The sequence below is a fragment of the Kitasatospora sp. NPDC101801 genome, assembly GCF_044766665.1.
Classification (GTDB): domain Bacteria; phylum Actinomycetota; class Actinomycetes; order Streptomycetales; family Streptomycetaceae; genus Kitasatospora.
The window spans coordinates 54,524-165,837 of sequence record NZ_JBIWML010000012.1; the positions used below are offsets into that span (position 1 = coordinate 54,524).

The 111,314-nt window shown below is 72.3% G+C and carries 106 protein-coding genes and 2 pseudogenes (1 of these 108 cut by a window edge); 58 read left to right on the plus strand and 50 right to left on the minus strand.

Annotation, left to right across the window (positions count from 1 at the left end):
- Positions 1-48 precede the first annotated feature (48 nt).
- The gene (locus ACIRPK_RS16565; RefSeq protein WP_403038867.1) at positions 49-297 is read left to right on the plus strand and encodes an SCO4226 family nickel-binding protein; all 249 of its coding nucleotides are present in this window, start codon (positions 49-51) and stop codon (positions 295-297) included.
- Between the two features lie 5 nt (positions 298-302).
- Here ACIRPK_RS16565 and ACIRPK_RS16570 read toward each other — a convergent pair whose 3' ends face one another.
- The 3 genes from ACIRPK_RS16570 to ACIRPK_RS16580 all read right to left on the minus strand — a co-directional run bounded on the left by ACIRPK_RS16570 (position 303) and on the right by ACIRPK_RS16580 (position 3,191).
- Positions 303-611, minus strand: a complete 309-nt coding sequence (locus tag ACIRPK_RS16570; protein WP_403038869.1) for a putative quinol monooxygenase — start codon at positions 609-611, stop codon at positions 303-305.
- A 111-nt stretch (positions 612-722) separates the two neighbouring features.
- Positions 723-2,144, minus strand: coding sequence for a NarK family nitrate/nitrite MFS transporter (locus ACIRPK_RS16575; RefSeq protein WP_403038871.1), 1,422 nt, complete (start codon positions 2,142-2,144; stop codon positions 723-725).
- A gap of 156 nt (positions 2,145-2,300) precedes the next feature.
- Complete coding sequence (locus tag ACIRPK_RS16580) at positions 2,301-3,191, minus strand: ion transporter (RefSeq protein ID WP_403038874.1); 891 nt, start codon at positions 3,189-3,191, stop codon at positions 2,301-2,303.
- Between the two features lie 202 nt (positions 3,192-3,393).
- On the opposite strand from ACIRPK_RS16580, the gene ACIRPK_RS16585 reads away from it, so the two are divergent.
- A complete protein-coding gene (locus ACIRPK_RS16585) occupies positions 3,394-4,302 on the plus strand; it encodes a DUF4232 domain-containing protein (RefSeq protein WP_403038877.1) in 909 nt (302 codons plus the stop codon).
- A 4-nt stretch (positions 4,303-4,306) separates the two neighbouring features.
- Here ACIRPK_RS16585 and ACIRPK_RS16590 read toward each other — a convergent pair whose 3' ends face one another.
- Complete coding sequence (locus tag ACIRPK_RS16590) at positions 4,307-5,830, minus strand: LCP family protein (RefSeq protein WP_403038880.1); 1,524 nt, start codon at positions 5,828-5,830, stop codon at positions 4,307-4,309.
- Between the two features lie 136 nt (positions 5,831-5,966).
- Positions 5,967-6,419: a hypothetical protein gene (locus ACIRPK_RS16595; RefSeq protein WP_403038883.1), complete on the minus strand. Its 453-nt coding sequence runs from the start codon at positions 6,417-6,419 to the stop codon at positions 5,967-5,969.
- A gap of 143 nt (positions 6,420-6,562) precedes the next feature.
- Between ACIRPK_RS16595 and ACIRPK_RS16600 the strand changes: the two genes are divergently transcribed.
- From ACIRPK_RS16600 to ACIRPK_RS16630, 7 genes are all read left to right on the plus strand, one after another.
- A complete protein-coding gene (locus ACIRPK_RS16600) occupies positions 6,563-7,348 on the plus strand; it encodes a DeoR/GlpR family DNA-binding transcription regulator (RefSeq protein WP_403038886.1) in 786 nt (261 codons plus the stop codon).
- Between the two features lie 72 nt (positions 7,349-7,420).
- Positions 7,421-7,798, plus strand: coding sequence for a DUF4406 domain-containing protein (locus tag ACIRPK_RS16605; RefSeq protein ID WP_403038889.1), 378 nt, complete (start codon positions 7,421-7,423; stop codon positions 7,796-7,798).
- Positions 7,795-8,463: an NUDIX domain-containing protein gene (locus ACIRPK_RS16610; protein WP_403038892.1), complete on the plus strand. Its 669-nt coding sequence runs from the start codon at positions 7,795-7,797 to the stop codon at positions 8,461-8,463. The genes ACIRPK_RS16605 and ACIRPK_RS16610 overlap by 4 nt, the downstream gene beginning before the upstream one ends.
- A 278-nt stretch (positions 8,464-8,741) precedes the next feature.
- Positions 8,742-8,945, plus strand: a complete 204-nt coding sequence (locus ACIRPK_RS16615; RefSeq protein ID WP_030918248.1) for a cold-shock protein — start codon at positions 8,742-8,744, stop codon at positions 8,943-8,945.
- A gap of 277 nt (positions 8,946-9,222) precedes the next feature.
- Positions 9,223-10,788, plus strand: coding sequence for a DEAD/DEAH box helicase (locus ACIRPK_RS16620; RefSeq protein WP_403038895.1), 1,566 nt, complete (start codon positions 9,223-9,225; stop codon positions 10,786-10,788).
- 133 nt (positions 10,789-10,921) lie between these two features.
- Entirely contained in the window at positions 10,922-11,266 is a 345-nt protein-coding gene (locus tag ACIRPK_RS16625; RefSeq protein ID WP_403038898.1) for a hypothetical protein, read from the plus strand.
- Positions 11,221-12,057 (plus strand): alanine dehydrogenase, encoded by an 837-nt coding sequence (locus ACIRPK_RS16630; RefSeq protein WP_403038901.1) that lies wholly within the window; start codon positions 11,221-11,223, stop codon positions 12,055-12,057. The genes ACIRPK_RS16625 and ACIRPK_RS16630 overlap by 46 nt, the downstream gene beginning before the upstream one ends.
- A 5-nt stretch (positions 12,058-12,062) precedes the next feature.
- Here the strand turns inward: ACIRPK_RS16630 and ACIRPK_RS16635 are convergent, their stop codons facing one another.
- The gene (locus ACIRPK_RS16635) at positions 12,063-13,478 is read right to left on the minus strand and encodes an MFS transporter (protein ID WP_403038904.1); all 1,416 of its coding nucleotides are present in this window, start codon (positions 13,476-13,478) and stop codon (positions 12,063-12,065) included.
- A gap of 91 nt (positions 13,479-13,569) precedes the next feature.
- On the opposite strand from ACIRPK_RS16635, the gene ACIRPK_RS16640 reads away from it, so the two are divergent.
- Positions 13,570-14,484 carry a LysR family transcriptional regulator gene (locus ACIRPK_RS16640; RefSeq protein ID WP_403038906.1) on the plus strand — a complete coding sequence of 305 codons (915 nt, stop codon included), beginning with the start codon at positions 13,570-13,572 and terminating at the stop codon, positions 14,482-14,484.
- 7 nt (positions 14,485-14,491) lie between these two features.
- Here ACIRPK_RS16640 and ACIRPK_RS16645 read toward each other — a convergent pair whose 3' ends face one another.
- The 3 genes from ACIRPK_RS16645 to ACIRPK_RS16655 all read right to left on the minus strand — a co-directional run bounded on the left by ACIRPK_RS16645 (position 14,492) and on the right by ACIRPK_RS16655 (position 17,092).
- The gene (locus ACIRPK_RS16645) at positions 14,492-15,748 is read right to left on the minus strand and encodes an RNA polymerase sigma factor (protein WP_403039182.1); all 1,257 of its coding nucleotides are present in this window, start codon (positions 15,746-15,748) and stop codon (positions 14,492-14,494) included.
- 4 nt (positions 15,749-15,752) lie between these two features.
- Positions 15,753-16,154 carry a YciI family protein gene (locus tag ACIRPK_RS16650; RefSeq protein WP_403038908.1) on the minus strand — a complete coding sequence of 134 codons (402 nt, stop codon included), beginning with the start codon at positions 16,152-16,154 and terminating at the stop codon, positions 15,753-15,755.
- A 140-nt stretch (positions 16,155-16,294) separates the two neighbouring features.
- A complete protein-coding gene (locus tag ACIRPK_RS16655; RefSeq protein WP_403038911.1) occupies positions 16,295-17,092 on the minus strand; it encodes a hypothetical protein in 798 nt (265 codons plus the stop codon).
- Positions 17,093-17,241: 149 nt separating this feature from the next.
- Between ACIRPK_RS16655 and ACIRPK_RS16660 the strand changes: the two genes are divergently transcribed.
- Positions 17,242-17,508: an aldo/keto reductase gene (locus ACIRPK_RS16660; RefSeq protein WP_403038914.1), complete on the plus strand. Its 267-nt coding sequence runs from the start codon at positions 17,242-17,244 to the stop codon at positions 17,506-17,508.
- 11 nt (positions 17,509-17,519) lie between these two features.
- Here the strand turns inward: ACIRPK_RS16660 and ACIRPK_RS16665 are convergent, their stop codons facing one another.
- Both ACIRPK_RS16665 and ACIRPK_RS16670 read right to left on the minus strand, forming a co-directional pair.
- Positions 17,520-17,951, minus strand: a complete 432-nt coding sequence (locus ACIRPK_RS16665; protein WP_403038916.1) for a VOC family protein — start codon at positions 17,949-17,951, stop codon at positions 17,520-17,522.
- Between the two features lie 103 nt (positions 17,952-18,054).
- The gene (locus ACIRPK_RS16670; RefSeq protein WP_403038919.1) at positions 18,055-18,666 is read right to left on the minus strand and encodes a hypothetical protein; all 612 of its coding nucleotides are present in this window, start codon (positions 18,664-18,666) and stop codon (positions 18,055-18,057) included.
- Between the two features lie 360 nt (positions 18,667-19,026).
- Here ACIRPK_RS16670 and ACIRPK_RS16675 point away from each other — a divergent pair, with 360 nt between their 5' ends.
- Entirely contained in the window at positions 19,027-21,219 is a 2,193-nt protein-coding gene (locus ACIRPK_RS16675; protein ID WP_403038922.1) for a hypothetical protein, read from the plus strand.
- Positions 21,220-21,224: 5 nt separating this feature from the next.
- Here ACIRPK_RS16675 and ACIRPK_RS16680 read toward each other — a convergent pair whose 3' ends face one another.
- Together ACIRPK_RS16680 and ACIRPK_RS16685 are read right to left on the minus strand one after the other, a co-directional pair.
- Positions 21,225-22,151, minus strand: a complete 927-nt coding sequence (locus ACIRPK_RS16680) for a TIGR03619 family F420-dependent LLM class oxidoreductase (RefSeq protein ID WP_403038925.1) — start codon at positions 22,149-22,151, stop codon at positions 21,225-21,227.
- Between the two features lie 116 nt (positions 22,152-22,267).
- Positions 22,268-23,158, minus strand: coding sequence for an NAD(P)-dependent oxidoreductase (locus tag ACIRPK_RS16685; RefSeq protein WP_403038928.1), 891 nt, complete (start codon positions 23,156-23,158; stop codon positions 22,268-22,270).
- 182 nt (positions 23,159-23,340) lie between these two features.
- Here ACIRPK_RS16685 and ACIRPK_RS16690 point away from each other — a divergent pair, with 182 nt between their 5' ends.
- Positions 23,341-23,925: a TerD family protein gene (locus ACIRPK_RS16690; protein WP_184923645.1), complete on the plus strand. Its 585-nt coding sequence runs from the start codon at positions 23,341-23,343 to the stop codon at positions 23,923-23,925.
- 57 nt (positions 23,926-23,982) lie between these two features.
- On the opposite strand, the gene ACIRPK_RS16695 is transcribed toward ACIRPK_RS16690, so the two are convergent.
- On the minus strand, positions 23,983-24,339 hold the full coding sequence (locus ACIRPK_RS16695; protein ID WP_403038931.1) for a S24/S26 family peptidase: 357 nt from the start codon (positions 24,337-24,339) through the stop codon (positions 23,983-23,985).
- Positions 24,340-24,492: 153 nt separating this feature from the next.
- Between ACIRPK_RS16695 and ACIRPK_RS16700 the strand changes: the two genes are divergently transcribed.
- Complete coding sequence (locus ACIRPK_RS16700; RefSeq protein WP_403038934.1) at positions 24,493-25,521, plus strand: S66 peptidase family protein; 1,029 nt, start codon at positions 24,493-24,495, stop codon at positions 25,519-25,521.
- Positions 25,522-25,570: 49 nt separating this feature from the next.
- On the opposite strand, the gene ACIRPK_RS16705 is transcribed toward ACIRPK_RS16700, so the two are convergent.
- Together ACIRPK_RS16705 and ACIRPK_RS16710 are read right to left on the minus strand one after the other, a co-directional pair.
- Positions 25,571-25,930 (minus strand): winged helix-turn-helix domain-containing protein, encoded by a 360-nt coding sequence (locus ACIRPK_RS16705; protein WP_403038937.1) that lies wholly within the window; start codon positions 25,928-25,930, stop codon positions 25,571-25,573.
- A complete protein-coding gene (locus ACIRPK_RS16710; protein ID WP_403038940.1) occupies positions 25,927-26,736 on the minus strand; it encodes a hypothetical protein in 810 nt (269 codons plus the stop codon). The genes ACIRPK_RS16705 and ACIRPK_RS16710 overlap by 4 nt, the downstream gene beginning before the upstream one ends.
- Before the next feature lie 346 nt (positions 26,737-27,082).
- Between ACIRPK_RS16710 and ACIRPK_RS16715 the strand changes: the two are divergent.
- The 4 genes and pseudogenes from ACIRPK_RS16715 to ACIRPK_RS16730 form a co-directional block, all read left to right on the plus strand.
- Positions 27,083-27,373: pseudogene (locus tag ACIRPK_RS16715) on the plus strand (transposase); the annotation flags it as partial.
- A 620-nt stretch (positions 27,374-27,993) separates the two neighbouring features.
- Positions 27,994-29,190, plus strand: coding sequence for a tetratricopeptide repeat protein (locus ACIRPK_RS16720; protein WP_403038942.1), 1,197 nt, complete (start codon positions 27,994-27,996; stop codon positions 29,188-29,190).
- 379 nt (positions 29,191-29,569) lie between these two features.
- A complete protein-coding gene (locus ACIRPK_RS16725) occupies positions 29,570-30,580 on the plus strand; it encodes a phosphotransferase family protein (protein WP_403038945.1) in 1,011 nt (336 codons plus the stop codon).
- A 665-nt stretch (positions 30,581-31,245) separates the two neighbouring features.
- Positions 31,246-32,829, plus strand: coding sequence for an IS4 family transposase (locus ACIRPK_RS16730; protein ID WP_403038948.1), 1,584 nt, complete (start codon positions 31,246-31,248; stop codon positions 32,827-32,829).
- Between the two features lie 62 nt (positions 32,830-32,891).
- Here the strand turns inward: ACIRPK_RS16730 and ACIRPK_RS16735 are convergent, their stop codons facing one another.
- Positions 32,892-33,503 (minus strand): TetR/AcrR family transcriptional regulator, encoded by a 612-nt coding sequence (locus ACIRPK_RS16735; RefSeq protein WP_403038951.1) that lies wholly within the window; start codon positions 33,501-33,503, stop codon positions 32,892-32,894.
- 429 nt (positions 33,504-33,932) lie between these two features.
- Between ACIRPK_RS16735 and ACIRPK_RS16740 the strand changes: the two genes are divergently transcribed.
- The 13 genes from ACIRPK_RS16740 (at position 33,933) to ACIRPK_RS16800 (ending at position 50,399) form a co-directional block, all read left to right on the plus strand.
- On the plus strand, positions 33,933-34,736 hold the full coding sequence (locus ACIRPK_RS16740; RefSeq protein ID WP_403038953.1) for a class II aldolase/adducin family protein: 804 nt from the start codon (positions 33,933-33,935) through the stop codon (positions 34,734-34,736).
- 34 nt (positions 34,737-34,770) lie between these two features.
- Positions 34,771-35,817: a 2-dehydropantoate 2-reductase gene (locus ACIRPK_RS16745; protein WP_403038956.1), complete on the plus strand. Its 1,047-nt coding sequence runs from the start codon at positions 34,771-34,773 to the stop codon at positions 35,815-35,817.
- Between the two features lie 543 nt (positions 35,818-36,360).
- Complete coding sequence (locus tag ACIRPK_RS16750) at positions 36,361-37,392, plus strand: LacI family DNA-binding transcriptional regulator (RefSeq protein ID WP_403038958.1); 1,032 nt, start codon at positions 36,361-36,363, stop codon at positions 37,390-37,392.
- Positions 37,393-37,628: 236 nt separating this feature from the next.
- Positions 37,629-38,615 (plus strand): substrate-binding domain-containing protein, encoded by a 987-nt coding sequence (locus tag ACIRPK_RS16755; RefSeq protein WP_403038961.1) that lies wholly within the window; start codon positions 37,629-37,631, stop codon positions 38,613-38,615.
- A 111-nt stretch (positions 38,616-38,726) separates the two neighbouring features.
- Positions 38,727-40,229 carry a sugar ABC transporter ATP-binding protein gene (locus ACIRPK_RS16760; RefSeq protein ID WP_403038963.1) on the plus strand — a complete coding sequence of 501 codons (1,503 nt, stop codon included), beginning with the start codon at positions 38,727-38,729 and terminating at the stop codon, positions 40,227-40,229.
- Positions 40,226-41,275, plus strand: a complete 1,050-nt coding sequence (locus tag ACIRPK_RS16765) for an ABC transporter permease (protein WP_403038966.1) — start codon at positions 40,226-40,228, stop codon at positions 41,273-41,275. Before ACIRPK_RS16760 ends, ACIRPK_RS16765 begins: the two co-directional genes overlap by 4 nt.
- Before the next feature lie 73 nt (positions 41,276-41,348).
- Positions 41,349-42,338, plus strand: a complete 990-nt coding sequence (gene yjfF / locus ACIRPK_RS16770) for a galactofuranose ABC transporter, permease protein YjfF (protein ID WP_403038968.1) — start codon at positions 41,349-41,351, stop codon at positions 42,336-42,338.
- Positions 42,339-42,494: 156 nt separating this feature from the next.
- On the plus strand, positions 42,495-44,204 hold the full coding sequence (locus ACIRPK_RS16775) for a ribulokinase (RefSeq protein ID WP_403038970.1): 1,710 nt from the start codon (positions 42,495-42,497) through the stop codon (positions 44,202-44,204).
- Entirely contained in the window at positions 44,201-44,869 is a 669-nt protein-coding gene (locus tag ACIRPK_RS16780) for an L-ribulose-5-phosphate 4-epimerase (RefSeq protein WP_403038973.1), read from the plus strand. The genes ACIRPK_RS16775 and ACIRPK_RS16780 overlap by 4 nt, the downstream gene beginning before the upstream one ends.
- Positions 44,870-44,880: 11 nt before the next feature.
- Entirely contained in the window at positions 44,881-46,386 is a 1,506-nt protein-coding gene (araA, locus tag ACIRPK_RS16785; RefSeq protein WP_403038976.1) for an L-arabinose isomerase, read from the plus strand.
- 76 nt (positions 46,387-46,462) lie between these two features.
- Positions 46,463-47,533 carry an aldose epimerase family protein gene (locus tag ACIRPK_RS16790; protein WP_403038979.1) on the plus strand — a complete coding sequence of 357 codons (1,071 nt, stop codon included), beginning with the start codon at positions 46,463-46,465 and terminating at the stop codon, positions 47,531-47,533.
- A 25-nt stretch (positions 47,534-47,558) separates the two neighbouring features.
- Positions 47,559-49,001, plus strand: coding sequence for a family 43 glycosylhydrolase (locus ACIRPK_RS16795; protein ID WP_403038982.1), 1,443 nt, complete (start codon positions 47,559-47,561; stop codon positions 48,999-49,001).
- A gap of 69 nt (positions 49,002-49,070) precedes the next feature.
- Positions 49,071-50,399, plus strand: a complete 1,329-nt coding sequence (locus ACIRPK_RS16800; protein ID WP_403038984.1) for a glycoside hydrolase family 43 protein — start codon at positions 49,071-49,073, stop codon at positions 50,397-50,399.
- Positions 50,400-50,464: 65 nt separating this feature from the next.
- Here the strand turns inward: ACIRPK_RS16800 and mmsB are convergent, their stop codons facing one another.
- The 4 genes from mmsB to xylB form a co-directional block, all read right to left on the minus strand.
- Positions 50,465-51,673: a multiple monosaccharide ABC transporter permease gene (gene mmsB / locus ACIRPK_RS16805; protein ID WP_403039185.1), complete on the minus strand. Its 1,209-nt coding sequence runs from the start codon at positions 51,671-51,673 to the stop codon at positions 50,465-50,467.
- Between the two features lie 12 nt (positions 51,674-51,685).
- Positions 51,686-53,227, minus strand: coding sequence for a multiple monosaccharide ABC transporter ATP-binding protein (mmsA, locus tag ACIRPK_RS16810; RefSeq protein WP_403038987.1), 1,542 nt, complete (start codon positions 53,225-53,227; stop codon positions 51,686-51,688).
- Positions 53,228-53,303: 76 nt separating this feature from the next.
- Complete coding sequence (gene chvE / locus ACIRPK_RS16815) at positions 53,304-54,404, minus strand: multiple monosaccharide ABC transporter substrate-binding protein (protein WP_403038990.1); 1,101 nt, start codon at positions 54,402-54,404, stop codon at positions 53,304-53,306.
- A gap of 345 nt (positions 54,405-54,749) precedes the next feature.
- The gene (xylB, locus tag ACIRPK_RS16820; RefSeq protein WP_403038992.1) at positions 54,750-56,177 is read right to left on the minus strand and encodes a xylulokinase; all 1,428 of its coding nucleotides are present in this window, start codon (positions 56,175-56,177) and stop codon (positions 54,750-54,752) included.
- A gap of 95 nt (positions 56,178-56,272) precedes the next feature.
- Here xylB and xylA point away from each other — a divergent pair, with 95 nt between their 5' ends.
- From xylA to ACIRPK_RS16835, 3 genes and pseudogenes are all read left to right on the plus strand, one after another.
- Positions 56,273-57,445, plus strand: coding sequence for a xylose isomerase (gene xylA / locus ACIRPK_RS16825; protein ID WP_403038995.1), 1,173 nt, complete (start codon positions 56,273-56,275; stop codon positions 57,443-57,445).
- Between the two features lie 469 nt (positions 57,446-57,914).
- Positions 57,915-59,411 carry a glycoside hydrolase family 43 protein gene (locus tag ACIRPK_RS16830; protein ID WP_403038998.1) on the plus strand — a complete coding sequence of 499 codons (1,497 nt, stop codon included), beginning with the start codon at positions 57,915-57,917 and terminating at the stop codon, positions 59,409-59,411.
- 60 nt (positions 59,412-59,471) lie between these two features.
- A pseudogene (locus ACIRPK_RS16835) lies at positions 59,472-59,935 on the plus strand (glycoside hydrolase family 11 protein); the annotation flags it as partial.
- 322 nt (positions 59,936-60,257) lie between these two features.
- Here the strand turns inward: ACIRPK_RS16835 and ACIRPK_RS16840 are convergent.
- The 4 genes from ACIRPK_RS16840 to ACIRPK_RS16855 are packed head-to-tail and all read right to left on the minus strand — an operon-like array spanning position 60,258 to position 65,631.
- The gene (locus tag ACIRPK_RS16840; RefSeq protein WP_403039001.1) at positions 60,258-62,627 is read right to left on the minus strand and encodes a beta-glucosidase; all 2,370 of its coding nucleotides are present in this window, start codon (positions 62,625-62,627) and stop codon (positions 60,258-60,260) included.
- Positions 62,624-63,442 carry a carbohydrate ABC transporter permease gene (locus tag ACIRPK_RS16845; protein ID WP_403039004.1) on the minus strand — a complete coding sequence of 273 codons (819 nt, stop codon included), beginning with the start codon at positions 63,440-63,442 and terminating at the stop codon, positions 62,624-62,626. Before ACIRPK_RS16845 ends, ACIRPK_RS16840 begins: the two co-directional genes overlap by 4 nt.
- A 3-nt stretch (positions 63,443-63,445) precedes the next feature.
- The gene (locus tag ACIRPK_RS16850; RefSeq protein ID WP_403039006.1) at positions 63,446-64,342 is read right to left on the minus strand and encodes a carbohydrate ABC transporter permease; all 897 of its coding nucleotides are present in this window, start codon (positions 64,340-64,342) and stop codon (positions 63,446-63,448) included.
- Complete coding sequence (locus ACIRPK_RS16855) at positions 64,339-65,631, minus strand: ABC transporter substrate-binding protein (RefSeq protein WP_403039009.1); 1,293 nt, start codon at positions 65,629-65,631, stop codon at positions 64,339-64,341. The genes ACIRPK_RS16850 and ACIRPK_RS16855 overlap by 4 nt, the downstream gene beginning before the upstream one ends.
- A gap of 193 nt (positions 65,632-65,824) precedes the next feature.
- On the opposite strand from ACIRPK_RS16855, the gene ACIRPK_RS16860 reads away from it, so the two are divergent.
- On the plus strand, positions 65,825-66,874 hold the full coding sequence (locus ACIRPK_RS16860; protein ID WP_403039011.1) for a LacI family DNA-binding transcriptional regulator: 1,050 nt from the start codon (positions 65,825-65,827) through the stop codon (positions 66,872-66,874).
- Positions 66,875-67,191: 317 nt separating this feature from the next.
- Here the strand turns inward: ACIRPK_RS16860 and ACIRPK_RS16865 are convergent, their stop codons facing one another.
- The 3 genes from ACIRPK_RS16865 to ACIRPK_RS16875 form a co-directional block, all read right to left on the minus strand.
- Positions 67,192-68,475, minus strand: coding sequence for a glycoside hydrolase family 6 protein (locus ACIRPK_RS16865; RefSeq protein WP_403039013.1), 1,284 nt, complete (start codon positions 68,473-68,475; stop codon positions 67,192-67,194).
- A gap of 74 nt (positions 68,476-68,549) precedes the next feature.
- Positions 68,550-69,521, minus strand: coding sequence for a glycoside hydrolase family 6 protein (locus ACIRPK_RS16870; RefSeq protein ID WP_403039016.1), 972 nt, complete (start codon positions 69,519-69,521; stop codon positions 68,550-68,552).
- Between the two features lie 66 nt (positions 69,522-69,587).
- Positions 69,588-70,886 carry a PHB depolymerase family esterase gene (locus tag ACIRPK_RS16875; RefSeq protein ID WP_403039019.1) on the minus strand — a complete coding sequence of 433 codons (1,299 nt, stop codon included), beginning with the start codon at positions 70,884-70,886 and terminating at the stop codon, positions 69,588-69,590.
- 628 nt (positions 70,887-71,514) lie between these two features.
- Here ACIRPK_RS16875 and ACIRPK_RS16880 point away from each other — a divergent pair.
- A complete protein-coding gene (locus ACIRPK_RS16880) occupies positions 71,515-72,981 on the plus strand; it encodes an endo-1,4-beta-xylanase (RefSeq protein WP_403039022.1) in 1,467 nt (488 codons plus the stop codon).
- Between the two features lie 137 nt (positions 72,982-73,118).
- Positions 73,119-74,558 carry a non-reducing end alpha-L-arabinofuranosidase family hydrolase gene (locus ACIRPK_RS16885; RefSeq protein ID WP_403039025.1) on the plus strand — a complete coding sequence of 480 codons (1,440 nt, stop codon included), beginning with the start codon at positions 73,119-73,121 and terminating at the stop codon, positions 74,556-74,558.
- Positions 74,559-75,000: 442 nt separating this feature from the next.
- Here ACIRPK_RS16885 and ACIRPK_RS16890 read toward each other — a convergent pair whose 3' ends face one another.
- From ACIRPK_RS16890 to ACIRPK_RS16900, 3 genes are all read right to left on the minus strand, one after another.
- Complete coding sequence (locus tag ACIRPK_RS16890) at positions 75,001-75,561, minus strand: hypothetical protein (protein ID WP_403039028.1); 561 nt, start codon at positions 75,559-75,561, stop codon at positions 75,001-75,003.
- A 730-nt stretch (positions 75,562-76,291) separates the two neighbouring features.
- Positions 76,292-76,696, minus strand: a complete 405-nt coding sequence (locus ACIRPK_RS16895; RefSeq protein WP_403039031.1) for a nuclear transport factor 2 family protein — start codon at positions 76,694-76,696, stop codon at positions 76,292-76,294.
- Between the two features lie 34 nt (positions 76,697-76,730).
- A complete protein-coding gene (locus tag ACIRPK_RS16900; RefSeq protein WP_403039034.1) occupies positions 76,731-77,651 on the minus strand; it encodes a zinc-binding dehydrogenase in 921 nt (306 codons plus the stop codon).
- A gap of 123 nt (positions 77,652-77,774) precedes the next feature.
- Between ACIRPK_RS16900 and ACIRPK_RS16905 the strand changes: the two genes are divergently transcribed.
- Positions 77,775-78,770, plus strand: coding sequence for a LysR family transcriptional regulator (locus ACIRPK_RS16905; protein ID WP_403039037.1), 996 nt, complete (start codon positions 77,775-77,777; stop codon positions 78,768-78,770).
- 362 nt (positions 78,771-79,132) lie between these two features.
- Here ACIRPK_RS16905 and ACIRPK_RS16910 read toward each other — a convergent pair whose 3' ends face one another.
- From ACIRPK_RS16910 to ACIRPK_RS16920, 3 genes are all read right to left on the minus strand, one after another.
- Positions 79,133-79,777 (minus strand): DUF6193 family natural product biosynthesis protein, encoded by a 645-nt coding sequence (locus ACIRPK_RS16910; RefSeq protein WP_403039040.1) that lies wholly within the window; start codon positions 79,775-79,777, stop codon positions 79,133-79,135.
- 150 nt (positions 79,778-79,927) lie between these two features.
- Positions 79,928-81,109, minus strand: coding sequence for a cytochrome P450 (locus tag ACIRPK_RS16915; protein WP_403039043.1), 1,182 nt, complete (start codon positions 81,107-81,109; stop codon positions 79,928-79,930).
- 385 nt (positions 81,110-81,494) lie between these two features.
- Entirely contained in the window at positions 81,495-82,331 is an 837-nt protein-coding gene (locus ACIRPK_RS16920) for a UbiA family prenyltransferase (RefSeq protein ID WP_403039046.1), read from the minus strand.
- Positions 82,332-82,408: 77 nt separating this feature from the next.
- On the opposite strand from ACIRPK_RS16920, the gene ACIRPK_RS16925 reads away from it, so the two are divergent.
- The 4 genes from ACIRPK_RS16925 to ACIRPK_RS16940 all read left to right on the plus strand — a co-directional run bounded on the left by ACIRPK_RS16925 (position 82,409) and on the right by ACIRPK_RS16940 (position 85,606).
- On the plus strand, positions 82,409-83,473 hold the full coding sequence (locus ACIRPK_RS16925) for a type III polyketide synthase (protein WP_403039049.1): 1,065 nt from the start codon (positions 82,409-82,411) through the stop codon (positions 83,471-83,473).
- 6 nt (positions 83,474-83,479) lie between these two features.
- Positions 83,480-84,001: an isoprenylcysteine carboxyl methyltransferase family protein gene (locus tag ACIRPK_RS16930; RefSeq protein ID WP_403039052.1), complete on the plus strand. Its 522-nt coding sequence runs from the start codon at positions 83,480-83,482 to the stop codon at positions 83,999-84,001.
- Complete coding sequence (locus ACIRPK_RS16935) at positions 83,998-85,026, plus strand: NAD(P)/FAD-dependent oxidoreductase (RefSeq protein ID WP_403039055.1); 1,029 nt, start codon at positions 83,998-84,000, stop codon at positions 85,024-85,026. Before ACIRPK_RS16930 ends, ACIRPK_RS16935 begins: the two co-directional genes overlap by 4 nt.
- A gap of 340 nt (positions 85,027-85,366) precedes the next feature.
- Entirely contained in the window at positions 85,367-85,606 is a 240-nt protein-coding gene (locus ACIRPK_RS16940) for a hypothetical protein (RefSeq protein WP_403039058.1), read from the plus strand.
- Between the two features lie 71 nt (positions 85,607-85,677).
- Here ACIRPK_RS16940 and ACIRPK_RS16945 read toward each other — a convergent pair whose 3' ends face one another.
- The 4 genes from ACIRPK_RS16945 to ACIRPK_RS16960 form a co-directional block, all read right to left on the minus strand.
- A complete protein-coding gene (locus ACIRPK_RS16945; RefSeq protein WP_403039061.1) occupies positions 85,678-86,553 on the minus strand; it encodes an SGNH/GDSL hydrolase family protein in 876 nt (291 codons plus the stop codon).
- 215 nt (positions 86,554-86,768) lie between these two features.
- Positions 86,769-87,623 carry an SDR family oxidoreductase gene (locus ACIRPK_RS16950; RefSeq protein WP_403039064.1) on the minus strand — a complete coding sequence of 285 codons (855 nt, stop codon included), beginning with the start codon at positions 87,621-87,623 and terminating at the stop codon, positions 86,769-86,771.
- A 38-nt stretch (positions 87,624-87,661) separates the two neighbouring features.
- Positions 87,662-88,138 carry a hypothetical protein gene (locus ACIRPK_RS16955; protein WP_403039067.1) on the minus strand — a complete coding sequence of 159 codons (477 nt, stop codon included), beginning with the start codon at positions 88,136-88,138 and terminating at the stop codon, positions 87,662-87,664.
- A 101-nt stretch (positions 88,139-88,239) separates the two neighbouring features.
- A complete protein-coding gene (locus tag ACIRPK_RS16960) occupies positions 88,240-88,758 on the minus strand; it encodes a MarR family winged helix-turn-helix transcriptional regulator (protein ID WP_403039070.1) in 519 nt (172 codons plus the stop codon).
- Between the two features lie 169 nt (positions 88,759-88,927).
- Between ACIRPK_RS16960 and ACIRPK_RS16965 the strand changes: the two genes are divergently transcribed.
- Positions 88,928-89,554 carry a GNAT family N-acetyltransferase gene (locus ACIRPK_RS16965; protein ID WP_403039073.1) on the plus strand — a complete coding sequence of 209 codons (627 nt, stop codon included), beginning with the start codon at positions 88,928-88,930 and terminating at the stop codon, positions 89,552-89,554.
- 21 nt (positions 89,555-89,575) lie between these two features.
- Here the strand turns inward: ACIRPK_RS16965 and ACIRPK_RS16970 are convergent, their stop codons facing one another.
- On the minus strand, positions 89,576-89,815 hold the full coding sequence (locus ACIRPK_RS16970) for an acyl carrier protein (RefSeq protein WP_403039076.1): 240 nt from the start codon (positions 89,813-89,815) through the stop codon (positions 89,576-89,578).
- Positions 89,816-89,853: 38 nt separating this feature from the next.
- Positions 89,854-90,768 carry an ACP S-malonyltransferase gene (locus ACIRPK_RS16975; protein ID WP_403039079.1) on the minus strand — a complete coding sequence of 305 codons (915 nt, stop codon included), beginning with the start codon at positions 90,766-90,768 and terminating at the stop codon, positions 89,854-89,856.
- A gap of 211 nt (positions 90,769-90,979) precedes the next feature.
- Here ACIRPK_RS16975 and ACIRPK_RS16980 point away from each other — a divergent pair, with 211 nt between their 5' ends.
- Positions 90,980-91,474, plus strand: coding sequence for a peptidylprolyl isomerase (locus ACIRPK_RS16980; RefSeq protein WP_403039082.1), 495 nt, complete (start codon positions 90,980-90,982; stop codon positions 91,472-91,474).
- Positions 91,475-91,550: 76 nt separating this feature from the next.
- Here ACIRPK_RS16980 and ACIRPK_RS16985 read toward each other — a convergent pair whose 3' ends face one another.
- Complete coding sequence (locus ACIRPK_RS16985; RefSeq protein WP_403039084.1) at positions 91,551-92,390, minus strand: helix-turn-helix domain-containing protein; 840 nt, start codon at positions 92,388-92,390, stop codon at positions 91,551-91,553.
- 150 nt (positions 92,391-92,540) lie between these two features.
- Between ACIRPK_RS16985 and ACIRPK_RS16990 the strand changes: the two genes are divergently transcribed.
- The gene (locus tag ACIRPK_RS16990) at positions 92,541-92,942 is read left to right on the plus strand and encodes a heme-binding protein (protein WP_403039086.1); all 402 of its coding nucleotides are present in this window, start codon (positions 92,541-92,543) and stop codon (positions 92,940-92,942) included.
- Between the two features lie 32 nt (positions 92,943-92,974).
- Here ACIRPK_RS16990 and ACIRPK_RS16995 read toward each other — a convergent pair whose 3' ends face one another.
- Both ACIRPK_RS16995 and ACIRPK_RS17000 read right to left on the minus strand, forming a co-directional pair.
- Positions 92,975-93,922 (minus strand): N-acetylglucosamine kinase, encoded by a 948-nt coding sequence (locus tag ACIRPK_RS16995; RefSeq protein WP_403039089.1) that lies wholly within the window; start codon positions 93,920-93,922, stop codon positions 92,975-92,977.
- On the minus strand, positions 93,919-94,674 hold the full coding sequence (locus ACIRPK_RS17000; protein WP_403039091.1) for a sugar isomerase domain-containing protein: 756 nt from the start codon (positions 94,672-94,674) through the stop codon (positions 93,919-93,921). Before ACIRPK_RS17000 ends, ACIRPK_RS16995 begins: the two co-directional genes overlap by 4 nt.
- 188 nt (positions 94,675-94,862) lie before the next feature.
- Here ACIRPK_RS17000 and ACIRPK_RS17005 point away from each other — a divergent pair, with 188 nt between their 5' ends.
- From ACIRPK_RS17005 to ACIRPK_RS17015, 3 genes are all read left to right on the plus strand, one after another.
- Positions 94,863-95,087 (plus strand): hypothetical protein, encoded by a 225-nt coding sequence (locus ACIRPK_RS17005; RefSeq protein ID WP_403039094.1) that lies wholly within the window; start codon positions 94,863-94,865, stop codon positions 95,085-95,087.
- 123 nt (positions 95,088-95,210) lie between these two features.
- Entirely contained in the window at positions 95,211-95,741 is a 531-nt protein-coding gene (locus tag ACIRPK_RS17010) for a SigE family RNA polymerase sigma factor (RefSeq protein WP_403039097.1), read from the plus strand.
- Positions 95,742-95,782: 41 nt separating this feature from the next.
- The gene (locus tag ACIRPK_RS17015) at positions 95,783-96,964 is read left to right on the plus strand and encodes a hypothetical protein (RefSeq protein ID WP_403039100.1); all 1,182 of its coding nucleotides are present in this window, start codon (positions 95,783-95,785) and stop codon (positions 96,962-96,964) included.
- Between the two features lie 64 nt (positions 96,965-97,028).
- On the opposite strand, the gene ACIRPK_RS17020 is transcribed toward ACIRPK_RS17015, so the two are convergent.
- Positions 97,029-97,940, minus strand: coding sequence for a phytoene/squalene synthase family protein (locus ACIRPK_RS17020; RefSeq protein WP_403039102.1), 912 nt, complete (start codon positions 97,938-97,940; stop codon positions 97,029-97,031).
- Between the two features lie 320 nt (positions 97,941-98,260).
- Here ACIRPK_RS17020 and ACIRPK_RS17025 point away from each other — a divergent pair, with 320 nt between their 5' ends.
- Together ACIRPK_RS17025 and ACIRPK_RS17030 are read left to right on the plus strand one after the other, a co-directional pair.
- Positions 98,261-98,668 (plus strand): S8 family serine peptidase, encoded by a 408-nt coding sequence (locus ACIRPK_RS17025; protein ID WP_403039105.1) that lies wholly within the window; start codon positions 98,261-98,263, stop codon positions 98,666-98,668.
- Between the two features lie 69 nt (positions 98,669-98,737).
- Positions 98,738-99,334 carry a S8 family serine peptidase gene (locus ACIRPK_RS17030; RefSeq protein WP_403039188.1) on the plus strand — a complete coding sequence of 199 codons (597 nt, stop codon included), beginning with the start codon at positions 98,738-98,740 and terminating at the stop codon, positions 99,332-99,334.
- Positions 99,335-99,436: 102 nt separating this feature from the next.
- Here the strand turns inward: ACIRPK_RS17030 and ACIRPK_RS17035 are convergent, their stop codons facing one another.
- Positions 99,437-100,252 (minus strand): S1 family peptidase, encoded by an 816-nt coding sequence (locus tag ACIRPK_RS17035; RefSeq protein WP_403039191.1) that lies wholly within the window; start codon positions 100,250-100,252, stop codon positions 99,437-99,439.
- 278 nt (positions 100,253-100,530) lie between these two features.
- Between ACIRPK_RS17035 and ACIRPK_RS17040 the strand changes: the two genes are divergently transcribed.
- Entirely contained in the window at positions 100,531-101,118 is a 588-nt protein-coding gene (locus tag ACIRPK_RS17040; RefSeq protein WP_403039108.1) for a hypothetical protein, read from the plus strand.
- A 460-nt stretch (positions 101,119-101,578) separates the two neighbouring features.
- Complete coding sequence (locus tag ACIRPK_RS17045; RefSeq protein WP_403039110.1) at positions 101,579-101,950, plus strand: hypothetical protein; 372 nt, start codon at positions 101,579-101,581, stop codon at positions 101,948-101,950.
- An 85-nt stretch (positions 101,951-102,035) separates the two neighbouring features.
- Here ACIRPK_RS17045 and ACIRPK_RS17050 read toward each other — a convergent pair whose 3' ends face one another.
- Complete coding sequence (locus ACIRPK_RS17050) at positions 102,036-102,743, minus strand: beta-glucanase (RefSeq protein WP_403039113.1); 708 nt, start codon at positions 102,741-102,743, stop codon at positions 102,036-102,038.
- 172 nt (positions 102,744-102,915) lie between these two features.
- A complete protein-coding gene (locus ACIRPK_RS17055) occupies positions 102,916-103,206 on the minus strand; it encodes a hypothetical protein (protein ID WP_403039115.1) in 291 nt (96 codons plus the stop codon).
- Positions 103,207-103,415: 209 nt separating this feature from the next.
- Here ACIRPK_RS17055 and ACIRPK_RS17060 point away from each other — a divergent pair, with 209 nt between their 5' ends.
- The 5 genes from ACIRPK_RS17060 (at position 103,416) to ACIRPK_RS17080 (ending at position 107,838) form a co-directional block, all read left to right on the plus strand.
- The gene (locus ACIRPK_RS17060; RefSeq protein ID WP_403039118.1) at positions 103,416-105,182 is read left to right on the plus strand and encodes a diacylglycerol kinase family protein; all 1,767 of its coding nucleotides are present in this window, start codon (positions 103,416-103,418) and stop codon (positions 105,180-105,182) included.
- Positions 105,182-106,141: a YihY/virulence factor BrkB family protein gene (locus tag ACIRPK_RS17065; protein WP_403039121.1), complete on the plus strand. Its 960-nt coding sequence runs from the start codon at positions 105,182-105,184 to the stop codon at positions 106,139-106,141. Before ACIRPK_RS17060 ends, ACIRPK_RS17065 begins: the two co-directional genes overlap by 1 nt.
- A gap of 10 nt (positions 106,142-106,151) precedes the next feature.
- Positions 106,152-106,955: a phosphatase PAP2 family protein gene (locus ACIRPK_RS17070; protein WP_403039124.1), complete on the plus strand. Its 804-nt coding sequence runs from the start codon at positions 106,152-106,154 to the stop codon at positions 106,953-106,955.
- Between the two features lie 167 nt (positions 106,956-107,122).
- Positions 107,123-107,578, plus strand: coding sequence for a hypothetical protein (locus ACIRPK_RS17075; RefSeq protein ID WP_403039126.1), 456 nt, complete (start codon positions 107,123-107,125; stop codon positions 107,576-107,578).
- A 2-nt stretch (positions 107,579-107,580) separates the two neighbouring features.
- Positions 107,581-107,838, plus strand: coding sequence for a DUF4235 domain-containing protein (locus tag ACIRPK_RS17080; RefSeq protein WP_403039128.1), 258 nt, complete (start codon positions 107,581-107,583; stop codon positions 107,836-107,838).
- 269 nt (positions 107,839-108,107) lie between these two features.
- Here the strand turns inward: ACIRPK_RS17080 and ACIRPK_RS17085 are convergent, their stop codons facing one another.
- The 3 genes from ACIRPK_RS17085 to ACIRPK_RS17095 form a co-directional block, all read right to left on the minus strand.
- Complete coding sequence (locus ACIRPK_RS17085; RefSeq protein ID WP_403039131.1) at positions 108,108-108,572, minus strand: VOC family protein; 465 nt, start codon at positions 108,570-108,572, stop codon at positions 108,108-108,110.
- A gap of 62 nt (positions 108,573-108,634) precedes the next feature.
- Entirely contained in the window at positions 108,635-109,975 is a 1,341-nt protein-coding gene (locus ACIRPK_RS17090) for a DUF2252 domain-containing protein (RefSeq protein ID WP_403039134.1), read from the minus strand.
- Between the two features lie 60 nt (positions 109,976-110,035).
- On the minus strand, positions 110,036-110,386 hold the full coding sequence (locus tag ACIRPK_RS17095) for an amphi-Trp domain-containing protein (RefSeq protein ID WP_403039137.1): 351 nt from the start codon (positions 110,384-110,386) through the stop codon (positions 110,036-110,038).
- A gap of 167 nt (positions 110,387-110,553) precedes the next feature.
- On the opposite strand from ACIRPK_RS17095, the gene ACIRPK_RS17100 reads away from it, so the two are divergent.
- Positions 110,554-111,314, plus strand: partial view of an NADP-dependent oxidoreductase gene (locus ACIRPK_RS17100; protein ID WP_403039140.1) — the 5' portion only. Its footprint extends 142 nt past the window's final position; 761 of the gene's 903 nt are visible here — the first part of the coding sequence; it begins with the start codon at positions 110,554-110,556; its stop codon lies beyond the right edge, outside the window.

Below are 111,314 nucleotides of genomic sequence, written 5' to 3' on the forward strand. Positions count from 1 at the left end.
GCCCGGCCGAGGCCGGGCACGGCACACGGACGCGGGAGGTGTTCGGCCATGGCGAGGTTCATGGATGTGCACCGGAACATGACGGGCATCACGGCGGAGGAGCTCCGGGCGGCCCACCTGGCCGACCTGGCCATCGAGGCCGACGAGGGGGTGCACTTCGAGCAGGCCTGGGCGGATCCGGAGGCGGGCGTCGTGTACTGCCTGTCCGAGGCACCGTCCAAGGAAGCGGTCCAGCGGATCCACGAGCGGGCCGGCCACCAGGCGGACGAGATCCACCCGGTGCCGCTGATGGTCTGAGGTGGTCAGGCCACCGGCTCGGGGCTGATCAGGACGACCTCGGCCGGGCCGGCGCGGAACGCCTGGTTGGCGGCGTCGGCCGCGACCATGTGGGCCGACTCGTCGTGCAGCCGGAGCGCCTCCGCCGACGCCCACTCCTCGATCAGGACGAAGCGGTCGGGGTCGTCGGCGACGGTGTGCAGGTCGTACCGCAGGCAGCCGGGCTCGGCGCGGACCGTGGGGGCCAGCGCGGTGAAGGCGGCGATCTGCTCGGCCCCGAGGCCGGGCCGGGTGGCGAGGTGGACGAGGACCTTCAGCGGGGTGGCGTTCGACATCCGGCGAACCTAGCGGTCGGCCGGTGACGCGGGGCGGACCCGACCGGATGGTGGAACGCGAACGGCGCGGAGCCCGGGCCGACCGGCCCGGGCTCCGACGGTGGGTCGGTCCTAACTGGGGGACTCGGCGCCCCGGCGGGCGTAGTACCACCAGGTGACCACGATGCAGCTGAGGTAGAAGGCGACGAAGCCCCACATCGCGCTGGTGACCGCGAAGTTGGCGAACATGGCCGGGATGAAGAAGAACCCGTAGGCGGCGATCGCGGCGGTGAAGCCGGTGACCGCGCCGGACTCCATCTCGGCCTGCTTGAGCGCCTGGTCGTGGGCGGGCGTCCCCTCGGTGAGGCCCTTCAGGGCCTTGGCCCGGAAGATCACCGGGATCTGCCGGAAGGTCGAGCCGTTGCCGATGCCGGAGAAGAAGAACGCGGCCAGGAAGCAGACGAAGAAGCCGTAGAAGGAGCCCTCGTTGCCGCCGGTGGGCAGGAAGGTGATGACTCCGACGATCGACCCGGCCATGCCCACGAAGGAGAGCACGGTGACCCTGGCCCCGCCGAACCGGTCGGCGACCCAGCCGCCGGCCCAGCGGGCGAGCGCGCCGAGCGCGGGGCCCATCCAGGCGTAGGTGGCGACGGAGTAGGCGGGGAAGGTGGTCTTGATCAGCAGCGGCAGGGCGGCGGCGAAGCCGATGAAGGAGCCGAAGGTCCCGACGTAGAGCCAGGTCATCAGCCAGGTGTGCTTGCGCCGGAAGATGACCCGCTGCCGGCTGAAGGGGGTGGAGGCGACCTTGAGGTCGTTCTGGCCGAACCAGCTGACCAGCGCCAGGACGATCAGCACCGGGATCCAGACGAACGCGGCGTTCTGCAGGTAGACCGGGGTGCCGTCGGCCTTGTGCTGGGCCGAGCCGATGGCGAGCATCGAGGAGGTGATCAGCACCGGGGTGAGCAGCTGGACCACCGAGACGCCGAGGTTGCCGAGACCGCCGTTGATGCCGGTCGCGTTGCCCTTCTTCTCCTTCGGGAAGAAGAAGCCGATGTTGGCCAGCGAGGAGGAGAAGTTGGCCCCGCCGAAGCCGCAGAGCGCGGCGATCAGGGCCAGCACGCCGAACGGGGTCGAGGTGTCCTGGATGGCGATGCCGAGCCAGAGCAGCGGGGCGATCAGCACCACGGTGGAGAGCGCGGTGAAGCGGCGCTGGCCGATCCGGGGGCCGAGGAAGGTGTAGAAGATCCGGGCCGTGCCGCCGGTCAGCCCCGGGATGGCGGTCAGCCAGAACAGCTGGGAGGTGGAGATGTCGAAGCCGACGTCCTTGAGGTTGGTCGCGGTGACCGACCAGACCTGCCAGACCACGAAGGCGACCAGCAGCGCGGGGACCGCGATCCACAGGTTCCGGGTGGCGACGCGCTTGCCGACGGACTTCCAGAAGACCTCGTCCTCCGGCTCCCACACGGTGACCGTGCGGCCCGGCCGGTAGTCCGCAGGGTCGGGGCCGGAGCGGCCGGCCGGTGGCTGCGAGGCGCGTTGGAGCGTGGAACTCATGCTGCTTCCCCTGCTGTTGAGACGATGCAGGTCCTACCGGGCGGAGGCCGCCGGGCAGGTCCGGATGCTTCCACAGTGCTCCTTTATCCAGGCCCTACCGAGAGTCCAACGCCACCTTCCGGCCGGTCCAAGGTCCCGCCCGCGGACCGCCAGGGCTCAGCCGGAGTGCGCGTGGGACTGCTCCTGCCGAGGTGCCCAGAGGGGGGTGCGGAGCTGGGTCTCCATCTCGTCCAGTGCCTGCCGGACGGCGGTGATGCGCAGCCGCAGCTCGTCGGCCGGATCGGGCACCTCCAGCACCGGACGGGCGGCGGCGGCCTCGATCTCGCGGGCCTCGTCGAGGGCGTTCAGCACCACCCCGATCAGCACGTTCACCAGGACGAAGGAGCCGAACAGCACGTAGGAGGCGTAGAACACGATGCTGAACGGCGAGATCTCCAGCCCGGCCCGGACGGACTCGCCCAGTCCGTCCAGCGTCATCAGCAGAAAGAGCGTCAGCGCGGCGCGCCCCAGCGAGCCGTAGTGCTCCGGGTCGTAGGGGGCGAAGCAGATCCAGCCGACCATCGAGTACACGTAGAGCACCAGCGCGCCGACCACCAGGAAGCTCGCCGTCCCCGGCAGGCTGCGGCCGACCGCGATCAGCAGCACCCGCAGCTGCGGCATGAAGCGCGCGGTGCGCAGCACCCGGGCCAGCCGGAGCAGCCGGAGCAGGGTGGTGTTCTCGCGCAGGAACGGGATGAACGCGGAGGAGACCACCAGCAGGTCGAAGACGTTCCACGGGTCCCGGAAGAAGGCGGCGGGCCGGTCCAGATGCGCGCCGAGGCGGACCAGCATCTCCAGGGTGAAGACCACCAGACAGCCGAACTCGGCCCGGTCGAGGGCCTGGCTGTACGCGGTGGTGAGCCCCGGGTAGGTCTCCACGCCGAGCAGCAGGGCGTTCAGCAGGATCACCGCGAGCGCGGTGAACGCGAACGCGGGCGCCTCGTTCACCGTACGGCAGCGGGCGGCCAGCCGGCCGAGGCCGGCCTGTACCGCGGTCAGCTCTGTCATCGGTCTCTCCCCTTGTACCGACCGCCGGGCGGGACGGTGATCGTCATTCCGCTCGCCCAACGCCTGACGGTCCGTCAGGGCACGCCGGCGTCCCGAAGCTCACCCGAACGGGGCGGCCGACCGGCGGCGCTGTGACGGGCCTGTGACCGGAGGTGTGGCGTACGTCATTGCCGGGGTGGGCACCCCCTGATCGACTCGGTGGATGCCCAGCTCCCGCACCGCCTTCCCCGCCGTCCTGGCCGGCGCCCTGCTGCTCACCGGATGCGGTTCGCGGGCCGCCGACCTCGGGAGCGGCGCCGTGCCACCGTCGGAACGGCCACCGGGTGCGCCCTCCTGCGGGCCGAAAACCGGCGGTGCGCCGAAGCAGTCGGGGCAGCCCGCCCTGGCGGCCGAGGACGGTGTCAGGATCACGGCCGTGCGCGGTGGTTGCGCCGAGTTCGAGGTGACCAACCACGAGGCCGAGCCGCTCTCCTACCTGATCTCCTTCAGTTTCCTGTCGGCCTCCGGGCAGGCGGTGGCGAGCGCGCAGCAGGCCGTCGGGTCGGTCGGTCCCGGCCGGACCGTGCCGGGCAAGGTGGAGACGACGGCCGGCCGGCCGTCGGACGGCGCCGGGCGGGTGAAGATCACCAAGGTGCGGAGCGTGCCGAGCGCCGAGGCGTCGGTCGCGGGCGAGCCCTGCCCGCCGTCCGGGACGCGGATCTCCGTCGACGAGGGCGACGCCGCGATGGGGCTGCGGGTGGTGGGCCTGCACCTGGAGAACTGCGGCACCGGGACGCTCCGGCTCAACGGCTACCCGGAGCTCCAGGTCCTGGACGAGGACCACAGGGCGGTGGCCGCCGTGCAGGTGCTGCACGGCGGCAGCGCCATCGCGAGCGGCACCGGGGCCGACGGCGAACCCGAGCCGCTGGCCCTGCAGCCCGGGCAGCGGGCCCGGGCCGAGGTGGTGTGGCGCAACACCGTCGAGGCCGGGGTGGGCGACCCGGTCAACGCGCCGTACCTGCGGGTGCGGGCGGCGCCGGGCTCGGCCCCCATGACGGTGATCCCGGAACTCGACCTGGGCACCACCGGCCGACTGGGCGTCAGTGCCTGGCAGCCGGACGGGGTCGGCTGACGGGCTACTTGACCTTGGTGCAGCCGGTTTCGCTCGCCTGGTGGACCGTGACGTCGCTGGGCAGGGCGGTGGGCACCGGTGCGGGTGCGGTGGCGACCCGGTAGTCGGTCCCGAGGGTGACCACCACGGCGCTGCCGGTGCCGCCTGCCGCGACCGCGGTCTCCGGCAGGCCGAGGGCCTGGGCGATCGCGCGGGCGGCGTCCTTCTGGTCGGCCCGGGGGTAGCGGACGGTGCTGGTGACCACGTTCTTCGGTGCGCCCGTCCCGGCCTCGGCCCGGTACCCGACCTTGGCCAGGGTCTCGGCGGTGCTGGTGGCCAGGCCCTTCTGGGCGGTGCTGTTGAGGACGGTGACGCCGACCGTGGCCGGGTCCACCACCGGCGGTGGCGGCGGGGTGGCGGTCGGGGTGGCCGGCTGGGTGCCGCCGCTGTGGTCCTCGCCGCCGGTCAGCGGCTTGTCCGAGCGGATCAGGGCGAACAGCTCGCCGCTCCCGGGCGAGACCAGCTTGTTCTTCTCCTGCAGTTCCGGGTTCGGGTCGTCGTGGGTGAACGCGGTGGGCGGTTGGACGAACTGGACCTCGGAGGGCTTGATGTCCTTCAGGTCGGTGGCCAGCGAGACCAGCTTGGTGGTGCCGGCGATGTTCTCCGAGACGGTGAGCGACCTGGTGGCGGCCTCGATCACCGGGAAGGCCTTGGTCGGGTCGAGCAGGGTGCCCTTGGCGGTGAGCTTGCGCAGCAGCGAGGAGAGGTAGGCGCGCTGCATCGAGAACCGCCCGATCGCGGTGCCGTCCTGGACCTCGTGCCGGGTGCGGACGAACTGGAGGCCCTGTTCCCCGGTCAGCGTGACCGGGCCCGCCGGGATGTCGAGGTGCGAGCCGGAGTCGTTGACCGGGGTGCACAGGTTGACGTCGACACCGTCGACGGCGTCGGTGAGGTCCTTGACGCCCTGGAAGTTGACCACCATCCAGGAGTCGATCTTCAAGCCGGTGAGTGCCTGGACGGTGTCCTGCACACAGCCGGGGCCGCCCCGGCCCATCGCCTCGTTCAGCGGCCGGTGCTTGATCGCCTGGGAGATCTTGCCGTCCTTGGTGGTGCACTTCGGGATGTCGATCAGCGAGTCCCTGGGAAGGTCGAGGGCGACCGCCGCGCGTTTGTCGGGGTAGACGTGCAGCACGATGTTGACGTCGTTGTTGCCGAGGCCTACGTTCTGCCGGTCGCCGTAGCCGCCGCCCAGGCCCTTCCGGCTGTCGGTGCCGATCACCAGGATGTTCATCGCGACCCGGCCCTTGCCGTCGGCCTGGCCGGGCGGCGGCGGCGCGTTGCCCGCGCCGAGCCGGTCGGACTGGATGTTGGAGTCCAGATGCCGCAGGTAGAGGAAGGCGCCGCCGCAGCTCGCCAGCACCAGACCGCCGGTGGTGAACAGGACCGGTACGACCCAGCGCGGGCGGGACTTCGGCGACCGGCGGCCGTCCGGCCGGGCCGCCTGCCGGGTGGCCGCCCGTCCGGCAGGGTTCGGCTGGTGGTCGGGCATGGCGCGTCCCCCGCTTCTCGTGGTCGGGCGCCCGTCGGGCACCTGTACGAAGCTAGCGGAGATCGTGGGCCGGTCTGTGATCTGTTACAGAATCAGAACGCTTGAGTGCACAGGGGTTTGACGAACGAACTGGATGTCAGGCGGTCCCCGGAGCGGTCGGGCCGAGGTCGCCGGCCGGGGAAGGGGCCCTGGTGCCGAGGCAGAGGACGAAGGTGCTGCTCCGCCGCTGCTCGGTGTAGGTGGCGATCACCCCCGGCTCGGTGTCGCACTGCGTCTCGTCGACGCCGTGGACCACCTTGAGGACCTTCAGGTCGTCGGGGCCGGCCGCCGGGCAGTCGACGATCGTCACGTCCGGGGCGTCCTCGGTACCGGAGTTGTGGACGCAGTCGCCGGCCTGCGCGGACCGCGGGTCGTCCCGGTAGAGGTACGCGGCGGCGGCCAGGGCGAGCACCACTCCCAGTACGACGACCAGCCCGGCCAGGAGGCCCGAGCCGAACCGCCTGCTGCGAGGTGCCGTGGTCGCGGTGCCCTCCTCGGGAGACGGCGGGGCGTCGGTGGTGTCAGGGAGCTCGGCGGCGGGGCTGGTCACGGTCGTCCTCGGGTCGGTTCCGGCGGTGTGCGGCCAGACACTAGGGCATCCGAGGCCCGTGGATCGAATGGACATACGACCGCCCTCCGAGCGCATCGCACATGGATCTACCAGAACGAACATCCTTGTGTTAGAAATACGGCATGGCTACCGCGAACCGTCTCGACGTCACCTTGCGCCTGGTCCAGGGCGCCGAGCAGATGGGCGTCGGTGAGCTGGCCCGGCGGCTCGGCGTGTCCGAGATGACCGTCCGCCGGGATCTGGACGAGCTGGAGCGCCGGGGGATGGTCGAGCGGGTGCACGGCGGCGCCCGGGCCACCCGGACGCGGGAGCGGCGGACCGGGTTCGCCGCCCGCGAGCCGTGGCAGGCGGCCACCAAGAGCCGACTGGGCGCCGCGGTGGCCGAGTTGGTGGAGCCGGGTCAGACGGTGCTGCTGGACGCCGGCACCACCACCGTGCAGGTCGCGGCGCAGCTGGTGGCCCGGGCCCCGCTGACCGTGGCGGTGCTCAGCCTGCAGGCGGCCGTCCGGCTGGCCGACCAGCCGGGCATCCGACTGCTGGTGCTGGGCGGCGAGGCCCGGCCCGACGAGCAGTCGCTGGTCGGCCCGCTCGCCCTGCGGGCGGTGGACGCGCTGGCCTTCGACTGCTTCGTGATGTCGATCGGCGGCGTGCACGCCGAGCACGGCTGGTCGGAGTTCTCGCTGGACGACGGTGCCGTCAAGCAGACCGCGCTGGCCCGGGCCGCCCGGACGGTCGCGGTGGCGGACGCCACCAAGCTCGGGGTGCAGGCGTTCAGCCGGGTCGCCCCGCTGTCCGCCGTGGACGTCTTCGTCACCGACGCCACCGGCGCCGACCCCGCCACCCACCCCAGCGGTCCGCAGACCCTGGCCGCCCTGCGCGAGGCCGGGGTCGACACCCGGTTGGTCTGAGCTGCCCGAAGCCACCCCGCGCCGCCGTGGCCATCCCACGCGGCCCGAAGCCACCCCGACGAAAGGTCCCCGATGACCGAGACCCCCCGCCCGCTGATGATCCTGGTCGCCGGTCCCTACCGGTCGGGCACCGGAGACGACCCGGCCCGGCTGGCCGCGAACGTCGAGGCGATGAACCGGGCCGCCCTCACCCTGTTCCGGGCCGGTCACCTGCCGGTCACCGGCGAGGCGCTGGCCCTGCCGCTGATCGGCGCGGCCGGCTCCGCGCAGGTCGGCGACCCGGCCTTCGACGAGATCTTCCACCCGGTGGCCGAGCGCCTGCTGACCCGCTGCGACGCGGTCTGGCGGATCGGCGGCCCGTCCCAGGGCGCCGATCTGATGACCGCGCAGGCCACGGACCAGGGCAAGCCGGTCTTCCACCGGCTCGACGAGATCCCGGCCGCCCGGTGACGGCCGGCCTGGACACCCCCGACCGGCGCGGCCGCACCGGCCTCGACCGGGCCGGCCGCGACCTCACCGGCAACCCCGGGGTCGCGGTCCGCGACGTCACCCTGCTCTCCTGCCAGTGGTACGTGCTGCGCACCACCACCTTCGACTACCGGCACCGGGACGGGCACTGGAGCACCGAGCAGCGCGAGACGTACGACCGGGGCAACGGCGCCACCGTGCTGCTGTACGACACCGAGCGCGGCACGGTGCTGCTGACCCGTCAGTTCCGCTACCCGGCCTACGTCAACGGGCACCCGGACGGGATGCTGCTGGAGACGGCCGCCGGGCTGCTGGACCAGGACGACCCGGAGACCGCGATCCGCCGGGAGGCCGCCGAGGAGACCGGGCACACCATCGGCGCGGTGCAACACGTCTTCGACGTCTACATGAGCCCCGGATCGGTGACCGAGCGCCTGCACTTCTACGCGGCGCCGTACGGCCCCGGCACCCGCACGGGTGCCGGTGGCGGGGTGGCGGCGGAGGGGGAGGACATCGAGGTGCTCGAACTGCCCTTCGCCGAGGCCCTCGCCCTGGTCCGCTCCGGGGTGATCGCCGACGCCAAGACGATCATGCTCTTGCAGTGGGCGGCGCTGGACGGCCCGTTCGGCCCCGGCGGGGCCGGGTAGCAGGTGCGAGCGGGGAAACATCAGCGGATGTTCCGATGAAGTACGACTGTGTCGGCCGACACGTCGGACGATCCGTAGGGGGAGATTCCGCCGGGGTCGGCGCGAGTCTGCTACGGTTACACCAGTTGCAGTTTTGGTTCCCATGACTTTCGTGTGCGCCTGCTGGTTTGAACGCAGGCGCATTTTTGTTTCCCGGCTCGCACCGGATGGGTAATCCTCGCGGCGACTCGGCCTCCGCACAGGGCGGGAGCTGGTCAGCCCCTTGAAGGAGAATTTTTATGGCTAATGGCACTGTGAAGTGGTTCAACGCGGAAAAGGGCTTCGGCTTCATTGAGCAGGAGGGTGGCGGCCCGGACGTCTTCGCCCACTACTCGAACATCAACGCCAACGGCTTCCGCGAGCTGCTCGAGGGCCAGAAGGTCGAGTTCGACGTCACGCAGGGTCAGAAGGGCCCGCAGGCCGAGAACATTCGTCCGCTGTAGTTTTTACTGCGCAGGCACCTGCCACGCAGGAGGGGCCCGCACCGCGCGTCATGCACGGTGCGGGTCTCTCGGCATTTCTGCCGGAATCGGATGTTCACGGTTCGAGGTTTCGGCCGGGGGGCTCGTCGAAGCCCCTCGCAGGTGACGTGCAGCACGGTTTTCTCCGTCCACGCCCCGCGTTCTTCACCGCCGTGTCCGGCCCGTTCGTGCGCTCTCCGTGCTGCCCAGTGCCGCGGAGGCAGCCTCGCGACGCGCCGCGCCGAGGAAGGTTTTCCCCATGAACACCAACCGTTCCAGCCGTTCGTCGTACCAGAACTCCACCTCCCGCTCCGCCCAGGGCTCCCGCTCCGGCGGTGCGAGCCGGGGCAGCAGCTTCGGTGGTTCCGGCGGCGGCTTCCGCTCCGAGGGCCGGCCGCGTTCCTCCGGGCCGTCGAGCCGTCAGCGCTCCGCCCCACAGGGCGAGTTCGCGCTGCCCGTCACCGTCACCCCGCCGCTTCCGGCGGTCGAGGCCTTCGCCGAGCTGGACATGCCGCAGGCGCTGCTGGCCACGCTGACCCGGCAGGGCGTCACCGCCCCGTTCCCGATCCAGGCGGCCACCCTGCCGAACACCCTGGCCGGCCGCGACGTGCTCGGCCGGGGCCGGACCGGTTCGGGCAAGACCCTCGCCTTCGGCCTCGCGGTGCTGGCCCGGACGGCCGGCCGTCGGGCCGAGCCGCGCCACCCGCTGGCCCTGGTGCTGGTGCCGACCCGCGAGCTCGCGCAGCAGGTCACCGAGGCGCTCACGCCGTACGCCCAGGCCCTGCGCCTGCGGATGGTGACGGTGGTCGGCGGTATGTCGATCGGTCGTCAGGCGATGGCCGTGCACCGTGGGGCGGAGGTCGTAGTCGCCACCCCCGGCCGGCTCAAGGACCTGATCCAGCGCGGTGACTGCGTGCTCGACCAGGTCGGGGTGACGGTCCTGGACGAGGCCGACCAGATGGCCGACATGGGCTTCATGCCGCAGGTCACCGAGCTGCTGACGCAGGTCGCCGAGGGCGGCCAGACCATGCTGTTCTCCGCCACGCTGGACCGCAACGTCGACAAGCTGGTCCGCCGCTTCCTCAGCGACCCGGTGGTCCACTCGGTCGACCCGACGGCCGCCACGGTCAGCACGATGGAGCACCACCTGCTGCACGTGCAGGGCCACGACAAGAACGCGGTGGTCGCCCGGATCGCCTCCCGTGACGGCGGGGTCATCATGTTCACCGACACCAAGCACGGTGCGGACCGGCTGGTGCTCGACCTGCTCTCGGTCGGCGTCAAGGCGGCCGCCCTGCACGGCGGCAAGTCCCAGCCGCAGCGCACCCGCACCCTGGAGCAGTTCCGCAACGGCCAGGTGACCGCGCTGATCGCCACCAACGTGGCGGCCCGCGGCATCCACGTGGACGGTCTCGACCTGGTGGTCAACATCGACCCGCCGAGCGACCACAAGGACTACCTGCACCGTGGCGGCCGCACCGCCCGGGCCGGCGAGTCGGGCACCGTGGTCACCCTGGTGCTGCCCAACCAGCGCCGGGAGATGACCCGGATGATGACCGCCGCCGCGCTGGTGCCCGGCTCGGTCAAGGTGCACTCCACCGACGAGGAGCTGGCCCGGATCACCGGCGCCCGGGTCCCCACCGGCGTGCCCGTCGTGGTGGCCGACCCGGTCCGCGAGCGGCCGCGCCGCAGCCCCTCCTCCTCGTCCGCGGGCGGCCGGGGCCGGGCCCGCGACCGCCGTGGCGGCGGCGCCTCCTCGGGCAGCCGCAGCGGTTCCGCCGCGCGTTCGCCGCGCTCCGGCCCCCGGGTCGGTCTCGCCGCGTAGTACCCGGTCCGCCACCGGACGAGCACCACGCCCTCTCCAGAGTCGTCACGACCTCCCCGCCGCATCGGGCGGGGAGGTCGTGCCGTCCCCAGCAGCGACGAGCTGCCGGATGATCACCACCAGAGGGAACCGAATGAAGCAGCTCAGCCTCGGCGTACTGGCGCAGTCCCGCAAGGAGAACGAGTTCCGGCGGCCCATCCACCCCGCGCACTTCGAGCGGATCGACCCGGAGCTGCGCGGCGGCATCTTCCTCGAACACGGCTACGGCGAGCGCTTCGGCGTCACCGACGAGTCGTTGAAGGCCCTGGTCGGCGGCTTCCGTACCCGGGCGGAGCTGATCGCCGAGTGCGACGTCATGCTGCTCGCCAAACCGCTGGCCGCCGACCTCGCCGAGCTGCGCGAGGGCCAGGTGCTCTGGGCTGGCCGCACTGCGTGCAGGACCGTGAGCTCACCCAGCTGGCGATCGACCGGAAGCTGACGGTGATCGCCTTCGAGGCGATGAACCACTGGACCAACGACGGCTCGTTCAACCTGCACGTGTTCCACAAGAACAACGAACTGGCCGGCTACTCCTCGGTCCTGCACGCGATGCAGATCCACGGCTCGACCGGTGACTACGGCCGCCGGCTGCGCGCGGCCGTGATCGGCTTCGGCGCGACGGCGCGGGGCGCGGTCACCGCGCTGGCCGCCCTCGGCGTGCACGACGTGGACGTGCTGACCCAGCGCGGGGTCACCGCCGTCAGCTCACCGATCCACTCGGCCCGGATCGTCCAGTTCGACCGGGACGAGGCCGCGCCGCGTCCGATCCACGCCATGACCGACGACGGCCGGGTCCCGTTCGCGGGCTTCCTGGCCGAGCACGACATCATCGTCAACTGCGTGCTGCAGGACACCGCGGCGCCGCTGGTCTTACTCGCCGACGAGGACCTCGCCCTGCTCGCCCCGGGCACCCTGGTCGTCGACGTCTCCTGCGACGAGGGCATGGGCTTCAGCTGGGCCCGCCCCACCACCTTCACCGACCCGACCTTCGTGGTCGGCGACAACGTCCGCTACTACGGTGTCGACCACAGCCCGTCCTACCTGTGGAACTCGGCCACCTGGGAGAACAGCGAGGCACTGCTGCCGTTCCTGGGCGCCGTGCTCACCGGTGCCACCGCCTGGGACTCCAACGAGACCATCCGCCGGGCCACCGAGATCCGCGACGGCGTGATCCAGAACCCGGCGATCCTCGCCTTCCAGGACCGCGCCGCGGAGTACCCGCACCGCTGAGCGGATCAGGGGCGGGGCCGGTCGGTCCGGTAGCCGAGCGCGGCCGCGGCGGTGGCGGCGAGCACCAGGACCGCGACCACCCGGAGCCCGAGCGCCATCGCCGGGACGAACCCGGCGGCCCGGGCGGCCGGTCCGCCGGCGTGGGCGGCCAGCACCGTGCCGACCACCGCGACACCGAGGGCGGCCCCCACCTCGCGGGCGGCGGTGTTCAGCCCGGCGCCCAACCCGGCCTGGCCGGGCGGGAGTTCGGAGACCACCCCGAAGGCCAGGGCGGGTGCCGAGAGCCCCATGCCGCAGGACAGCACCAGCAGGTACCCGGCGTACAGCGGGTAGGGCGTGCCCGCGTCGGCGGTCGAGACGCAGAGCAGGCCGAGCCCGATCAGCAGCAGGCCGCCGCCGATCAGCGGACGCGGACCGTACCGGGCCTGGAGCCGGACGGCGACCCTGGGGGCCAGCGCCATGCCGACCGTGAGCGGGACGATGGCCAGGCCGGTGAGCGCGGCCGAGTACCCCTTGACGTACTGCAGGTACTGGGAGTTGACGTAGAACAGGGCGAACAGGCCGAAGAAGCTCGCGGCCGAGCCCAGCGCCGCCGCGCGCAGCCGTCGGTTGCGGAACAGCCGGGGGTCGACCAGCGGGTGGGCGGCCCGCAGGCCGTGCCAGCTGAAGAGCGCGAGCAGCAGGACTCCGGCGGCGAAGCCGGTCAGCACCCGGGCGGAGGTCCAGCCCTGCTCGGGGCCCTCGACAATGCCGTGCAGCACGGCGGCCAGTCCGCCGATCAGCAGCAGTGAGCCGAGCCCGTCGGTGGCGGCGGGGTGCCGGGGCGAGTCGGGGACGGTGCGGGCGACGGCGGCCGCCAGGACGGCGGCCAGCGGGAGCATCGCCCAGAACAGCGCCTGCCAGGGCAGGAACTGGGCGATCAGTCCGCCGACCACGTTGCCGGCCAGGCCGCCGAGGCCGAGCGCGAGGGTCCAGGTGGCCAGGGCCCCGGCCCGACCCGTGGGGCCGGCCAGTTGGATCATGATCGACATGGTGGCGGGCATGATCAGCGCCGCCCCGGCGCCGGAGACGGCCCGTCCGGCGATCAGCAGGGCCGGACCGCCGGCCAGCGCGCTGACCGCCGCGCCGAGCGCGAACAGCCCGAGCCCGGCCAGCAGTACCTGCCGTCGGCCGTACCGGTCGCCGAGCACGCCGGCGGGGATCAGCAGGCCGGCGAAGACCAGGACGTAGGCGTCGACCGCCCAGACCAGCTGACCGCTGCTCAGGCCCAGCTCGGAGGAGGCGAGTTGCGGGATCATCAGGTTGATCGCGGCGACCATGCTCTGGGCGACCATGGCGCAGGCGCAGACGGCGAGCACCACCAGCCGCCCTGGTCGGGCGGTGCTGGACGCCGGGGCGGGTGTGCGGGCAGACGTGGACAAGGCTCCCCCTGGAGCTGGCGTGGGCGGTGGGATGTCTGCCACCGTAGGGGGCCCTGCTCCTATCTTCCAGTGCAAGTTTCGCAAGGAATGAATGCGTGTGACGCAATCTGGTCTGGACCTCAACCTGCTGATCGCCCTCGACCTGCTGCTGGAGGAGGGCAGCGTCTCCGGCGCGGCCCGGCGGATGCACCTCTCGGAGCCCGCGATGAGCCGCACCCTGGGCCGGATCCGCAAGGCGCTCGGCGACCCGGTGCTGGTCCGGGCCGGGCGCGTGATGGTGCCGACCCCGCACGCGCTGACGCTGCGCGCGGAGGTCCGGGCGGTGGTGGAGCGGGCCCAGGCGCTGTTCACCCCGACCGGGCAGCTGGACCTGAGCACGCTGTCGCGCACCTTCACCGTGCTGGCCCACGACGCGTTCGGCGCCCTGTACGGCTCCGCGCTGCTGGCCCGGGCCGCCGCCGAGGCGCCGGGGGTCCGGCTGCGGATCCTGGCCGACAGTCACCTGGACGCGCCGACGCTGCGCGAGGGCGGCGCCGACCTGGAGGTCGGGGTGATCGACAGCACCGCACCCGAGGTACGGGTCGAGCAGCTCTTCGAGGACCGGATGCTCGGCGTGGCGCGCCCCGGGCACCCGCTGCTGACCGAAGGGCCCGTCACCCCCGAACGGTTCGCCGCCGCACCGCAGCTGAGCGTCTCCCGGCGGGGCCGGATGCACGGTCCGATCGACACCGCGCTGGCCCGGCTCGGGCTGACCCGAACGGTGTCGGCCAGTACGCCGACCTTCCTCGCCGCGCTGTTCATGTCGCTGGACAGCGACCTGGTCGGCCTGGCCAACCTCCGGGCCCGGCCGTTGACCGACGCGCTGGGCCTGGCCCTGTTCGAGATCCCGCTGGAGCTGCCGCCGCTGCCGTTCGGCCTGGCCTGGCACCCCCGGCACGACGCCGACCCGGCCCACGCCTGGCTGCGGGAGCGGGTCCGGGAGCTGATGACCGCACCGACCGGGTGACCGGGCGTCAGGTGGCCGGCCGGCCGAGCCGGGCCGCCCGGACGGTCAGGTGGTGCCGCTCCGGCAGGCTGGCGGTCAGGCGGGCGGCGGCCCGGAACTGCTCGGCCGCGCCGGCCGCGTCCCCGGCGAGCTCCAGCAGGTGGCCGCGCACCACGGCGGGCCGGTGCCGGCCGGTCAGCTGCCCGGCGGACTCCAGCGCGTCCAGCTCGGTGAGACCGACGGCCGGGCCGTGCACCATCGCGGTGGCGACCACCCGGTTGAGGGCGACCACCGGGCTGGGTGCGAGCCGCTCCAACACCCCGTACAGCGCCAGGATCTGCGGCCAGTCGGTCGCCTCGGCCGTCTCGGCCTCGTCGTGCACGGCGGCGATCGCCGCCTGCACCTGGTACGGCCCGACCGGGCCGCGCGGGAGGGCCGCGGTGATCAGCGCGACGCCCTCGGCGATCGCCCCGGCGTCCCACCGGCCGCGGTCCTGCTCGGCGAGCGGGACCAGCTCGCCCGCCGGGCTGGTCCGGGCCCGGCTGCGGGCGTGGTTGAGCAGCATCAGCGCGAGCAGACCGGTGACCTCGCCGTGCTCGGGCAGCGCGGCGTGCAGGGCACGGGTCAACCGGATCGCCTCCCGGGAGAGCTCGACCCGCTGGAGCTCGGGCCCGGCGCTGCCGACGTAGCCCTCGTTGAAGATCAGGTAGAGCACGTGCAGCACCGAGCCGAGCCGGGCGGGCCGGTCCTCGGGCGCCGGCATCCGGAACGGTACCGCCGAGCTCCTGATCCGCTGCTTGGCCCGGCTGATCCGCTGGCCCATGGTCGCCTCCGGCACCAGGAAGGCGTCGGCGATCTGACCGGTGGTCAGGCCGCCGACCGACCGCAGGGTGAGGGCGATCGCGGAGGCCGGGGACAGCGCGGGGTGGCAGCACAGGAACAGCAGCAGCAGGGCGTCGTCCCGCCCGCCGAGGTCCTCGGCGTCGGCGGGCGGCGCCGACCACCGGTCGGCGGGCTGCTGCCCGGCGACCCGGTCCTCCCGGCGGCGCCGGGCCTGCTCGCTGCGCACCTCCTCGGTCATCCGCCGCTGGGCGACCTGGATCAGCCAGCCCCGGGGGTTGCCGGGCAGACCCTCGGCCGGCCACTGGAGGGCGGCGGCGAGCAGCGCCTCCTGGACGGCGTCCTCGGCCGCGGTGAAGTCACCGAACCGGCGGGTGAGCACGCCGAGGACCTGCGGCGCCAGCTCGCGCAGCAGGTCCTCGGCGACGGGGTCGAGCGTGCTCAGCGGGTCACATCTCCTCGGTCGGCGCCGACATCACTTGGCGCACCTCGATCGGCATGTTCAGCGGCCGCCCGCCGGGGCCGGGCGCGGTCGAGACGTGCGCGGCGATCTCGACCGCCCGCTCGGGGCCCTCGCAGTCGACGATCCACCAGCCGGCCACCCACTCCTTGGTCTCCGCGAACGGACCCTCGGTGACCACCGGGACGCCGTTCGCCCCGGCGCGGACGATCTTCGCCGTGTCCGGCATCGCCAACCCCTGGCCGTCGACGAACTCGCCGTCGGCGATCAGCTTCCGGTTGGTGTCGCCCATGAAGCCGATGTGGGCCCGCAGCTCCTCCGGCGTCCAGGTGTCGACCGACGGGAAGTCGCTGGCGGCCGCGCTGAACTGCATCAACAGCATGTACTTCATGATCTGCTCCTCGGTCTCCGCGGCGCCCTCGTCCGGGTGCCTGCACGGACAGGTAGAGGCACGCGCCACGATTTCGACATCGCCCACGATGATTTCGCAGAAAACTTTTCCCCGGGCCGACGACACGACCCCGGTGGTGGTCAGAGCGGCAGCACCGGCCGGGTGGAGAGGGTCTCGTAGGCGTCGTCGCCGTCCGGCCCGTAGACGAACTCGGCCGTGAACGGGTTCCGGCCGGCGGTGGCCAGCGGCAACCAGCCGAGCAGGGCGCCGTAGCCGCCGCAGGCCGACTCGCCGCCGTCGCCGCCGTGCACGGCCGTGCGGTCGTCGGTCAGCTCGGTGCGGTAGGTGTCGTAGGCGATCCGCAGGCCGAAGGCGTTCGGCCGGTGCTGCGGCCCGTCGGGGGAGTCGTAGGGGATGCGGTCGAGCGGGCAGTCGTCGCCCCAGCGGAACAGGGTGCCGGCCCCGGCGCCGCAGGCGTGCTCCCACTCGTCGGCGGTCGGCAGCCGCAGGCCACGGGCCGCCAGCACGGCGGGCAGCTCGTCGGGCGGGCAGGTCAGGTCCTCGTCCTGAACGGCCATCAGCACGGTGGCCAGGGTGACGCTCCGGCGCGGGCTGAGCAGTTCGGCCAGGTGCGCCCGCAGGTCGTCACCGTAGCCGAAGCCCTCCGCCATGCTCTCGGTGAAGTCGGCCGCCTGCTCCGGGGACGGCTGCCAGGCGTCGAGGTCGAAGCCGAGGGTCAGCGTGCCGCCGGGTATCAGGGCGAACTCCTGACCGTCCCGCTCGATCCCGACCCGGTGCAGCGGGGCGCCGAGGTGCTCGACGGTCTCGACGGCGGTGAGCCGGCCGCCCACCTGCTCGGCGGCTCTGGCGGCGAGTGCACGGGCGGCCGGCAGGTCGAGGGACCGCCACCGGGCAAGACTGAGATCGGCGAGAGACATGGCCCGCAGTGTGCCACCCGGGCCGGACATCGCCCGGGTCAGGGGCGGGCGGCGGCGAGCAGGGCCTCGGCGACCGAGGTCCGGGCGTAGAGCACCCTGCAGGACCACCACGACGTGGCCTCCCAGGTGGACGACGCGCTGGTCGACCGGTGCGCCGAACAGGGCATCGCCTGCGTGCCGTTCTGTCCGCTGGGCGGCTGCGCCCGCTCCAGGCCGAGGCGTTGGACGCGGTCGCCCGCGAACTGGGCGGCACGGCCTGCCAGGTGGCGCCGGCCTGGCTGCCGCACCGCTCACCGGGCGTCCTGCTGATCCCCGGCCCCTCCTCGGTCGCCCACCTGCACGGGAACATCGCGGCCGCCGCCGTCGCCCTGTCGGAATCGGCCCTGTGCATGCTCGACGCGATCGGCGGCGGGTGACCGACGACCGGTCAGCGTTCGGCGAGCTCGGACGGGGCCTCCTGGACCACCCAGCCGTTGCCGTCCGGGTCCTCGAAGGTCATGAAGGAGTTCCAGGTCTCGCCCTTGCCGTCCGCCCAGCCGGTGGCGCCGATGTGGCGGATCGGGGAGACGTCCACGCCCCGGTCCACCAGGGCCGCGCGGGCGGCCTCGATGTCGGTGACGCAGAGCTGGAGGCCCTGGAGGGTGCCGGGGGCCATGGCCTTCGCACCCGGGGCGGCGGGCATCCCCTGGAGCATCGCGATCGAACAGCGGGAGCCGGGCGGGGTCAGCTGGATGATGCGCACGCCCGGTGCGACCTCGTCGTCCAGGTCGACCTTGAAGCCGGCCCGGTCGGCGTAGAACCCCTTCGCCCGGTCCAGGTCGGTGACCGGGACCGGGATGACCTCGAGTGTCCAGTTCACGGAAATTTCTCCTCGGAGCGCGCGCGGATCGGATCGGGTCCACGGTCGCTCAGCTTGAGGGGCCGTGCACGGCGAAACGCCGGGCGGGGCCGGGGCGATCGCGTCAGGTCCCGGTCGGCTCCGGCGGGTCGGCCCGGTCCCGGCGCCGGACGGCGATCAGGACCGCGCCGACCGCTGCCAGCACGGCGGTGGCGACGGCGGGCAGCCACGGCAGCGACGGAGGCGAGTCGGCGGCGGCGAGGGCGCGCTCGCCGGCGGGCAGCAGGTCGAGGTCGTCGGCGCAGACCAGTGGTGCGGCGTCGTCGCCCCGGTAGGCGCAGACGACGCTGGAGGAGTGCAGCGCGGTGTCCCCGGTGGCGCCGAGGTCCGCCGCGACCTGCAGCGACCTGGCGGTGCGGGGTCCGAGGGTGACGTCCCGCCAGATCGCCGCGCCGGTCGGGGTGACGGTATCGGAGGAGCCCCCGGCCGGGCGGGCCCCGGCGGGCAGCACCTGTTCGATCCGGAGGCCGGTGACCGGCCGGTCGCCGTGGTTGTGCAGGGTGACGGTCCAGGTGATCCGCTCGCCGGCCTGGGCCCGGTCCTGGCCGTCGTCGAGCGAGATCGACAGCTCGGGCCGGGCGGTCGGGCCGTCCTCGGCCCGCACCGGTGCGGCGGCGGTGGCCAGGGCCACGGCCAGCGCGGCAGCTGGGAACAGGAGTACGGAGGGTCGGACCATGCGGGCGGCTCCACGGGTCGGGCTGGCAAGGTGGCGACCATCGGATCACCCGGCGGGCCGCAGCGGGCCGGAGCGGTGCGGCCCGGCGGGCGGAGTCCACCCGCACAGCGCAGCAGACCCGACCGGACCCACGGTCCGGCGGTCTCGACCCGCACCGGCAGGTACTGACGGATCGTCACCGCTGCTCCGGGGCGGCGGACGGCACTGGTCTGTTCGTGTGATCAGCGTTCGAGGGTCACGGTGCGCCCCGCCGGTGCGGCCGCGCCGCGCCGTTAGCGTCGGCCTGCCCGTGGCGCGGAGGAGCGCCGTCGGCGCAGCGCCTCACCAGGTCCGCGCAGGTCAGCACCCGAAAGGCAGTCCATGCAGATCAGACGGGCGTCGGCCGTCGCCGGTTCGCTGCTGACGGTGGCCGCACTGCTGGCCGCCGCCCCCGCTCCTGCGGCCGAGCGGGTGCCGTCGGTCCGGGGAACGGGCACCCAGCGGCCGATCGGTCCGGATCCGGCCTTCACGGTGCTGACCCACGGCAACCTCACCATGGCGTCCAACTCGGTGCTGGCCTGCGACGACAGCCAGGGTGACGTCTGCAACGACAACAGCTACAACAACGGCCGCACCAAGTGGGTGAAGAGCGACCCGGCCGCGCCCGGCAACACCGCGTCCGCCGCCACCCTCACCCTCCCGGCCGGCTCCACCGTCCGGTCCGCCCGGCTGTACTGGCAGCTCAACCCGGACGGCACCAGTGTCACCTCCACCTCGGGCGACGCGGGCAAGGCCGACCAGGTCGAGCTGAAGGTGCCCGGTGCGAGCGGCTACCAGCGGCTCACCGCCGACACCTACGACTGGTTCGACCAGCAGACCGGCGGCACCCCGCCCAAGCCGATCACGGCCCACGCCGGGGTGAAGGACGTCACCGCGCTGGTGCAGGCGGCCGGCAGCGGCTCGTACACGGTCGCCGACCTCCAGGCCTGCCAGGGGCGTTCCTCCACCGCCGACTTCGGCGGTCAGAACGTCGGCTGCTGGGGCGGCTGGTCGCTGGTGGTCGCGTACGAGAACCCGGCCGAGCCGCTGCGCTACCTCCAGGTCTGGGACGGCTACCAGCTGGTGCGCCCGCCCAACTCGACCACCACGCTCACCCTGACCGGCATCCGTACCCCCGCCGGGCGGGCCCCTGCCGCCACCCTGGGCGTCGGCGTCGGTGACGGCGACACCCCGATCGCGGGCGACTCGCTGGACGTCGGTGCGGACGTCGGCTCGCTGCAGAAGCTGCCGATGCCGACCCCGGGCGGCACGGTGGTCGGCGACAACGCGTTCACCGGCCGGATCGACCGGGTCGCCGCCGACGGCACCGGTACGAACCTGACGGACCGTGACCCCAGCCCGGTGAACAACCTCGGCTACGACGCCCGCATGATCGACGTCACCGGCAAGATCCCGGCGGGCAGCAGCCGGGCGGTGCTGCGGATCACCGGCGAGGGCGACGCCCTGCACCCGCAGTTCGTCTGGCTGGCGCTGGAGGCGGTCGAGCCCGACCTGCAGATCGTCAAGGCCAACACCCCGCCGGGCCGGACGGACGACAACCCGCCCGGCAACGTCGAGGCGGGCGGCGAGATCACCTACACCTTCACCCTCACCAACGCCCGCAAGGACGGCACCAGCAACGACCTGGACACCGCGACCGCCGTCACCCTGACCGACACCCTGCCGACCGGCACCGCCTTCGTGGCCGGCTCCGGCCCGGCCTGCTCGGCGGCCGGTCAGCTGGTCACCTGCACGGCCGCCGACCTCGCCGCCGGGGCCTCGGCCACCCTCGCCTTCCGGGCGGTGGTGGACCCCTCGACCGCCGTCGGGACCAAGCTGGACGACACCGCCCGGCTGTCCTTCGCGGGGCAGCAGACCGGCCGGACCCAGCAGCGCACCAGCAACACCGTGCGCAACACGGTGCTCGCCGCCCCGGCCTACCGGATCGTCAAGACCGCCGACCGGACCGAGGCCGGGCCCGGCGACCGGGTCGGCTACCGGCTGGAGATCACCAACACCGGTACGGTGCCGATCGGTTCACTGGAGGTCAGGGACGACCTGGTCGGGCTGCTGGACGACGCCTCGTTCAACAGCGACGAGACCGCCGGTACCGGCCACGCCGGCTACCGCCCCACCGTCCTCAGCTGGACCGGGGACCTGGCTCCCGGGCAGCAGGCGGTGGTGACCTACAGCGTCACCGTGTCCACCGGCGGCACCGGGAACCACAACCTGCGCAACACCGTCACGGCGGACCGGACCGGCGGCAACTGCCTTCCGGGCAGCACCGATCCGGCCTGCGTGGTGGTGGTCCCGGTGATCGAGCCCAGCCCGACGCCGAGCCCGACGCCCAGCCCCGACCCGAGCCCGACCACCGACCCGGCGGCTTCGCCCAGCGCCACCGTCAGGCCCGACGGCGGCCGGGACGGGCACCTGCCCGACACCGGTGCGACCACCCTGCTCGGCGCCCTGTTCGCGGTGGCCGGTCTCGGGCTCGGCGTCCTGTCCGTGGTCGCCTCGCGCCGTCGGCGGCACTGAGGCCGTCACCCGATGCGCTGGTGCAGCAGGTGGTACAGGGCGTCGGCCAGATCGGCGTAGTGGTCGGCGTCCTGGGCCGCGAAGTGCAGGTCGACCAGCGGTTCCGCGCCGGTGGTCACGATCGCCACGGTGAGGTGGTCGACCAGCTGGTCCAGGGTGCCGCGCCGGGGCACCTGGTCGTCCGGCACGGGTTCTGCGGTGATCTCGGGGTTCACCCGCAGGACCAGGCGCAGGGCGTCCGGGTCACGCCCGGCCTCCTCGGCGTGCTGCCTGACGGTGCGCCACATCCGCGCCACCGGCGGGACCGGCAGCGGGCCGGCCAGCCAGCCGTCGGCGCGCCGTCCGACCCGGGCCAGGGCGGCGTCGCCGAAGCCGCCCAGCAGCAGCGGCGGCCGGGGACGCTGGGCCGGCTTGGGCAGCATCACGGACTCCGGCACGGTCCACAGCGGTCCGCTGTGGCGGACGGTGCCGGTGCCGGCCCAGACCCGTTCCAGGATGTCCAGGGTCTCCTCCAGCCGGGCACCCCGCCCCTGCCAGGGCACCCCGGCGGCCAGGTACTCGTCGGCGGACCAGCCCAGGCCGAGCCCGACGTCCAGCCGGCCCGCGCTGACCAGGTCGATCGCGGTCAGCGCGCGGGCCAGCACCACCGGCGGCTGCCAGAAGGCGTTCAGCGTGCTGCTGCCCAGCCGGACCCGCTCGGTCGCGCCGGCGGCCACGGTCAGCGTGGTCAGCGGGTCCAGGAAGACCTGGTGCTCGGCCGGGAACGTCCCGTCACCACCCGGGTAGGGGGTGATCGGTGCGACCGGGGTGAGCAGCCGGTCGCCGACCCAGAGGCTGTGGTAGCCGATCTCCTCGGCCACGGCGGAGACCTGCGCGGAGAGCCTCGGGTCGGCGAAACGGCCGTACTGCGGAACGGCGAGTCCCAGGTGCATCGTGGTACCGGTCTTCTCTCGGTGCGGGTACGTCCGGTCCACCGTCCCAGCGGTCGATCGTCGTTCGATGAACAACCGCTCAACACGGAGGACGCGGCCGCCGGTCACCGGCCGGGTCAGGGCGCCGGGGGGCCGTCGAAGCTGGCGAAGTACGCGGCGGCCATGTCCTCCTCGCCGTGGCCCTGGGCGGCGGCGCGGCCGAACCGGTCGGCGCCGGCGGCGGCCAGGTCGAGCCGGACGCCGTGCTGCCGCCCGGCCTCGACGATCAGGCGGGCGTCCTTGGCCGCGGTGGTGACCGTGAAGGAGGCGGGGGAGAGCCGGTCCTCCAGGACCAGGGCGGCCTTGGCCCGCAGGTAGCCCAGGTCGAGCGGGCCGCCCGCGACCAGGTCGAAGAAGTCCTGCGGGTCCACGCCGAGGCCCTTGGCGAGCGCCAGTACCTCACCGGTCGCCAGGGTGGCCGCGAGCACCCAGCTGTTGGCGACCAGCTTGAGGCGGGTGGCGCTGCCGTCCGAACCGTCCTCGCCGGTCCACAGGGTGCGGGCGCCGACCGCGTCGAGCACCGGCGCGACGGCCGCCCGGGCCTCGGGCGGTCCGGCGGCGAGGACGGTCAACTGCCCGGCCTCGGCCGGTTCGCGGGTGCCGAGCACGGGTGCGTCGAAGAAGCGCAGCCGGTGCTGCCGGGCGAGGTCGGCCAGTTCACCGACGTCCGTGATCCCGACGGTCGTCGACTGCACCCAGGCGGTCCCGGGGCGCAGCCCGGGTGCCGCGGCCCGGAGGGCATCGAGCACGGCGGGGCCGTCGAGCAGCATGGTGAGCACGACGTCCGCGTCCCGGACGGCGTCGGCGGGGGTGTCGGCGATCAGGGCGCCGTCGGCGGCCAGCGGTTCGGCCCTGGCCCGGGTGCGGTTCCAGGCGCGCACGGTGTGTCCGGACCGGAGCAGGTTGCGGGCCATCGCGGCCCCCATGATCCCGGTGCCGAGGACACCGACGGTGAGGCTGTCTTTCATGATCGGCTCCTGCCCGCTGCCGACCCGTCCATGCCTGCGGGTGTCGGTCGTCACACGGAAGGGTTTCGAACGCGCGGACGGGCTCCGACCTGCGCCGCAGGTGGCGGGGGCGGGTCGGCGCGGGGACCGAGGAGTGATCAGGCAGACTCGGGGGAAGCAGATCACCACCGAGAGGATCACGCATGATCACTTTGAAGAAGGAAGACGGCCCGGCGGACCTCGACGGGGTGACCCACCTGTCCATCGGCGTCTCCTGGGACCCGACCGTCGGCAGCAGCGGCGGCCTGATCGGCAAGCTCCGGCAGAAGGCCGGCACCGACCTCGACCTGATCGCCATCGCGATGCAGGGCGCGGAGCCGGTCCGGCTGGCCGGGCTGGACTCCCTGGACCCGCTGGGCAACGGTGGGTTGATACACAGTGGGGACAACCAGACCGGTCACGGTGACGGCGACGACGAGACGGTCACCGTCGACTTCTCCCGGGTCCCGGAGAACATCACCTCCATCGTGTTCATCGCCGCCGCGTACAAGAAGCGCAGCGCGTTCCAGAACGCCCGCAACATCAGCTTCAAGGTGTACGACGCGACCGGCGGCAGCAGCCAGCAGGTCGCCGACATCTGGCCCAGCATGCTCACCAACGACAACGGCTGCGCCGTGGCCAAGGCGATGCGGGTCGGCGGGAGTTGGAAGCTGCAGGTGATCAACGAGACCGGCAAGATCAAGCAGGGGGACGAGAAGGACCTGATGCGGTTCGCGGTGAGCAAGTAGCCCGGACGGCCGACCGGTCGGACCCGGCGGGGTGCTGCCCACCCCGCCGGGCGGGGCCTATCGCCCCGACACCGCAGGGGACTTGCCCGCCGCGCCGGGGCGGGCGACGCCGTCCACCGACGTGCAGATGCCGAAGACCCGGTCGTGACCGGTCCAACCGTTCACCCGGCCGCGGTTGTTGCTGATCTGCACCCGCCGCCTGGCCGGGTCCAGGGCGGACACCAGGTGCAGGCACACCGTCCCGGCGACCCGGGCGAGGACGATGTCGCCGGTCTCCAGCTCCGACGGGTCGACCGGCGCGACGACCACCCGCTGCCGACTGCGGATCAGCGGGACCATCGAGGATCCGGTCGGCCGGAACTCCACGGTCGCCCCGCCCGCCACCCTGCCTGCCACCCCGTCCAGCATGCCCATCCGCCGATCGTGGCAGACCCGGCCGGCCCGCCGCCCGGATTATCGGGGCAGGGCCGCCGACGTGGCGTCAGCCCGCCGGGCGCGGCTGCGCCGTACCCGGCTGAGCTGGTAATTCGTTGCCCGGGTGCGGTGGCGCCTGCCAGACTCCGGGCCATGTCAGTTCGATACCCGCGCCCCCTGCGCCCCCGTGACCGTGTCGGCATCACCTCTCCGTCCAGCGGAGTGGCGAAGGAGCTGCGCGGGCGGCTGGACGTGGCGGTTCGCGAGGTGGAGGCGCGCGGGTACGAGGTGGTGGTCGGCCGCTGCATGGACGGGACCGGTCACGTGAGCGCGCCCGCGGCCGACCGGGCGCACGAGCTGACGGCGATGCTGACCGATCCCGGTATCGCGGCCGTGGTGCCGCCGTGGGGCGGGGAGACGGCGATCGACCTGCTGCCGCTGCTGGACTGGGACCGCCTGCGGGACGCGGAACCGACCTGGCTGGTGGGCTACTCCGACCTGTCGACCGTCATGACGCCGCTGACCCTCCTCACCGGCATCGCGACCGTGCACGGCGTCAACCTGATGGACACGCCCTACCGGGTACCCGAAGGGCTCGCCTCCTGGCTGGACATCACCGCGGCGCCGACCGGGCACCGGTTCACCCAGACCCCGCCGGAACGCCACCGCAGCTCGGGCTGGGACGACTTCGCGGCCGACCCGGAGGTGCGCGAGTTCGCGCTCGACGCCGCCGGCCGGTGGACCAGGCTGGACGGCGACGGCGACCTGGAGGTCGAGGGCCGCCTGATCGGGGGCTGCATCGAGACGCTGTGCAACCTGGCCGGGACGCCCTACGGCGACACCACGGCGTTCGCCCGCGAGCACGCGCCGGAAGGTCTGCTGGTCTACGTCGAGGCCGCGGGGGACGACGCCTTCACAATCTGCCGGAACCTGCACGGCATGAGGCTGGCGGGCTTCTTCGACCGGGCGAACGCGATCCTGGTCGGCCGGACCTCCGCTCCCGACAGCCGGTCGCTGACGCAGCACCAGGCCGTGCTGGACGCGCTCGGCGTGCTGGGTGTCCCGATCATCGCCGACGTCGAGTGCGGGCACGTCCCGCCGTTCCTGCCGATCGTCAACGGAGCGCGCGGTCGGGTGGTGCACACCGCGACCCGCAGCGAGCTCACCCAGACGCTGGACTGAGCGGGTCGGCCCGCCCCTGAGCGGGGCGGGCCGACGGGCGGACGGTGGGTCAGACCCCGGGCCGGGCCGGCCCGTTGTCCAGGCGCCGGACCAGCTCGCGCAGCGCCCGGAGCTCGCGTTCCAGGGCCCGGCCGCCCTCGGGGGTGAGGCTCACCCAGGTGCGGGGGCGGCGACCGGCGTAGCCCTTCTCGACGCTGACCAGACCGGAGTCCTCCAGGACCTTCACGTGCCGCGACAGGTTGCCGTCGGTGACCGCGAGCTGGGTCTTGAGGAAGCCGAAGTCGACCCGGTCGGCCTCGCGGGCGATCGTCAGGATCCCGAGCCGCACCCGCTGGTGGACGGTGTCGTCGAGGGTGTTGGTCGGATGCGGCTCGTCCTCGTGCCGCGGGTCGGCGTCCCCGGTGGTCATGGGCCGACCGTACTCGATGCGGCCGGCCCGGCGGCACGTCGGTCGGTCGCCCACCGCGCGAACGCGGCCGCCAGCAGCACGACGGCGAGCAGCAGGGCCTTGGCCTGCGGACCGTCGACCCAGCCGGACTGCGGCCCGGGCCCCCAGGGCAGCAGTCCACCGGCCGGGCTCGCCCCGAGGTACGCGGCGAGCAGCAGCCCGTGCGCGAGCCCGGCGGCGGCGGTGATCCAGCTGCGTTCGGCCAGCCCCAGGGCCAGCAGCCCGATCCCGACCAGGTACCAGGGCGAGGCGTAGCCCTTGTCCAGCAGGTGCAGGACCCCGTTGTAGGAGCGGAGCAGGAGCAGAACGCCGAGGACGACGACCGAGGCCACCGTCACGACGGTGGTGCCGCCGACGGCGAGCAGCCAGGTGGCGCGGCGCGGCACGATCCCACGGGACTCCCCGCGCAGCCGGTACCAGCGGGCCGTGGCGGCCCAGGCCAGTGGGAGGACGGCGAACCAGATCCCCCAGCACGCGAACGCGAACACCGAGCCGTCGAACTCCTGTGAGCTGCACGGCTCCCCCCACTGGTGGGTGACGCACAGTCCGGTCAGCTCCGCGTAGGCGAAGAGCGGGTAGACCGAGACGGAGTGCCCGTGGGCGGCGAAGGTGAACGCATAGCGGGCGATGGGCACCGCCGCGAGCGCCAGCAGCCCGAACCCGAGCAGGACGGCCCAGCCGCCGCCGGTCCGGGCGCGGGCCCGGGTGCGGAGTTCGGCCGCATCGGTCAGTAGTCGTTCGGCCGCCGCCCGGTCCTGGTCGGTCACTTCCGATACCCCCCATGGTGTGCCCCTCCGATGTGCCGCGTTCTTTCCGATGCCATGTACTTTGCATCGCAAAGTGAGTGGGCGTCAAGACCTTCCTGACGGATCGTCGGGTGATGCCGGGGGCCCCGTGGCCTGGCCGCAATGCCGGGCTCTGTCCCGGATCCGGTGGTAGCGAAGGGTGATGGTTGTCGTCCGCATGGCGTGCGGGCGATGTCAACGAGCTTGCGGGCGTGGTGTTTTCGGGACTGTCTGCCTTGGTCATCGCCGGCGTGACCGATGAGGGCGAGTTCATCCGGGTGTCGGCGCGGACCCGGGACGGTCCGGCGCCGTGCCCGATGTGCGGGCAGCTGAACTCGCCCGCCTCAGCCGCGAGTTCGCACCGCTATTGACCCCGATCGAGAGCAACGACGCCAAGCTCACCGACTGGATCACTACGGTCCGCGCAGCCGACCTACCCCACCTGCACTCCTTCGCCAACGGCCGCCAACTCGACCGCGCCGCCGTCGACGCCGGACTCACCCTCCCCTGGCACAACGGCCGCACCGAAGGCGTCAACACCCGAACCAAGCGGATCAGGCGCCAGATGCGCGGTCGAGCCGGGTTCCCCCTGCTCCGCCACCGCATCCTCCTCCAGTGATCACCACACGCGCTAACCACCGCTTACGGGCCAGCGCCAACTTTCGTACAGTCCCCGGTGGGCCCGGAGTTCGAGCAGGGCTGGGGCTGGATGTTCGACGAAGCCCGGAACGGTTCACCTCACCCTTTGAACCCGGCCGTGTGGTCCCGGCAGAGCGCTGGGGGCCAAGGTAGAGGGAGCATTGACAGCCCTGCGGAGACCTGGCTTCGAGGACCTGTCTCGGGCCCTTGGTGCTTGCGAACACATGAGGGCCGGGGTGTTGTCCAGTTCGGGATGGGTCGAAGGAACCGGCGTAGCTTCAGGGCGCCAGGTCGGTGGTGGAGCTGCGGTTGAGGTGCAGGCAGCCGCAGGTGCGGGGTGGCGAAGAGCAGGGGTGATCGACGGGGGAGGTGGCGTCGTTGAGATGGCGCGCCTGGACACTCGGTGGGAGCTGCCGTTCGTCCAGGGACGGAGACCATCAACTGGCATGAGTCGTGGTCGGACTGGCGCGGGGTGTCGGATCGGGCGGGCCACGGGCCAGGCCGAGCCAGGCGATGACCGAGGCGCTTCAGTGGCCCGGTGGAGTGGGAGCTGGTCCGCCTCATATGATCAGCGCCTCGTCGGGCCGTGAGGGAGTGGGTATGTTAGGGGTACTGCGAAACAGGGGGAAGAAGCGGGCCCATGACGTCTCCCAGCGGCTCTACGACGAGGGCCACCAGTTCGCGGAGCAGGAGCGCTGGGCCGAGGCGGAGCGCTGCTTCCGGGAGGCCGTCCAGGTGGCCGACCGCGGGTTGGGCGCGGAATCCGGTTCGGCACTCATCTGCCGCACTGCCTGGGCCTCGGCGTTGCGAAGGCTGGGCCGTGTCGACGAGGCCTTGTCCGAGCTGCGGGAGCTGACCGTCCAGTGTCCGGCTGTGCTGGGCGAGACTCATGAGAACACGGCCGAGGCCCGGATCCAGCTCGCCAACATGCTGATCGGCAGGGGCAGGCCCGCGGAGGCCGACGCGCTCTTGGCGCTGGTGCTGCGCCACCGCCCCGCGCCGGACGAGTACGGGCTGGAGGCCTGGGAGGCCAGGTTGAGGGCGCTCGCCATCCTGGGCCGGCACCGCGAGGCCGTCGACGGCTCGTGGGCGCTGCAGGAGCAGACTGCCAGGATCTACGGTGCAACGGCCCTCGGTACTCTCAAAGTTGTCTCCGAGCGTGTCCAGAACCTCATCTGCATCGGTGAGTACGAGCAGGCCGAATGCGAGTGCCGGGCCCTGCTGGAGGTGCACGACACCCCCAGCCTGCTCTGGCTGTCGGTCATGAACGCCCTTGTCCTCGCGCTCACCCACCTCGGACGCCACGACGAGGCCGAGGCTGCCGCCCGCCGCGCACTGCTGCGTGAGCAGGACGTCGCCCAGCCGAGCAATGACCTGCGCATCGCCCTGACCCTCGGGCTCTCCCGCGCCCTCAGCGGCGCCGGCCGCCACGAGGAGGGCCTGCAAGCCGCCGCCCGGGCCGAGGAGGACCACCGGAACGACCCCACCCCTCGCCTCACCCTGGCCGCACCGGTCGCCACCGTCACGGCGCAGGCCCTGCTCGGCCTGGGACGCAACGACGAGGCCGAAACCCGCAGCCGCAAGGCCATCGATCTCGCTCAGCCGCTCGGCCCCACCCACCACAGCACCCTGGAAGCCGCCACCACCCTCGGCCGCGTGCTCGCCGCCCAGCACCGCCACACCGAAGCCCGCGATCACCTCACCCGCTGCACCGCCGCCTGGCGCGAGCACTTCGGTCCCGACCACCCCCGCACCCGTGCCGCCGAAACCGTCCTGGCCGCACTCCCGCCCGCTTGAGAGAGGCGTATGTCCAACAGCGTGGTGCTCCGCACTATCCGGGCCGCGCCGGGAGGTACGGACATCACACCGTCCAGGGCGACCCTTCGGCCGTCCAGCAGCCCGGCCGCCAACGGTAGATAGGGACATGGCGGTACCGGACTATCAAGGGCCCAGTCGTCCCGGCGCCACAACCGACCGCTGGCCTACGGCGAACACGGCCCGGGCGTCCGCGAACCGTTCCGGTTTTGGTGGAGATCTACCGAGGTTGGACCCCTCCTGCTGTGCGCGCAGGGATCGTCTAGTATCGGCCGCTTGTACGGTGGCGCGCCCGAGGGTCCGTTCCCTCGTTCTCCGTCGGCAGAGAGGCTGCGCCGCCGATACCTGGGGGAGGCGAGTCGTGGACGTGGCACGCAAGATCGTCGGACGTGATCATCTGGCCGGGGTCGCGCGGGCGGCTCTCGGAGCCGAGCATCGCCTCGTCGGCGTGTCACGGCTCCGAGGCGGCAGCAAGAAGGGCGTGTACCGCCTCACCTTCGAGGACGACTCCACCGCGATCGTCTACATCTGGGACGACGCCGAGAACTATTGGCCGACGGCGGACGCCGCCAACGCCGAGGACCGTGCGGATCCGTTTTCGCACGCCTCCGGCATCGAGCTGTTCCAGGCCGCTCACCGGCACCTGAACACCCTGGGGATCCGCACGCCCCGGATCCATCTGGCCGACCGGAGCAGGAGCTACTATCCGGCGGACATCGCGGTGGTCGAGGACGTCCCCGGCGAGAATCTGGAGACACTGCTCGAACAGAACCCGCGCAGCGTGGAGACCACCCTGACGCGACTCGCCGAGGCACTCGACCTGATGCGGCGGCACACCGCACCGGGCTTCGGCAAAGTCGCCCTGATCGACAACGGTGGCCTCTCCCATGGCCGCTCGAGCGAGCAGGTCGTCCTCGACCGCGCACTCGAGGACCTGGCCGAAGCCTCCTGGCGCGACCTGCGGATCGCAGGTGTCCGCGACCACTTGGAGGGTGTGTTGCGCAGCCTGGCCGGCGCGGTGCGCCCGCGCTCGGAGTACGGGCTCATCCATGGGGAGCTGGGACCCGACCACGTGCTGGTGGACCGTCAGGGGCAGCCGGTCCTCATCGACATCGAGGGCCTGATGTTCTTCGACGTCGAGTGGGAACACGTCTTCCTGCGAATCCGTTTCGGCGAGCACTACCAACGGCTGGACAGGGGCGGACTCGACGAGCAGCGCCTGACCTTCTACACGCTGGCGATGCGCCTGTCGCTCGTCGCCGGACCGCTGCGACTGCTCGACGGCGACTTCCCCGACCGCGACTTCATGAGGGGAATCGTCGAATACAACCTCCGACAGGTGCTTGCCTTCCTGTCCGGAGACGTCCGCTGAACCCCTCGGAATCGATCATCTGTGGCGAGTTCGACCTGGGCGAGGGTCTTCCAGGGTGGGCCGGGTTTGATCAGCTCCGTTTTGTAGAGGCCGATGGCGGATTTCATCAGGGACAGTCGTAGGCATCGCCGACGGATCCGATCGAGGCGGCGATGCCGGCGGTGTCCAGGTGCTCGGCGAGCCGGAAGCTCGTGTATTGCGACCCGGCGTCCGAGTGATGTAGCAACTCGCCGCGCTGGTAAGGGAATCCGTCACGGTCGCGCTGTCATAGCGCCATGTCCAGAGCGTCCAGGACGAGGCGGGTTTCCTTCGTTGTCTCGGCGGAGCCGATGCCCAGCTTCTCCGCGACGGCCCGCAGCGGCTGACTCGTTCGGGTGGTCACCAAGGACCTCGGCGTCCGTGCGCACCACATGACGGCGCAGCTCAGGTGGATAGGAGGCAGGACGTGCCATGACTCGAATGCTTACACGAAATCGAGTCTCCACCGAACCCCAAGGCCACGTAGTTAAGGCTTGTTGGCGCAGGTCAAGTGGGCTTTGCAGATCGCCAGTTCGGGCGAGGGGACCCCTGCTATACCTCGGGAGTCCGCCAAGACGTCTCAAGGTTCAGAGGTCCCCTTGCCGTTTGATTATTCAACCGCGCCCGCTTCGCAGGGGCCAGCTCTGGTGGCCGACTTGTTCGGCGCCGGCCACCTGGGCGAGCTGACGAGGTACGTGCCGTTCGACCTGGTCGATGCGGTGCTGACGGAGACCGGTCGCGTCCAGCAGCGGATTCGGCTGCTGCCCTCGCGGGTCGGCGTCTACTTCCTGCTGGCTCTCGGGCTGTTCCCCCATCTGGGATACCTACGGGTGTGGGGCATGCTGACCAGCGCGCTTCCCGGTGCGCCACAGGTTTCGGAAAAGGCTCTGCGGGATGTGCGCCGACGGGTCGGGCCCAAGCCGGTCAAGCAGCTGTTCGACACCCTCGCGGTTCCTGTCGCCGATCCGCGAACCCCGGGCCTGCGGTACCGACGGTGGCGCACGGTCGCCTTCGATGGTTGCGCGTCACTGCACTGCCCGGACTCCGAGCGCAACCGTGCCTGGCTCGGGCGCGCGCACACCGGCCGCGGAGGATTCCACGGCTACCCGTGCCTGCAACTGATGACGCTGGCCGAGACCGGCACCCGAGCCCTGCTCGGCGCGGTGTCCGGCCCTCGCAGCACCGGAGAGATCACCTACGCCGCGAGCCTGGTCGACCGGCTCGACCCAACCATGCTGCTGCTCGCGGACCGAGCGTTCGACGGCGGAGAGTTCCTCGCGGCCGTCCGCACGACCGGAGCACAGTTCCTGGTCCGCATGCGCGCCGGCCGCAGGCTGCCCCGCCTGGCGGTTCTGCCCGACGGTTCAATCCTCACCCGCCTGGGACAGCTCAACGTACGCGTCATCCAGGCTCAGGTCACCGCGCACCTGGCCGACGGCACCAAAATCACCGGGCACTACGCGCTGGCCACCAGCCTGCTCGACCACCAAGCCCACCCCGCAACCGAGTTGATCGAGCTCTACCACGAACGCTGGGAGATCGAATCGAGCTACCTCGCCCTACGCCACACCCTGCTGGGCGGCCGGGTACTGCGCTCGCAAGACCCAGCAGGGCTGGAACAGGAACTGTGGTCCCTGCTCACCCTCTACCAGATACTGCGCCACGCCATGGTCGACGCCGCCAGGTCCCGGCCGCATCTGGATCCCGACCGGACCAGCTTCACCGACGCCGCCGCCACCGCCCAGGCCACCGTCATCCGGGCGGCCGGGATCACCGACCAGCACGACCCTGCCCCACCCCAGGCCATCACCACGGCTGTCCTCGCCCATCTGCTGCCCGCCCGCAGGGCCCGGCTCTCAGCCCGCAAGGTCAAATCGCCCATCTCCCGATACGCCGGCCATCCGCTCGAAGAACGCCCTCTGACCAGCACAAGGATCACCAGCATCGACGTCGGCATCGAGAAACCGGGCACCCTGCCCCGACCTGAGCCCTCGCCAGCAGCCCGAGCAAAGATCATGAACCCCGGCTCCCGAGTCGACCGAGTCTTCGCGCTCCTGCAAGCGGACCCGGGCCGCTCCTTCACCCCCAGCGAACTGGCACACACCCTGGAGATCACCAACATCAACAGCTTCAGCGTCCAGCTGGCGACCTGGGCCCGCCGCGGCCTACTCGGCAAACCCACACGCGGCCGATACACAACCCCGCACAACTGCCCCGCACCAGCCCCTTGACCTGCGCCAACAAGCCTTAACTACGTGGCCTTGCACCGAACCCGGAACGGTTCAAACACGGCTCAGCCGAGATCGGTGGTCAGCGCTGTCAACAGCGTTACCAGGAAACGGCGTTCGAGCTGGCCCGGCGGCAGTCGGTCCGGTTCGACGTAGCTCTGGGCCAGGCCGCCCTCGCGGATGGCGATGAGCAGGCGGGCCAGTTCGTCGGCGTCCACGGTGAGGGCGCGGCCGGCCCGGGTGAGCTGTTCGCGCAGGCCGCGGGCGATCTCGGCGCGCAGCCGGGCGTCGTGCTCGGCGAGGGCCCGGGCGGCGTGGGGGTTGCGGATGGCGTGCAGGGTGAACTCGGTGCTGACGAGGTACCAGTCGCGCTCGGCCGGCTCGATGTCGGAGAGCGCGTCGGCGACGTCCTGGAGGGTGAACTCCTCGGCGGTGGTGGCATCGATCAACTCGGCGATCCGGCTGACGATCCGTGCGCTGTGGTCGTCGAAGAGCGCCAGGAACAGTTCGTCCTTGCTGCCGAAGTTGGAGTAGAACGCCCCTCGGGTGTAGCCGGCCGCCTCGCAGATCTGCTCGATCGTGGAGGCGTGGAACCCGTGCGCCGCGAAGCTCGCCAGCGCGGCCCGCAGCAGGGCGGCGCGGGTGCGCGGGCGGCGCTTGGTCACACCCTTGGGCATCGGGACTCCTTCATCGGCCTTCACCTTAAACCGACCGGCAGGCAGATAGTGGGCGGCGCCGGGGCACGTGCCCTCCTTGCCCGGCATCGGGCAGGAGGGGCCCTTCGCGGGCTGCTCGTCGGTCGCCGGTGCTCCGCATGGACTCTCCCCCAGCCTTCGGCCGGGGGATCCCCGCCCAGCCTTCGGCATCCCAGCCTTCGGCCGGGGGGACCCCCGTCCAGCCTTCGGCATCCCAGCCTTCGGCCGGGAGGGGCCCCCTTTTCCGCACCGCCGAGCCACACACCCCACCACCGCTCCTTCACCCACCCCCCATGGCCGGTCGGTCTCAGCTTCCGGATCGGAGACGGACCCCATCGGATGCATGGACGTATCCGATACAGCTCCGTATCTTTTGGGTGTCCGCACTGCCGCCGACCCCTGGAGCCCGCCATGAGCACCCCGCCCTCCGACCTGGCCGCGGCCGGCCTGGTCCAGGCCGGTGTCACCCTGCCCATGCCGCCGACCTTCGACACGGTGGAGGCCGAGCGCCGGTATCGCAAGGAGCAACTCGCGGCCGGCTTCCGGCTGTTCGGCAAGTTCGGCTTCTCCGAAGGGGTCGCCGGGCACATCACGGTCCGCGACCCCGAGCACCCGGCGCAGTTCTGGGTGAACCCCTTCGGTATGGCCTTCAGCCAGATCAGGGCCTCCGACCTGATCCTGGTCGACCACGACGGCGCGGTGCTGCACGGTGATCGGCCGGTGAACCGGGCCGCCTTCGTCATCCACTCCCAGGTGCACGCCGCCCGCCCGGACGCGGTGGCCGCCGCCCACTCGCACTCGCTGTACGGCAAGGCGTTCTCCAGCCTGGGCATCCCGCTGGCCCCGATCACCCAGGATGCCTGCGCCTTCTTCGAGGACCACGCCGTCTACAGCGACTACCGGGGTGTGGTCAACGAGACCGAGGAGGGCAAGCGGGTCGCCGCCGCGCTCGGCAGCCACAAGGCCGTGATCCTGCAGAACCACGGGCTGCTCACGGTCGGGCAGTCGGTGGCCGAGGCGGTCTGGTGGTTCGTCACCATGGAACGCTCCTGCCAGGCCCAGCTGCTGGCGATGGCCGCAGGGAAGCCCCGGCTGATCGACCGGGAGACCGCGCTGACCACCCGGGGCCAGATCGGGAGCCACCTGGCAGGCTGGTTCCAGGCCCGGCCGCTGTGGGACCAGATCGTCGCGTCGGACCCGGACCTGTTCGACTGACCACCTCCGCTCTCCCCGTTCCGAAGGAACCGCTGTGACCAGAAGCTCGGACCGGCCGCATCCGCATCCGCGGCTGCGGATCGCGGTGCTCGGCGCCGGCAGCATCGGCTGCCATCTGGGCGGTCGGCTCGCCGCCACCGCCGAGGTCACCCTGATCGGGCGACCGAACGCGATGGCGGAGATCGAGAGGCACGGGCTGACCCTGACCGGGCCTGGCAGCGAACGGCGCGAACTCCGCGACCTGCGGCTCGCCACCGACGCGAGTGCGGCGGCCGGCGCCGACTACGTACTGGTCACCGTGAAGTCCACCGACACCGTCGCCGCCGCCCGGGAGCTGGCCCCGCACCTCGGGCCGGGCACGGTGGTGGTCAGTTTCCAGAACGGCCTGCACAACCCGGATTTGCTGCGCGCCGAGCTCACCGGACTCGCCGGGCACCGGGTGCTGGCGGGCATGGTCCCGTACAACGTGCTGCGCACCGGGCCCGCCGCGTTCCACCAGGGCAGCGGCGGGTCGTTGACGCTGGACGACTCGCCGGGGGCTGCCCCGCTGGCCGCCGTCGCCCGGGCCGCCGGGCTGCGGCTGACGCTGCGTCACGACATGGCCGCCGTCCAGGCGGCGAAGCTGCTGATGAACCTGAACAACGCGCTCAACGCGCTCTCCGGTCTGCCCCTGCGCGACCAGCTCGGTCAGCGCGCGTACCGCAGCTGCCTCGCGCTCTGCCAGCAGGAGGCGCTGGCCGCGTTCGACGCCGAGGGCATCGGGGTGGCCCGGCTCGGCGCCATCCCGCCCCGGCGGATGCCCTGGCTGCTCCGGCTGCCCGACGGTCTCTTCCGCCGGCTCGCCCGCGCGAGCCTGCGGATCGACGCCCAGGCCCGCTCCTCGATGTGGGAGGACCTCCGACGCGGACGCCCCACCGAGGTCGACACCCTCCAGGGCGAGGTCGTCGCCCTCGCCGGACGCCACGGCCTCCCGGCCCCGGCCAACGCCCGGCTGATCGAACTGGTCCGCCGGGCCGAAGCCGCCGGCCCCGGCGCGGCCCGCAGCTGGTCCGGGCCGGAGCTGTTCGCGGAACTGACCTGACGTCCTGAGCCGACGGGCCCGGTCCCACCCCGGAACGGAGGCCGTCGCCGCGCGTCCGCACCGCGACGTACGAGCGCGCACTGCCGCGCCTCCAAGCAAGGTGCAGCACGGTTTCCCGGTTCACGACGGCCCGCTGTGCCGACGCGCTCTGTGGGCTACCTTGGACCGACCGGCAGATGGGGGGGCGTCGCGGCGTTGAGGCACGCGCCCTCGTAGCCCGGCATCGGGCAGGAGGGGCCCCTCGACGGCCTCTCGTCGGTCGTCGATGCTCCGCATGGACTCTCCCCCAGCCATCGCCGGGGGGGACCCCCGCCCAGCCTGCGGCATCCCAGCCTTCGGCCGGGAGAGCCCCCTTCTCGGCACCGCCGAGCCACGCCCCCGCAGAGACACCAGCCGCTGACGCGGCGGGCGCTCCTTCACCCACCCACCCTGTGCCGGTCGGTCTTGCCGCCCGCGCGGTCCGTGAGCGTGAACAACAACTACACTCGTCCGAAAACCAGCAGGCGCGCCGGCCAGGCCGCTGGCACCACCGAGGGGACGCACGTGGGAACCGATAGCGCCGAGGTCCGGCAGCCCGTGATGGCTGACGTGGCGAAGCTGGCCGGCGTCTCGCACCAGACGGTGTCCCGGGTGCTCAACGGTGCTCCGCACGTGCGGCCCGACACCAGGGAGCGGGTGCTGGCGGCCATTCGCGAGCTGGACTACCGGCCGAACTCGGCGGCCCGTGCGTTGGTCACCAAGCGCTCCCAGACGCTCGGGGTGGTGAGCTTCGACTCCACCCTCTACGGTCCCGCCTCGATGCTGGACGGGATCGAGCAGGCGGCCCGCAGTGCGGGGTACTTCGTGAGCGTTGCGAGCCTGCGCTCGCTGGACAGCCGCTCGGTGCAGGAGGCGGTGGACCGGTTGCGGGACCAGGGCGTGGAGGGTGTGGTGGTGATCGCCCCGCAGATCTCTGCCGTCAGTTCGGTGGCCAGGCTGTCCAGTTCGGTGCCGGTGGTGGCGGTCGGGTCGGGGCGGCAGAGCAGGGTGCCGACGGTGTCGGTGGACAACCGGCTCGGTGCCGCGGAGGCCACCCGTCACCTGCTCGACCTCGGGCATGAGACGGTGCACCACGTGGCCGGGCCGGGCGGGTGGCTGGAGAGCCAGGACCGGGAGGGCGGCTGGCGGCACACGCTGGAGGCGGCCGGGGCCAGGGCACCCGAGGTGCGCAGTGGGGACTGGAGTGCCCGCTCCGGCTACCAGGCGGGTCTGCGGCTGGCCGGGGAGTCCGGCGTCAGTGCGGTGTTCTGCGCCAACGACCACATGGCGCTGGGGCTGCTCCGGGCGATGCACGAGGCCGGGCGCGCGGTGCCGGGAGAGGTCTCGGTGGTCGGTTTCGACGACGTCCACGAGGCGGCGTACTTCACTCCGCCGCTCACCACGGTCCGCCAGGACTTCGCCGAACTGGGGCGCCGGGCACTGGAGTTGTTGGTCGACCAGGTCTCCGGGGCGGCATCCGCGGGTGCCCGTGAGCACGCGCTGATCTCGCCGGAGCTGGTGCTCCGCCGTAGTAGCGGCCCGGCCCGCCGCCGCTGACCCGGCCGCGCTCCGCGCCTGCGCAGGCCCCCATCGGCGTGCGGCGCTGACCTGTCCGAGTTCGTCCGGCCCGTGCCGTCCCGGTGCCCTGCCATCGACAGGCGCACGGCCGGTCAAGATTGGGTAACGCCCGCGTTACCTCTTGTCGCGGCCAATTGTTAGCGTTAACAATTCCCTCAGCAGGGCGCGGCGCTCGCCGCCCGTCCCAGCGCCCCCACCTGAGAGGAACCCGAAACATGTCAAAGAGAGCTGCGGTGGCCCTGGTCGCCACCGCGATGGCCGTCGCCCTCACCGCCTGCGGCTCCGGCGGCGGTTCGAAGGACGCGGCCGGTGGCGGTGGCTCCGGCAAGCTCACCGTCGGCTTCTCCCAGGTCGGCGCCGAGAGCAACTGGCGGACCGCCAACACGAAGTCGGTCCAGGACGCCGCGAAGAAGGCCGGGGTCACGCTCAAGTTCTCCGACGCGCAGCAGAAGCAGGAGAACCAGATCAAGGCCATCCGCTCGTTCATCCAGCAGAAGGTGGACGTGATCGCCTTCTCGCCGGTGGTCGAGTCCGGCTGGGACACCGTCCTGAAGGAGGCCAAGGACGCCAAGATCCCGGTGGTGCTCACCGACCGCGCGGTGGACTCCAAGGACGAGTCGCTCTACGCCACCTTCCTCGGCTCGGACTTCGTCGAGGAGGGCAAGAAGGCGGGCGACTGGCTGGTCAAGGAGTACCAGGGCAAGACCGACCAGGTGAACATCGTCGAGCTCCAGGGCACCACCGGCTCCGCCCCGGCCAACGACCGCAAGTCCGGCTTCGGTGACGTCGTCAAGGCCGACCCCAAGTTCAAGGTGGTCGCCTCGCAGACCGGTGACTTCACCCGCGCCAAGGGCAAGGAGGTCATGCAGGCCTTCCTGAAGTCCCAGCCGAAGATCGACGTGCTCTACGCGCACAACGACGACATGGCCCTCGGGGCGATCCAGGCGATCGAGGAGGCCGGCAAGACGCCCGGCAAGGACATCAAGATCATCTCGGTCGACGGCGTCAAGGACGCGTTCACCGCGATGGCGGCCGGCAAGATCAACGTTGTGGTCGAGTGCAACCCGCTGCTCGGGGACCAGCTGATGGAACTGGTGAAGAAGGTCAAGGCGGGCGAGAGCGTCGAGCGCCGCATCAAGACCGTCGAGGGTGTCTTCACCCAGGACCAGGCGGCCGCCGCGCTGCCCTCCCGCCAGTACTGAGCCACCCCCGGTACCACCGACGCGTGACGTACCGACGCAACGACACAGCCCGGCGCGCGGGCGGCCCTCGGCGGAGGGCCGCCCGCCCGTCGGCCAGGAGAGGAGGAGCGGATGCCAGCGCAGCCGGTCCTGGAAGTACGGGGAATCCGCAAGGAGTTCCCGGGCGTGGTGGCACTGGACGGGGTCGACCTCCGGCTCTTCCCCGGAGAGGTGCACGCGCTCATGGGTGAGAACGGCGCGGGTAAGTCGACCTTGATCAAGGTGCTCACCGGCGTGTACGAGTCCGACGGCGGGGAGGTCCGCCTCGCCGGGCAGGCGGTCCGGATCGGCGGGCCGCTCCAGGCCCAGCAGGCCGGGATCTCCACGGTCTACCAGGAGGTCAACCTCTGCCCGAACCTGTCGGTGGCGGAGAACATCTTCATCGGCCGTGAGCCGCGCCGCCTCGGGCTGATCCAGTGGGCCGAACTCCGGCGCCGGGCAGCCGAGTCGGTGGCCGCGCTGGACCTGGACATCGACGTCACCACCCCGCTGTCGGACCACTCGATCGCGGTCCAACAGCTGGTGGCGATCGTCCGAGCGGTGGACGTCGACGCCAAGGTGCTGATCCTGGACGAGCCGACCTCCAGCCTGGACCGTGACGAGGTACGCCAACTCTTCGCCGTGATGCGCAGGTTGCGTGACCAGGGAGTGGCGATCCTGTTCGTCTCGCACTTCCTGGACCAGATCTACGAGATCTGTGACCGGATGACCGTTCTGCGCGGCGGCCGCCACGAGGGCGAGTACCTCACCAGCGAGCTCAGCCAGGTCGCGCTGGTCTCCCGGATGATCGGCGGCGAGCTGACCGAGCTGGCCGGCGCCGCTCGCACCGAGCCCACCGGCTCCTCCTTCCTGCGCGCCGAGGGCCTGGGCCGCCGGGGCGCGGTGGAGCCGTACGACCTGACCATCCGGCCGGGTGAAGTGGTCGGACTGGCGGGCCTGTTGGGCTCCGGCCGGACCGAGGCGGCCCGGCTGCTGTTCGGCGCCGACCAGAGTGACCAGGGCACCGTCCGGATCGACGGCGCGCCCGCCGCGCTGCGCAGCCCCCGGGCCGCGATCGACCACGGCATCGCGTTCTGCTCGGAGAACCGCAAGACCGAGGGTCTGGTCGGCGAGTTGACGGTGCGGGAGAACATCGTGCTGGCCCTGCAGGCGGCCCGGGGCTGGACCCGCCCGCTCTCCCGCTCGGCCCAGGACGAGCTCGCGATCCGCTGGATCCGCGCCCTGGACATCCGGCCGAACAACCCCGAGGCGCTGATCCGCAACCTCAGCGGTGGCAACCAGCAGAAGGTACTGCTCGCCCGCTGGCTGATCACCGACCCCAAGCTGCTGATCCTGGACGAGCCGACCCGAGGCATCGACATCGGCGCCAAGACCGAGATCCAGAAGCTGGTGGCCAAGCTGGCCGGTGACGGGATGTCAGTGCTGTTCATCTCCGCCGAACTGGAGGAGGTGCTGCGCCTCAGCCACCGGATCGGCGTGCTGCGCGACCATCGGATGGTCGCCCAGCTGCGCAACGACGGAACGCTCACCCCCGAGCGCATCATGGAGACCATCGCGAGCGGAGCCGCGTCGTGAGCCGAATCGCCCGCCACCGCCTGTTCTGGCCCGCCGCGGTGCTGCTCGCACTGCTGCTCGCCAACCTGGCGTTCACCCCGGACTTCCTCGCGGTCCGGCTGAAGGACGGCCACCTCTACGGCAGCCTGATCGACATCCTGCACTTCGGTTCCCCGCTGGTCCTGGTGGCACTCGGGATGACCCTGGTGATCGCCACCGGCGGGATCGACCTCTCGGTCGGCTCGACCGTCGCGATCGCCGCCGCGTTGGCCTGTCTGCACATCAGCGAGTCACCGGATCCGGGTGGCCTGGGCACCGTGCTGACGGCCGTCGGCATCGCGCTCGGCGTGGCCCTGTTGCTCGGCACCGCCAACGGCCTCCTGGTGGCCAGGGTCGGCGTCCAACCGATCATCGCCACGCTGATCCTGATGGTCGCCGGGCGCGGCGTCGCCCAGCTCATCACGGACGGTCAGATCATCACCATCACCAGCGATCCGTACAAGCTGATCGGCGGCGGCTACCTGCTCACCGTGCCGTTCTCGGTGCCGCTGGCCGGTGCGGTGGTGCTGCTGGCCTCGGCGCTCACCCGGCGCACCGCGCTCGGGCTGCTGCTGGAGTCGGTCGGCGGCAACCCGGTGGCCAGCCGGCTGGTCGGCATCCGGGCGGTGAGGCTGATCGGTCTGGTCTACGTGGTCAGCGCGCTCTGCGCGGCGCTGGCCGGGCTGATGATCAGCTCCAACGTCTCCAGTGCGGACGGCAACAACGCCGGCCTGTGGATCGAGCTGGACGCGATCCTGGCCGTGGTGGTCGGCGGCACCTCGCTGAACGGCGGCCGCTTCTCGCTCGGCGGCACGGTGCTCGGCGCGCTGGTCATCCAGACCCTGTCCACCACCGTCTACACCATCGGCATCCCGCCGGAGACCACCCTGGTCTTCAAGGCGGTCGTGGTGATCATCGTCTGCCTGGTCCAGTCGCCCGCCTTCCGTGCCAAGGCCGCCCGACGGCGCTCCCGCGCCCGGCACGGCGCCCGGACGGCCGCGCCCGAGAAGCTTGAGGTCGGCGCATGAGCGAGCGGAGCGAGCGAATCATCGAAAGGCGCGCATGGGCGGATGCCCCTGCCGAGCGAAGCGAGGCGGGCGCATGAGCACCGGCACCGTTCTGTCCACCCTCACCCGGCGTGGCCGGGGCCAACTCCCCATGCTGGTCACCTCGGTGCTGCTGGTGGTGATGTTCGCGGCCGGATCGCTGAACTACGAGGGGTTCTTCTCCGGGCAGGTCCTGCTCAACCTGTTGATCGACAACGGCTTCCTGCTGGTGGTCGCGGTCGGCATGACCTTCGTGATCCTCACCGGCGGCATCGACCTGTCGGTCGGCGCGATGGTCGCGCTGTCCACCATGCTCTCCGCCTGGCTGGTCCAACTTCACGGCTGGCCGCCGCTGTTGGTGATCCCCTTGGTGCTGGCAACCGGCACCGGAGCGGGGCTGGCGATGGGCTGGGTGATCCAGACCTTCGAGATCCAGCCGTTCATCGTGACGCTGGCGGGCATGTTCCTGGCCCGCGGCCTGTGCTACACCATCAGCACCGACTCGATCTCGATCACCGACCCTACGTACACGGCGATGGCCCAGACCCACATCCCGCTGGGGGAGTTGTTCATCTCCCCGAGTGTGCTGATCGCCCTGCTGGTGGTGGCCGCCGGGTTCACCGTGCTGCACCACACCAGGTTCGGCCGGAACGTGTACGCGCTCGGTGGCAGTGAGCAGTCCGCGATGCTGATGGGCCTGCCGGCCGGCCGCACCAAGATCGCGGTGTACGGCGTGAGCGGTTTCTGCTCGGCGCTCGGTGGCGTGCTGATGACCTTCTACATGCTCTCCGGCTACGGACTCCACGCGGTGGGGCTGGAGTTGGACGCGATCGCGGCCGTGGTGATCGGCGGCACCCTGCTGAGCGGCGGCTCCGGCTACCTGCTCGGCACCGTGCTGGGAGTCCTGGTGCTCGGCCTGATCCAGACCGTGATCAGCTTCCAGGGCACGCTCAGTTCCTGGTGGACCAGGATCGTGATCGGCGCGCTGCTGTTCATCTTCATCGTGCTCCAGAGGGTCATGACGGCCCGCCGGCGCCGCCGGTAGCGCCGTACCCAGACCCCGCTCACCGGGCCGTCCACCCCGCTTCGGCCGGCCCGGTCCGCGCGGCCCCGTCCGTTCGGACGGGCAGACCGGCCGCCGGGCCCGCACCGTCGCGGACCCTCCCGGCGGCCGGTACCAGACCCTCCTCCCCTGAAGGACATGAACGTGCCACCAATTTCCTCCTCCCCGGAGCGCCACGTCGTCGGCGTGGACTTCGGTACCCTCTCCGGCCGCGCCGTGGTGGTCCGGGTCAGCGACGGCGAGGAGCTGGGCACCGCCGTCCACGAGTACCGGCACGGAGTGATCGAGACCCGACTGCCCGGAACCGGGCAGCAGCTGCCGCCGGACTGGGCGCTCCAGCACCCGGCCGACTGGCGTCAGGTGCTGCGGACCGCGGTCCCCGCCGCGCTGGCCGCCGCCGGTGTCGACCCGGCCTCCGTGATCGGCATCGCCACCGACTTCACCGCCTGCACCGTACTGCCGGTCACCGCCGACGGCACCCCGCTGGCCGAGACCGCGCTGGCCGACCGCCCGCATGCCTGGCCCAAGCTGTGGAAGCACCACGCCGCGCAGGAGCAGGCCGACCGGATCAACGAACTCGCCCACCGGCGCGGCGAGAAGTGGATCTCCCGGTACGGCGGGAAGATCTCCGCCGAGTGGCAGTTCGCCAAGGCCCTCCAGCTGTTGGAGGAGGACCCGGGCGTCTACGCCGCCACCGAGCGCTGGATCGAGGCCGCCGACTGGATCGTCTGGCAGCTCACCGGCGCCGAGAGCCGCAACACCTGCACCGCCGGGTACAAGGGCATCTTCCAGGACGGCGAGTACCCCTCGGAGGAGTACCTCGCCGCACTCAACCCGGCGTTCGCCGACTTCGCCCGCACCCGGCTGGCCCATCGGCTCTCCCCGCTCGGCTCCCGGGTCGGCAGCCTCACCGCCGAATCCGCCGCCTGGACCGGCCTGCCCGAGGGCATCGCGGTGGCAGCCGGCAACGTCGACGCCCACGTCGCCGCTCCCGCCGCGCAGGCGGTCGAGAACGGCCGGTTGCTGGCCATCATGGGGACCTCCACCTGCCACGTGGTCAACGGCGCCACCCTGGCGGACGTCCCCGGCATCTGCGGCGTGGTGGACGGCGGCATCGTCGAGGGCGCCTATGGCTACGAGGCCGGACAGAGCGCGGTCGGCGACATCTTCGCCTGGTGGCTGAGCCAGGGCATGCCCACCGAGTACGTCGCCGAGGCCGCGGCCACCGGCGAGGACGCCCACCAGCTGCTCAGCCGCAAGGGCGCCAGCCAGCCGGTCGGCGGGCACGGCCTGGTCGCCCTGGACTGGTTGAACGGCAACCGCTCCACCCTGGTCGACCACCATCTCTCCGGCGTGATCGTCGGCCTCACCCTGGCCACCCGGCCCGAGGACGTCTACCGGGCCCTGCTGGAGGCCACCGCCTTCGGCACCCGCACCATCGTCGAGGCACTGGAGCAGGGTGGCGTCCCGGTCACCGAGTTCATCGTCACCGGCGGGCTGAAGAAGAACCCGCTGCTGATGCAGATCTACGCCGACGTGCTGCGCCGCCCGATCTCGCTCGCGGTCTCCGCCCAGGGCCCGGCGCTGGGCTCGGCGATCCACGCCGCGGTGGCGGCGGGCGCCCACCCCGACGTGCGCACCGCCGCCGCCGCGATGGGCCGGGTCGAGCGCGCCGCCTACCGGCCCGACCCGGACCGCGCCGACGGCTACGACGTGCTGTTCGCCGAGTACCGCGAACTGCACGAGCACTTCGGCACCGCCGCCGACAAGCAGCTGCACCGGCTGCGCCGCATCCGCAACGCCGCCCTGGCGAAGGCCGCTCCGACCCAGAACAGCGAGGAATCATGACCGACCTGATCGACCTGATCCGCCGTCAGGTCAGTGAGTTGCACCACGAGTTGGTGCGCTACGGCCTGGTGGTCTGGACCGCCGGGAACGTCTCCGCCCGGGTGCCCGGCGAGGACCTGATGGTGATCAAGCCGAGCGGCGTCTCGTACGACGAGCTGTCGCCGGAGAACATGATCCTCTGTGACCTGGACGGCACCGTGGTCGAGGGCGTCCACTCGCCCTCCTCCGACACCGCCGCCCACGCCTACGTCTACCGGCACCTGCCCGAGGTCGGGGGAGTGGTCCACACCCACTCCACCTATGCCTGCGCCTGGGCCGCCCGCGGCGAGGCGGTGCCCTGCGTGCTGACCGCGATGGCCGACGAGTTCGGCGCCGAGATCCCGATCGGCCCGTTCGCCCTGATCGGCGACGACTCGATCGGCCGCGGCATCGTGGACACCCTGCGCGGCCACCGTTCGCCCGCCGTGCTGATGAAGAGCCACGGCGTCTTCACCATCGGCAAGGACGCCAAGGCCGCCGTCAAGGCCGCCGTGATGTGCGAGGACGTCGCCCGCACGGTGCACATCTCCCGCCAGCTGGGCGAACCCCTGCCGATCGCCCAGGCGGACATCGACAGCCTCAACTTCCGCTACCAGAACGTGTACGGCCAGCAGTCCGGCCGGTGAGGAGCCCCACCATGAAGACGATCGAAGACCGCGAGGTCTGGTTCCTCACCGGCAGCCAGGGTCTGTACGGCGAGGAGACGCTGCGTCAGGTCGCCGAGCAGTCCCGGCGGATCGCCGAGCAGCTGGACGGCTCCCCGGAGCTGCCCGTCAAGGTCATCTGGAAGCCGGTGCTCACCGACGCCGGAGCGATCCGCCGGATCTGCCTGGAGGCCAACGCGGCCGACGAGTGCATCGGCCTGATCGCCTGGATGCACACCTTCTCCCCGGCCAAGATGTGGATCGCCGGGCTGGACGCGCTGCGCAAGCCGCTGCTCCACCTGCACACCCAGGCCAACGTCGCACTGCCCTGGTCCACCATCGACATGGACTTCATGAACCTGAACCAGGCCGCCCACGGCGACCGCGAGTTCGGCTACATCCAGTCCCGCCTCGGTGTCGCCCGCAAGACCGTCGCCGGGCACGTCAGCGACCCGGTGACCACCACCCGGATCTCCTCCTGGGCCCGCGCGGCAGCCGGCCGGGCCGAGCTGGCCACCCTCAAGCTGGCCCGGTTCGGCGACAACATGCGCGATGTCGCCGTCACCGAGGGCGACAAGGTCGAGGCCCAGCTCCGGTTCGGCGTCTCGGTCAACACCTACGGCGTCAACGACCTGGTCGAGGTGGTCGACGCTGCCTCCGACGCCGAGATCTCCGATCTGGTCAAGGAGTACGAGGACAGCTACCGCCTCGCCCCCGCCCTGCGTCCGGGCGGCGAGCGGCACGAGTCCCTGCGGTACGCGGCCCGGATCGAGGCCGGTCTGCGCACCTTCCTGACCGAGGGCGGCTTCCGGGCCTTCACCACCAACTTCGAGGACCTCGGCGGCCTGCGCCAGCTCCCCGGCCTGGCCGTCCAGCGGCTGATGGCCGACGGCTACGGCTTCGGCGGTGAGGGTGACTGGAAGACCTCGGTGCTGCTGCGCACCCTCAAGGTGACCGCCACCGGCCTGCCCGGCGGCACCTCCTTCATGGAGGACTACACCTACCACCTGGAGCCCGGGCAGGAGTTGATCCTCGGCGCGCACATGCTGGAGGTCTGCCCGAGCATCGCCGCCGCCACCCCGTCCTGCGAGGTGCACCCGCTCGGCATCGGCGGCCGGGAGGACCCGGTCCGACTGGTCTTCGACGCCGCGCCCGGGCCGGCCGTGGTGGCCGGTCTGGCCGACATGGGTGACCGGTTCCGCCTGGTCGCCAACGAGATCGACGTGGTCGACCCGTCCGAGCCGCTGCCCAAGCTCCCGGTGGCCCGCGCGGTCTGGAAGCCCCGGCCCGACTTCCGCACCTCGGCCGAGGCCTGGCTGGCGGCCGGCGCCCCGCACCACACGGTGCTCTCCAGCGCGCTGGGCGCCGAGCAGCTCGACGACCTGGCCGAGATGCTCGCCACCGAGCTGGTGCTGATCGACTCCGGTACCACCATCCGGCAGTTCACCCGCGAGCTGCGCTGGAACCAGGCCTACCACCGGCTGGCCCAGGGCTTCTGATCCTGCGTCATCCGCTCGGGGCGGCACCTGGACCGGTGCCGCCCCACGGCGTTTTCATGAGAGGGAGCACCGCGCCATGACCGCTGAGCTGACCATCCACCAGTACTCCGCCGGTGAGCTGCCCGACGGGAGCACGATCGACCGCTGGGTCTTCGGCGCCGCCGGCGGGGTCACCGCGGAGGTGCTGAGCCTGGGTGCCCGGCTGCAGTCCCTGCATGCCCCGGACCGGGACGGGCGCCGGGCCAACGTACTGCTCGGCGGCAGCTCGGTAGCCGAACTGCTGGATGGGGCAGCCTACTTCGGCGCCACTGTGGGCCGTTACGGCAACCGGATCGCAGGCGGTCTGCTGCCGCTGGACGGCACCGTGCACCGGCTCGCGGCCCAGCAGAACGGCCACACCCTGCACGGCGGCCCGGACGGCTTCGCCACCCGGCTGTGGACCGGCGAGGCGGTGACGGAGGACGGCCGGGTCGGCGTCCGGCTCACGCTGCACAGCCCCGACGGCGACCAGGGCTTCCCCGGGGCGCTCGACGTGACGGTGAGCTACCTGCTGGACCAGCACGGCGAGTTGACCATCTCGTACGGCGCCACGACCGACGCGCCGACCGTGGTCAACCTGACCAACCACGCCTACTTCAACCTCGGCGGCGAGGGCAGCGGCCTGATCCTGGACCACCTGCTCCGGGTCGAGGCCGACGCCTACCTCCCGGTGGACCCCACCCTGATCCCGCTCGGCGCACCCGAACCGGTCAGGGGCACCGTTTTCGACCTCACCACGGTGGCCGGCCTCGGGGGCCGGCTGTCCGCCGCCGACCCGCAGCTCTGGCTGGCCGGGGACGGCTTCGACCACAACTGGGTGCTCCGCCCCGGCGAGGGCCTGCGGCAGGCCGCCACCCTCCACCACCCGGCCAGCGGACGGCGGTTGGACTGCCTGACCACCGAGCCCGGCCTCCAGGTCTACACCGGCAACCACTTCGACGGCTCGCTGATCGGCCCCGGCGGCAGCCGCTACCGGGCCTACGCGGGCATCGCGCTGGAGACCCAGCACTTCCCCGACTCCCCGCACTTCCCGGACTACCCCTCCACCGTGCTCCGCCCCGGCGAGCGCTACGAGTCGACCACGGTCTACCGGATCTCGGTGGAGTAGCCCCCCACCCCCCAGGAGAGCTCAGATGACCAGGAACCGTCTGCTCGCCGTCGGCGCCGCCGTACTGGCCACCACCCTGCTGCCGGTCTCCCCGGCCGGGGCCGCCACCCCCGCCTCGCCCGCCGTTTCGTACAGCAACACCCTGATCGAGAAGCGCGCCGACGCGCAGATCTACAAGCACACCGACGGCTTCTACTACTTCACCGCCACCGCCCCCGAGTACGACCGGATCATCCTGCGCCGCTCGGCCACCATCCAGGGCCTGGCCACCGCCCCCGAGACGGTGATCTGGACCAAGCACGCCGCCGGCGCGATGGGCGCGCACATCTGGGCGCCGGAGATCCACTTCATCGACGGCAGGTGGTACGTCTACTTCGCGGCGGGCAGCACCACCGACATCTGGAAGATCCGGATGTACGTGCTGGAAAGCTCGGACGCCAACCCCGTCACCGGCAGCTGGACCGAGAAGGGCCAGATCGCCACCCCGATGGACAGCTTCGCGCTGGACGCCACCACCTTCACGGTGAACGGCACCCGCTACCTGAGCTGGGCCCAGCAGGACCCGGCGATCGCCACCAACTCCAACGTCTACCTCGCCAAGTTGAGCAACCCGTGGACCCTCGCGGGTACCCCGGTGCGGCTCACCGTGCCGACGCTGAGCTGGGAGACCGTCGGCTACAAGGTCAACGAGGGCCCGGCGGTGATCCAGCACGGCGGCAAGGTCTTCCTCAGCTACTCGGCCTCCGCCACCGACAGCAACTACTGCCTGGGCCTGCTCTCCGCCTCGGCCTCCGCCGACCTGCTCGACCCGGCCGCCTGGAGCAAGAGCCCCACCCCGGTCTTCAAGAGCAACGCCAACACCGGCCAGTACGGCCCCGGGCACAACCAGTTCACCGTCTCGGAGGACGGCAGGAGCGACATCCTGGTCTACCACGACCGCGGCTACCAGGCCATCAACGGCGACCCGCTGAACGACCCCAACCGCCGCACCCGGGTGCAGAAGCTCTACTGGAACGCCGACGGCACCCCCAACTTCGGCATCCCGATGCCCGACGGCACCACCCCGAAGCGGCTCTCCTCCTACAACTTCCCGGACCGCTACATCCGCCACTGGGAGTACCGCGCCCGCCTGGACGCCGACGTCACCAACCTGGCCGACTCGCAGTTCCGCACCGTCCCCGGTCTCTCCGGCTCCGGCACGGTCTCCCTGGAGTCCGCCAACTTCCCCGGCTACTACCTGCGTTCGCGCCCCAACGGCGAGGTCTGGGTGGACAAGAGCGACGGCTCCACCGCCTTCGAGGACAGCGCCAGCTTCTTCCAGCGCTCCGGCCTGGCCGACTCGGCCGCCGTCTCCTACGAGTCCTACAGCCTGCCGGGCCAGTACGTCCGGCACTACGACTACCTGCTCCGCGTGGAGGTCGTGACCACCACGGTCGGCAAGGCCGACGCGACCTTCTACCAGCAGTGACACCCCACCCCGTCCGGCCGTGATCTGACGCCAGGTCACGGCCGGACCCGTACCCGAGGAGTGCCCCCCATGTCCAAGCTCCGCCACCTGGCCGCCGCGGCCGCCGTCACCCTGACCGTACTGCCCGCCGTCCCGGCCGAGGCCGCCGCGCCGCCGGCCGGGACCGCAACCCGGTACACCATGACCGCGTTCACCAACAGCAGCGAATCCAACATGTACGTCTACGACTCCCCGGACGCCACCGGCTACCGCGTCGTCAAGTCCTCGGCGTACACCCCGCCTTCGGGCCTGATCCGGGACCCGAGCATCATCCGGCACACCGACGGCCGGTACTATCTCACCTACACCACCAACTGGTCCGGCAACACCATCGGCTTCGCCACCAGCACCGACCGGGTGAACTGGACCTTCCTCGGCAACCACACCATCCCGCTGGCCGGCCTCCAGCGCACCTGGGCGCCCGAGTGGCACGTCGACTCCGACGGCAGCGTCAACGTGATCGTCTCGCTCTCCACCTCCGCCTCCGGCGCCGACTTCGCGCCGTACCGGCTGACCGCCACCAACTCCGCTCTCACCAGCTGGAGTTCACCGACGCCGCTGGCCGGGATCACCGGCAACCACATCGACACCTTCGTGGTGAAGATCGGCTCGACCTATCACGCGATCACCAAGAACGAGACCACCAAGTACCTGGAGCACGCCACCGCCACCAGCCTCGGCGGCCCCTACACCGTCACCGGCACCGGCGACTGGGCCGGTTTCGGCAACTGGGTCGAGGGCCCGGCGCTGGTCCAGCTCGACAACGGCGGCTGGCGGATCTACTACGACGGCTACTCCGCCCACAAGTACTACTACAGCGACAGCTACGACGGCCTGTCCACCTGGACCACCCCCACCGAACTGCCCGGACTCAGAGGCTTCGCCCGTCACTTCACCGTGCTCCGGGAGACGGTACCCGGCGGTGCCACCCTCCCGGTGAACACCACCCGTTCTCTTCAGTCGGTCAACTACCCCTCCCGCTACCTCAGTTCGGACGGCAGCCTAGCCACCGTGACCTCCTCCAGCAGCACCGCCGCCAAGCAGGCCGCCAGCTTCACCGTGGTCCCCGGCCTGGCCGACCCCAACTGCCACTCGCTGCGCGCCGCCGACGGCCGCTACCTGCGGCACTGGGACTTCAAGCTCCGGCTGGGCACGGACGACGGTTCTGCCGTCTTCACGGGCGACGCCACCTTCTGCCCGCGCCCCGGCTCGGCGGCCGGGTCGGTCTCGCTGGAGTCCTACAACTACCCCGGCCGCTACCTGCGGCACTACGACTACCAGTTGAGCCTGGACGTCTACCAGGACAACGACACCTTCCGCGCCGACAGCTCCTTCCAGGCCGGCAGCCCCTGGAGCTGAGTACACGCGGAACTGCCCGGCTCCCCTCCGAGGGGAGCCGGGCAGTTCCGTTGGGGGGCAGGCCGCTACGAACCGGCCTTGCGCTTGTTGTAGACGTCGAAGCCGACCGCGGCCAGCAGCACCAGGCCCTTGATCACCTGCTGGTAGTCGGTGCCGACACCGACCAGCGACATGCCGTTGTTGAGCACGCCGAGCACCAGGCCGCCGATGATCGCGCCGAGCACCGTGCCCACCCCGCCGCTGGCCGAGGCGCCGCCGATGAAGGCCGCCGCGATGGCCTCCAGCTCGAAGTTGATCCCGGCCTGCGGGGTGCCCGCGTTGAGCCGGGCCGCGAAGACCAGACCGGCCAGCGCGGCCAGCACGCCCATGTTGACGAAGGCCAGGAAGACCACCCGCTTGCTCTTCACGCCGGAGAGCTTGGCCGCCGCCTCGTTGCCGCCGATCGCATAGGTGTGGCGGCCCAGGATCGAGTTGCGCATCAGGTAGCCGAAGCCGACCAGCAGCGCACCGAGGATCAGCAGGACGATCGGCACCCCGTGGTAGCTGGCCAGCAGCAGGGTGAAGGCCAGCACCGCCACCGCGATCGCCGCAAGCTTGGCCGCGAACAGCCCGGCCGGCAGCAGCACCAGCCCGTACGAGGCGGCCTGCCGGCGTCCGCGGACCTCCTGGAGCACCGCCACGGCCAGCACGGCCGCGCCGATCAGCAGGGTCAGGTTGTGGTAGTTGGTGTGCGGGCCGACCTGCGGCAGGAACCCGCTGCTGATCTTCTGGAACCCGGCCGGGAACGGTGCCACCGACTGGCCCTGCAGCAGGATCTGGGTGCCGCCGCGGAACAGCAGCATCCCGGCCAGCGTCACGATGAACGACGGGATGCCGATGTAGGCGATCCAGAAGCCCTGCCAGGCACCGGCCAGTGCGCCGATCAGCAGCGCCGCGACCAGCGCCACCGGCCACGGCACCTGGCCCTTGACCATCATCACCGCCGACGCCGCACCGACGAAGGCGGCCAGCGAGCCGACCGAGAGGTCGATGTGGCCGGCGATGATGACGATCATCATGCCGATGGCCAGGATGAGGATGTAGCCGTTCTGCTGGATCAGGTTGGTGATGTTCAACGGCTGGAGCAGAATGCCGCCGGTCCAGATCTGGAACAGCAGCACGATCAGGGCCAGCGCGCCGAGCATGCCGTACTGGCGGACGTTGCCCCGCAGTACGGTGGTCAACAGCCCGACCGGATCAGGCCGTTCGGTCTTCTGCGGGATCTCGGTGGTCATCTGGGCCATGCCTTACACCTGCTCGTGTCGTCGGTCCGCGGTCTGGGTCATCAGCCGCATCAGGGATTCCTGGGTCGCCTCGGCCCTGCTCACCTCACCGGTGATCCGGCCCTCGGCCATGGTGTAGATCCGGTCGCACAGACCGAGCAGCTCGGGTAGTTCGGACGAGATCACCAGCACGGCCCGTCCCTGGGCGGCCAGGTCGGCGATCACCGTGTAGATCTCCGCCTTGGCGCCGATGTCGATGCCCCGGGTCGGTTCGTCGAGGATCAGCACCTCGGGCTCGGTGAAGATCCACTTGCTCAGTACGACCTTCTGCTGGTTGCCGCCGCTGAGTTTGCCGGTCTGTGCGAAGACCGAGGGCGCCTTGATGTTCATGGCCTCGCGGAACCGCTCGGCCACCCTGGTCTCCTCGTGCCGGTTCACCCAGCCGCGCCGGGCCACTTTGCCGAGCGCGCTCAGCGAGATGTTCCGACTGATGTCGTCCATCAGGTTGAGCCCGAGCTGCTTGCGGTCCTCGGTGACGTAGGCGAGGCCGTGGCCGATCGCCTCCGGCACCGTTCGGGTGCGGATCTCCCGCCCGTCCAGCAGCACCCGGCCACCGGTGTACCGGCCGTAGGAGCGGCCGAACACGCTCATCGCGAGCTCGGTGCGGCCGGCGCCCATCAGGCCGGCGATGCCCACGATCTCGCCGCGGCGGACGTTCAGCGAAGCCCCGTCCACCACCTTGCGCTGCTGGTCGATCGGGTGGCGCACCGTCCAGTCCTCGATCGCCAGCGCGACCTCGCCGATCTCGGGAGTGCGTTCGGGGTAGCGGTGCTCCAGGTCGCGGCCGACCATGCCGCGGATGATCCGGTCCTCGCTGATGCCCTGGACCGGGATGGACTCGATGGTCCGGCCGTCCCGCAGGATGGTCACCGAGTCGGCCACCCGGGCGATCTCGTTGAGCTTGTGCGAGATGATGATGCAGGCGATGCCCTGGGCCTTGAGCTCCAGGATCAGGTCGAGCAGCTGGCGGCTGTCCTCGTCGTTCAGTGCGGCGGTCGGCTCGTCCAGGATCAGCAGTCTGACCTCCTTGGCCAGTGCCTTGGCGATCTCGACCAGCTGCTGCTTGCCCACCCCGATGTCGGCGATCCGGGTCTGCGGGTGCTCCGGCAGGCCGACCCGGCGGAGCAGCTCGGTGGCGTGGGTGAGGGTCCGGTGCCAGTCGATCCGGCCGCGCCGGGCGTGCTCGTTGCCGAGGAAGATGTTCTCGGCGATCGACAGGTAGGGCACCAGGGCGAGTTCCTGATGGATGATCACGATGCCGCGCCGCTCGCTGGCCCGGATGTCCCGGAACTCGCAGGGCTCGCCCTCGAAGAGGATGTCGCCCTGGTAGGAGCCGTGCGGATGGACGCCGCTGAGCACCTTCATCAGGGTCGACTTCCCGGCGCCGTTCTCGCCGCAGATCGCGTGCACCTCACCGCGCGCCACGCTCAGGTTGACGTCGGAGAGCGCCAGGACGCCGGGGAAGGTCTTGGTGATCGAACGCATCTCCAGGATGGGTCCGGCCATGGTGGTGGTTCCGTTCGCCGGGGGTGGTCCCGGGCCCGTTGTGGCAGGGCCGGGACCACCGGTCTTGGTGGGGCGGCTACTTGACCTGGTCGGCGGTGTACTGCCCGCCGTCGATCAGCACCTTGCGGTAGTTCTCCTTGTCCACGCTCACGGGCTGCAGCAGGTAGGCGGGCACGGTCTTGGCGCCGTTCTGGTACTGGCTGGTGTCGTTGACCTCCGGCTTGCCGCCGGTGAGCACCGCGTCGCCCATCTGCACCGCCACCTTGGCGAGTTCGCGGGTGTCCTTGTAGACGGTCTGGGTCTGCTCGCCCGCGATGATGGACTTCACCGAGGCCAGCTCGGCATCCTGCCCGGTGACCACCGGGAGGGTCTTGCCGGCGCTGCCGTACCCGACCCCCTTGAGCGAGGAGAGGATGCCGATCGAGATGCCGTCGTACGGCGAGAGCACCGCGTCCACCTGGGCGGCGGTGTACGCCTTGCTGAGCAGGTTGTCCATCCGGGACTGGGCCACCCCGCCGTCCCAGCGCAGGGTGGCGACCTGGTTGAAGGCGGTCTGGCCGCTCTGCACGACGAGCTTCTTGTCGTCCAGGTAGGGCTTGAGCACGCTCATCGCGCCGTTGAAGAAGAAGGTGGCGTTGTTGTCGTCCGGGGAGCCGGCGAACAGCTCGATGTTGAACGGGCCCTTGCCGTCCTTGAGGCCGAGCTTGTCGACGATGTAACTTCCCTGCAGCACACCGACCTTGAAGTTGTCGAAGGTGGCGTAGTAGTCGACGTTCACGGTGCCGCGGATCAGGCGGTCGTAGGAGATGACCGGGATCTTGGCGTCTGCGGCCTTCTGCAGCACGTTGGTCAGCGAGGAGCCGTCGATGGCGGCGACCACCAAGAGCTTGGCACCCTTGGTGATCATGTTCTCCAGCTGGGAGACCTGGTTCTCCACCACGTTGTCGCCGTACTGGAGGTCGGTCTTGTAGCCCTTGGCCTGGAACTCCTTGGCGATGTTGTTGCCGTCGTTGATCCAGCGCTCGGAGGACTTGGTGGGCATGGCGATGCCGACCAGACCGCCCTTGGCGTCGCCGCTCTTGGCCGGGGCGTCGCCGACGCCGTTGGCGCTCTGGCCGCAGGCGGCCAAGGTCAGGGAGAGGCCCGCCGCCGCGAGACCGATCGAGAGCTTTCGCACAGTTCCTCCAGGGATGGTTCCGCGCCGCGGTGTGGGCGGGGCGGTACCTGAGTGTTAACGCTCACAGAATGGTCGTCAAGGGTCGGGAGATCACCGTTCCGTCTCGTCTCCGTGCGCTTGACGCGGCGATTGTTAGCGTTAACAATTCCGGTCTGAGGCCCATGCACTCGCGGCGCCGCAGGCTCAGCGCAGGAGCGGGTGCGGTGAGGTGCGGCCACCAGCTCCCAGGAGGTCGGGGAGGTGGCGCGGGCCGCGATGGGTGCGGCCGGGGCGGCGGGCAGCTGACGGACCGTTGAGAGCGCCGTGCCGATCCCCGTCACGTGCCGCCTCCCCGCGCGGATCTGCTCAGACTCCGTGCGGGGCCTGCTGGAGGGCCCCGGCTCGATGCAGGGTGTCCGCGATCCGCCCGAGCGTGGCCTCGTCCTGGGGAACGGGCTCCAGCAGGGGGCCCTCGGCGGTCCGCCAGCGCCGGGCGACGGCGTCGGCGGACTCGCCGGTGAGCAGCGCGGCCGCCTGGGCGGCGGCGCCCAGAGCGACCAGCTCCTCGGCCGCGGGCACCTGGACCGCGCGGCCGGACAGCCGGAGTACGGTCTGCTGCCAGGCCCGACCGCGGGCGCCGCCGCCGATCAGCAGCAGCGGCCGGTCGTCGTCCGGGCTCTGGCCGCCGGCGCGCAGCACGTCCGCCAGTGCGGTCAGCAGGGCGTGCGCGGCGCCGTCGTAAGCGGCCTGGAGCAGCTGGCCCGGTGTGGTGTCGTGGCGCAGCCCGTGCACCAGGCCGGAGGCGCCGGGGAGGTCGGGGGTGCGCTCGCCGTCCAGGTAGGGGAGGACCACGGCGGTGCCGCCGTCCTCGACCTGCTCGCGGTCCCGGCCGAGCAGGGCGGCGAACCGGTCGACCGCCAGCGTGCAGTTGAGCGTGCAGGCCAGGGGCAGCCAGCCGCACAGCGCGTCGGCGAAGCCGGCCACTGTCCCGCTCGGGTCGGCGGGCCGGGAGCTGCCGACGGCGTAGACGGTGCCGGAGGTGCCGAGGCTGAGCACCGGCTGACCGGGTGTCAGGCCGAGGCCGAGGGCGGCTGCCATGTTGTCCCCGGTGCCGGTGGCCACCGGTGTGCCCGCGCGCAGCGGCGAGCCGGGGCGGGCGGTGCCGGCCCGGGCTCCGGCGGGGAGGACCGGCGGCAGCAGGGCCGGATCGAGACCGATCCGGGCGAGGACGTCCTGGTCGTAGCCGTCCGGTCCCCACCAGCCGGTGCCCGAGGCGTCGCCGCGGTCGGTGGCCGCTCCGCCGGTCAGACGCTCCGTCAGGAAGTCGTGCGGCAGCCGGACCGCGGCCGTGCGGGCGGCGGCCTCCGGATCGTCGGCCCGGAGCCAGGCCCACTTGGCGGCGGTGAAGGCGGCGGTGGGCACGCTGCCGGTACGGGCGGCCAGCTCCGCTGCGCCGAACTCGGCGCGCAGGGCGGCGGCCTGCGGGGCGGCCCGGACGTCGTTCCAGAGCAGGGCCGGGCGCACCGGTCGGGCGGCCGCGTCCAGGGTGACCAGGCCGTGCTGCTGGCCGGCCACCGAGCAGGCGGCCGCGCGGTCCGCCCAGCCGGTGTCGGAGACGGCCGCCTCCAGGGCCTGCCACCACTGCTCGGGATCGCTCTCCCGGCCGGGGCCGGTGCTCACGGTGTGCGGGGCGCGGCCGTGGCCCAGCACGGCGCCGGAGTCCACGTCGACGGCCAGCGCCTTGGTGGACTGGGTGGAGCTGTCGATGCCGATGACGACCTGCCGAGCTGCCATGCGTTTCCTCCCGCGGGGTTTCCTTCGGACGGCTCCGCATACTAGTTTGTTTTTCGCCCTGACAAACAGTCCTCGCACTGATCCGGAGCCGCTCGATGACCACCGATCCGCTCGTTCCCACCCCCGCGCACCGCTTCACCTTCGGCCTGTGGACCGTCGGTTGGCAGGGGCGCGACCCGTTCGGCGACGCCACCCGGCCCGCGCTCGACCCGGTCGAGACGGTGCAGCGGCTGGCCGCCCTCGGCGCCCACGGCGTGACCTTCCACGACGACGACCTGATCCCGTTCGGCGCGGGCGAGGCCGAGCGGGAGCAGACCGTCAAGCGCTTCCGCGCGGCGCTGGACGCCGCCGGCCTGAAGGTGCCGATGGCCACCACCAACCTGTTCACCCACCCGGTCTTCAAGGACGGCGCGTTCACCGCCAACGATCGCGACGTCCGCCGCTACGCGCTGCGCAAGACCATCCGCACCATCGACCTGGCGGCCGAGCTCGGCGCCACGACCTACGTCGCCTGGGGTGGCCGGGAGGGCGCCGAGTCCGGCGCGGCCAAGGACGTGCGCACCGCACTCGACCGGCTGAAGGAGGCCTTCGACCTGCTCGGCGAGTACGTCGAGGCACAGGGCTACGACCTCCGGTTCGCCATCGAGCCCAAGCCGAACGAGCCGCGCGGCGACATCCTGCTGCCGACGGTCGGTCACGCCCTGGCGTTCATCAACGAGCTGGAACGCCCGGACCGGGTCGGACTCAATCCGGAGGTCGGCCACGAGCAGATGGCCGGGCTGAACTTCCCGCACGGCATCGCCCAGGCGCTCTGGCACGGCAAGCTGTTCCACATCGACCTGAACGGGCAGTCCGGCATCAAGTACGACCAGGACCTCCGCTTCGGCGCCGGTGACCTGCGCCAGGCGTTCTGGCTGGTCGACCTGCTGGAGAGCGCCGGCTACGACGGCCCGAAGCACTTCGACTTCAAGCCGCCGCGCACCGAGGACTTCGACGGCGTGTGGGCCTCGGCGGCCGCCTGCATGCGCAACTACCTGCTGCTGGCCGAGCGTTCGCGGGCCTTCCGGGCGGATCCGGAGGTCCGGGCCGCGCTCGCCGCTTCCCGGCTGCCCGAGCTGGCCCAGCCCACCGCGGCCGACGGCCTGGCCGGGCTGCTGGCCGACCGGTCCGCCTTCGAGGGATTCGACGTGGACGCCGCGGCGGACCGCGGGATGGCCTTCGAGCAGCTGGACCAGCTGGCCCTGGAGCACCTGCTCGGCGCCCGCTGACCCCGGGCGGCCCGGGCGGGTTTCCGGTCGGCTGGACATCCCCGTCCTTGTGTTCGGGGCCGCCGGCGGGATCGTCCGTCGGCCGTGGGAGCAGGCCGGTATGAGGCTGCCGCAGATCGGTGGACCCCGGCGACCGGTCCCGGGTCGGCGGCGGCTCCGTCGGCGGCGGTGAGCCGCTCGTCGGTCAGCTGCAGGGTGGCCGCCCGGTACTGCCGCTGATGGCCGCTCAGGTGTGCGGCGCGCAGCCACCCGTACGGCTGGCAGGTGAGCCCGGTCAGCCGATGCCGTGCCTCAGCGCGCGCCGCCTCCGGGCTCGCGGGCCGGTGCTGCCGGCCCTGGAGGCCGGTGCCGACCGCAGCCTCGGGATCACCGTCGGCGCACTCGGCCGAACTGGTGATGACAGGTGGCGCCCCGCCTCCCCGACCGGGGCGCCACCCGGACCAACGGCACGTCGAGAGGAACTGATCCAGTGTCAGGCCAGCAGACCGGCGGCACCGTCGCCAACCCCGTGATCCCCGGCTTCCACCCCGATCCGAGCATCTGCCGGGTCGGTGACGACTACTACGTGGTGTGCTCCAGCTTCGAGTACTTTCCCGGCATCCCGGTCCTCCACAGCCGAGACCTGGTCAACTGGACCCAGATCGGCAACGCCCTGGACCGGCCGGGCCAGCTGCGGCTGCCCGCGTCCACGCTCTCCTCCGGCGGCCTCTACGCGCCGACGCTGCGCCACCACGACGGCCGGTTCTGGCTGATCGTCACCAACGTGGCCGAGGGCGGGGGCAACCTGCTGTTCAGCGCCACCGACCCAGCCGGCCCGTGGTCCGAGCCGACCAGGGCACCCGGGGTGCCCGGCATCGACCCGGACCTGGCCTGGGACGAGGACGGCACCTGCTGGTGCACCGTGGCCGGGGTCTCCCAGGTCCGGTTGGACCCGCGCACCGGCGAGACCTCCGGCGAGGTGCGCCGGGTCTGGTCCGGCACCGGTGGGGTGGCCCCCGAGGCCCCGCACCTGTACCGGATCGGTGAGTACTGGTACCTGATGATCGCCGAGGGCGGCACCGAGCGCGGCCACGCCGTCTCGATCGCCCGCGGCCCCTCGCCCGCCGGACCGTTCGAGCCCTGCCCGGCCAACCCGGTCCTGACCCACCGCGGCACCGGCCGCGCGGTCCAGAACACCGGCCACGCCGACCTGGTGCAGGGTCCGGACGGCTCCTGGTGGATGGTGCTGCTCGGCGTCCGACCGCAGGGCGGCACCCCTGGCTGGCACGTGCTCGGCCGGGAGACCTTCCTCGCACCGGTCGAGTGGGCGGACGGCTGGCCGGTGGTCGGTGAGGTCACCACCGAACTGCCTCTCCCCGCCTGGCCGTTGCAGCCCGGGCCCGAGACACCGGTCCGGGACGACTTCGATCAGGTCGAGCTCGGGCCCCGCTGGATCTCGCTGCGCGAGCGGCCGGACGGGCTGTGCACCACCAAGGAGCGCACCGGCTGGCTGACCCTGCGCGGCCGGGGCTCGCTGGACACCCTGTACGCGGTACTGGTCGGCCGCCGCCAACAGCACCTGGAATGCCACGTCCGCACCCGGGCCGACCCGGCCGAGGGCCGGGGCGGCCTGGTGGTCCGGCTGGACGAGGAGCACCACTACGAGCTGGAGGCCGCCGATGGTGCGGTGCGCCTGCTCGCCCGGGTCGGCCCGCTGCGGACGGAGGTGGCGCGCCGTCAGGTGCCCAGCGGCCCGGTGGTGCTCGGCCTGCGGACCGGCCCGCAGCCGCCACGCGACGCCCGCACCGGCCCGGACGACCTCAGTTTCGGCATCGAGGAGCCGGACGGTACCTTCGCCGTGCTCGGCACCCTGAGCGGCCGCTACCTCTCCACCGAGGTGGCCGGCGGCTTCACCGGCCGGGTGATCGCCATGTACGCCGCCGAGGGCACCGTCCACTTCGACTGGTTCGACTACCAGCCGCAGTAGACCCGCCCCCAAGGCCACCCCGACCCCATTGCCACCGATCGGGGACGCATCAGATCAGACTTCAAGGGCACCGTCACCACCTACGACACCTACCGGACCACCCGGTACGACGCTCCCTCCATCGAGGGGATCAAGACCTTCAACCCGTACTGGAGCGTCCGTCAGAGCAAGCGGACCAGTGGCACCATCACCACCGGCAACCACTTCGACGCCTGGTCCCGGGCGGGCACGCTGCTCGGCACCGTGAACTACATGATCCTGGCGACCGAGGGCTGCCAGAGCAGCGGCAGCTCCGACCTCACGGTGGACTCCACCTCGGGCGGTCCCGGTGGCGGAGGCACCGCTACAACCTCGACGTGGCGGTCAGCGGCTCCGCCAACTGGACCGTCACGATGAACGTGCCGTCCCCGGCCAAGGTCCTGCCGACCTGGAACGCCACCACCAGCTCCCCGAGTTCGCAGGTGATGGTCGCCAAGCCGGACGGCAACGCCCAGCGGACCGGGGCGCGGTTGGTGGCACGCTGATCTCACGGGGCTGATCCGATGCGGCGATCGTCCTGCTCCCGGCACAGCGCCGGCCCGAGGTGACGGCGACGGTCGTCGATCCGGCGGCCATTCGTGCGATGCGCAGGTGGTCCTCCTTCGAATCCTCTCCGGAAACCGGCATCGTCACCAGGCGCTCCGATTCTGCGGCGACGGCACCTGAACTCACAACTCCTCTACGCTGAAGGTCGGGTGGAAACGCCTGGTGTGGTCGAGGGGGCGCACCGGGCCGGCCAGCCGGAGCGGGACCCGGAAACCGGCATCGTCACCAGGCGGTCCGATTCTGCGGCGACGGCACCTGAACTCACAACTCCTCTACGCTGAAGGTCGGGTGGAGACGCCTGGTGTGGTCGAGGGGGCGCACCGGGCCGGCCAGCCGGAGCGGGACGGTGAATCGGGCGTCGGTGCTGGAGGCGGAGACCCGCAGCTCCAGGGCGCCCGGCTCGACGATCCGGTGGCCCTCGCGGCCGGTGAAGGAGGCGAGGTCGGCGGGGAGGTCGAGCTTCACCCGGCAGCCGGCTCCGGCGGCGAGCTCGATCCGGCGGTAGCCGATCAGGCGCTGGACCGGCTGGACCACACTGGCCACCGGGTCGTGCAGGTAGAGCTGCACCACCTCGGCGCCCGCCCGCTCGCCGGTGTTGCGCAGATCGAAGGCGAGCCGGAACGCGCCGTCCGTGCCGGTCTCCGCCGTCTCCACCGTCAGGCCGGACCAGTCGAACTCGCTGTAGCCGAGCCCGTGTCCGAAGCCGTAGGCGGGCGTCGGGTCGATGCTGGAGACGCCGCTCGCCTGGGCCAGAGGGGCGGCCAGGTAGGTGGACGGCTGGACGTTCGGGTGAGCGGGGACGGAGACCGGCAGCCGCCCGGACGGGTTGACCCGTCCGCTCAGCACCCCGGCCAGGGCCCCGGTGCCGGCCTCGCCCGGGAAGAAGCACTGCACCACGGCCGCGGCCTCGGTGGCGGCGCGCCCCAGCGCGTACGGCCGCCCGGCCAGCAGGGTGACCACCACCGGGGTGCCGCAGTCCAGTAGCGCGTCGAGCAACTCTCGCTGAAGACCCGGCAGTTCGAGCGAACCGGCGTCGCAGCCCTCGCCGCTGGTGCCCCGACCGAACAGCCCGGCCCGGTCACCGAGGGCCAGCACCACCACGTCGGCCTCCCGGGCGGCTCGGACCGCCTCGGCGATGCCGGCCCGGTCCGCGCCGTCCACGCTCACACCGAGCACGGTCCGCAGCTCGCTGCCGGCGAACTCGGCTGCCAACGCCTCGCGCAGGGTCGGGAGTTCGATGCCCAGTGGCACCTCCGGATGCCGGCTGCCGACGTGCACGGGGAAGGCGTAGCAGCCGAGCACGGCGGTGGGTTCGTCGGCGTTGGGACCGATCAGCGCGATCCGGGAGGGGCGTCCCAGCGGCAGCAGGCCGTCGTTGCGCAGCAACACCACCGCCTGCTCCGCGAGTTCGGCGGCGAGCGCGCGGTTGGCGGGCCGGTCGAGGTCGACCAGGCCGCGCAGGGCCTCGGGGTCGGTCAGGTCGGTGTCGGCGAGGACGTCGGGCACCGGGTCCCAGTCCGGGTCCAGCAGCCCCAGTTGAGCCTTCTGGACCAGCACCCGGCGCAGCGCCCGGTCGATCAGCTGCTCCGGTACCGCCCCGGTGGTGACGGCGTCGAGCAGGGGCTGTCCGAAGGTCTTCACGGTGGGCAGTTCGACGTCCACACCGCTGCCGAGGGCCTGGGCGGCGGCGTCCGACCAGTCCTCGGCGACGCCGTGCAGGGTCTTGAGGAAGGCGATGCCGAAGTAGTCGGCGACCAGGGTGCCGGTGAAGCCCCAGGTGTCCCGGAGCAGTCCGGTGAGCAGGGCCTCGTCGGCGGCGGAGGGCAGGCCGTCGGTGTCGGTGTAGGCGTGCATGACCGAGCGGGGGCGGCCCTCGCGGACGGCCATCTCGAACGGCGGCAGGATCACGTCCGCCCGCTCGCGCGGTCCCATGCTCACGGGCGCGAGGTTGCGCCCGGCCCGGGAGGCCGAGTATCCGGCGAAGTGCTTGAGGGTGGCGACGATCCCGGCGGACTCCAGGCCCCGGACGTAGGCGGTGGCCACGGTGCCGACCAGGTACGGGTCCTCACCGATGGTCTCCTCGACCCGGCCCCAGCGGGCGTCGCGGACCACGTCGAGCACCGGTGCGAGGCCCTGGTGCACGCCGACGGCCCGCAGGTCGCGGCCGATCGCGGCGGCCATCGTCCGGACCAGCTCCGGATCGAAGGTGGCGCCCCAGGAGAGCGGCACCGGGTAGGCGGTGGCGCCCCAGGCGGCGAAGCCGGCCAGGCACTCCTCGTGGGCGAGGGCAGGGATGCCGAACCGGTTGGCGGCGACGATCCGCCGTTGGGTGCGCAGCAGGGAGAGCGCGCCGAGCGCGGGATCTACCGGCACGCTGCCGAACGATCTGGTCAACTGTCCAAGCCCGTGCGGAAGTTGGGTGTCGAGATCGAGAGGCTCCGCCATCTCGTGCTGGTGTGGGGCGACTTCACCGCCGCCCTCCCCGGCGGCGACCCAGACGCCGATCAGCTGGGCGGTCTTCTCCCGCAGGGTCATCGCCGCGATCAGGGCGTCGGCCCGGGCCTCCGGGGGGAGCACGGTGTCCCGCCAGGCGGGGGTCACCTCGGCGCCGGGGTCGTGGGTGGTACTCATTTCCCTCCAACGCCCGTCAGGCCCTGGACCAGGGCGCGGCGGGCGAACAGGTAGACGACGAAGACGGGGAGCGTGGACAGCACCACGGCGCTGAGCAGACCGGGCACGTCGACGCCGTGCTCGGTCTGGAACTCGTACAGACCGAGGGTGACGACCTTGGTGGAGTCGGACTGGGTGAGGATCAGCGGGAACAGGAAGCCGTTCCACGCCTGGAGCGCCGCGAAGACCACGACGGAGGAGATCCCGCCCTTGGAGAGCGGCAGCACCAACTGCCGGAACACCCGGGCCGGGGAGGCGCCGTCCATCGCCATCGCCTCGTACAGCTCGGGGCTGATGTCGCGCATCGCGCCCGTCAGCACCAGGGTGCAGACCGGGAGGCAGAAGGCGGCGGTGGGCAGGATGACGCCGATCAGGTGGTCGTACAGCCCGGCCTTGCTGATCAGGTAGAACATCGGCACGATCACCGCCTGGGCGGGGATCGCCAGGCCGAGCAGGAACAGTCGGAACACCCAACTCGGCGCCCGCCCACGGGCCCTGACGATCGCGTAGGCGAGCGGCGGGACGACCAGCAGGACGATGGCGACCACGCTGGCCGTGACGGCCAGGGTGTTGAGGAAGTCCTGCCCGAAGCCGTTGGACAGGTCGGTCAGGTAGTTCTGGAAGGTCCACTCAGCGGGCGGGCCGAGCGGGCCGGTGGTGGAGTAGTCGGCGCGGGTCCGGACGGTGGCCAGCAGCAGCACGTAGAGCGGCAGGCCGACCAGCAGCAGCCAGACCAGTGACCCCAACCCGGCGATGTAGTTGGGACGTTGACGCATGGTTCAGAGCCCTTCCGCCGTGCCGCGCATCCGGTCGTAGCCGGTGAACTTGACCACCGCGAGCGAGATCAGGGTGGCGATGACCACCAGGACGAGGGCGATGGCCGAGCCGGCTCCGAAGTCGAAGCTCTTGAAGGCCTTCTGGTACATGTGGAAGGCGCTGACGGTGGTGTCGGTACCGGGGCCGCCCTGGGTGAGGATCAGCACCGTGTCGAAGGTGGTGAGCCCGCCGACCACCATCAGCACCGCGGAGGTGATGACGGTGTTGCGCAGCTGCGGCAGGGTGATGTGGAAGAACTGCCGGACGGTGCCCGCCCCGTCGATCGACGCGGCCTGGTAGAGCACCTGCGGGATCGCCCGGGCGCCGCCCTGGTAGATCAGGGCGTGCAGCGGGGTGAACTGCCACACGCCGACGAAGGTGAGCACCGCGACCGCGCCGCTCTGGCTGCCGAGCAGATTGCCGTCGCCGAACAGCCAGCTGAGCTGGGACGGCACGCCGAAGTTGGGATCCAGGACGGCCCGCCACACCACGGACACGGCGGTGGCGGAGAGCAGCAGTGGGACGAAGTAGATCGCCGAGAGCACGGCCCGGTTGCGCTGGTGACCGGCGGCCCAGACACCGAGCAGCACGGCGACCGGCGTCTGGGTGGCCACACCGAGGACGGTGAGCAGCAGGGTGATCCCGATCGACTGGATCATCACCGGGTCGTGGATCAGCGCGGTCCAGTTGTCCAGGCCGTTGAAGCGCGGCTCGGTGATGCCGTCCCAGTGGGTGAAGGAGAGCACGGCCACCAGCAGCAGCGGCACGATCGCGAAGAGCGTGAAGAACAGCGCGGCGGGTGCCGCCCAGAGGAAGCCCGGGCGGGTCACCCCAGCGCCGGACTTCGGGGTGGACGTCATGCGTCGGGCAAGGCCTGCATGGCCTTGACGAAACCGTCGGCGTCGAGCTTGCCGTTGAAGAACTGCTGGACGGCGGCCTGCATCGGGGTGCCGGCGCTCGGCGGGTAGGCCTGGTCCCAGGAGAGCTGGAACGACGGGGCGGCCTTGACCAGCTCGAACTGGTACTTGGAGTACGCCGGGCTGGCCGCGGTGTCCAGGAAGTCGACGGTGTTGCCGGTGGTCGGCAGGTTGCCGACGGCGAGCTGGGCCTTGACGAACTCGTCGGAGTACATCAGCTTCAGGAAGGCGGCGGCGGCCTCGGGGTGCTTGGTCTTCTTCAGCACCGAGTAGAAGTTGTTGGTGTTGCCGACCACGTCGGCCGGGTCGCCCTTGCCGCCGTTCACGGTCGGGAAGCCGGTGTAGCCGAGGCCCGACTTGGTGAACTCCGGGTTGCCGTCCTGCTGGGTGGAGTAGTACCAGGAGCCCATCAGCTCGAAGGCGGCCTTGCCCTTGGCCACCAGGGCGGGGGAGCCGCCGTCGGTGAACTTGACGGAGTCGAAGTTGCTGCCGAACGCGCCGGCGTCGACCAGCTCCCGCAGGGTGGTCAGCGCCTTGCGGCTGTCCTCGCTCGCCCAGGCGGACGGGTCGCCGTTCACCGCCTTCCGGAACAGGCCGGGCCCGGCGACCCGGTCGTACAGGTACTCGAACCACATCAGGGTCGGCCAGCGGTCGGCGCCGCCGAGGGCGATCGGTGTGACGCCCTTGGCCTTCAGGGTCCGGCTGGCGGCGATCAGTTCGTCCCAGGTCGTCGGCGGGGTCAGACCGGCCTCGGCCAGCACCTTCTTGTTGTGGAACAGCAGCACCGGCTGGGTGCCGCGCATCGGGACGCCGTACGGCTTGCCGTCCACCGTCGCGGAGTTGAACACCGAGGGCAGGAAGTTGTCCTTCAGCCCCGGGTCCCGGGCGATGAAGTCGTCCAGCGGGAGCAGCAGTCCGGCCTTGACGAAGGGCTGGATGGAGCCGCCGCCCCAGTTGAAGAAGACGTCCGGGGCCTGCGGGGTGTTGATGACGGTCTGCAGCTTCTGCTGGTAGTCGGCGCCGGGGACGGTGTCCAGCACCACCTTGACCTTGGAGGTCCTGTTGAAGGTCTCGACAATCTGCTTCTCGACCTTGTTGGTGGCGTCGCCGTACACCAGCACGCGGATCGTCCCTGAGCCCGCGTCGGAGGAGGAGCCGCCCGAACCGCAGGCCGCGGTCATGCCCAGGACGAGGACGGTGGCCGCAGCGGTCGCGGTGAATCTCGATCCCATACTCTGCCTATCATGCGAATGTTGCGATGAAAGTGCCGAATGTTGTGGGAAACTTAGAGCCGCCCCTGCCGCCAGTCAAGGGGTCCGGCGGATCCGGCCACCGACCGGTCGACCGGTCGACCGGCTAGCATCCGTGCCGTACGAACAACCACAGCAGCGGAGTTCGCCCGATGGGGCAGTGCAGGAGGATCTGGTGACCAGAGCCGCGACGCTCGCCGAGATCGCGCAGGAGGCCGGTGTCTCGGCCCCGACTGTTTCGAAAGTCCTGAACGGCCGGGCCGATGTCGCCCCGGCCACCCGGGAGCGGGTGGAGGAACTGCTGCACCGGCACGGCTACCGGCGGCGCGGCGGCGCCCGGACCAGCCCGCTGCTCGACCTGGTCTTCCACGAGTTGGAGAGCTCCTGGGCGATGGAGGTGATCCGCGGCGTCGAGAACGTGGCGCGCGAGGAGGGTCTGAGCATCGTGCTCTCGGAGTCCTCCGGGCGGCTCACCCCGGGCCAGTCGTGGGTGGACGGGGTGCTTGCCCGCCGCCCCACCGGTGTCCTGCTGGTCCTGTCCGGTCTGGACCGCTCCCAGCAGGAGCAACTGGCCGGCCGCGGCATCCCGTTCGTGGTGCTGGATCCGGCCGGCGACCCCGGCCAGGGGGTGCCCGCCGTCGGCACCACCAACTGGGACGGCGGCCTCGCCGCCACCCGGCACCTGGTCGACCTCGGCCACCGCAGGATCGGCCTGATCGGTGGGCCGGGCCGGATGATGTGCGCCCGGGCGCGGGCCGACGGGTACCGGGCCGCGCTCGACATCGCGGGTATCGCCTACGCCCCTGAACTGGTCCGCGAGGGCGACTTCCACCACGAGGCGGGCCACCGGATCGGGCTCGACCTGCTGACCCTGCCGGACCGGCCGACGGCCGTCTTCGCCGGGAACGACCTGCAGGCCCTGGGGCTCTACGAAGCCGCCCGTGAGTTGGGGCTGCGCATCCCCGAGGACCTCAGCGTGGTCGGCTTCGACGACCTGCCGCCGGCCCGCTGGGTCGGCCCACCGCTGACCACCGTCCGCCAGCCGCTGACCGAGATGGCCGAGGTCGCCGCCCGCATGGTGATCGACCTGGCCCGGGGCACCCGGCCCGGCGCGCTGCGGGTGGACCTGGCCACCAGCCTGGTCGAGCGCAGCAGCACCGCCCCGCCGCGAAATCCCTCCCGGACGGTTGACGGTGGATCAGACGGGTCCTCGGATCACCGCTGACGCCGACGGAGGCCCCGAAAGTTTCGGCCCTTCGGGACCACGGCGGGTCACCACAAGGGCAAGCTGTACGGCTGGGACGTGGTGAACGAGGACGGCTGCCGCAGGCGAGCGAGTGCGGGTCCTCACCGTGCCGAGCCGAAGCCGCCCCGGACGGAAGCGCGCCGTCCGAGGCCGCCACCCGGTAGCTGTCGCCGGTGGCGTGACAGGGCCCGGCACGGGGGGCCGGACGGCGGTCTGCCCGGCACACCCCGCTGTTGCCGCCGGGGACGGAAAGGCTGCCGCGTGCTGACGCCCTTTCGGCGAGCTGGAGATCGGGGTCAGGGGAGGTTGAACTCCAGGGCCGGGTTGGCGTTCCGGACCAGGGCCTTGGCCTGCTCCGGCCACCAGGCGCCGGCCGGGGGGTCGACGACGCCGTACTCGGGGTCGATGGTGCCGCCCGGGATGCTGCGGTTGCACTGCCCGTCGGACTGGCCGACGGTCTTGATCCACAGATAGGCGTCCACGAGTGGGACGCCGGTGTCCGCGGTCGGCCGGTTGCCGATGCCGCGACCGGGGGCGTTGCACCAGGTCTGCGGGTCGCCGTCGTACTTGCCGACGGGCGGGGTCCAGGCGCCTTGGCCGCTGCGGCTGGTGTCGACGACCAGGTGGGTGAGCTCCGGCACGGGCGGGGTGCCGACGTTCTGCTGGAACCACTCGTCGGTCCAGTGCCAGGTGGCCGGGTCGTCCACGTTCACCGAGTTGCCCGGCTGTCCGTCGTTCGGCGCCGTCGGGGAGTAGTACTGTCCGGCGCACCAGTCGGGGTGGCCCTTGGCCCAGTCCGGGCCCTTGGTGGCGAACCACAGGCACTGGGAGACCCAGGTGCCGTAATGGGTGCCCAGGTCAGTGCCCAGGTAGTTGGAGACGTTCAGCGAGAACCCCTGGGTGCGACCGACCCCCGCCTGGATCAGCCGCCGCGAGATGTCGCCGACGCCGCGCCAGTGGCTGTTGCCGGCGTCCAGGTAGACCACGCTGTTCGGCTGCCGCTCCAGTGCGTCGATCGCATGGTCGAGGTCGGCGAGGCGGCCGCTGGTGAGGGTGCCGGTGGGGTCGCTGTCGGGGCCGCAGTCGGAGGGAAGGTTGGCCAGCCCGTCCGGCTCCAGCACGACGACGGCCTTGCTCCGGCCGAGCCCCCGGGCGAAGGCGTCGATCCAGGCCCGGTACGCGGCGTCCGACTGCGCACCGCCGGAGGAGTACTGCGAGCAGTCGCGCAGCGGGATGTTGTACGCCACCAGGACCGGAACGGTACGCGTCAGCTCGGCCCGCCGCACCAGGCTGCGTACCCGGGACTCGACCTGCGCCGGAGTGCCATCGGTGAACCAGGCGGCCTCCGGCCAACTGGCCAGTTCCGCCATGGACCTGGCGCCCTCGAAGTCGTGGTGCAGCAGGTCTGTCACCGCCTGGTGGGCGGCGTCGCCGGCCGGGTCGACGTAGAAGCGGGAGTTGGCCGGCAGGGTGTGCGAGGCCGGCGCGGTGCTCGACTCGGCGGAGGCCGGGGCGGTGCCGCCGAGCACCAGGGCGAGTGTGCTCGCGGTCAGGACGGATCGGTGCAGGGGGATACGCACGGGGTTCCTTTCGGTGGACCGGGCCCGGCCCGGGACCGCAGGGGGGTCGGTCCGGAGCCGGGAGGGGGTGCGGATCAGTAGCCGTAGATCATCTTGTAGGCGACCTCCGGCAGGAACTGTCCCGCCGAGGAGCCGGCGCCGGCACCGCAGTTGCCGTCGGACTCGCCGGGGATCTTGATCCACAGCAGCATCTCGGCACCGCCGCCGCGCTGGGGCGGAGCGCCGATCCGGCGGCCGGCCGGGTTGCACCACTGGCCGTCGGAGCCGTTGCCGTTGCGGCTGGTGTCGACCACGAAGGGCTTGGTGTAGCCGTAGGAGCTCAGGGCGGAGTTGACCGCGTTGCCGTAGGAGCCGTCCTGGTCGGTGCGGAAGTAGTTGGAGACGTTCAGTGAGAAGCCGTGGGCCTCGCCGACCCCGGCGGCGGCGAGCTGCTGTGCCATGGTGGAGGCGCCGATCCAGCCGGGGTTCCCGGCGTCCAGGTAGACCCAGGTGTTGGGGGCCTTGGCCTTGAACTGGGCGATGGCGTTCCTGAGCATGGCGTTGCGCTCGGTGACCTGACCGGACGTCATGCAGCTCTCGTGGCCGAGGGCGTCGGGTTCGAGCACGACCAGGGCCGGACGGTTGCCGATGCCGCCGGCGAAGGCCGCGATCCAACTGTCGTACGCGGCCCGGCTGCCCGCGCCGCCACCGGACTGGCCGGCGCAGACGTCCCGATTGGGGATGTTGTACGCGACCAGGACCGGCAGCTTGTCGTAGGAGTCGGCGCGGCCGACGTAGGCGCCGGCCGCCGAGCCGATGTCGCCGCTCCAGTTGCCGAACCAGCGGGCGGCCGGGGTGTCGGCGATCGAGGAGCGGATCGCCGTCGCCCGCCCGTCACCGGGGTTGGCGTTGGCCCAACGCAGGGCGGAGTTGTCGGGGTCGAGATAGAAGCCGCTGGTCATGGTGGTCGGATCGGCCGCGTGGGCGGTACCGGTGTTGATCACGGCGAGACCGGCGGTGAGGACTCCGGCCAGCAGTGCCGAGGCCGTACGGACGGACGTGCGCATGGTTTCCTCCGGTGGGTGGGGCGGAGAAGTGGAAGTGCTCTCGCACATCCAGGGGTTGGTGGCAGGTCAGCCCAGCGTCCACTGCTGGTTCCGGCCGCCGCTGCAGCTCCACAGCTGGACGGGCGTGCCGTCGGCGGTGGCCAGACCGGCCACGTCCAGGCAGAGCCCTGACTGCACCCCGATGACGGTGCCGTTCGCGTTCACCTGCCACTGCTGGTTCGGCTGGCCGTTGCAGGACCAGACCACCACCTTGGTGCCGTTCGCGGTGCCCTTGGCGCTGGCGTCCAGGCACAGCGTGCTGCCGCCCACGGTCACGGTCAGCTGGTTCGACGCGGTCCGGGTCCAGGTCTGGTTCGCGCCGCCGTCGCAGGTGTGTACCTGCTGCTGGGTGCCCAGGGCCTGGTCCGTATCGGTCAGGCACTTGCCCGCGTCCACCGCGCGCAGCGCGCCGGTCGTACCGCCGCCGGGTGACCCGGCGTCCAGGCCCATGAAGCTGATGGCCCGGGCGGCCATCGTGGAGCCCTTCACCGGCAGTTCGTGTCCCAGTCCGGCCAGGCTGTACGCCTCGACCTGGGTGGTGCCGGAGCTGTTGCCGTACCGCGTACGGGTCCAGTCGACCGCGGGGGAGTCAGTGGCCGACGGGGTCTGGCTCACGCCGAGGACGTCGGTCCACTGCTTGATCTGCTCGCCGAGGTTGTTGTGGTTCAGGATGGTGTCGGCGGTTCCGTACCACAGCTGCACGCGCGGACGCGGGCCGGTGTAGCCGGGGTGGGCCGAGTCGCGGACCAGGCTGCCCCACTGCTGCGGGGTCCTGGACACCCGGCCCTGGGCACAGTCGGAGTTCCAGCCGCGCACGGAGCCGGTGTAGAAGCAGCGGTAGGGCACGCCCATGAACGCCGCGCCCGCCCGGAACACGTCGGGGTAGTCGGCGAGCATCACGTCCGTCATCATCGCGCCGGACGACTGCCCGGTCACGTACACGGCGTTGGGGTTGCCGCCGTAGCGCTGCTCGACGTAGGTGATCACCGACATCAGCCCGACCGGGTCACTGCCGCCGTTGCGGGTCAGGGCCTGGTCGGAGGAGACGTCCCAGCAGCTCGCGCCGGGCGTCGACGGATAGATGACCAGGAAGCCGTACCGGTCGGCCAGCGAGGCGAAGTCGGTGCTCGAGTACAGGTAGGGCCCGCTTCCCTGACACCCGTGCAGCGCCAGGAGGACCGGGGGGTTGGCCCTGACGTTGTTCGGTACGTACAGGTGCATGGCCAGGCCGGTCGGATTCGTACCGAAACCGGTGACCTGGGTCAGCGAGGCCGCGGCCGCCGGCGTGGTGGCCGGGAGACCCAGGCCGAGTGCGAGACCGACCAAGGAAACGAGGGTGATCAAACGGTACTTGAGGGAGCGGGAACGGGACATGGGACCTCTCCGGCCGAATTTGTTTTGAGCGTTGATTATGGTGGGGTGTCGTCACCGTGAAAGCAATACCGATGCACGCCCAACCTGGCGGCCGCGACGCCGAGTTGACCCTGCGAGAGTCGGTCGGCGCCGCTCTCCCGATGGCGTCGAAACTTTCGAGGGCCTGGCGAGAAGCTGATCAACGTCGCGGGCTCGCGCTGACTCTCACGCCCCTGGCCTGCGTGGATGCGGTCGATGGCAGGGAGGGAGTCACGAAACCTCGGTCGAAAGTGTTGACATCCCGTCAGGTACGGGCCAACACTGGCGCCGTCGACAAAATCGGGCAGCCGCGGGCCACCACCCTGCGCACCAACCGGTTTCCGGGCAGCCACTGTTGGCAGTAGATCGGCTCCGTGCGCCGCCGCGCCACCCTTCCGTTCCATTCCGGCGTGCTGCGGCCGAATGCGTGCCACGCATTGACGACGCTTCACCTGGACATGTCGGTCAGGGCCGCGTTGCGACGTCAATTGTTAGCGCTAACAGGCGAATTGTCGGCCCCACCGGCATTCAGGTTCCCCCACCCCAAGGAGAGCGATCCGTCATGCCACGGTTCGACAGGAAATCCCGTCTCCGCAATTCTCTGACGGCAGCCGTCTGCCTGGCCGCCCTCGCACTCCCGGTCGTCGCCGTGGGCCCGGTGGCCCAGGCCGCCGGGACGACGCTCGGGACGGCGGCGGCCGACACCGGCCGGTACTTCGGCACCGCGGTGGCCGCCGGCCGGCTCGGCGACCCGACCTACACCGGCGTCCTCAACCGGGAATTCACCATGGTCACCCCGGAGAACGAGATGAAGTGGGACGCCGTCGAGCCGTCCCGTGGATCGTTCACCTTCGGCGCGGCCGACCGGATCGTCAGCCAGGCCACCGCGCAGGGCCAGCGGATGCGCGGCCACACCCTGGTCTGGCACTCCCAACTGCCTGGCTGGGTCGGCTCGATCGGCGACGCGAACACCCTGCGCAGCGTGATGGGCAATCACATCACCACCGAGATGAACCACTACAAGGGCAAGATCTACGCCTGGGACGTGGTCAACGAGGCCTTCGCCGACGGGGGCAGCGGTCAGCACCGCAGCTCCGTCTTCCAGAACCTGCTCGGCGACGGCTTCATCGAGGAGGCGTTCCGCACCGCCCGGAACGTCGACCCGGCGGCCAAGCTCTGCTACAACGACTACAACATCGAGAACTGGACCGACGCCAAGACCCAGGGCGTCTACCGCATGGTCAAGGACTTCAAGTCCCGTGGCGTGCCCATCGACTGCGTCGGCCTGCAGAGCCACTTCGGCGCCGGCGGCCCGCCGGCGAACTTCCGGACCACGATCTCGAGCTTCGCCGCGCTCGGCGTGGACGTCCAGCTCACCGAGCTCGACATCGCCCAGGCGTCCACCACCGCCTATGCCGACACCGTCAGGGCCTGCCTCGCCGTCGCCCGCTGCACCGGCATCACGGTGTGGGGCATCCGGGACAGCGACTCGTGGCGCGGTGGCGAGAACCCGCTGCTCTTCGACAACAGCGGTAACAAGAAGCCCGCCTACGGCGCGACCCTGGCCGCCCTCGGCGGCGGCAGCGGCACGCCGGGCGGGGGCATCGTCTCCGGCGCCGTCTACACGCTCTCCGCCGTGGCTGCCGGACGGGTGCTCGACCAGCCCGCGGGCCAGAACGGCAACGGCACCCAACTCCAGGTCTGGGACGCCGGCGGCCGCCCCAACCAGCAGTGGCGGGCCGACCGGCTCGGCGACGGCTCCTACACCCTGACCAACCTCGCCAGCGGCCGGGTGCTCGACCAGCCGGGGAACCAGGCGGCGAACGGGACCAGGACGCAGGTCTGGGACGCCAGCGGCGGTGCCAACCAGCACTGGCGGGCCGACCCGAACGGCGACGGCTCCTACACGCTGACCAACGTCGCCAGCGGCCGGGCGCTGGAGATCCCCGGCGGCCAGACCGCCAACGGCGCCCCCGTCCAGATCTGGGACTCCAACGGCGGCGCCAACCAGCACTGGAACTTCAGGTGAGCTGAGCCGCACGCCGGTGCCGGAGACCCGGCACCGGCCGACCGGCCCACCTCGCCCGCGCGCGCTCGGGGCGGCACGCGCAGGTGAGCGGTGAAATCGCCGCGTGACAGCCCCGTCCGTTCCCACAGGAGGTCCTGATGCGCAGAGAGAAATCCAGCCGTAGGCGGCTGTCCCTGATACTGACCGCCGTGGTCGCCGCCTTGGTGGCGCCGGCCGCGATGCTGGTGGCCGGCCCGGCCCAGGCGGCCACCAGCGGCGCCCTGCGCGGCACGGGTTCCGGCCGCTGTCTCGACGTGACCAACGTCAGCCAGAGCGACGGCGCGCTCCTGCAGATCTACGACTGCTCAGGTGGGACCAACCAGCTCTGGACGGCGACGTCCGGCAACGCGCTGACGGTCTACGGCAACAAGTGCCTGGACGTCCCCGACCACGCCACCACTGCCGGGACCCGGGTGCAGATCTGGTCCTGCAGCGGCGGGGCGAACCAGCAGTGGCGGGTGAACGCCGACGGTACGGTGGTCGGCGTCGAGTCCGGCCTCTGCCTGGACGTCTCGGGCGCCGGTACGGCCAACGGCACGGCGGTGCAGCTCTGGACCTGCAACGGTGGCGGCAACCAGAAGTGGACCGGCCTGTCCGGGGGTTCGAATCCGACTCCGACGCCGACCGGCGGCAGCTGCGCCCTTCCGTCCGCCTACCGGTGGTCCTCGACCGGTGCGCTCGCAGAGCCGGCCAACGGGTGGGCCTCGGTGAAGGACTTCACCAGCGTGGTGCACAACGGCAAGCACCTGGTCTACGCGTCGAACGTGAACGGGTCGTCGTACGGCTCGATGGTGTTCAGCCCCTTCACCAACTGGTCCGAGATGGCCTCGACGGGCCAGAGCGGGATGAGCCAGGCCGCGGTCGCGCCCACGCTGTTCTACTTCGCGCCCAAGAACATCTGGGTACTGGCGTACCAGTGGGGTGCGTGGCCGTTCAGCTACCGAACTTCGAGCGACCCGACCAACCCCAACGGCTGGTCCGCGCCCCAGCCGCTGTTCACCGGCAGCATCCCCAACTCCGGCACCGGCCCGATCGACCAGACCCTGATCGCCGACGACCAGAACATGTACCTGTTCTTCGCCGGTGACAACGGCAAGATCTACCGGGCGAGCATGCCGATCGGGAACTTCCCGGGCAGCTTCGGCTCCTCCTACACCACGGTCCTGAGCGACACGACGGCCAACCTGTTCGAGGCGCCGCAGGTCTACAAGGTCAAGGGCCAGAACCAGTACCTCATGATCGTCGAGGCAATGGGTGCGAACGGGCGCTACTTCCGGTCCTTCACCGCGTCCGGCCTGAGCGGGACGTGGACTCCGCAGGCCGGCAGCGAGGGCAACCCGTTCGCGGGCAAGGCCAACAGCGGAGCGGGCTGGACCAACGACATCAGTCACGGTGACCTGGTGCGCTCCAACCCCGACCAGACCATGACCATCGACCCCTGCAATCTGCAACTCCTCTACCAGGGCAAGTCCCCCTCCGCGAGCGGCCCCTACGACCAACTGCCGTGGCGGCCGGGCGTCCTGACCCTGCAGCGCTGACCAGCCCGACCGACCTGCGGGACGGGTGTCCCGCCCGGCCCGGCTCATGCTCACCGTCCCGAGGAACCCCGGCTGGAGGCGGCCGGGGTTCCCCGGGAACCGGATGGCCTCTTCCGCCCGATGTGTTCACGCTCCGGGCTTGAACCGTTCTTGGTTCGGTGGAGCTCTCAGGTTGTGGTTTCCGGTCGCTCGTCGGCACTCCGAGGGGCTGACAGATCACGGTGACCGGCAGGGGTGCCGCGAAGCCCTCGACCAGGTCGACGCGCTGTCCGGGCGCCCAGCTCTCGGCCAACTGCGCGGCGAGCGCGGCGACATGGGGGCGCAGCGCGTCGGCCGTGGCCGGGGTGGACGCCCGGGTTGCCGGGCGGCGCAGCCGGGTGTGGTCGGGCGGGCCGCTGTTGGGCATCCCACCGGTCTGACCGGAGGTCCGTCCCGTCGGTTCTCAGTTGCGGGTGACGCCGAATCCGGTGTCCTGGAGCGCGGCGGTCCACACGTCGCGATCGAACCACCGGGTGATGTCCGGGGCCAGGCTGGTGATGGCGTCCATGCGGGCCTGCCAGTCATGGCCGGAGGGGCCGCGACTGCCGTCGCAACCGGTGCAGCCGTCCTCGCCGTGGAGGTGACCGGCCAACCAGGCGTTGACCAGCACGTTGAGGAGAGCGGCGTAGAGGTCCCCGCCGTTCTCCGCGAGCTGGTCGGGGAAACCGGCCAGGAGCAGGGCCAGTTCGGGGTTGTTCAACGGGGGCAGGGGTGCCTGGCCCACGTCCCGGGGGTCGGCATGGTGCAGGGCCGCCCGGCGCCGCCGCGCGATGGCTCCGGCAAGTGCGGCCGCGTCGAAGTAGCGCCAGGCGGAGTGCTCCGGGATCCCCAGTCGGCCGGCCACGGTGCTGATGTTCCGTTCGATGGTGTCGGCCACTGTCCCGGGCCGGACCGTGATGCCGAGGCGTGCCAGTTCGGCCAGGGTCGCCGCCACCGCGTCCTTGAAGGCTTGCGTCTCTCTCACAGCCAGCAGGGTAGACCTCGCGGTCGGGGTATCCAGTCGATCCCTGGCCGGGGCCGGACGACGGGCTCATCCCCACGGACGCGAACGGCGGTAGGTCGGACCGGCTGTCGCCGATTGCGCCGCAGACGGCGCCTGCATGATCAGATGAGTGCACCGGCCACGGATGCCACCCCTGTCGGCGCCCCGGTCCGCGCTGCATCCGGTCGACGCCCCGGTCCGCTCCCTGGTCCGCTCGGCCCGGAGGCATCCGCCGGATCGGGCACCTGGTGGTCCGGGCTGTCGTCCCGGCGACAGGCCGCGAGACCCTGCGTCGGATCCTGGACGAGGGAAGTCACGCAGGACGGGTGTTACCGGACAGCTGAGCTCGACCAGTCCATGCACCTGATCTGCTCGGAGCTCGTCACGCGATCTCGTATGTGATGGCTGGTCAGCCGTGACCGACGTGCTGATTCGGCCGTTCAAGAGGTTGTCTCACGTGGCACGTCTCGCGAGCTTCCGGTCGCAGGTCAGGGCGGTGGCCATGGCCGGGCCTCGGCTCCGCCAGTCGTTGCGGACCACGTACGGGATCTTGAGACCATGAGCAGCCCATGGCAGGCTCAGCCCACTGCGCGAAGATCGAGCAGGCCGCCAGGTCGGCCGCGCCACGCACGGCTTGGCCTGTGCTGAGCGGCCCCGCCGGTAAGCGACCGGGCAACCCTCCAGGAGACGCCCCCGCCTGCCCCTGCGGTCGTCACTCCGTCGCGAAGAGCGACCGCCCGACGTACTGCGTGTCGGTGTACTCGCGAACCGAGATGATCAGGCCGTCCCGCACTGTGAAGATGCCCAGGCAGACGTTGTCGTACGTGCGGCCGTTGGCGGCCGCGCCCTTGGCCGTCCACTCGGCGACCACTCGATCTCCTTCCGCGATCACGCTGGTCAGGGCGACCACCGGGGCGCCGTCCGGAGCGAAGAGGCGGCCCACCCCGCCGAGGAAGTCGTCGACGATGGCGTCCCGGCCCTGCCAGGTGCGGCTGATCGGGAGGTCGCCCGGGTACTCCCAGGTGGCGTCGGGGGCGAAGGCGGCGACCACGGCGTCCAGGTCACCCTCGGCGACGGCGGTGACGTAGCGGACCACGGCGGTGCGGGGGTCGGTCATCTGATGCTCCTTCGGATCGGAATTCGGTGGGGGTTCAGGAGAGGGTCAGAACGGCGTTGCCGCGGACCTTGCGGTCGCGCAGATCGGCCAGGACGTCGGCGGTACGGCTCCAGTCCTCGACCACGCCGATCTCGGGGTGCAGCCGCTGCTCGGTCACCAGCCGGACCAGGGTCTCCAGATCGGCCGCGTCCGGGGCGTCGTGGTCGGCGTAGCTGAAGTGCCGGACGGTCGCCGAGACCGGGCCCGCGAAGAAGTCGAAGAAGTTCAGCAGTGCGGGCTCGCGGCCGGCCTGGCCGAACCAGATCAGTTCGCCACGCGGCGCGAGCCGGGACAGGGCTGCAGCCAGGCCCGCCCCACCGGTCGACTCCAGCACCAGGTCGAAGGGGCCCTCCGCCGCGGCGACCTCCCGGATCACGGCGGCCGCGCCGAGCTGGGCCAGCCGGGCACCGCGCTCCCCCGAGCCGGTGACGGCCGTCACCGACGCGCCCGCCGCGGCGGCGAGTTCGACGAAGTAGTGCCCGACACCGCCGGAGGCCCCGGTGAGCAGCACGCGCCGGTCGGCGACACAGCCTGCGGCCCGGAGCAGCCGGAGCGCCGTCAACCCAGCCAGCGGCAGCGCCGCCGCCCGGACGGCGGAGACCTCGCCCGGCAGCCGCGCCAGCGAACCGCTCGACACTGCCACGTACTCCGCCCAGCCGGCCGACGCCGGGTGTGCCACCACCCGCTCGCCGACAGCAGGACCGGAGCCGTTCGCCGCGGCCTGGACCACCAGCCCCGCCACATCCTTCCCGGGCCGCCAACCAGCCTCCGGCTGCTCCAGCTGGAAGGTTTCGCCCCGGTTCACCGAGTACGCGTCCACCTTCACCAGCACCTCACCGGGCCCCGGTTGCGGCTCCGGCACCTCGGTCCGGAGTACCGGCTCGTCGGGCCGGCCGGTGGCCACGAATGCCTTCATCGTTCCTCGTCTCCCGCTGTGCTTCGGCCGGTGCCGCCCGGCTGGTGTTCAGCTAACCGGGCAGGCCGGAGGCCGGTCCAACAACCGGACGAGGGCTTTGACAACCGGTGGTTGTCGGCCAGGATGACCGTCGTGACTGCCGATCCGGATCTCGATCTCGCCCAGGTGCGCGCCTTCGTGGCGACCGCCGGGACGCTGCACTTCCGGAGGGCGGCCGAGCAGCTGACGCTCACTCAGCAAGCGGTCTCCAAAAGGATCTCCCGGCTGGAGGAGACACTCGGCACCCGGCTGTTCGAGCGCGGCGGCAGAACCGTGGAACTCACCGAGGCCGGCGCCCGGTTCCTGGCTCCGGCCCGCGCGCTGCTGACCGCCGGGGACGCCGCAGTGGCGGCCCTGCGGCAGTCGCCACGGCCCGTACGACTCGACGTCTGGGGGCACCTGTTCGCCCCGCTGCGCACCGTCCGGGAGGTTCTCGACCTCCCGCCGCCGCTGCACGTGGAGGTCGGCCCGGGCCGGGATCTGCCCGGGGTGGCCGGCGCGCTGCTCCGTGGGGAGAGCGACGCCGGGTTCGGGCGTTTCCACCGCTCCCCGGACGGCCGCTCCTCGCACGGTCAGGACGAGCCGCTCGCCCACCGGCTGGTCCGCCTGGAGCCGGTGGACGCGGTACTCGCCGCCGACCACCCGCTCGCCCGGGCGGACGCTCTGCGACCGGCCGAACTGGCGGGCCTGCGGCTGCTCCTCCCCGCCACGGCCGAACGGCTCGACTTCCTCCAGCGGTTCGCCGAGCACTTCGGCGTCCCGATGCTGCCCGGCGAGGCCAACCTGGGCCCCGAGCACTTCCTGGGGCGGGTCCGGACCACGCCGGACGCCTTCACCCTGCTGCCCGCCGAACTGCCGCTCCCCGCAGGCTCCCGCCTGGCTGCCGTGCCCCTGGTCGAGCCCACCCCGCTCTACGCCTGGTCACTGGTGTGGTGCCGGAACCGGCAGGAACCGGGGGTCACCGAACTCCTGCGCCGCTTCGCCGAGGTGGGCGGCCGCCGCCGCTGGCTGGAGTACCGCCCGGAACGTGACTGGCTCCCCGCAGCGGACCAGGTCGCCAGTAGGTGGGCAGCGGGGTAACCACCGAGGCGCGGGGAACGGTACGACACCGGAAGTGACGGCGCCGCACCTTCCGCCTCGCGCAGTTCCTCGCGCCCCGATGCGGCTGATGCCCCGGCAGCCCAGGGCCTGCGATGCGGTGTCGGCGGGCCCGGGTGGTCGCGGGCAGGACCCGACGCCTGATCAGCTCCCGGCGCACGTTCCTGCTGTCGTCGGCCTGGTCTCCGAGCAGAGCCTGCGGGCGTTGACGGGGCCTGCCCGGTCGGCCGCCAGCGGGTGGCACGGCGTCGACCAGGGTGAGGGTCCGGGTGATGTCGTTGACGTTGGCGGCGGTGGTGATCACCTTGAGCGGGTCGCGCGCTGCCCGCGGTCCTCGGCGCGCCTCACCTGGCCGGTCCGAGGTCCGGCGGGAGGGCGGCCACCACGAGGGCGACGGCTTCCTCCGGCGTCTCGGTGCGTGCGACGAGCCCGCTCTCGCTGTGCACCCCGTAGCGGCCCTCGTCGTAGGGGCAGATGAGGTACCCGACCCGAGTCTTCATCCACCCGTCGACAGTGGTGGAGAACCAGAGGTTGAAGTGGCTGTTGACCGGCATCAGTTGACGCAGGGCCGGCTGGGCGTAGGCCGCAGCCAGCAGGGCGTGGGCGCGCGGGTGCCGGTCGTCCGGTGGCATGTGGACACGGTCGAGCTTGCTGCACCACGCCAACTCGACGGCGTCGAGGGGCTCCTGCTCGTGGGCGAGGGCCCAGGGCCTGAACCGGATGAACGGGGAGTGTGCTCGGGTCTGCTCCAGCCCCGCACCGCTAATCCAGGCTGCCGTCGCCCTGATCACGTCGGCCAGGTCCGCGGTCCATCCGCAGGCCAGCCGGGTGCTCTTGGCCTGAAGGTTCACCTGGAAGGCCCGCTGCCCTTTGGGCGGGTACACCATCACGCGCCGACCGATCCCCGTGTCGACGTACTCCGCGAGGGGACCCCACTCCCGTGCCGACTCGGGCAGGGTGAGGCCGAGTTCGTCGGCGGTACGTCTCAACGCGGTCCGGAGGGCCCCGTGATCGTCCCAGTCAGCCTCGTCATGCTCCGCCCCCAGGTTCATCACCCCAGTCTGCACGGTTCGCCCCTGCCCGGTGGCCGTCTCGTCGCTCGGCTGCCCAGTGGTGACGGTGGCCGGGCCGCCGTCGTCCTACAGCAGGACGGGCAGTGACTCCAGCCCTCGGACCAGCCGCGAGTGCCGCCAGCTGAGTTGGTCGACCGGCTGGGCCAGTCGTAGGTCCGGGAAACGCTCCAGCAGCACCCGTAGGGCAATCTCGATCTCGGCCTGCGCGAGCGGTGCGCCGAGGCAGCGGTGGATGCCGTGCCCGAACGCGAGGTGGGAACGGGCCTCCCGGTCCAGGTCGAGCCGGTCCGGGTCCGGGAACCTGGCCGGATCGCGGTTGGCGGCGCCGGGGCTGACGAAGACCGGACTGCCCGCCGGTACGTCCGTCCCGCCGATCCGGACCGGCCCGGGTGCCCAGCGCCAGGTGGCGATGCTGACCGGGGAGTCGAAGCGCAGCAGCTCGTCGACGGCGGCCGCGATCCGGTGCGGGCCGGACTGCAGGAGCTCCAGTTGGCCGGGGTGCTGCAGCAGTGCCAGGACGGCGTTGCCGATCGCGGCGGTGGTCGTCTCGTGCCCGGCCACCAGGAGCAGTACCGCCAGCGAGACCAACTCCTGTTCGCTGAGCCGGTCGCCGTCGCCGTCGCGGACGGCGACCAGCGCGGACAGCAGGGCTTCGTCCGGGTCACGGCGCTTGGCCGCGACCAGCTCGGTCAGGTAGTCGGCCAGTGCGTGGGAGGCGGCGTCGATCCGCTGGTGGTCCCCGGTCGCGAACAGGTCCGTCGACCACCGGCGGATGCGCTGCCGGTCGCTCGTCGGCACTCCGAGGAGCTGACAGATCACGGTGACCGGCAGGGGTGCCGCGAAGCCCTCGACCAGGTCGACGCGCTGCCCGGGCGCCCAGCTCTCGGCCAACTGCTCGGCGAGCGCGGCGACATAGGGGCGCAGCGCGTCGACCGTGGCCGGGGTGAACGCCCGGGTGACCAGGCGGCGCAGCCGGGTGTGGTCGGGCGGGTCGCTGTTGAGCATGGTGGTGGCCAGCGCGGGGTGCAGGGAGCGTCCTGACGGGCGGTCGGCGAAGAACGCGGCGGTGTCCTTCGACAGCGCGGGGTCGGCGAGCGCGGCTCTGGCCTGGTCGAAGCCGGTGACCACGGCGGCCGGTCCGGTGCCGCCGTCGAGGGGCAGTCGGAGCACGGGCGAGCGCTTCCGCAGGGCCGCGTAGGTGGGGTACCGGTCCGCGTAGAAGGCCGGGTCGGTGAAGGGGGAAGCCATGGTGCTCCTCGGCCGCGTCGTCGAGCGCCGGGGGCCGGTGGGCGGCGGCACGGTGGACGATCTCGTTGCTGACGTACTGTTCCGCGACCAACCGTAGTGCCGAGGGGGCGACGACCGACGCGTAGGGCGAGGTGGGAACCCGTGCGCGTCAGAGCTCTCGGCGGTACTGGGCGGGGGAGACGCTCAGGGTCCGTCGGAAGGCGCGGCGCATGGCTTCGCGGGTCGGGTAGCCGCCGGCGGCCGGAATCGGAATGGGGGGAGTCGAGCGAGGCGAGCAGAAGAAATCGGTGTTCGAGGGTGACCGCGAGCCCGGCAGTAGTTGCGACAGCCTCCGGGGAGCGGCGCGGATGTCCCTGCCAGGTCCTGACCCACCGGCCCCCGCGGGTCAGGGCCGGGTCAGCAGGAGCACCACGTCCAGCGCGGCCACCGCGATGGCCGCCAGGAACGGTCCGCGTCCGCGCGGCGCCAGGACGGCGGGGAGCGTGAGCAGGGCGGTGCCCGCCAGCGCGGCCCGCCCGGCCGGCCCCACCGGTCCGGCCGGGCCCGTCACCAGGACCACGGAGGCGGCCGCCGGCAACACTGCGGCCGCCGCGCCCGACCACGCCCGGCCCAGCCGCTGCGGCAGTCCCCGCACGCCGGCCGCCAGGTCGTCGTCCAGATCGGGCAGCACGTTGGCGAAGTGCGCACCGGCGCCGAGCAGCGCGGCCCCCGCTGTCAACCACGGCGCCGGCCAGGGCGAGCCGGGCAGGCCGAGCGTGACGAAGGCGGGCAGCAGTCCGAAGGCCAGCGCGTACGGTGCCCAGGAGAGAACCGTCCGCTTCAGCCCGAGGTTGTACGCCCAGGCCGCCGCCACCCCCGCCAGATGGGCGGTGCCGGCCGCAGGGCCGCTCGCCAGCGACAGTGGCACGCAGCAGGCCAGTGCCCAGCCGGCCGCCGCCCGGACCGTACCGGCGGTCAACTCCCCGGTGGCCAAAGGCTTGTCACACCGCTGGGCGGCCGCGTCCCGGTGCCGGTCGACCAGGTCGTTGCTCCAGCCGACCGACAGCTGGCCGGCGCCCACCGCGGCACCGGCCAGAGCGCTCCCCACCGCCCCGCGACCGCCGGCGACGGCGAGGGCGGTGGCGAGCAGCGTGACCGCGGCTGCGGGCGCCGGGTGGCAGGCCCGGAGCAGAGTGCCGAGCCGGGGCGCTGTGGGCGCCGGTGCAGTCTGTGGGGTCGTCATGTCCCGATGCTAGGCCGGGACTCGCCCGATTCACGTGCTTGATCCTGGTATGTCACTACTGTGCCTATGCTGGGCCGGTGACCCGAATCGTGGCAGTGACCGGCGTGGTGCCACCGCACGGGTACCGGCAGCAGCAGGTGACGGACGCCCTCGCCACGCTGCGCCGGTCGGACGGGGACGGCCGCGCACTGCTGGACCGGGTGCACCGGTCGGCCGGAGTGACCACCCGTCACCTGGCCCTGCCACTGCCCGACTACGCGGGGTTGACCGGATTCGGGCAGGCGAACGACGCCTTCATCGCGGCTGCCCTGACCCTGGGCGAGCAGGCGGTCGGTGAGGCCCTGGCGGAGAGCGGTATGACCCCCGGGGAGATCGATCTGGTCGTCGCCACCTCGGTGACCGGTATCGCGGTCCCCTCGATCGAGGCCCGGCTGGTCGAACGGCTCGGCCTGCGGCCCGACATCGCGCGGCTGCCGATCTTCGGCCTGGGCTGCGCGGCCGGCGTCGCCGGTACCGCACGACTGCACGACTTCCTGCTCGGTCGGCCCGCCGGAGCGGCCCTGCTGCTCTCCACCGAACTGTGCTCGCTGACCCTGCAACGCGGGGATGCCTCGCCCGCCAACCTGGTGGCGAGCGCCCTGTTCGGGGACGGCGCGGGCGCGCTCCTCGCGGTCGGCGCCGAGCACCCGGCGCACCGGACCGGCCGGGGCCCCACCGTGGTCGCGAGCCGCAGCCGGCTCTACCCGGGCACCGAACGGCTGCTGGGCTGGGACATCGGCGACAGCGGGTTCCGGATCGTGCTCGGCGCCGAACTCCCCGAGCTGGTGCGGCTGCACGTCGGCGCCGAGGTGGAGACCTTCCTGGCCGAGCACGACCTCAAACCCGGCGACCTGGCCGCCTGGATCTGCCACCCCGGCGGCCCCAAGGTGCTGGACGCGATCGCCGATCGCCTCGGACTGCCGGACGCCGCGCTGGAGTTGAGCCGACGCTCACTGGCCGCGGTCGGCAACCTCTCCTCCGCCTCGGTGCTGCACATCCTGCGCGACACCCTCGCCCCGCCCCCGCCGCCGCCCGGCTCCCACGGGCTGATGCTCGCGCTCGGGCCCGGCTTCTGTTCCGAACTCACCCTTCTGCGCTGGTAGGGGCCGATGACCGCGTACACCCTCCTGATCCTGCTGGTGGCCGTCGAGCGGCTGGCCGAGCTGGTGGTGGCCCGCCGCAACGCCGCCTGGAGCCTGGCCATCGGCGGCACCGAGTACGGGCGCGGTCACTACCCGCCGATGGTGCTGCTGCACACCGGGCTGCTGGTGGGCTGTCTGCTCGAACCCGCGCTCGCCGACCGGCCGTTCCTGCCGCTGCTCGGCTGGCCGATGCTGGCCCTTGCGCTGGGTGCGCAGGCGCTGCGCTGGTGGTGCATCCACACCCTCGGCTCCCGCTGGAACACCCGGGTGATCGTGGTGCCGGGCCTGCCCCTGGTGACCGCCGGCCCGTACCGGTGGCTGAGCCACCCCAACTACCTGGCGGTGGTGGTGGAGGGCTTCGCGCTGCCGTTGGTGCAGTCCGCCTGGCTGACGGCGCTCGGCTTCAGTGCGCTCAACCTGGCCGTCCTGAAGACCCGGATCAGCTGCGAGGAGGCGGCCCTGACCGCCTGTCGGGCCGTCACCCCGTGATCGACCTGCTGGTGGCGGGCGGCGGGCCGGCCGGCCTGGCCACCGCGATCCACGCCGCCCGGGCCGGCCTGGAGGTGGTGGTCGCCGAGCCGCGCCCGACCCCGGTCGACAAGGCCTGCGGCGAGGGTCTGATGCCGGGCGCCGTCGAGGCGCTGCGCCGGATCGAGGTGGACGTCCAGGGCAGGCCGTTCCGCGGCATCCGGTACCTGGAGGCGGCCGGGAGCCGGAGCGCCGAGGCCGAGTTCCGGGCCGGTCCCGGCCTGGGCGTGCGCCGGACGGCCCTGCACACCGCCCTCGCCGACCGGGCCGCGGAGCTCGGGGTCCGGGTGCTGCCGGTCCCGATCCGTTCCTTCGAGCAGCGCAGGGACTCCGTCGTCGCCGCCGGACTGACGGCCCGTCACCTGGTGGCGGCGGACGGGCTGCATTCGGCCGCTCGCCGGGCGCTCGGCCTGCACCGCCCGCCGGCGCCCGGCCGAGCGGCCCGGTACGGCCTGCGCCGGCACTACGCGCTGGCGCCGTGGACCGACCTGGTGGAGGTGTACTGGTCGGCCAGTTCCGAGGCGTACGTCACCCCGCTGGGACCTGAGCTGGTGGGGGTGGCACTGCTGACCGGTGACCGGGCGCCGTTCGACCGGCAGTTGGCGGACTTCCCACTGCTGGCCGCCCGGCTGGCCGGGGCGCGGCCGTGCACTCCGGTGCGCGGTGCCGGTCCGCTGCGGCAGCGGGCAGCGGCCCGCAGCGACGGCCGGGTCCTGCTGGTGGGCGACGCGGCCGGCTACCTGGACGCGCTCACCGGCGAGGGGGTGTCGGTCGCGCTGGCCTCGGCGGAGGCCGTGGTGCGCTGCCTGGCCGCCGGCCGGCCGCAGGAGTACGAACGAGCCTGGCGGCGGGCCTCGCGCGGCTACCGGATGCTCACCGGCGCCCTGTTGTGGGCCAGGGAGCAGCCGGCGCTGGCCGCCGGGATCGTGCCGGCCGCAGCCCGGCTGCCGGCCGTGTTCCGGGCCGGGGTCAACCTGTTGGCCTGAGCCCTCTCACGTGCGACCGGTGTCCTGGCGGTCGGGGCTCGCCTGCGCCGGTGGACACGGCCGGACCGGCCAGAGTGGTGAAGTGCAGAGAGGGCCTCTCACCCCGTTGTCTCGTCCGGTTGGACTGGGGCGATGGTGGTTCATGTGCCACACCACATCGGGGTGGATTCGCCCGTGGGTCGGCTGATCATCGCGATGTGCATCGTGGCTTCGGTGCGGTGTGCAGGACCGCAGGTGTTCACTCGTTCGGGTCGGCGTGGATCGTGGCGCGGGGGTGCCGGGGGATGGTCGACTCGAGGGCGGGCCGCGCCAGGTGGCCCCGGTCGTCGGAGGAGTGGCTGTGTTCCGTCGTGCGTCGAGCCTTGCGCTGGCCGTGGCCGTCGGCGGTGCCGTGCTGCTCGCCGGGGGCGCAACAGCAATGGCCGCAGGCGGGACGGTCAGCTGTGACGTCGCCGCCATGGGCGCCCGGGCCGCGCAGTTGCGGGCGCAGGGGCGGTACGCCGAGGCGCAGGCCGTCGAGCAGCGGATCAGGGCCTGCGAGGACGCGGAGAACGGGAACAGCGGACCGCTCTGGCGGTGAAGCGGTGAAGCGGTGACCCTCACGGTGGCCGGTCCCCGGCGGGTGGCGCGGGGACCGGTACCGGGGGCGGGTCAGCCGGCTGCGGCGAGGGTGGCGGTGGCCATGGACTGTTCCCCGGCGGCGTTGGGGTGGAACGGGGCCGCGCCGCTGGCGAAGAGGGGTTCAAGCCAGCGGGTGCCGGTGGGCTTGCAGGCGTCGTGGCCGACGGACGGGGTGTAGGTGTCGACGTAGCGGGCGCCGTGGCCGGCAGCCTGGGCGGCGATCACGGCGTTGAGGTGCTTCTCGGTGTCGCGCAGCCAGGGGGCGTCGCCCTTGGCGATCGAGACGGTGGAGAAGCAGTTGGTGCCGTTGTCGGGCAGGATCGCGGGGTAGCCGGTGACCAGGACGGTGGCCCCGGGCGAGCGCTGCCGGATGCCGTCGAGGGTGGCGGCGATCCTGGCGGCCGTCGCGTCGATCTTCGCGGCGAGCTGGTCGACCCCCGATTTGGTGTAACTGGACTTGCAGGGTGCGCCGTTGGGGGAGAACAGGCCGAGGGTGGCGCAGCGCACGATGATGTCGGCGAAGCCGATGTCGTTGCCGCCGATGGTGAGGGTGACCAGGTCGGTGTCGGCGGTCAGGGCGTCGAACTGTGGTCCGCCCGAGCCGGTCTGGGTGGTGGTCATGTGCGCGGTGGTGGCGCCGCCGCAGGTGACGTCGGCCCGGGCGGTGGGCGCCAGGGCCGCGCTCACCAGTGACGGGTAGTTGCGGCTGGAGCGGGTGCAGGCGGTGTCGATCTGGTCGGGCACGCCGGCGCCGGAGGCGTACGAGTCGCCGAGCGCGACGTAGCGGGCGTACGAGGTCCGGGCGGCGGCGGGGCTCGCGGTGGCGGTCACGGTGCCGGCGAGTGCGGCGGTCAGCGCGAGGGCGGTGAGGGTGGCGCGGGCGCGGGTGGTTCCGGTCGACGGCATGGGGGTGCCTCCGGGTGGGGTGGGTGGGGGAGGAGCACCCGCCGGGCGGGCGTGGGGGCGCCGACGGGAGGCGCTGTCGCCCTCCGCCGTTGTTACCAGGCGGTGCTACCGTGCGGTAAGGATGTGCGGCGAGTGATGAGCTGTCAATAACTCCGACAGCGAAGGGAGTTGGTGCCACCGCCCGGCGGGGGCCGGGCGGCGGCATCCGGGTCGGGTCAGCCGCGGTAGTGGTTGCGGTGTTCCTGCAGGAAGGCGTCGAGGGTGCGCGGCGGTCGGCCGAGGAGGTCGCCGACGGTGGGGGTCGGGGTGTCGGGGCGGGCGATGGCGAGTTGCTCGATCTCCGTGACGTGTTCGGCGAGCCAGCCGGGCATCCGGACCCGGTGGACGAGGTGGTCGCGCAGCTCGTCCGGGGTGAGGTGGACGTAGCGGATCTCACGGCCGGTCAGGACGGACAGTCGGGCGGCGAGTTCGGGGTGGGAGACGGCTTCGGGGCCCGTCAAGGTGTAGGTGCGGCCGGCGAGTTCGGGCCGGGTGAGAACGGCGGCGGCGATGTCGCCGATGTCGCGGGAGTCGACGTAGGTGCAGGAGGCGTCGCCCATGGTCCCGAGGACGACGCCCTGGGCGACGCCGGGGGCGAGCCGCAGCAGGTTCTGCATGAACGCGTACGGACGCAGGACGGTGTGGGTGAGCCCGGTGGCCCGGAGGTGTTCCTCGATGGCGTGGTGTCCTCGGGAGATCGCCACCGGGGAGTCGGGTTCGGCGGCGGGGGCCGAGACCTTGACGAGGTGTCCGATGCCCGCGTCGGCGGCGATGTCGATGACGCGGGTCTCGAGTTCCACCTGGGCGGGGCTGTTGGCCATGGCGAGGAAGAGCCGGCTCGCGCCCTTGAAGGCGGTGCGCAGCGAGTCGGGGTCGGTGGCGTCCGCGTACTGGACCTCGACCGGAAAGCGGTGCGCGCCGGTGAGGCCGGGCAGCGGCCGTTCCGGGGTGCGGGTCAGTGCGCGGACGGGCTCGCCGAGGGCGAGCAGGCTGTGGAGCAGGGCGTTTCCGGTGGTTCCGGTCGCTCCCATGACAACGATCATCGGGTTTCCTCGTCTCCTGGTGGGTGCTACGGCTGGTGGGTGGCGGTGGCGGTGCTCCGCCAGCGCAGGCTGACGATGGTGGTGGCGAGGGCCGCCGACACCGGCAGGTCGATGCGCAGGCGGTCCAGCCAGGCCGCGCCTGGTATCGCGGTGTGGGAGGGCAGCCACTGGGCGGAGAACCAGCCCAGCAGTCCGGCCGCGCCGACGGCGGCGACGAGCAGGACGGCGGTCAGGACGATGCGCGGGACGGCTACGGTCCACCGGCGCGGCCGGCCGCCGCGGTGCAGCCAGGCGCCGATCAGGAGCGCCACCACGGCGGAGGTGCCGGCGATCGAGGTGACGGCCGCCACGGCGAGGTCGGGCTGTCCGGTGAGGATTCCGGCGGTGCCGGCCATCAGTGCGGGGGCGGCGTAGGCGGTCAGTACTTCGCGCCAGAGGACGAACCGCCGGGGTGGCCGGGTGGCGGCCCGGCGTCGGCCGACGGTTTCCTTCGTTGCGGTCATGCGGGCCTCTTTCTCGTGCGGGCGAGATAATTAGCTGGCTAACTACTGCGTCGTAAAAAAGGCCCTGCCCAGCGGGCGGGGCCGGGCGGGCCGGGGTCGGATCAGTCGGCGGTCAGGGCGGCGCTGCCCTGGACGACGCGGGCGAGCAGGTCGAGGAACACGGTGCGCTCCCGGGTGCTGAGCCCACCCACCATCGACTCCAGGCGCCCGAAGTGCTCGGGTGCCATGTCGCGCAGGCGCTGCGCACCGCGCGCGGTCAGGATGGCCACCGTGCCCCGCCCGTCCTCGGTGGACGGCCGCCGGGCGATCAGTCCCTCGCGTTCGAGGCTGTCCAGCAGGCCGGTGATGGTGGCGCGGGAGACGTCGAGGTCGACCGCAAGGCTCGAAGGGGACTTCTCCCCGCCGTGCGCCTCGAGGACCGCGAGCAGGCGGTAGCGTCCGGTCGAGAGGCCGAACCTGGCGAAGTGCGCCTCGGCCGCCCTGCCGACCCGCGCGCCGGCCGAGATCAGCCGCACCGCGACCAGCACCGCCTGCGGATCGACGGTCAGGCCGTAGTGCTCGACCTGTTGCCGGGCCTGCTCCAGTGTGGGCGTCTCGCCGTCGTCCCCGCTCCTCGTCATGTAGATAATATGGCGCCTAACTACCTCGGCTGTCAAGGCGCCGGGGTGAGCGGTCCCGGAAATCCGTGGCCGGGGCCTGGCCCCCTCGCGTAAGGTGCAGAGTTTACTTACATCTCTTACCAGGGAGAAGGGGCGGGCGGCGATGCCGGACACCGGGATCAATGAGCTCGTGCGGAGGTGGATCGAGGGCTGGGTCGTCTCCCGGGGCGGCTCGGACCCGATCGACCAGCCGTGGGGGTGGACGATCGACGTCGGGCAGCCCCGGCACGTCGCCCGGCACGTGCTGCCGGAGCCCTCCGAGGCCGAGGTGCGCAAGATCGTCGCTGCGACGAGCGCACCCTGGACGTGGTTGAAGCTGTTCGCCGAGGACGAGGCGGTGCTGCCCTGGGTCGGGCCGGGCTGGCGGCGCGACCTTCCCGGCTTCCTGATGACCTGCCGGCTGGCCCCGGAGCATCCCGAGGTACCGGTCGGCTACACGCTCACCAGCTGGACCCGGGGCGGCGTCAGCCGCGTGCTGGTCCGAACGCGGGCCGGGCACTTCGCCGCCCGTGGGCAGACCGCCCGGGTGGGCGACCATGCCGTGGTCGACCAGGTCGAGACCGCCCCCGAGCGCCGGCGCAAGGGCCTCGGCGGACTGGTGATGCGCACGTTGCAGGGCACCGCGTACGAGGCCGGTGCGCGGACCGGCCTGCTGGTCGGCACGCCCGAGGGCCGGGCGCTCTACACCGCGCTGGGCTGGACCGTGCGCTCCCCGATGGCGAGCCTCTGGTACGAGCCGTCGGACGCCGCCCGCTGAGCCGGACAGCTTGACAGGCGGTCAGTCGGCGAGGCGCATGGTGGTGATGCGGTCGGTGACCTCGGTGAGGGTGAGGGCGGCGGCGGTGCTGTCGTCCTCGAGGGGGACGCTCCAGTGTTCCTGGAGGGTGAGGAAGAGCTCGGCGACGGCCAGCGAGTCGAGGTCGAGGTCGGTGAGGGTGGCGTCGGGGCGGATCTCGGGTGCGGGGACTTCGAACTTCTCGGTCAGCAGGAGGGTGAGGTGTTCGTAGACGGCGTTCACGGGGCTACCTCCGAGGTGAGCGGGCGTGCGGGGCGGGATCACGGGGTGCTGCCCAGGTCGGGCAGTGACAGGACGGTGGCCGTCGGGAGCACCTGACGGGCACTGCGGCCGAGCGCGCTGCCGGTGCCGGCCTCCAGCAGCACTGCCGGACGGTTGCCGGAGGCCAGCCGCAGCGCCTTCGGCAGGCGTACCGGACGGGTCAGGCACTCTCCCAGCAACTCCGGTACGGCGGAGGGGTGTTGGTAGGTGCGCAGGTGGGCGGCCGAGTACACCGGCAGGTTCGGCGGGTGGCACGGGAGGTCGCGGACGAAGGCCGCCAGGGTGGCGGCGGCCGGAATCAGGGCGGGGTGGTGGGCGTAGAACGGGACCTGGACGCGGACGGCGGGGAGGCCGTGGGCGGTGGCCAGCTTGGCCACCCGTTCCAGGGCGGGGACGGGGCCGGCCAGGATGCACTCGGTGCGGGAGTTGACGCAGGCGATCGCCACGTCGGGCTCGTCCAGGAACTCCCGTACGGCGGCCTCGCCCGCCCCGATCCAGGTCAGGCCGCCGTCGCGGGGGAGCAGCCGGCCCACCTCGGCCGCGATCCGGGCCCCGTCGGTCAGCTCGAAGACCCCGGCGGCGGTCAGCGCGCCGACCTCGCCGAAGCTCACCCCGAGCAGCCGGTCCGGTGCCCGGCCGCTCGCGGCGGCCGCGCGGTGGACGGTCAGACAGGCGCCGAACAGGGCCAGCTGATGGGCACCGGGCGGGCCGTCGACCGACTCGCGGCCGTCGGGTGGCTCGGTGCCGAGTGCTATCGGGCCGATGGCCGGCAGGCCGGCCTCGGCGGCGGCCCGGTCGACGGCGGCGAACACCTCGGCGGCGAGGTCGCGGGCGGTGGAGCGGGTGGCGAGCCAGTCGCGCAGCACGCGGAGCTCGAAGTCGCCCTGGCCGGGAAAGAGATGGAGGGTACGCATCTGGGCTCCAGGGGCCGATGGGGTACCACTCGATTAACCGACACCCCGGGAGGCGCGCACAACCACTCTCCGTCCCAGTTCTGTTGAACGTGCCCGGGGTGTTGCAGGCGCGGGGGTGCCCGGTCAGCCCCGTTGGACACGGCGGGCCGCACGTTCCGGTGTCCGGCGGCGGTGGCCGGAGCAGTGCACCGGGGATGACAGAATCGAACCCATGAGCAACGCCTACTTCGACATCACCATTGATGGCGCGCCTGCGGGCCGCATCGTCTTCAACCTCTTCGACGAGGTCGTCCCGAAGACCGCCCAGAACTTCCGTGAGCTGGCCACCGGCCAGAACGGCTTCGGCTACGCCGGCTCCGGCTTCCACCGCGTGATCCCGGAGTTCATGCTGCAGGGCGGTGACTTCACCAACCACAACGGCACGGGTGGCAAGAGCATCTACGGCGAGAAGTTCGCCGACGAGAACTTCGACCTGAAGCACGACCGCCCGTACCTGCTGTCGATGGCGAACGCCGGCCGCAACACCAACGGCTCGCAGTTCTTCATCACCACCGTCGTCACCTCGTGGCTCGACGGCAAGCACGTCGTCTTCGGCGAGGTCGTCGAGGGCCAGGAGATCGTCGACAAGATCGAGTCCCTCGGCTCGCAGTCGGGTGCCACCAAGGCCAAGATCGAGATCGCCGCGTCCGGCGTCGTCGAGGCCTGACCGGAACCCCCGCAGCAACGCACCTGCGACCGGCCCCGGGCAACGCCCGGGGCCGGTCGCGTTGGTCCGTCCCCGGTCAGCCGTCGAGCCGCGTCGGGTCGGTGGACCAGGAGGTCAGGATGCGCAGCGCGTCGTGGTCCGGACCGCCGGCGGGCGCCGTGTAGGTGACGAGGGTCTGGTCGGGGGCGGCGCCCAGCCGCATGGCCTGCCAGTCGAGCGCGATCGCGCCGACCACCGGGTGCCGGAGGTGTTTGCGGCCGCTGCCCGCGGCCCGTACGGCGTGGCCGCCCCACCAGCGCCGGAAGTCGTCGTCCCGGAGCGAGAGCTCCCCGACGAGCTCGGCCAGCCGGGCGTCGCCGGTGGCGTGGACGGCGTCCATCCGCAGGCTGGCCACGGCCTCGGCGGCGACGGCCGGCCAGTCGGTGTAGAGCGCGCGCATCCGTGGTTCGAGGAACAGCAGCCGGACCAGGTTGCGGTGCCCGGGCCGCAGGGCGGCGAAGTCGACGAACAGCGCGGCCGCGGCGCTGTTCCAGGCGAGGATGTCGGTGCGGCGGCCGAGAACCAGGGCCGGGGTGTGGGTGAGCGCGTCCAGCAGGTCCTGCACGGGACCGGCGACCCGGGCGGCGGCGGGGGAGCGGCGGGCGGGGCGGCTCCGGGCCAGCGTGCGCGCGTACGTGTGCTCGTCGGCGGTGAGCCGCAGGGCACGGGCGAGGCCCGCCAGGACGTTCTCGGAGGTCGCGGTCACCCGGCCCTGTTCGAGCCGGGTGTAGTGGTCGACGCTCAGGGCGGCCAGCTGGGCGACCTCCTCCCGGCGCAGGCCCTTGACGCGTCGGGGATTGCCGATCGGCGGCAGGCCCACCTCTTCGGGTGTGATCGCCGCCCGCCTGGCCTTCAGGAAGTCTCCGAGTTCGCTCATCCGGGCCAGTCTGGCACCGGTCGCACGGCGCGTTCCTGGGGCGGTCGACCCCAGGAACGCGGTACCCGGCTACCCGAGGGCCCTGGTTGCGCCCGCCCCGGGCCGGGAGGCTGGTGGACGTCCACCCCACCACTGCACCGGAGGTTCCCCATGACCGTGCTCACGCTCGAATCCGCCGCCCGCATCGCCGCTGCCGGACGGCACGCTGCCGCCGGGATCGGGACGGCGATGAACATCGCGGTGGTCGACGCGGGTGGCCACCTGCTGCACTTCTGCCGGATGGACGACGCGTGGCTCGGGTCGATCGACCTGGCACTGAAGAAGGCCAAGACCTCCGTCCTGTTCCGGATGCCCACCTCGGTGCTCGGCGCGGTCTCCCAGCCGGGCGGGCCGGCGTACGGCATCGAGTGGAGCAACGGCGGGCTGGTCTCGTTCGGCGGCGGACTCCCGATCACCGACGCGGCGGGCCGGGTGCTGGGTGCCGTCGGCGTCTCCGGTGGTACGGGCGACCAGGACGTCCAGGTGGCGCAGGCGGGTCTGGCAGCCCTCTGAACGGACGGACGGCCCGTCGGGCGCCGGCCGGCTCAGGCCGTCAGGCGGGCGTGCAGCGCCCCGTCGGTGCGGCCGAGCCGACGGGCGGCCAGCCAGGCGGCGGCGCCGGCCGTGTTGCCGGTGTGGGAGAGCGGTGCGTCGGGCCAGCGGGCGGTGATCCGGGCGCGGACCTCGGCGCTGAGCGGGGAGCCGGGCGAGAGCACGCCGCCGGCCAGCACCACGGGGAGGGCCGAATCCGCCGGGCGGACGGTGGTGAGCGAGTCGAGCAGGTGGTCGGCCGCCCGCTCGACCAGCCGCCGGGCCGCCGGGTCGCCTGCCGCGGCGGCGGCCAGGACGAGCGGGGCGAGCCTGGCCAGCCGGACGGGGGCGTCGGTGTGGACGGCGGAGATCACGGCGGCGCGGGCCCCGGGCCCGGCCGGGAGCGGCCCGGCGAGGGCGGCGACCACCCGGGCGGCGAGGCCGTCGAGTTCGCCCCGGTCGTTGGCGGCGAGGGCGGCCGCGACCGCCGCCCGGCCGAGCCAGAAGCCGGAACCCCGGTCGCCGAGCAGCCAGCCGTGGCCGTCGGCGACCCGGACGGGTTCGAAGTCCCGGCACTGGGCCGCGGCCGCCCCGGTGCCGCTGAGCAGCACCGACCCGGCCGGGCCCGCCGTGCCTGCGGCGTAAGCGAGTTCAAGGTCGCTGACCAAATGCGGAGTGGTCAGGAGCCCGGCGGCGGGCCAGACCTGATCGAGCGTCGGGCCCACGATCCGACCGCCCGCCAGGCCGATCACCCCGGCGGTGACCCTGGCCGGATCGACCCCGGTCAGGGCGGTGCGCAGGGCGGCCAGGACGTGCCGGGCGGCGGTCGCCCCACCGTGCGAGACCGGATTGCCGCCCGCACCGGTGGCCGTGGCGAGCACCCGGCCGTCCAGATCGGCGAGCAGCACCCGGCTGGTGGTGCCGCCGACGTCCAGGCCGAGCACGAGCGGCCCGCCGGTCATGCGGTACGGCGGATCCGGCCGGCGTACCGGGCCTCCAGCACCCGATTGTGCTCGTCGCCGCCGGGGATGTTGGCCGACAGGTAGACCGGCGGGACGCCGCCGGCGGCCTCGATCCGTGCGATCACCTCGGCGACGATCTGCTGGGCGAGCAGCGCGGCGGTGATCGAGGAGATGCCGCAGGCCAGACCACCGCTCTTCATCGGCAGCACGGCGTCGCCGAACGGCGCCCCGTTGTCCAGCGCGACGTCGGCCAGGTCGCGCAGCCGCAGGCCGGACGGGTGCTTGGGCTGGACCCGGGCGGTGTGCTCGGCCGAGGTGATGACGATCACCGGGTGGCCGTTCTCCTTGGCCAGCCGGGCGAGTTCGACCACGCAGCCGTTCACCCCGGAGTTGGAGGCGAGTACGAAGACGTCGGCCGGGTGCGGTGCCGCGAGTTCGAACAGCAGGGCGGCGGAGTCGGTGCCGCGCTCCAACTCGGGCCCCTTCAGCACGTCCAGGGGCCGGCCGCCGTACAGCACCACGTCGCGCAGGGCGATCCGGTTGCTGGGGACCAGCCCGCCGGCCCGGCCCGCGAGCTCCATCGCGAGCGCCTCCGAGTGTCCGGTGCCGAAGGCCTGCACGACTCCGTCGGCCGCCAGTGCCGAGGCGATCAACTCGGCGGCCCTGGCCACCCCTTCGGCCTGTTCCTGGCCGACCCGGTCGATCGCTGCGTGGACCGCGGCCGTGTACTCCGCCGCTGACGGTGTGGGCACCTGGACCTCCTCGTTGGGCTCGCTGTGCTGCCCCACTATTGGGCTGCGCCCGGCCACTGTCAACGAGTGGTCTGGACCGGATGCGGAACGGTGCCCGGAGGCCCCGCCGACCGGCCCGTGGGGATTCCGTGGCTCGACGCGGCAGGCCCGGGGCAGGGTCTGTCCGTGGACCTGTCACACTGATCGACATGACCCCCGACCGCCGCAGCCTCGGGCTGCCCGCATTCTCCGAACCCGCCACCGACTCGCCCGTCCCGGCCGCGAGCACCGGTCGGCACCTGCCGCCCGTCGAGCAGGGTGCCGACTTCCGGCAGCCGCCCGGCGAGGAGGTCGACGAGCCGCGTCCGGCCCGTCGGCCGCTCGCCGTGGGCGGGCTGACGTTCTCCGACCCGGGCTCCGGTACCGCGATCTGACGCCAGGCCCGCCGCCGGACACCGACGGCCCGTCAGCACGGCGGCTGTACGCGCCGGCCCGGGCTCGGCCGGTTTCCGGCGGCGGGCTGTGACATGATCGCGCCCCCATCGCGTTGGAAGGACATGAAGGACACGACGGAGCACGACCCGGCACCCGAAGGGCCGGCGAACTTCCTGGAGTTCGCCGCCGGGCGCGGGCCGCACCTGGTGCGGACGGCCTTCCTGCTGACCGGCGGCGACGCCCATCTCGCGGAGGACCTGGCGCAGGAGACCCTGGGCCGGATGTTCGCCCGGTGGCGCACGGTGTCACGGATGGAGAACCCGGTCGGCTACGCGCAGACGACCCTGGTCAACACCTTCCTGACCCACAAGCGGCGCCGGAGCAGCGGTGAGCACGTCACCGACACCTTCTCCGAGACGCCGGTCAGCGAAGGGGACCCGGCGCTGCGGCTGACGCTGCTGCACGCGCTGGCCCAACTCCCGCCCCAGGACCGGGCGGTGCTGGTGCTCCGGTTCTGGGAGGACCGCAGCGTGGAGGAGACGGCCGCGATCCTCAGGCAGCGGTCGGGCGCGATCCGCACCCGCAGCGGACGGGCGCTGGAGCGCCTGCGCAGCGTGCTCGGCACCGAACTCGCAGAACTGGCCGTCAAGTGAGGACTCAGCCGCCCGGACCCCAGCCCGAGGAGAGCCACGCCATGTCGCACGAGGACGATCTCGCCAAGGCCCTGCGCGGAGCGGCCGCCCTGGCCCCGCAGCCGTCGCCGCCCGCCTTCGCCGCCGGCGCCGCCGCCCGGGGCCGGGCGATCCGCCGTCGCCGCCGCGCCGCCGCACTGGCCGGGGCGGCAGCCCTGGCCCTGTGCACGGTGACCGCCGTCGCGGTGCTGCCGGGCGCCGGCGGGGGCACCACCGTCGCCTCCGAGGACCCGTCGATCTCCGCCGCCTTCATGGAGCAGACCGTACGGGCGCTGCTGCCGCCCGGCCAGGTCGCCGAGGTGCGCGCCTCCGGTGTGACGAAGGCCAAGCCCTTCGGGGAGATCGCGCAGATCGCCCTCACCCTCGACGACGGCAAGGGGCCCACCCAGCTCGGTCTGACCACCGAACGGGTGGCGCTGCCGGTCGACGCGGACACCCCGGGCACCGAGTGCATGGCAGGCATTCAGCACGGCACCTGCGAGCGTACGGTCCGCCCCGACGGGACGATCCTGGTGGTGGAGCAGGACAGCTGGGTACAGGCCCCGGTCCGCCGGCAGTGGGTGGTGACCGCCACCACGACGGACGGCCGGCGGATCCGCCTGGAGGCATCGCTCGCCGCCGGCGAGCGGACCGACTCCGCGGTCGGCGTGCCGCAGATGATCGGGATCGTCACCAGCAGCACCTGGGACCCGGTGTTCGGCGCGGTGACCACCCCGAGGTACCCCAAGGAGGCGTTCTCCGGCCTGCCGGCGGCCCGGATCGCCGCGACCGCCACCGCCCTGCTGCCGCCGGGTGTCACGGCCAAGGCTCCCGACGGCCGGTTCGCCAACGGCCAGACCGTGCTGACGCTGACCGGGCAGGACCGTCAGGTGGTGCTCAACCTCGGTGCGCAGCCCAAGGCGATGATCACCCGGGAGGCGTTCGAGGCGGGGGCCGACCCGAGCACCCTGATCCGCACCGCCGACGGGACCTCGGTGGTCCGCCGCGAGTCGCGGGCGGACTCGGACGAGAGCGGCCCGGTGCTCTCCTGGTCGGCCGAGGCGCTGCACCCGGACGGCACGCGGGTGAGTGTCGGCCAGACCGCGCCGGGTGTCTGGCCGGACGTTCCGCCGCTGTCCGGGCGGGAGGTGCTGACGATGGACCAGCTGGTGGCCATCGCGGCCTCGCCGACCTGGCGGGGGTGAACACCCCTGCTCCGGCCGGGAGATGTCGTCACCCGATCCGTCACCCGATCCGTCACCCGATCCGTCACCCGAGGTGTCGCCGGGCCCGCAGGTACTCGCGGCCGAGCAGCCGCAGCGCGGCGGGCTTGGCCGGGCTCGCGGGCCCGCGCAGCAGCGCACTGCCTGCGGCGCGGGCGGCGGCGCTGGTGAGCCGGTCCACCCCGACCAGGCAGCGCACCATCGGCCGGTGGGCGGCCGGCACCAGGTCGACGACCGCCGCTCCCTCGGCCAGGGTGCGGTCCACCAGGTCGAGTTGGTCGGCCAGTAGGTTCAGCACGGGCGGCACGGCGCGCGCGTGCTCCAGGTCGGCGCGGGTGACGCCGTGCTGCTCCAGGGTCTGTGCAGGGATGGTCAGCCGACCGTCCGTCAGGTCCTCGGCCAGGTCGTTGACGAAGTCCAGCCGCTGGCTCGCGTCGATGAACGTCCGGCAGGCCGCCCGAAAGGCCGCCTGGTCGCCGTCCGGGCCGAGCAGGGTGGCGACCACCAGGAAGGCCGGCAGCGAGTACCCGTCCACGTAGCGCTGGTAGTCCTCCTCGGTGGCGAACCCGGTGAAGTCGAGATCCGTGGCCGCTGCGCCGAGGTAGTCGGCCACGCGGTCGCGGAGCACCGGGTGCGCGCCGACGGTGTGCAGCAGGGGGCGGATCTCCGGATCGTCCGAGCGGCCGGTGGCGAGAGCCTCGGAGACCTCGTGGGCCCAACGGGCGGACGCCTCCCTGCGGTTGGCCGGCGGGCCGCTGTCCAGCAGGGTGTCGGTGCGGTGCATGAACGCGGCGGCGGCGATCACGTGCGGCACCGTCGTTCCGGGCAGCAGCAGTCCGGTGGCCAGCGCCACCTCCCGCTTGTACGCGGCGACCTGCCGCCGCTGCCGGCCGTAGTCGGCCCGCAGCCCGGGGTCGTGCACCCCGGCCGCGTCCAACGCCCGTTCCCACCTGCCCACTCGGCCCACCGATCCTCTCGTTCCCGGCGCCGAGCCTAGCCGGTGGCTGCCGGGCGGTCCGTCCGGGTGTTCCGGGAACCGAAACGATTTCTTCCGGTTCCCGGCTCAAGGTCCGTGTGCCAACGGACGATGCATCACATGGCCGTCGTGTGCGGGGCTGTCCCTGCCCCGGGGCGGTCTTCCGTGAACGGAGTCACCCATGCGATTGTCCGCGCGTTGCGCGTCCGCCGCCCTTCTGCTGATGATTCCCCTGTGCACCGCGCAAGGCGCCGCAGCGGGAGGGGACGGCCGAGCGGGCCGTCCAAGCCCCGCTGCACAGGATGGCGACGGCGGTGCCGGGCCAGTACATCGTCACGCTGGACCAGGGCCTGGACCCGGACCGGGTGGCGGCCGAGGTCGAGGGTGTCGAGCCGCTGCACACCTACCGCCACGTCCTCAACGGCTTCTCCGCCCGGCTGGACGCCGCCCAGCTGGCGCAGGTCCGGGCGCTGCCCGGCGTGGCCGCCGTCGAGGAGAACGGCGTCGTCAGCGCTCCGGCGGCCGTCACGACGCCCGCCTCCGCGACCCGCGAGACGGCCACGAGTTGGGGTCTTGACCGCATCGACCAGCAGCAGCTGCCGCCGGACAAGTCCTTCACCGTCAACGGCACCGGGGAGGGCGTCACCGCCTACCTGATCGGCACCGGCATCGAGTACGCCCACGACGAGTTCGAAGGCCGCGCCAGCTAGGGCACCGACACCGTCGGCGACGGGAAGGAAGGCGCGGACTGCCAGGGCCAGGGCACCGCCGTCGCCGCCATCGTCGGCGGCAAGACCTACGGCATCGCCCGCAAGGTGAACCTGGTCAGCGTCCGGGTCCTGGGCTGCGACGGCACGGGCACCTCCGCGCAGCTCATCGCGGGCCTGGAGTGGGTGGCCACCAACGCCAAGAAGCCCGCCATCGCCAACCTCTCCCTCAGCGGGGCGAAGGACGATGCGCTCAACGCTGCCGCCAACGCGCTCTCCAAGGCGGGTGTCCTGCCCGTCGTGGCCGACGGCAACAGCTCGGTGGACGCCTGTTCCACCTCCCCCGCCAACGCCGGCCGGGTCGTCACCGTCGGCGCCACCAACCGCAGGGACGAGGAGACCGACTTCAGCAACTACGGCACGTGCGTCTCGCTCTGTGCACCGGGCGCGGCCGTCACCTCCGCGAAGCTCGGCGGTGGCAGCGCGACCGTGAGCGGCTCCTCCTACAGTGCGCCGCACGTCGTCGGCACAGTCGCCCTCTACCTCGCCACGCACACCGACGCCGACCCCGAGAGCCTCGCGCTGTGGCTCGCGACCGAGTCCACCAAGGACGTTCTGACCGTCAGCAAGACCAGCCCCGACGAGCTGCTGTACACCGCCGGCCTCTGAGCCTGGCCCACCCCGCTCGGGCATCGGCCCGGCCGCACTCGGTGTGCGGTCGGGCCGATGCCGCTCCGGCGTGAACGGGCCGCGGCGAGGCCGCCGGCCGGGTCAGCCGTTCGTGCTGATGGTCCGTCGGATCCAGTCCGCGTAGGCAGGCACGCTGCTGTAGAGTCCCGGGCCGTCCGAACAGGCCAGGCCCGGGGCGCCAGGGCCTGAGGTGACGCCCACCAGCTCCCAGCGGCCGCCCCGGCCGTACTGGAGCTGGGGGCCGCCGGAGTCGCCGAAGCAGGCCATCGCGTGCGGCACCCGGCTGATCGTGCAGAGCCGGGTCGGAGCGGCCCAGCCCGGTGCGCACTCGGTGCCGGCGCCGCGTCGGGAGTCCAGCTCCTGGAGCCGGGCCGCGAACCGCGCGTCGCCCAGGTCGGTGATGTCGACGGTGGTGCCGAAGCCCAGCAGGCGGGTCGGGGTGCCGGGCCGCCCCGGTCGGTCCGCGAGCCGGATCGGCTGCTGGGTGACCGGACGGTCCAGCCGGACCAGCGCGACGTCGTCCCGGTTGGCAGCTGCGCCCGCGCCGTTCAGGTAGCCCGGGTGCACCACCGTCCGCTCGATGGACCGGACGGTGCCGCCGGACTGCCGCGCCCTGCTCCCGATCCGGACGGTGCCGTCCAGTACGGCCGCCGGCTCCGCCACGCAGTGAGCTGCCGTCAGCACCCACTGCGGATCGACCAGCGACGCCCCGCAGACCCCGTCGTCCAGCACGCCCGGGACGGTCATCGGGATCGAGGCCATGAACGGGTAACGCCCGGTGGAATCCGACCCGTTGACGATCGCGCCGGCGCTGCCGGTCAGCACCGTGGCGCCGACGGCCGCAGTGAGGGTGAGGACGGCGGTGGCTCGGGCCGCCCGGCGGGGCATCAACTTCATTCTGAACAAGGGGTGTTCCTTCCAACGGAGAACCGGACGGGTCCAGCCTGCTCGTCCCGGGTCCGCCGGACCATCCGGCCAACTGCCCGAAGCGGGGTGGAGCTGGCCCCGCCCATAGGGTGTCGCCCGCTACACCTTCCGCCCCACGCCCATTCTGGGCACCCGTCCGACGATGTACCCGTACCTCGACGCCGCCAGGCCGTGAATCGGTGCGTCCTGGTCGCCTATGCTGAGGTCGCCGCCGCCTCCGACCCAACGGCCCCGTCAAGGAAGACAAGTTGACTCCGCACTCCCTCGCGTTCTACCTGGACGTGGTCGCCTCCGGAACGGTGCTTGGTGCGAAGCCGACGGACAGCCCCGATCAGGTCACCGTGGTCCTGGGGCCCGACTTCGCCGAGAACTCCCGTGACGACCACACCATGTGGCGCGACTACGGAATGGTCGAGTTCTTCTGGCAGCGGGAGACGCCGGACCACCCCTGGGAGGGGCACCACTTCACGCTGCAGGTGCATCGGCTGTCGTACCGGGGTGACGGCATCGTCAACCAGGCGATTCGCGACCGGTACGGGCGCTTCGACCGGCACCTCCGGTTCGACAAACTGGAGCGACTGCTGGGGAAGCGCGGCCTGCCCCTGGAGGACGTGCCGGACGCGAACGGTCCGGACTACACCCAGCACTGGCAGCCCGCTTCGCAGGTGTCCGTCCTGGCGTACCGGGCCCACCCGCAGTGGCGGCAACGTCGGCGCGGCGACGATCGTCTCGGAGATGTGTACAAGATCTCTTCGTCGGTGAGCGCCGAGGAAGTGGCCTGGGACAGGAAGCGCTACGGCGGTCAGGACACCCACCAGACACCACCTGAAGGATAACCACCAGCCGGGAGGTGCTCAGCCGCCGCCGCTCACCCCGGCCACGGCCGGCGCGGCGGTCCTCTCCTCGGACGTCCGCCCCTTCCGCGGGCCGGCGGGACCGGGCCGGTGGATGCGCTTGCCGGCTCGTGTGCGCCGTCACGGGCAGCTGGAATGAACCGTAATCATGGATACCTTCCCGAAGGCCGCACTAGGCTGGCTGCCGAAGGAAGTTGACGCATCGTCATATGACTGTCCGCAACGGTGTCTGCTGCGCCCCGAGTGCCTCGGGTCGACGACGCCCCGACGACCGAATCGACGAGAGGGGCCGGACATGACGCGTTCCCGGAGGCCGGCACGGTACGGCTTCTTGCCGGGAGTTCTGAGCCTGGTGGTCTTGTTCGCGCTGAGCGGCTGCGCAACCAGCTCCGGCGGGTCCGCGCACGCCGAACCCGCGAAACCGGCGCCGGATGTCTGCGCGATGGCGACCGAGGAGGAGGTCGGGGCGGTCCTCGGCCAACCGGCCAAGGGAAGCCGGGACGACACCGCCCTTCCCGGCCTCACGCAGTGCACCTACGTGAACGCCGCCAAGGGCCGCACCGTCTTCGTCACCCTGCTGCCCTACGAGGTCAGCCGACTCACCAAGCCCGGCACACCGGTGGCCGGAGTGGGCGACGTGGCCCTGTACGAGGAAGCCTCGATCGGTGGCCATCTGTACGTGCGCAAGGGCTCGGTCAACTTCGCCGTCAACTACGCGTTCGACCCCCTTGCCCCGGGAATCCCCGACGAGCACTCCAGCCAGATCCGTGACCACCTCGAAACGCTGGCCCGCGCGATCGTGTCAAGGCTGTGAGCGGCCGCTTGTGCGAGGCCGCAGGAGGACGGCCCCGACGACTGTGGCGGGGGCGGCGTAGGAGGACGGATGCGGCCGGTCACGCTCAGCGGTGGACCCGCAGCTCGCGGCAGCGCCAGGACAGCTGCCGCGCGTCCGCCCGAGGTCGGCGGTGGCCCCACTGCCCGTCGGCCACGGACAGGTTGACGACGAGCCAGGCGCGCCAGGTCGGGCCCACGCCCTTGCCGTCGGCGTGGACCTGGCGGCCGTCCACCGACCAGTCCACCGAGTCGGTGCCGAACAGGCAGCTGACGGCAAGCCACTTGCCGGGCGTGACCAGGCCGTTCAGGTAGACAGGTTCACCGGGACGGACGTGGTTGCTCAGCTCCAGCATCCGCGGGTGGTCGTCGTGGTACTCGAAGACGTCCACCTCGCCGTGGCCCGGCTGCGGGTGGCCGGGGGAGACGTCCCGGCCCCAGGTCCAGATCGCCGGCCAGACGCCCTGCGCGACCGACAGCAGGCACTGCGCCTCCAGCCGGTCACCGGGCCGCAGTTCGAACCCGCCCTCGGTGTTCTCCGTGGTCACCAGCGGGGTCCGCCATCGGCGCGAGGTCTCGCGGACGGCCGTGAACCTGTCCCCGTCCGGCCCGTAGCCGGGCACCAGGTGGTCCAGCTTGTTGTCGGCCGGGTTGAGGCCGTTCGACGGGTAGGCGGACGAGACCCCGGCCGCCCACTGCCTGCGATCGGAGAACGGGGCGTCGAACACCACGGTCGGTCCGGCCGGCAGGCCACTCGGCGGAAGCGATTCGGTCACCGGGCGCTCCTTGGTTCGCATGATCGGGTCACCGCGGATATGCCCGTCGAGCAGTACCCCGATCGCCCGGCCAACCGGCGCGCGGAGGTGCGAGCGCCCGCACTCAGGGGCGTGACCGCACGGGTCGCCGCGCGCTCACGCCCTCCCGGACTCGCCCTCCTGGCGGGCGTGCTCAGCGGCGCAGGGACTCGCCGTGGTCGCGCCACTGTTCTCCGGTTTCGCGGCCCTGCTGCTCTGCCTGTCGGCCGGTGTCGCGGCCCTGCTGTTCCAGTTGGCGGGAAAGGTCGCGCGGCTCCGGGGTCGAGGCGTCGGCAGGGCGGGCGGCCGGTTCCGTGAGGGTGGTGACGGCGGTGGGGTCCGAGGCGGGCTCGGTGTCGTCGCGTTCGGCGGCCGTGCACCCGGTGGCGGCTGCCACGGTGAGGGCGAGGGCGGCCAGCGTGAGAAGGCGGGGTCGGCGGTTCATGGCACCATCCTGGTGCTCCCGGCTCGGCGGACGGGGCGCGGAAAGTCCCGTCGGATGTGGTCTTTCGTCACTGATGCGCAGGCCGACCCCGGGGCGCTCCCTGAGCTGCCCGTGCTGCGCCCGCGGCAGGGGAGCGGCACGGCCCCCGCTGACGGGCCGTCCGGGGACGGGGCCGCGTGAAGCCGCCGGTCCGGGGCACACGGTCCCGCATGATGACACCAGGGGGCAGACCCTTCATCCGGTGGACACTCCCGGCGCTGGCGGCCCAGGCCGTCCTGCTGGTGCTGGCCGGACTCCTCGTCACGCACCCGCCGTTCGGCCTCTGGGACCCCCGGGAGTCGACGGTGGTGACCTGGCTGGCGGAGCACCGGACCCCGGCACTGGACCGTGCCTCCGGATGGGTCTCGGCGGTCGCGTTCACGCCCGCCGTCGTCACCGTGACCGCGCTGGTGATGCTGGCCCTGGTGCTCGCGGGCCGGCCGCGCCGGTGGCGGGAGGCGCTGTTCCTCGGCGGCGCGGTGCTCGCCCAGGCCGTCGTCTTCGTGTCGGCGGCGGCCCTGGTGGACCGGGCCCGCCCCGACGTGGTCCGGCTGGACGGGGCGCTGCCCACCTCCAGCTTCCCGTCCGGGCACGTGGGCGCCGCGACCGCCCTGTACGGGGCGCTGGCCGTGCTCCTCCTGCGGTCGGCGCACGGCCGACGGTGGAGGGTGCCGATCGGCGCGCTGGCCTGCCTGGTACCGCTGGTGGTCGCGGTGAGCCGGCTCTACCGGGGGATGCACTATCCGAGCGACGTGCTGGCCGGGTTGCTGAACGGCGCCGCCGCTCTGCTGGTGCTGAGCCCGTTCCTGCGGCCCCGACGGGACCCGGCCGCCTCGGCCTCGCCCGGCCGGGTCCCGTCGAGGAGCGGAGGGACGGGCGGGCCGGCGAACCGGCGGGTGATGGTGGTGTCCAATCCCGCGGTGGCCGGCCCGGAGGTCCTCGACGACGTCCTCGTGGTGCTGGCCGAGCACGGTTACCGCGAGCCCCGGCTGGCCGAGACCGACCCGGACGACCTCGGGCGGTCGGCCGCGGCCCGGGCGGTGGCCGACGGCTTCCCGCTGCTGGTGGTCTGCGGCGGCGACGGCACCGTCACCGCCTGCGCCCAGGCCCTCGCCGGGACCAGGACGGCGCTGGCCGTCGTCCCGTGCGGCACCGGCAACCTGCTCGCCCGCAACCTCGGCCTGCCGACCTCGCCGGCCCGTGCGCTGGCCGCCGCGCTCGACGGCGCGCCGCGCCGGATCGACCTGGCGCTGGCGGAGGGCGACGGCATCGAGCCGACCCTGGTCGGCGTGATGGCCGGGATCGGCCTGGACGCGGCCGTCATGGCGGACACCGGACGTGACCTCAAGCGCCGCCTGGGCTGGGCCGCCTACGGGGTGGGCATCGTCCGGCACCTGCGGGACCGGAGGATGCGGCTGGCCGTCACGCTCGACGACGGAGCCACCTTCCACCGCCGGGCCGCGATGGCCGTGGTGGGCAACGTCGGCTCGCTCCAGGGCGGCGTACGCCTGCTGCCGCAGGCGGAGCCGGACGACGGTGTGCTCGACCTGGTGCTGCTCCAGCCCCGGGGGCTGGTGGGCTGGTGCGGCGCCGTACTCCGGCTGGTGACCGGCCGTCAGGGCCGGGCGGAGCGGGAGACCCGGCCGGGCGGACCCGACCGGGACGGGCGGTCGGCCGGAGCGAGCAGCCTGGAGCACTTCCGTGGCCGCCGGATCACGCTCGTCGCCGAGCGCGGGACCCCGCGTGAGCTGGACGGCGAGCCGGTGGAGGACGGTCGGCGCCTGCAACTGACCGTACGGCCCGGCGCCCTGCTGGTGCACGCGCCGGTCCCGGCCGGCCGCCGAGGCGACCCGACCGAGGGCATGGCGTCGCCACCGGGTACCGAAGACCGCCCGGCGGCCGAGGCCGGTGGCCGACCGGTCGGGGCGGCGGGCTGATGGGCACCGCGCGGAGGGTGCGCGGCCGGGGCGAGGAGCTGTCCGCCGACGATGCCGTCGCGACCCTGCGGAAGCACGGGCGCTGGCCGCTGTTCCGCGACGCCCTGGTCCGCTTCCGGTACGCCGACGGTTTCAGTCACGCGCGGGCCCTGGCCTTCCAGACCGTCCTGGCCGTCGTGCCGTTCGTCATCGCCGTGATCGGCCTCTCCGAGGTCATGCACACCGAGCGGATCGGGAAGGTCGCGGAGCTCACCATCGAGCGGTTCACCGCAGGCCCGAGCGCGGACATGGTCCGCGAGGTGCTGGACCGCAGCCGGACGCGGGCCGGTTCGGGCGGCTCCGTGGCGCTCTGGTTCGGCCTGGTGTTCTCGATGGTCAACCTGGTCACGGCGATGAGCCAGATCGAACGCGGCGCGAACCGCATCTACGGCATCGAGCGGGACCGCCCGGCGGATCGCAAGTACGGCCGGGGCGTGCTGATGGCCGTCCTGGCCGGGCTGCCGATGGGAGCGGGCTTCGTGGTCCTGGTGGCCGGCCCGGAGATCGCCGCCTCGGTGGCCGACGTCTACCAACCGGGCACCGGGGTGACGACCATCTGGACGGTGCTCCGCTGGCCGCTGGGTTTCGGCCTGGCCCTGCTCTCCGCCGTGGTGATCTTCCGGCGGGCGCCGCGTCGCAAGCAGCCGGGCTACAGCTGGCTCGCCTTCGGTGCCGCCGTGCACCTCGTGCTCTGGATGGCCGCCACCTGGTTGCTCCGCCTCTACCTGCGGATCAGCGGGTCCTTCGACGCCGTGTACGGCCCCCTCAGCGCGGGCGTCTCACTCCTGGTCTGGGCCTACCTGACGGCGATCGCCCTGCTGCTCGGGATCTCGTTCGCGGCCCAGCTGGAGGCGGACCGGAACGGCCAGCGCACGCCGGTCAGCCCGGATCCGGGGGCTGACCAGCCCGAACGGGGGTAGCAGCAGCAGCGTGAAGACCGACATCCGATGCCTCCTCCGCCGTCTTCCGCGCCGATCGCTGCGTGCCGCCGACCGTCGCTTCGGCGGGCGGCTGCTGGTGGTGGCAGGTGCGTTCACCCTCGCCTCGGTGCCGGCCGGCCTCCTGCTGGTGCTGATCGAGGCCGGCTGGCAGCCACTGGCCGAGCTCGACCGAGGGGCCGCAGAGCGGCTGCACGCCACGGTGCTGGAGCACCCGGCGCTGCTGTCCGTGATCCGCCTGCTGAGCGACCGCGTGTGGGATCCGGTCACCATGCGGCTGGCGGTCGCGGCGGCGGTGGGCTGGCTGCTCTACCGGCGTGCGTGGCGGCTGGCCGCGTGGGCGGCGGCCACCGAGATCGCGGCCGGTCTCACCGGTCTCCTGGTCAAACTGGTGGTCGGCCGGGTCCGCCCCAGCCTGCCCGACCCCGTGGCGCTCGCGCCCGGGTACTCCTTCCCCTCCGGGCACGCGATGACGGCGGCCACCTCCTGTGCGGTGCTGCTGCTGGTCCTGGAACCGGTGGTCCCCCGGGGGCTCCGGTGGGCCGCCCGAGCCCTGGCGGCGGTGTCCGTCCTCGGCGTGGGCTTCACCCGGGTCGCCCTGGGCGTGCACTGGGCCAGCGACGTGCTCGGCGGCTGGCTGCTCGGGGCAGGGCTGGTGGCGGCGACGGCCTGGACCTTCGACACGTGGCGCCGGGAGACCGGCCGCGGCGTGCCGCCGGTGACGGCGGGCCTGGAGCCGGAGCTGGCGACCGCAGGATCCGAAGGGCCGGAGGCACCTGCCCGCGGCCAGCGGTGACGGTACGTCAGGCCCGGGCCGGGCCGCCCGGTCGGGGCCGCCGAAATCGGTGGGGGAGCGGGGTGGGTGGGTGGCGCGGTTCGGGGTAGCCGGGAGGTGACAAGGACGCCACCCGCTCCGGATCAGGGGCGGGTCGGCTCCATCACGACCTGAGGAGTGGCCCACCGATGACGACAGGGATACCGGGGAACGACGCCACCACGCCGTCCGTCGACGAGCTGACCACCCAAGCCGACCGCACCCGCGAGGAGTTGAGCCACAGCATGAAGGGCCTCACCGATGACACCGACGCTACCGTCCGCGCCGTGACCGCCGCCAAGCACCAGGCCCAGGAGATCGCCGAACACGCCGCCACCCTGGTCCGTGACACCGTCACCCACGCGATCGACAGTGCCCACACCCCCGCTGTCCGCGAACACCTCGACCAGGCCGCCACCCTGGCCCGCGACACCGCAGCACATCTCGCGCACCTCACCACCGAACACACCCCGTCGCAGCTCCAGGTGCAGGTCGGCCGCGTCGCCAGGGCCGCCCGCAGCAACCCCAAGCCCGTCCTGGTCGCGGCCACCGCCGCGATCCTCACCGCCCTCGTGCTGCGCCGTCTGCTCGACGGACGCCGGTGAGAGTGGCGAAGATCGTCTACAAGCCGGTGGGGTTGGTCCTGGGGGCGACCGCGGGTCTGGTGGCGAAGGCACTGTCCAAACAGGCGTGGAAGCTCGTCAGCCGTGACGGCACCCCCAACGCCACGGACGAGCACCGGACCTGGCAGGCGATCCTGGTGGCAGCCGCCGTGCAGGGCGCCGTCTTCGGGACGGTGAAGGCCACCGTGGACCGTGGCGGTGCGATCCTCACCCGCCGCCTGACCGGCGGCCGACCGGCCTGACGGCCGGACCGAGCGCCCGGTGCCCACGAACTCCGCCCGGTGCCCACGGGCATCCGGCGGAGGTGGGTGCGCCGGGGCCGGGCCGGTCGGGACCGCGCCGGTGAAGTACTGGATCTCCCGTCAGCACCGCCCAGCTGTCCCTCACCGAACAGCCATTCACCCGAGAGCCCCGTACAGGGCCTGACCTTCCATCAGACCCCGGGCCTCCTCCACCACCTGATCGCCACCTGCCCCACTTGCCGACCACCCACCCCAGGGCAGACCTCCGGCTAGTGCACGCAGAACTCGTTGCCCTCCGGGTCCGTCATGACCGTCCACTCGCCGGCCGGTTCCTTGACGTGGCGGAAGACCTGCGCGCCGAGGGCGGTCAGGCGCTCGACCTCCTGGTCCCGCTCGCCGGCCGGGCCGTGCAGGTCGATGTGCAGGCGGTTCTTGACGGTCTTCTTCTCCGACTCCGGCACCCGGTTGAAGAGCAGCCGACGACCCAGTCCAGTGCCGCTCTCCGGGTCGAACGGCTCGTCCGGGTGCCGGACCGCCGCGGCGTCGCGCCAGGCCTGCCGGTCGCCGTGCTCGATGACGAGATCGGTCGGGATGGCGCCGAGGCCGAGCAGTTTGCCGATCAGCGGGCTGTGGTCCTCGACCGTGTAGTGCAGCGCGGCGGCCCAGAAGCCGGCCTGTGCGTGCGGGTCGTGGGAGTCGACAACGAGCTTCCAGTGCAGCGGGGTTGGTGTCATGGGCGGCACCCTACCGACCCGCACCGACAGGGCTGCCGACGCCGCGCCCGGCGGACGGCGGGTCAGATCCCGGAGGTGGCGCCGAGGGAGCCGGCGGCGACGGCTGCGGTGAGGGCGGCGTGGTCGGCGACGGTCCGGTCCGCGTAGTGCAGGGCGAAGTCGGCGATCGCCCGGTCGAAAGTGTCGGTGTCGCCGAGGTAGCCGGCGATCGCGATCCGGTCGCCGGAGCGGGCGTGCGCGCGGGCCAGGGCGGTGCCGCACAGCCGGGCGTACTGGCGGAGGGTGGCGGGGGTCATGGTCTCGACGACGGCCGACCCCTTCATGTCGCGGAGCTGGCGACCGTAGAAGTGCCGGCCGTTCGGCCCGGTCATCCAGCCGAGGAAGATGTCGCCGGCGGCCTGCATCAGCCGCTGCCCCGCGACCACCCGGTGCCCCTGGTGCTCGTGGCCGCCTGTCGGCAGGTGGTCCGCCAGGACGGACCGGCCGGCCTCCTTGACCTGGAGGAAGAGCGGGTCCTGCTCGTCCCGGCCGGTCAGCAGGATGATGAAGCAGCGGGTGCCGACACTCCCCACACCGACCACCTTCCGTGCCGTGTCGACGAAGCTGAACCGGTCCAGGAGCAGTCGGCGCTCCTCAGGGAGGGTGCTGCGGTACTCGCTGAAGATCTTGCCGACGGCCCGCAGCTCGGTGCTGCTCACCGCCTCCAGCAGCGGCGGGTCCTGCAGGATGCGCTGGCGGCCGTCCCGGCGCTCGGTGAGCTTGCCGAGCGCCTGCAGGCTGGTCCGGCGGCGGGCCCGGCCGAGGTTGGCCTCGGCCCGGCGGCGGTTCCTGGGGTCGCGGATCAGGTCGAGCACCTGCTCGGCGTCGATCCGCTCGTACCAGACCGCGAGTTCGCCCAGCTCGGCCAGCTGCCGGACGGCGAGCCGGTAGGCCCGGGCGGCCGCGCGGGCGGCCCGCCAGGCCTGCTCGTCACCGTGCCCGTTGTCGCGGGCGGCCACCGCGACGCTGGCGGCGAGGCGCTTGACGTCCCACTCGAACGGCCCCGGCAGGGTCTCGTCGAAGTCGTTGAGGTCGAACAGCAACGCCCGTTCCGGGGAGGCGAACACGCCGAAGTTCAGCAGGTGCGCGTCGCCGCAGAGCTGGACGGTCAGCCCGGTGTTCGGCACGGCCGCCAGGTCGGCGGCCATCACGGCGGCCGCACCGCGCAGGAAGGTGAACGGGGACACCGCCATCCGGCCGTACCGGATCGGCAGCAGCTCGGCGACCCGGTCGGAGCCCTGCCGCTCCAGTACGGCGAGCGGGTCCGGCCGGTCGGCGGCCGCAGTCCAGCGGCCGTGCGCCGAGCGGGTGACGGTCCTTCGGGCGGCGCGGCCGCGGCGTGCTCGCTCGGCTGGGCTGGTCATGGGGCGTTCCTGTCGTCCGTCGCTCGTACTCGTCGCTCGTGGGGTGGTGGGTGCTCCGGGTCAGCTCTTCCTGCCCCGGGCGGCCGTCTTCTTCGTGGCGGCCGCCGGGCGTCGGGGTGCGGCGGCCGCTGGCGCGGGCGGCGGGGTCGGTGCTGTCCGGGTGGACGGCGTGGTCCGGGTGGTCCGCGTGGTCGGCCACTTGAGTTCGATCTCCAGCTCGATGTGTCCGTCGCCGACCTCGACCTCGAACTCGCTGGTGAGTTCGTCGGGGACCCGCAGGGTGAGCTTCCCCGAGCCCAGGTCCAGCTCGGCGGTGCCGCCGCTTCGCAGCGCCTCGGCCAGTGCGGCGAGCCGGTCGGCCACCTCCAGGCGGGAGAGCGTGCCCTCTTGCTCGAACTTCAGGTCCTTCACGGTGCCTCCGATGCGGCGGAACAGCAGGTAGGGCCCATTCTGTGTCCGGGCAGCGCGGCGGGCACCCGGGCGCGATCGGTCGGTCCGTCAGGTCCGGGGCGTGTCCCGCAGGACGGTGGTCTACAGTGCCGGTGAGGGGCGGACCGAGGCGGAGACCGGAGCGGACGATGAAGGCAGCTCGGTTCAGCAGCTTCGGTGGCCCCGAGGTCCTGGAGATCGTGGAACTCGCCGACCCGCAGCCCGGGCCGGGCCAGGTCCGGATCGTGGTGCGCGCGGCCGGGGTCAACCCGAGCGACTGGAAGAAGCGCCAGGGCCTGATGGACCAGGAGCTTCCGCAGACCCTGGGCCACGAGGCGGCGGGCGTCGTCGACCGGCTCGGTGACGGTGTGTCGGACGTCGCCGTGGGCGACCGCGTCTTCGGCCTCTCGGGTGAAGGCGCGGCGCAGGCCGAGTCGGCGGTGCTCGACCACTACGTCCCCCTGCCGCCCGCCCTCGACTTCGCCACCGCTGCGGCGCTGCCCGCCGCACTGGAGACGGCCGCGCGGTCCCTGGACCAGCTCGGCGTGACGGCCGGCTCGACGCTCCTGGTCAACGGCGCCTCGGGCAGCATCGGCAGCGCGGCGGTCCAACTCGCCGTGGCCCGGGGAGCCCGGGTGATCGGCACGGCCGGACCGGCCAACCACGACCACCTGCGCGCGCTCGGAGCCGAACCCGTCGCGTACGGCGAGGGCATGGCCGCCCGGGTCCGCACCCTCGCTCCCGGCGGGGTCGACCTGGCCCTCGACGTCGCGGGCAGCGGCGTACTGCCCGAACTCATCGCGTTGGCGGGCGCCCCGGCGAACGTGGTGACGATCGCCGACTTCGCCGGTGCCCGCGACCACGGCGTCCGGTTCAGCCGGGGGGACACCGGCCGGGCGCTGTACGTGCT

Excerpts from the sequence above, each read along its gene's own strand:
- ACIRPK_RS16845 (WP_403039004.1), bottom strand. The coding sequence starts at position 63,442 with ATGCGTCAACGTCCCAACTACATCGCCGGGTTGGGGTCACTGGTCTGG.
- ACIRPK_RS16895 (WP_403039031.1), bottom strand. The coding sequence starts at position 76,696 with ATGACCGACCCCCGCACCGCCGTGGTCCGCTACGTCACCGCCGTCGCC.
- ACIRPK_RS17010 (WP_403039097.1), top strand. The coding sequence starts at position 95,211 with ATGAAGGACACGACGGAGCACGACCCGGCACCCGAAGGGCCGGCGAAC.
- ACIRPK_RS16900 (WP_403039034.1), bottom strand. The coding sequence starts at position 77,651 with ATGAAGGCATTCGTGGCCACCGGCCGGCCCGACGAGCCGGTACTCCGG.
- ACIRPK_RS16990 (WP_403039086.1), top strand. The coding sequence starts at position 92,541 with ATGACCGTGCTCACGCTCGAATCCGCCGCCCGCATCGCCGCTGCCGGA.
- ACIRPK_RS17005 (WP_403039094.1), top strand. The coding sequence starts at position 94,863 with ATGACCCCCGACCGCCGCAGCCTCGGGCTGCCCGCATTCTCCGAACCC.
- ACIRPK_RS16840 (WP_403039001.1), bottom strand. The coding sequence starts at position 62,627 with ATGAGTACCACCCACGACCCCGGCGCCGAGGTGACCCCCGCCTGGCGG.
- ACIRPK_RS16920 (WP_403039046.1), bottom strand. The coding sequence starts at position 82,331 with ATGACGACCCCACAGACTGCACCGGCGCCCACAGCGCCCCGGCTCGGC.
- ACIRPK_RS16720 (WP_403038942.1), top strand. The coding sequence starts at position 27,994 with ATGTTAGGGGTACTGCGAAACAGGGGGAAGAAGCGGGCCCATGACGTC.
- ACIRPK_RS16790 (WP_403038979.1), top strand. The coding sequence starts at position 46,463 with ATGACCGCTGAGCTGACCATCCACCAGTACTCCGCCGGTGAGCTGCCC.
- ACIRPK_RS16590 (WP_403038880.1), bottom strand. The coding sequence starts at position 5,830 with ATGCCCGACCACCAGCCGAACCCTGCCGGACGGGCGGCCACCCGGCAG.
- ACIRPK_RS16670 (WP_403038919.1), bottom strand. The coding sequence starts at position 18,666 with ATGGTCCGACCCTCCGTACTCCTGTTCCCAGCTGCCGCGCTGGCCGTG.
- ACIRPK_RS16950 (WP_403039064.1), bottom strand. The coding sequence starts at position 87,623 with ATGGGAGCGACCGGAACCACCGGAAACGCCCTGCTCCACAGCCTGCTC.
- ACIRPK_RS16985 (WP_403039084.1), bottom strand. The coding sequence starts at position 92,390 with ATGAGCGAACTCGGAGACTTCCTGAAGGCCAGGCGGGCGGCGATCACA.
- ACIRPK_RS17060 (WP_403039118.1), top strand. The coding sequence starts at position 103,416 with ATGATGACACCAGGGGGCAGACCCTTCATCCGGTGGACACTCCCGGCG.
- ACIRPK_RS16685 (WP_403038928.1), bottom strand. The coding sequence starts at position 23,158 with ATGAAAGACAGCCTCACCGTCGGTGTCCTCGGCACCGGGATCATGGGG.
- ACIRPK_RS16700 (WP_403038934.1), top strand. The coding sequence starts at position 24,493 with ATGTCAGTTCGATACCCGCGCCCCCTGCGCCCCCGTGACCGTGTCGGC.
- ACIRPK_RS16855 (WP_403039009.1), bottom strand. The coding sequence starts at position 65,631 with ATGGGATCGAGATTCACCGCGACCGCTGCGGCCACCGTCCTCGTCCTG.
- araA (WP_403038976.1), top strand. The coding sequence starts at position 44,881 with ATGAAGACGATCGAAGACCGCGAGGTCTGGTTCCTCACCGGCAGCCAG.
- ACIRPK_RS16570 (WP_403038869.1), bottom strand. The coding sequence starts at position 611 with ATGTCGAACGCCACCCCGCTGAAGGTCCTCGTCCACCTCGCCACCCGG.
- ACIRPK_RS16905 (WP_403039037.1), top strand. The coding sequence starts at position 77,775 with ATGACCGTCGTGACTGCCGATCCGGATCTCGATCTCGCCCAGGTGCGC.
- ACIRPK_RS16885 (WP_403039025.1), top strand. The coding sequence starts at position 73,119 with ATGCGCAGAGAGAAATCCAGCCGTAGGCGGCTGTCCCTGATACTGACC.
- ACIRPK_RS16690 (WP_184923645.1), top strand. The coding sequence starts at position 23,341 with ATGATCACTTTGAAGAAGGAAGACGGCCCGGCGGACCTCGACGGGGTG.
- ACIRPK_RS16675 (WP_403038922.1), top strand. The coding sequence starts at position 19,027 with ATGCAGATCAGACGGGCGTCGGCCGTCGCCGGTTCGCTGCTGACGGTG.
- ACIRPK_RS17035 (WP_403039191.1), bottom strand. The coding sequence starts at position 100,252 with ATGAAGTTGATGCCCCGCCGGGCGGCCCGAGCCACCGCCGTCCTCACC.
- ACIRPK_RS16995 (WP_403039089.1), bottom strand. The coding sequence starts at position 93,922 with ATGACCGGCGGGCCGCTCGTGCTCGGCCTGGACGTCGGCGGCACCACC.
- ACIRPK_RS17025 (WP_403039105.1), top strand. The coding sequence starts at position 98,261 with ATGGCGACGGCGGTGCCGGGCCAGTACATCGTCACGCTGGACCAGGGC.
- ACIRPK_RS16740 (WP_403038953.1), top strand. The coding sequence starts at position 33,933 with ATGAGCACCCCGCCCTCCGACCTGGCCGCGGCCGGCCTGGTCCAGGCC.
- xylA (WP_403038995.1), top strand. The coding sequence starts at position 56,273 with ATGACCACCGATCCGCTCGTTCCCACCCCCGCGCACCGCTTCACCTTC.
- ACIRPK_RS16680 (WP_403038925.1), bottom strand. The coding sequence starts at position 22,151 with ATGCACCTGGGACTCGCCGTTCCGCAGTACGGCCGTTTCGCCGACCCG.
- ACIRPK_RS16575 (WP_403038871.1), bottom strand. The coding sequence starts at position 2,144 with ATGAGTTCCACGCTCCAACGCGCCTCGCAGCCACCGGCCGGCCGCTCC.
- ACIRPK_RS16850 (WP_403039006.1), bottom strand. The coding sequence starts at position 64,342 with ATGACGTCCACCCCGAAGTCCGGCGCTGGGGTGACCCGCCCGGGCTTC.
- ACIRPK_RS16625 (WP_403038898.1), top strand. The coding sequence starts at position 10,922 with ATGAAGCAGCTCAGCCTCGGCGTACTGGCGCAGTCCCGCAAGGAGAAC.
- ACIRPK_RS16800 (WP_403038984.1), top strand. The coding sequence starts at position 49,071 with ATGTCCAAGCTCCGCCACCTGGCCGCCGCGGCCGCCGTCACCCTGACC.
- ACIRPK_RS16655 (WP_403038911.1), bottom strand. The coding sequence starts at position 17,092 with ATGTCTCTCGCCGATCTCAGTCTTGCCCGGTGGCGGTCCCTCGACCTG.
- ACIRPK_RS16615 (WP_030918248.1), top strand. The coding sequence starts at position 8,742 with ATGGCTAATGGCACTGTGAAGTGGTTCAACGCGGAAAAGGGCTTCGGC.
- ACIRPK_RS16775 (WP_403038970.1), top strand. The coding sequence starts at position 42,495 with ATGAACGTGCCACCAATTTCCTCCTCCCCGGAGCGCCACGTCGTCGGC.
- ACIRPK_RS16620 (WP_403038895.1), top strand. The coding sequence starts at position 9,223 with ATGAACACCAACCGTTCCAGCCGTTCGTCGTACCAGAACTCCACCTCC.
- ACIRPK_RS16605 (WP_403038889.1), top strand. The coding sequence starts at position 7,421 with ATGACCGAGACCCCCCGCCCGCTGATGATCCTGGTCGCCGGTCCCTAC.
- mmsA (WP_403038987.1), bottom strand. The coding sequence starts at position 53,227 with ATGGCCGGACCCATCCTGGAGATGCGTTCGATCACCAAGACCTTCCCC.
- ACIRPK_RS16915 (WP_403039043.1), bottom strand. The coding sequence starts at position 81,109 with ATGGCTTCCCCCTTCACCGACCCGGCCTTCTACGCGGACCGGTACCCC.
- ACIRPK_RS16930 (WP_403039052.1), top strand. The coding sequence starts at position 83,480 with ATGACCGCGTACACCCTCCTGATCCTGCTGGTGGCCGTCGAGCGGCTG.
- ACIRPK_RS16735 (WP_403038951.1), bottom strand. The coding sequence starts at position 33,503 with ATGCCCAAGGGTGTGACCAAGCGCCGCCCGCGCACCCGCGCCGCCCTG.
- yjfF (WP_403038968.1), top strand. The coding sequence starts at position 41,349 with ATGAGCACCGGCACCGTTCTGTCCACCCTCACCCGGCGTGGCCGGGGC.
- ACIRPK_RS16755 (WP_403038961.1), top strand. The coding sequence starts at position 37,629 with ATGTCAAAGAGAGCTGCGGTGGCCCTGGTCGCCACCGCGATGGCCGTC.
- ACIRPK_RS17055 (WP_403039115.1), bottom strand. The coding sequence starts at position 103,206 with ATGAACCGCCGACCCCGCCTTCTCACGCTGGCCGCCCTCGCCCTCACC.
- ACIRPK_RS16795 (WP_403038982.1), top strand. The coding sequence starts at position 47,559 with ATGACCAGGAACCGTCTGCTCGCCGTCGGCGCCGCCGTACTGGCCACC.
- ACIRPK_RS17075 (WP_403039126.1), top strand. The coding sequence starts at position 107,123 with ATGACGACAGGGATACCGGGGAACGACGCCACCACGCCGTCCGTCGAC.
- ACIRPK_RS16640 (WP_403038906.1), top strand. The coding sequence starts at position 13,570 with ATGCGTGTGACGCAATCTGGTCTGGACCTCAACCTGCTGATCGCCCTC.
- ACIRPK_RS16870 (WP_403039016.1), bottom strand. The coding sequence starts at position 69,521 with ATGCGCACGTCCGTCCGTACGGCCTCGGCACTGCTGGCCGGAGTCCTC.
- ACIRPK_RS16580 (WP_403038874.1), bottom strand. The coding sequence starts at position 3,191 with ATGACAGAGCTGACCGCGGTACAGGCCGGCCTCGGCCGGCTGGCCGCC.
- ACIRPK_RS17065 (WP_403039121.1), top strand. The coding sequence starts at position 105,182 with ATGGGCACCGCGCGGAGGGTGCGCGGCCGGGGCGAGGAGCTGTCCGCC.
- ACIRPK_RS16585 (WP_403038877.1), top strand. The coding sequence starts at position 3,394 with ATGCCCAGCTCCCGCACCGCCTTCCCCGCCGTCCTGGCCGGCGCCCTG.
- ACIRPK_RS17045 (WP_403039110.1), top strand. The coding sequence starts at position 101,579 with ATGGCGACCGAGGAGGAGGTCGGGGCGGTCCTCGGCCAACCGGCCAAG.
- ACIRPK_RS16565 (WP_403038867.1), top strand. The coding sequence starts at position 49 with ATGGCGAGGTTCATGGATGTGCACCGGAACATGACGGGCATCACGGCG.
- ACIRPK_RS16945 (WP_403039061.1), bottom strand. The coding sequence starts at position 86,553 with ATGCCGTCGACCGGAACCACCCGCGCCCGCGCCACCCTCACCGCCCTC.
- mmsB (WP_403039185.1), bottom strand. The coding sequence starts at position 51,673 with ATGACCACCGAGATCCCGCAGAAGACCGAACGGCCTGATCCGGTCGGG.
- ACIRPK_RS16975 (WP_403039079.1), bottom strand. The coding sequence starts at position 90,768 with ATGCGTACCCTCCATCTCTTTCCCGGCCAGGGCGACTTCGAGCTCCGC.
- ACIRPK_RS16780 (WP_403038973.1), top strand. The coding sequence starts at position 44,201 with ATGACCGACCTGATCGACCTGATCCGCCGTCAGGTCAGTGAGTTGCAC.
- ACIRPK_RS16695 (WP_403038931.1), bottom strand. The coding sequence starts at position 24,339 with ATGGGCATGCTGGACGGGGTGGCAGGCAGGGTGGCGGGCGGGGCGACC.
- ACIRPK_RS17085 (WP_403039131.1), bottom strand. The coding sequence starts at position 108,572 with ATGACACCAACCCCGCTGCACTGGAAGCTCGTTGTCGACTCCCACGAC.
- ACIRPK_RS17090 (WP_403039134.1), bottom strand. The coding sequence starts at position 109,975 with ATGACCAGCCCAGCCGAGCGAGCACGCCGCGGCCGCGCCGCCCGAAGG.
- ACIRPK_RS16955 (WP_403039067.1), bottom strand. The coding sequence starts at position 88,138 with ATGACCGCAACGAAGGAAACCGTCGGCCGACGCCGGGCCGCCACCCGG.
- ACIRPK_RS16600 (WP_403038886.1), top strand. The coding sequence starts at position 6,563 with ATGGCTACCGCGAACCGTCTCGACGTCACCTTGCGCCTGGTCCAGGGC.
- xylB (WP_403038992.1), bottom strand. The coding sequence starts at position 56,177 with ATGGCAGCTCGGCAGGTCGTCATCGGCATCGACAGCTCCACCCAGTCC.
- ACIRPK_RS17015 (WP_403039100.1), top strand. The coding sequence starts at position 95,783 with ATGTCGCACGAGGACGATCTCGCCAAGGCCCTGCGCGGAGCGGCCGCC.
- ACIRPK_RS16650 (WP_403038908.1), bottom strand. The coding sequence starts at position 16,154 with ATGAAGTACATGCTGTTGATGCAGTTCAGCGCGGCCGCCAGCGACTTC.
- ACIRPK_RS16705 (WP_403038937.1), bottom strand. The coding sequence starts at position 25,930 with ATGACCACCGGGGACGCCGACCCGCGGCACGAGGACGAGCCGCATCCG.
- ACIRPK_RS16760 (WP_403038963.1), top strand. The coding sequence starts at position 38,727 with ATGCCAGCGCAGCCGGTCCTGGAAGTACGGGGAATCCGCAAGGAGTTC.
- ACIRPK_RS16980 (WP_403039082.1), top strand. The coding sequence starts at position 90,980 with ATGAGCAACGCCTACTTCGACATCACCATTGATGGCGCGCCTGCGGGC.
- ACIRPK_RS16960 (WP_403039070.1), bottom strand. The coding sequence starts at position 88,758 with ATGACGAGGAGCGGGGACGACGGCGAGACGCCCACACTGGAGCAGGCC.
- ACIRPK_RS16880 (WP_403039022.1), top strand. The coding sequence starts at position 71,515 with ATGCCACGGTTCGACAGGAAATCCCGTCTCCGCAATTCTCTGACGGCA.